The organism is Bacillus manliponensis, assembly GCF_000712595.1.
Lineage (GTDB): Bacteria > Bacillota > Bacilli > Bacillales > Bacillaceae_G > Bacillus_A > Bacillus_A manliponensis.
The window spans coordinates 1-115,343 of the sequence record NZ_JOTN01000001.1 but is presented as its reverse complement, the minus strand read 5'-3'; the positions used below and the strand labels follow the sequence as shown (position 1 = coordinate 115,343).

The 115,343-nt window shown below is 37.3% G+C and carries 113 protein-coding genes, 1 tRNA gene, 1 other RNA gene, 2 pseudogenes and 1 other annotated feature (1 of these 118 running past the window's edge); of the genes and pseudogenes, 78 read left to right on the top strand and 39 right to left on the bottom strand.

Going from position 1 to position 115,343, the window contains the following annotated elements; translation table 11 throughout:
* The 6 genes in view from BAMA_RS00555 to BAMA_RS00530 are tightly spaced (at most 48 nt apart) and all read left to right on the top strand, a layout consistent with a single transcriptional unit that may run on beyond the window.
* Window positions 1-1,272 carry the 3' portion of a class I adenylate-forming enzyme family protein gene (locus BAMA_RS00555; RefSeq protein ID WP_034634994.1) on the top strand. Its footprint begins 177 nt before the window's first position, so only the last 1,272 of its 1,449 coding nucleotides appear in the window; the start codon falls outside the window, past its left edge; it ends in the stop codon at window positions 1,270-1,272.
* Window positions 1,260-2,492: an aldehyde dehydrogenase family protein gene (locus BAMA_RS00550; RefSeq protein ID WP_051758841.1), complete on the top strand. Its 1,233-nt coding sequence runs from the start codon at window positions 1,260-1,262 to the stop codon at window positions 2,490-2,492. Before BAMA_RS00555 ends, BAMA_RS00550 begins: the two co-directional genes overlap by 13 nt.
* Complete coding sequence (locus tag BAMA_RS00545) at window positions 2,489-4,207, top strand: thiamine pyrophosphate-binding protein (protein ID WP_034634992.1); 1,719 nt, start codon at window positions 2,489-2,491, stop codon at window positions 4,205-4,207. Before BAMA_RS00550 ends, BAMA_RS00545 begins: the two co-directional genes overlap by 4 nt.
* Entirely contained in the window at window positions 4,179-5,219 is a 1,041-nt protein-coding gene (locus tag BAMA_RS00540) for a 3-oxoacyl-ACP synthase III family protein (protein WP_235184410.1), read from the top strand. The genes BAMA_RS00545 and BAMA_RS00540 overlap by 29 nt, the downstream gene beginning before the upstream one ends.
* 1 nt (window position 5,220) lies before the next feature.
* Complete coding sequence (locus BAMA_RS00535; RefSeq protein ID WP_034634986.1) at window positions 5,221-5,481, top strand: acyl carrier protein; 261 nt, start codon at window positions 5,221-5,223, stop codon at window positions 5,479-5,481.
* A gap of 48 nt (window positions 5,482-5,529) precedes the next feature.
* Window positions 5,530-6,654: a beta-ketoacyl-[acyl-carrier-protein] synthase family protein gene (locus BAMA_RS00530; RefSeq protein WP_034634985.1), complete on the top strand. Its 1,125-nt coding sequence runs from the start codon at window positions 5,530-5,532 to the stop codon at window positions 6,652-6,654.
* Between the two features lie 110 nt (window positions 6,655-6,764).
* Here the strand turns inward: BAMA_RS00530 and BAMA_RS00525 are convergent, their stop codons facing one another.
* Complete coding sequence (locus BAMA_RS00525; RefSeq protein WP_034635588.1) at window positions 6,765-7,166, bottom strand: 3-hydroxyacyl-ACP dehydratase FabZ family protein; 402 nt, start codon at window positions 7,164-7,166, stop codon at window positions 6,765-6,767.
* A gap of 332 nt (window positions 7,167-7,498) precedes the next feature.
* Here BAMA_RS00525 and BAMA_RS00520 point away from each other — a divergent pair, with 332 nt between their 5' ends.
* From BAMA_RS00520 to BAMA_RS00475, 10 genes are all read left to right on the top strand, one after another.
* Entirely contained in the window at window positions 7,499-8,305 is an 807-nt protein-coding gene (locus tag BAMA_RS00520; RefSeq protein ID WP_034634983.1) for a DUF368 domain-containing protein, read from the top strand.
* Window positions 8,306-8,404: 99 nt separating this feature from the next.
* Entirely contained in the window at window positions 8,405-9,145 is a 741-nt protein-coding gene (locus BAMA_RS00515) for a (Fe-S)-binding protein (protein ID WP_034634981.1), read from the top strand.
* A 2-nt stretch (window positions 9,146-9,147) separates the two neighbouring features.
* On the top strand, window positions 9,148-10,581 hold the full coding sequence (locus tag BAMA_RS00510; RefSeq protein ID WP_034634979.1) for a LutB/LldF family L-lactate oxidation iron-sulfur protein: 1,434 nt from the start codon (window positions 9,148-9,150) through the stop codon (window positions 10,579-10,581).
* Window positions 10,562-11,260, top strand: a complete 699-nt coding sequence (locus BAMA_RS00505; protein ID WP_034634978.1) for a LutC/YkgG family protein — start codon at window positions 10,562-10,564, stop codon at window positions 11,258-11,260. Before BAMA_RS00510 ends, BAMA_RS00505 begins: the two co-directional genes overlap by 20 nt.
* A 225-nt stretch (window positions 11,261-11,485) precedes the next feature.
* Window positions 11,486-11,944, top strand: coding sequence for an NUDIX hydrolase (locus tag BAMA_RS00500; RefSeq protein ID WP_034634977.1), 459 nt, complete (start codon window positions 11,486-11,488; stop codon window positions 11,942-11,944).
* A 21-nt stretch (window positions 11,945-11,965) separates the two neighbouring features.
* On the top strand, window positions 11,966-12,847 hold the full coding sequence (gene rapZ / locus BAMA_RS00495) for an RNase adapter RapZ (RefSeq protein WP_034634976.1): 882 nt from the start codon (window positions 11,966-11,968) through the stop codon (window positions 12,845-12,847).
* A gap of 3 nt (window positions 12,848-12,850) precedes the next feature.
* Window positions 12,851-13,804: a gluconeogenesis factor YvcK family protein gene (locus BAMA_RS00490; protein WP_034634975.1), complete on the top strand. Its 954-nt coding sequence runs from the start codon at window positions 12,851-12,853 to the stop codon at window positions 13,802-13,804.
* A gap of 76 nt (window positions 13,805-13,880) precedes the next feature.
* Window positions 13,881-14,831 carry a DNA-binding protein WhiA gene (gene whiA, locus BAMA_RS00485; protein WP_034634973.1) on the top strand — a complete coding sequence of 317 codons (951 nt, stop codon included), beginning with the start codon at window positions 13,881-13,883 and terminating at the stop codon, window positions 14,829-14,831.
* 22 nt (window positions 14,832-14,853) lie between these two features.
* Window positions 14,854-15,108: an HPr family phosphocarrier protein gene (locus tag BAMA_RS00480; protein WP_034634971.1), complete on the top strand. Its 255-nt coding sequence runs from the start codon at window positions 14,854-14,856 to the stop codon at window positions 15,106-15,108.
* Window positions 15,109-15,430: 322 nt separating this feature from the next.
* Window positions 15,431-15,883 (top strand): helix-turn-helix domain-containing protein, encoded by a 453-nt coding sequence (locus tag BAMA_RS00475; RefSeq protein WP_034634968.1) that lies wholly within the window; start codon window positions 15,431-15,433, stop codon window positions 15,881-15,883.
* A gap of 324 nt (window positions 15,884-16,207) precedes the next feature.
* Here the strand turns inward: BAMA_RS00475 and clpP are convergent, their stop codons facing one another.
* Both clpP and BAMA_RS00465 read right to left on the bottom strand, forming a co-directional pair.
* Window positions 16,208-16,789, bottom strand: a complete 582-nt coding sequence (gene clpP / locus BAMA_RS00470) for an ATP-dependent Clp endopeptidase proteolytic subunit ClpP (RefSeq protein WP_034634965.1) — start codon at window positions 16,787-16,789, stop codon at window positions 16,208-16,210.
* Between the two features lie 202 nt (window positions 16,790-16,991).
* Window positions 16,992-17,423: a YfmQ family protein gene (locus tag BAMA_RS00465; protein WP_415782852.1), complete on the bottom strand. Its 432-nt coding sequence runs from the start codon at window positions 17,421-17,423 to the stop codon at window positions 16,992-16,994.
* Window positions 17,424-17,656: 233 nt separating this feature from the next.
* Here BAMA_RS00465 and BAMA_RS00460 point away from each other — a divergent pair, with 233 nt between their 5' ends.
* Together BAMA_RS00460 and BAMA_RS00455 are read left to right on the top strand one after the other, a co-directional pair.
* Complete coding sequence (locus tag BAMA_RS00460; RefSeq protein WP_157405936.1) at window positions 17,657-18,244, top strand: YdhK family protein; 588 nt, start codon at window positions 17,657-17,659, stop codon at window positions 18,242-18,244.
* Window positions 18,245-18,376: 132 nt separating this feature from the next.
* Window positions 18,377-18,452: transfer RNA gene (locus tag BAMA_RS00455), tRNA-Arg, on the top strand.
* A 59-nt stretch (window positions 18,453-18,511) separates the two neighbouring features.
* Here the strand turns inward: BAMA_RS00455 and BAMA_RS00450 are convergent.
* Window positions 18,512-18,700 carry a hypothetical protein gene (locus tag BAMA_RS00450; protein ID WP_034634958.1) on the bottom strand — a complete coding sequence of 63 codons (189 nt, stop codon included), beginning with the start codon at window positions 18,698-18,700 and terminating at the stop codon, window positions 18,512-18,514.
* A gap of 358 nt (window positions 18,701-19,058) precedes the next feature.
* On the opposite strand from BAMA_RS00450, the gene rpoN reads away from it, so the two are divergent.
* From rpoN to BAMA_RS24835, 17 genes are all read left to right on the top strand, one after another.
* Window positions 19,059-20,357, top strand: a complete 1,299-nt coding sequence (gene rpoN / locus BAMA_RS00445) for an RNA polymerase factor sigma-54 (protein WP_034634956.1) — start codon at window positions 19,059-19,061, stop codon at window positions 20,355-20,357.
* Between the two features lie 9 nt (window positions 20,358-20,366).
* Window positions 20,367-20,612 carry a glutaredoxin family protein gene (locus BAMA_RS00440; RefSeq protein ID WP_034634953.1) on the top strand — a complete coding sequence of 82 codons (246 nt, stop codon included), beginning with the start codon at window positions 20,367-20,369 and terminating at the stop codon, window positions 20,610-20,612.
* Window positions 20,613-20,746: 134 nt separating this feature from the next.
* A complete protein-coding gene (locus BAMA_RS00435; protein ID WP_034634950.1) occupies window positions 20,747-21,769 on the top strand; it encodes a sugar-binding transcriptional regulator in 1,023 nt (340 codons plus the stop codon).
* 37 nt (window positions 21,770-21,806) lie between these two features.
* Entirely contained in the window at window positions 21,807-22,814 is a 1,008-nt protein-coding gene (gene gap, locus BAMA_RS00430) for a type I glyceraldehyde-3-phosphate dehydrogenase (protein ID WP_034634948.1), read from the top strand.
* 139 nt (window positions 22,815-22,953) lie between these two features.
* Window positions 22,954-24,138, top strand: a complete 1,185-nt coding sequence (locus BAMA_RS00425; RefSeq protein WP_034634945.1) for a phosphoglycerate kinase — start codon at window positions 22,954-22,956, stop codon at window positions 24,136-24,138.
* A 22-nt stretch (window positions 24,139-24,160) separates the two neighbouring features.
* Window positions 24,161-24,916, top strand: coding sequence for a triose-phosphate isomerase (gene tpiA / locus BAMA_RS00420; RefSeq protein ID WP_034634933.1), 756 nt, complete (start codon window positions 24,161-24,163; stop codon window positions 24,914-24,916).
* Window positions 24,913-26,442, top strand: coding sequence for a 2,3-bisphosphoglycerate-independent phosphoglycerate mutase (gpmI, locus tag BAMA_RS00415; RefSeq protein WP_034634931.1), 1,530 nt, complete (start codon window positions 24,913-24,915; stop codon window positions 26,440-26,442). Before tpiA ends, gpmI begins: the two co-directional genes overlap by 4 nt.
* A gap of 28 nt (window positions 26,443-26,470) precedes the next feature.
* Window positions 26,471-27,766 carry a phosphopyruvate hydratase gene (gene eno / locus BAMA_RS00410; RefSeq protein WP_034634929.1) on the top strand — a complete coding sequence of 432 codons (1,296 nt, stop codon included), beginning with the start codon at window positions 26,471-26,473 and terminating at the stop codon, window positions 27,764-27,766.
* A 239-nt stretch (window positions 27,767-28,005) separates the two neighbouring features.
* Window positions 28,006-28,452: a hypothetical protein gene (locus tag BAMA_RS00405; protein ID WP_034634927.1), complete on the top strand. Its 447-nt coding sequence runs from the start codon at window positions 28,006-28,008 to the stop codon at window positions 28,450-28,452.
* A gap of 208 nt (window positions 28,453-28,660) precedes the next feature.
* Complete coding sequence (locus BAMA_RS00400) at window positions 28,661-29,029, top strand: CidA/LrgA family holin-like protein (protein WP_034634926.1); 369 nt, start codon at window positions 28,661-28,663, stop codon at window positions 29,027-29,029.
* A gap of 38 nt (window positions 29,030-29,067) precedes the next feature.
* Entirely contained in the window at window positions 29,068-29,715 is a 648-nt protein-coding gene (locus BAMA_RS00395; RefSeq protein ID WP_051758855.1) for an LrgB family protein, read from the top strand.
* Window positions 29,716-29,786: 71 nt separating this feature from the next.
* Complete coding sequence (secG, locus tag BAMA_RS00390; protein WP_034634922.1) at window positions 29,787-30,020, top strand: preprotein translocase subunit SecG; 234 nt, start codon at window positions 29,787-29,789, stop codon at window positions 30,018-30,020.
* 132 nt (window positions 30,021-30,152) lie between these two features.
* Window positions 30,153-30,896 (top strand): alpha/beta hydrolase, encoded by a 744-nt coding sequence (locus BAMA_RS00385; RefSeq protein WP_034634921.1) that lies wholly within the window; start codon window positions 30,153-30,155, stop codon window positions 30,894-30,896.
* 138 nt (window positions 30,897-31,034) lie between these two features.
* Window positions 31,035-33,419, top strand: coding sequence for a ribonuclease R (gene rnr / locus BAMA_RS00380; RefSeq protein WP_415782858.1), 2,385 nt, complete (start codon window positions 31,035-31,037; stop codon window positions 33,417-33,419).
* A 137-nt stretch (window positions 33,420-33,556) separates the two neighbouring features.
* Window positions 33,557-34,024: an SsrA-binding protein SmpB gene (gene smpB, locus BAMA_RS00375; RefSeq protein ID WP_034635587.1), complete on the top strand. Its 468-nt coding sequence runs from the start codon at window positions 33,557-33,559 to the stop codon at window positions 34,022-34,024.
* 127 nt (window positions 34,025-34,151) lie between these two features.
* Window positions 34,152-34,511: a transfer-messenger RNA gene (ssrA, locus tag BAMA_RS23700) on the top strand.
* Between the two features lie 402 nt (window positions 34,512-34,913).
* Window positions 34,914-35,063, top strand: a complete 150-nt coding sequence (locus tag BAMA_RS24835; protein ID WP_034634917.1) for a hypothetical protein — start codon at window positions 34,914-34,916, stop codon at window positions 35,061-35,063.
* 904 nt (window positions 35,064-35,967) lie between these two features.
* On the opposite strand, the gene BAMA_RS00365 is transcribed toward BAMA_RS24835, so the two are convergent.
* From BAMA_RS00365 to BAMA_RS00345, 5 genes are all read right to left on the bottom strand, one after another.
* A complete protein-coding gene (locus tag BAMA_RS00365; RefSeq protein WP_235184403.1) occupies window positions 35,968-36,255 on the bottom strand; it encodes a putative quinol monooxygenase in 288 nt (95 codons plus the stop codon).
* Between the two features lie 57 nt (window positions 36,256-36,312).
* A complete protein-coding gene (locus tag BAMA_RS00360) occupies window positions 36,313-36,792 on the bottom strand; it encodes an RrF2 family transcriptional regulator (protein WP_034634915.1) in 480 nt (159 codons plus the stop codon).
* Entirely contained in the window at window positions 36,789-37,031 is a 243-nt protein-coding gene (locus tag BAMA_RS00355) for a DUF896 domain-containing protein (RefSeq protein ID WP_034634914.1), read from the bottom strand. The genes BAMA_RS00360 and BAMA_RS00355 overlap by 4 nt, the downstream gene beginning before the upstream one ends.
* A 20-nt stretch (window positions 37,032-37,051) precedes the next feature.
* Window positions 37,052-38,044 (bottom strand): LLM class flavin-dependent oxidoreductase, encoded by a 993-nt coding sequence (locus BAMA_RS00350; protein WP_034634913.1) that lies wholly within the window; start codon window positions 38,042-38,044, stop codon window positions 37,052-37,054.
* 159 nt (window positions 38,045-38,203) lie between these two features.
* Window positions 38,204-38,851 (bottom strand): nitroreductase family protein, encoded by a 648-nt coding sequence (locus BAMA_RS00345; RefSeq protein WP_034634912.1) that lies wholly within the window; start codon window positions 38,849-38,851, stop codon window positions 38,204-38,206.
* Between the two features lie 213 nt (window positions 38,852-39,064).
* On the opposite strand from BAMA_RS00345, the gene BAMA_RS00340 reads away from it, so the two are divergent.
* The 6 genes from BAMA_RS00340 to BAMA_RS00315 all read left to right on the top strand — a co-directional run bounded on the left by BAMA_RS00340 (window position 39,065) and on the right by BAMA_RS00315 (window position 45,462).
* Entirely contained in the window at window positions 39,065-39,421 is a 357-nt protein-coding gene (locus tag BAMA_RS00340; RefSeq protein ID WP_034634910.1) for a winged helix-turn-helix transcriptional regulator, read from the top strand.
* 409 nt (window positions 39,422-39,830) lie between these two features.
* A complete protein-coding gene (locus BAMA_RS00335; protein ID WP_034634909.1) occupies window positions 39,831-40,583 on the top strand; it encodes a sugar phosphate nucleotidyltransferase in 753 nt (250 codons plus the stop codon).
* A gap of 430 nt (window positions 40,584-41,013) precedes the next feature.
* Window positions 41,014-43,020: a glycosyl transferase gene (locus BAMA_RS00330; protein WP_420834699.1), complete on the top strand. Its 2,007-nt coding sequence runs from the start codon at window positions 41,014-41,016 to the stop codon at window positions 43,018-43,020.
* A gap of 19 nt (window positions 43,021-43,039) precedes the next feature.
* Window positions 43,040-43,990 (top strand): NAD-dependent epimerase/dehydratase family protein, encoded by a 951-nt coding sequence (locus tag BAMA_RS00325; RefSeq protein WP_034635581.1) that lies wholly within the window; start codon window positions 43,040-43,042, stop codon window positions 43,988-43,990.
* Window positions 43,991-44,008: 18 nt separating this feature from the next.
* Window positions 44,009-45,115: a CDP-glucose 4,6-dehydratase gene (gene rfbG, locus BAMA_RS00320; RefSeq protein ID WP_034635580.1), complete on the top strand. Its 1,107-nt coding sequence runs from the start codon at window positions 44,009-44,011 to the stop codon at window positions 45,113-45,115.
* Between the two features lie 134 nt (window positions 45,116-45,249).
* Window positions 45,250-45,462 (top strand): DUF3955 domain-containing protein, encoded by a 213-nt coding sequence (locus tag BAMA_RS00315; RefSeq protein WP_034634907.1) that lies wholly within the window; start codon window positions 45,250-45,252, stop codon window positions 45,460-45,462.
* Between the two features lie 345 nt (window positions 45,463-45,807).
* On the opposite strand, the gene BAMA_RS00310 is transcribed toward BAMA_RS00315, so the two are convergent.
* From BAMA_RS00310 to BAMA_RS23695, 3 genes are all read right to left on the bottom strand, one after another.
* Window positions 45,808-46,983, bottom strand: a complete 1,176-nt coding sequence (locus tag BAMA_RS00310) for an FtsW/RodA/SpoVE family cell cycle protein (RefSeq protein ID WP_034634905.1) — start codon at window positions 46,981-46,983, stop codon at window positions 45,808-45,810.
* 68 nt (window positions 46,984-47,051) lie between these two features.
* Window positions 47,052-47,939, bottom strand: a complete 888-nt coding sequence (locus tag BAMA_RS00305) for a phosphotransferase family protein (protein WP_034634904.1) — start codon at window positions 47,937-47,939, stop codon at window positions 47,052-47,054.
* A gap of 68 nt (window positions 47,940-48,007) precedes the next feature.
* Complete coding sequence (locus tag BAMA_RS23695) at window positions 48,008-48,316, bottom strand: ArsR/SmtB family transcription factor (RefSeq protein ID WP_084157823.1); 309 nt, start codon at window positions 48,314-48,316, stop codon at window positions 48,008-48,010.
* Window positions 48,317-48,441: 125 nt separating this feature from the next.
* Here BAMA_RS23695 and BAMA_RS00300 point away from each other — a divergent pair, with 125 nt between their 5' ends.
* The 5 genes and pseudogenes from BAMA_RS00300 to murB all read left to right on the top strand — a co-directional run bounded on the left by BAMA_RS00300 (window position 48,442) and on the right by murB (window position 54,322).
* Complete coding sequence (locus tag BAMA_RS00300; RefSeq protein ID WP_034634902.1) at window positions 48,442-49,383, top strand: aldo/keto reductase; 942 nt, start codon at window positions 48,442-48,444, stop codon at window positions 49,381-49,383.
* A 97-nt stretch (window positions 49,384-49,480) separates the two neighbouring features.
* Window positions 49,481-50,442 (top strand): annotated as a pseudogene (locus BAMA_RS00295) (nuclease-related domain-containing protein).
* Between the two features lie 230 nt (window positions 50,443-50,672).
* Window positions 50,673-51,731: an endonuclease/exonuclease/phosphatase family protein gene (locus BAMA_RS00290; RefSeq protein ID WP_034634900.1), complete on the top strand. Its 1,059-nt coding sequence runs from the start codon at window positions 50,673-50,675 to the stop codon at window positions 51,729-51,731.
* A 13-nt stretch (window positions 51,732-51,744) separates the two neighbouring features.
* Window positions 51,745-53,247: a DUF4077 domain-containing protein gene (locus tag BAMA_RS00285; RefSeq protein ID WP_034634899.1), complete on the top strand. Its 1,503-nt coding sequence runs from the start codon at window positions 51,745-51,747 to the stop codon at window positions 53,245-53,247.
* 157 nt (window positions 53,248-53,404) lie between these two features.
* Window positions 53,405-54,322, top strand: a complete 918-nt coding sequence (gene murB, locus BAMA_RS00280) for a UDP-N-acetylmuramate dehydrogenase (RefSeq protein WP_034634897.1) — start codon at window positions 53,405-53,407, stop codon at window positions 54,320-54,322.
* Window positions 54,323-54,439: 117 nt separating this feature from the next.
* On the opposite strand, the gene BAMA_RS00275 is transcribed toward murB, so the two are convergent.
* On the bottom strand, window positions 54,440-55,618 hold the full coding sequence (locus tag BAMA_RS00275) for an NAD(P)/FAD-dependent oxidoreductase (RefSeq protein ID WP_034634895.1): 1,179 nt from the start codon (window positions 55,616-55,618) through the stop codon (window positions 54,440-54,442).
* Between the two features lie 43 nt (window positions 55,619-55,661).
* Complete coding sequence (locus tag BAMA_RS00270) at window positions 55,662-56,105, bottom strand: helical membrane plugin domain-containing protein (RefSeq protein ID WP_034634893.1); 444 nt, start codon at window positions 56,103-56,105, stop codon at window positions 55,662-55,664.
* Window positions 56,106-56,470: 365 nt separating this feature from the next.
* Between BAMA_RS00270 and BAMA_RS25070 the strand changes: the two are divergent.
* Both BAMA_RS25070 and BAMA_RS00265 read left to right on the top strand, forming a co-directional pair.
* Window positions 56,471-56,599, top strand: a pseudogene (locus tag BAMA_RS25070) (aldo/keto reductase); the annotation flags it as partial.
* A gap of 110 nt (window positions 56,600-56,709) precedes the next feature.
* Window positions 56,710-57,270 (top strand): biotin transporter BioY, encoded by a 561-nt coding sequence (locus BAMA_RS00265; RefSeq protein WP_034634891.1) that lies wholly within the window; start codon window positions 56,710-56,712, stop codon window positions 57,268-57,270.
* Window positions 57,271-57,303: 33 nt separating this feature from the next.
* Here the strand turns inward: BAMA_RS00265 and BAMA_RS00260 are convergent, their stop codons facing one another.
* Together BAMA_RS00260 and BAMA_RS00255 are read right to left on the bottom strand one after the other, a co-directional pair.
* A complete protein-coding gene (locus BAMA_RS00260) occupies window positions 57,304-57,705 on the bottom strand; it encodes a hypothetical protein (RefSeq protein WP_034634890.1) in 402 nt (133 codons plus the stop codon).
* 109 nt (window positions 57,706-57,814) lie between these two features.
* On the bottom strand, window positions 57,815-58,180 hold the full coding sequence (locus tag BAMA_RS00255; protein ID WP_034634888.1) for a YxeA family protein: 366 nt from the start codon (window positions 58,178-58,180) through the stop codon (window positions 57,815-57,817).
* 228 nt (window positions 58,181-58,408) lie between these two features.
* Here BAMA_RS00255 and BAMA_RS00250 point away from each other — a divergent pair, with 228 nt between their 5' ends.
* The 3 genes from BAMA_RS00250 (at window position 58,409) to BAMA_RS00240 (ending at window position 62,859) form a co-directional block, all read left to right on the top strand.
* Window positions 58,409-59,848 (top strand): alanine/glycine:cation symporter family protein, encoded by a 1,440-nt coding sequence (locus tag BAMA_RS00250; protein WP_034634886.1) that lies wholly within the window; start codon window positions 58,409-58,411, stop codon window positions 59,846-59,848.
* 296 nt (window positions 59,849-60,144) lie between these two features.
* Complete coding sequence (locus BAMA_RS00245) at window positions 60,145-61,326, top strand: NupC/NupG family nucleoside CNT transporter (protein WP_034634885.1); 1,182 nt, start codon at window positions 60,145-60,147, stop codon at window positions 61,324-61,326.
* Window positions 61,327-61,677: 351 nt separating this feature from the next.
* The gene (locus tag BAMA_RS00240) at window positions 61,678-62,859 is read left to right on the top strand and encodes a NupC/NupG family nucleoside CNT transporter (protein WP_034634884.1); all 1,182 of its coding nucleotides are present in this window, start codon (window positions 61,678-61,680) and stop codon (window positions 62,857-62,859) included.
* A 26-nt stretch (window positions 62,860-62,885) separates the two neighbouring features.
* On the opposite strand, the gene BAMA_RS00235 is transcribed toward BAMA_RS00240, so the two are convergent.
* From BAMA_RS00235 to BAMA_RS00210, 6 genes are all read right to left on the bottom strand, one after another.
* Complete coding sequence (locus tag BAMA_RS00235) at window positions 62,886-64,043, bottom strand: DUF418 domain-containing protein (protein ID WP_034634883.1); 1,158 nt, start codon at window positions 64,041-64,043, stop codon at window positions 62,886-62,888.
* An 83-nt stretch (window positions 64,044-64,126) separates the two neighbouring features.
* Complete coding sequence (locus tag BAMA_RS00230) at window positions 64,127-65,296, bottom strand: DUF418 domain-containing protein (RefSeq protein ID WP_034634882.1); 1,170 nt, start codon at window positions 65,294-65,296, stop codon at window positions 64,127-64,129.
* A gap of 116 nt (window positions 65,297-65,412) precedes the next feature.
* Complete coding sequence (locus BAMA_RS00225; RefSeq protein WP_034634880.1) at window positions 65,413-66,582, bottom strand: DUF418 domain-containing protein; 1,170 nt, start codon at window positions 66,580-66,582, stop codon at window positions 65,413-65,415.
* Between the two features lie 175 nt (window positions 66,583-66,757).
* Complete coding sequence (locus BAMA_RS00220; RefSeq protein WP_034634878.1) at window positions 66,758-67,930, bottom strand: DUF418 domain-containing protein; 1,173 nt, start codon at window positions 67,928-67,930, stop codon at window positions 66,758-66,760.
* Window positions 67,931-68,087: 157 nt separating this feature from the next.
* Complete coding sequence (locus tag BAMA_RS00215; RefSeq protein ID WP_034634877.1) at window positions 68,088-68,594, bottom strand: ferritin; 507 nt, start codon at window positions 68,592-68,594, stop codon at window positions 68,088-68,090.
* A gap of 40 nt (window positions 68,595-68,634) precedes the next feature.
* Complete coding sequence (locus BAMA_RS00210; RefSeq protein WP_034634875.1) at window positions 68,635-68,958, bottom strand: MazG nucleotide pyrophosphohydrolase domain-containing protein; 324 nt, start codon at window positions 68,956-68,958, stop codon at window positions 68,635-68,637.
* A 73-nt stretch (window positions 68,959-69,031) separates the two neighbouring features.
* Here BAMA_RS00210 and BAMA_RS00205 point away from each other — a divergent pair, with 73 nt between their 5' ends.
* Both BAMA_RS00205 and BAMA_RS00200 read left to right on the top strand, forming a co-directional pair.
* Window positions 69,032-69,610: an LOG family protein gene (locus BAMA_RS00205; protein ID WP_034634874.1), complete on the top strand. Its 579-nt coding sequence runs from the start codon at window positions 69,032-69,034 to the stop codon at window positions 69,608-69,610.
* Window positions 69,611-69,628: 18 nt separating this feature from the next.
* A complete protein-coding gene (locus BAMA_RS00200) occupies window positions 69,629-69,958 on the top strand; it encodes a hypothetical protein (RefSeq protein ID WP_235184401.1) in 330 nt (109 codons plus the stop codon).
* A gap of 95 nt (window positions 69,959-70,053) precedes the next feature.
* Here the strand turns inward: BAMA_RS00200 and BAMA_RS00195 are convergent, their stop codons facing one another.
* A complete protein-coding gene (locus tag BAMA_RS00195) occupies window positions 70,054-70,494 on the bottom strand; it encodes a Dps family protein (RefSeq protein ID WP_034634872.1) in 441 nt (146 codons plus the stop codon).
* Window positions 70,495-70,667: 173 nt separating this feature from the next.
* Between BAMA_RS00195 and BAMA_RS00190 the strand changes: the two genes are divergently transcribed.
* Window positions 70,668-71,099 carry a DUF3920 family protein gene (locus BAMA_RS00190; protein ID WP_034634869.1) on the top strand — a complete coding sequence of 144 codons (432 nt, stop codon included), beginning with the start codon at window positions 70,668-70,670 and terminating at the stop codon, window positions 71,097-71,099.
* Window positions 71,100-71,235: 136 nt separating this feature from the next.
* Here BAMA_RS00190 and BAMA_RS00185 read toward each other — a convergent pair whose 3' ends face one another.
* Window positions 71,236-72,969 carry an ABC transporter ATP-binding protein gene (locus BAMA_RS00185; protein WP_034634867.1) on the bottom strand — a complete coding sequence of 578 codons (1,734 nt, stop codon included), beginning with the start codon at window positions 72,967-72,969 and terminating at the stop codon, window positions 71,236-71,238.
* Window positions 72,970-73,049: 80 nt separating this feature from the next.
* Entirely contained in the window at window positions 73,050-75,473 is a 2,424-nt protein-coding gene (uvrA, locus tag BAMA_RS00180; protein ID WP_034634866.1) for an excinuclease ABC subunit UvrA, read from the bottom strand.
* Between the two features lie 168 nt (window positions 75,474-75,641).
* Between uvrA and BAMA_RS00175 the strand changes: the two genes are divergently transcribed.
* The 7 genes from BAMA_RS00175 (at window position 75,642) to BAMA_RS00145 (ending at window position 82,553) form a co-directional block, all read left to right on the top strand.
* The gene (locus tag BAMA_RS00175) at window positions 75,642-76,349 is read left to right on the top strand and encodes a MerR family DNA-binding transcriptional regulator (protein WP_034634864.1); all 708 of its coding nucleotides are present in this window, start codon (window positions 75,642-75,644) and stop codon (window positions 76,347-76,349) included.
* 169 nt (window positions 76,350-76,518) lie between these two features.
* The gene (locus tag BAMA_RS00170) at window positions 76,519-76,932 is read left to right on the top strand and encodes a MarR family winged helix-turn-helix transcriptional regulator (RefSeq protein WP_034634861.1); all 414 of its coding nucleotides are present in this window, start codon (window positions 76,519-76,521) and stop codon (window positions 76,930-76,932) included.
* A gap of 49 nt (window positions 76,933-76,981) precedes the next feature.
* Window positions 76,982-77,680 carry a pirin family protein gene (locus BAMA_RS00165; RefSeq protein WP_034634860.1) on the top strand — a complete coding sequence of 233 codons (699 nt, stop codon included), beginning with the start codon at window positions 76,982-76,984 and terminating at the stop codon, window positions 77,678-77,680.
* A gap of 95 nt (window positions 77,681-77,775) precedes the next feature.
* Entirely contained in the window at window positions 77,776-79,455 is a 1,680-nt protein-coding gene (locus tag BAMA_RS00160; protein WP_084157821.1) for a M4 family metallopeptidase, read from the top strand.
* Window positions 79,456-79,559: 104 nt separating this feature from the next.
* A complete protein-coding gene (locus BAMA_RS00155) occupies window positions 79,560-81,206 on the top strand; it encodes a M4 family metallopeptidase (protein ID WP_200874654.1) in 1,647 nt (548 codons plus the stop codon).
* A gap of 256 nt (window positions 81,207-81,462) precedes the next feature.
* Entirely contained in the window at window positions 81,463-81,891 is a 429-nt protein-coding gene (locus BAMA_RS00150; protein ID WP_034634855.1) for a MarR family winged helix-turn-helix transcriptional regulator, read from the top strand.
* Between the two features lie 23 nt (window positions 81,892-81,914).
* On the top strand, window positions 81,915-82,553 hold the full coding sequence (locus BAMA_RS00145; RefSeq protein WP_034634853.1) for a nitroreductase family protein: 639 nt from the start codon (window positions 81,915-81,917) through the stop codon (window positions 82,551-82,553).
* 135 nt (window positions 82,554-82,688) lie between these two features.
* Here the strand turns inward: BAMA_RS00145 and BAMA_RS00140 are convergent, their stop codons facing one another.
* The 4 genes from BAMA_RS00140 to BAMA_RS24365 form a co-directional block, all read right to left on the bottom strand.
* The gene (locus tag BAMA_RS00140) at window positions 82,689-83,003 is read right to left on the bottom strand and encodes a metal-sulfur cluster assembly factor (RefSeq protein WP_034634851.1); all 315 of its coding nucleotides are present in this window, start codon (window positions 83,001-83,003) and stop codon (window positions 82,689-82,691) included.
* A gap of 245 nt (window positions 83,004-83,248) precedes the next feature.
* A complete protein-coding gene (locus BAMA_RS00135; RefSeq protein ID WP_034634848.1) occupies window positions 83,249-84,943 on the bottom strand; it encodes a methyl-accepting chemotaxis protein in 1,695 nt (564 codons plus the stop codon).
* Between the two features lie 254 nt (window positions 84,944-85,197).
* Complete coding sequence (locus tag BAMA_RS00130) at window positions 85,198-86,886, bottom strand: methyl-accepting chemotaxis protein (protein WP_034634846.1); 1,689 nt, start codon at window positions 86,884-86,886, stop codon at window positions 85,198-85,200.
* 521 nt (window positions 86,887-87,407) lie between these two features.
* The gene (locus BAMA_RS24365; RefSeq protein ID WP_157405934.1) at window positions 87,408-87,584 is read right to left on the bottom strand and encodes a hypothetical protein; all 177 of its coding nucleotides are present in this window, start codon (window positions 87,582-87,584) and stop codon (window positions 87,408-87,410) included.
* Window positions 87,585-87,697: 113 nt separating this feature from the next.
* Window positions 87,698-87,967, top strand: a binding site (T-box leader).
* A gap of 48 nt (window positions 87,968-88,015) precedes the next feature.
* Between BAMA_RS24365 and metG the strand changes: the two genes are divergently transcribed.
* Complete coding sequence (gene metG / locus BAMA_RS00125; RefSeq protein WP_034634844.1) at window positions 88,016-89,632, top strand: methionine--tRNA ligase; 1,617 nt, start codon at window positions 88,016-88,018, stop codon at window positions 89,630-89,632.
* Between the two features lie 35 nt (window positions 89,633-89,667).
* On the opposite strand, the gene BAMA_RS00120 is transcribed toward metG, so the two are convergent.
* The 5 genes from BAMA_RS00120 to BAMA_RS00100 all read right to left on the bottom strand — a co-directional run bounded on the left by BAMA_RS00120 (window position 89,668) and on the right by BAMA_RS00100 (window position 94,262).
* Window positions 89,668-90,570 carry an EamA family transporter gene (locus tag BAMA_RS00120; RefSeq protein ID WP_034634843.1) on the bottom strand — a complete coding sequence of 301 codons (903 nt, stop codon included), beginning with the start codon at window positions 90,568-90,570 and terminating at the stop codon, window positions 89,668-89,670.
* Between the two features lie 148 nt (window positions 90,571-90,718).
* Window positions 90,719-92,068 (bottom strand): sensor histidine kinase, encoded by a 1,350-nt coding sequence (locus BAMA_RS00115; protein WP_051758838.1) that lies wholly within the window; start codon window positions 92,066-92,068, stop codon window positions 90,719-90,721.
* A 1-nt stretch (window position 92,069) separates the two neighbouring features.
* The gene (locus tag BAMA_RS00110) at window positions 92,070-92,735 is read right to left on the bottom strand and encodes a response regulator transcription factor (protein WP_034634841.1); all 666 of its coding nucleotides are present in this window, start codon (window positions 92,733-92,735) and stop codon (window positions 92,070-92,072) included.
* Window positions 92,736-92,957: 222 nt separating this feature from the next.
* Window positions 92,958-93,707, bottom strand: coding sequence for a PspC-like choline-binding domain-containing protein (locus tag BAMA_RS00105; protein ID WP_034634839.1), 750 nt, complete (start codon window positions 93,705-93,707; stop codon window positions 92,958-92,960).
* Window positions 93,708-93,818: 111 nt separating this feature from the next.
* Entirely contained in the window at window positions 93,819-94,262 is a 444-nt protein-coding gene (locus tag BAMA_RS00100; RefSeq protein WP_034634837.1) for a DUF3978 family protein, read from the bottom strand.
* 284 nt (window positions 94,263-94,546) lie between these two features.
* Here BAMA_RS00100 and BAMA_RS00095 point away from each other — a divergent pair, with 284 nt between their 5' ends.
* The 3 genes from BAMA_RS00095 to BAMA_RS00085 all read left to right on the top strand — a co-directional run bounded on the left by BAMA_RS00095 (window position 94,547) and on the right by BAMA_RS00085 (window position 96,196).
* A complete protein-coding gene (locus tag BAMA_RS00095; protein ID WP_034634835.1) occupies window positions 94,547-95,170 on the top strand; it encodes a DedA family protein in 624 nt (207 codons plus the stop codon).
* Window positions 95,171-95,289: 119 nt separating this feature from the next.
* Window positions 95,290-95,511 carry a helix-turn-helix transcriptional regulator gene (locus BAMA_RS00090; protein ID WP_034634833.1) on the top strand — a complete coding sequence of 74 codons (222 nt, stop codon included), beginning with the start codon at window positions 95,290-95,292 and terminating at the stop codon, window positions 95,509-95,511.
* Window positions 95,501-96,196: a DUF3169 family protein gene (locus tag BAMA_RS00085; protein ID WP_034634832.1), complete on the top strand. Its 696-nt coding sequence runs from the start codon at window positions 95,501-95,503 to the stop codon at window positions 96,194-96,196. Before BAMA_RS00090 ends, BAMA_RS00085 begins: the two co-directional genes overlap by 11 nt.
* A gap of 32 nt (window positions 96,197-96,228) precedes the next feature.
* On the opposite strand, the gene BAMA_RS00080 is transcribed toward BAMA_RS00085, so the two are convergent.
* Both BAMA_RS00080 and BAMA_RS00075 read right to left on the bottom strand, forming a co-directional pair.
* Window positions 96,229-97,257 (bottom strand): PspC-like choline-binding domain-containing protein, encoded by a 1,029-nt coding sequence (locus BAMA_RS00080; RefSeq protein ID WP_034634831.1) that lies wholly within the window; start codon window positions 97,255-97,257, stop codon window positions 96,229-96,231.
* A 595-nt stretch (window positions 97,258-97,852) separates the two neighbouring features.
* Window positions 97,853-98,239: a DUF3938 domain-containing protein gene (locus BAMA_RS00075; protein ID WP_034634829.1), complete on the bottom strand. Its 387-nt coding sequence runs from the start codon at window positions 98,237-98,239 to the stop codon at window positions 97,853-97,855.
* 187 nt (window positions 98,240-98,426) lie between these two features.
* On the opposite strand from BAMA_RS00075, the gene BAMA_RS00070 reads away from it, so the two are divergent.
* Both BAMA_RS00070 and yidC read left to right on the top strand, forming a co-directional pair.
* A complete protein-coding gene (locus tag BAMA_RS00070) occupies window positions 98,427-98,711 on the top strand; it encodes a hypothetical protein (RefSeq protein WP_034635573.1) in 285 nt (94 codons plus the stop codon).
* A gap of 30 nt (window positions 98,712-98,741) precedes the next feature.
* Window positions 98,742-99,515 carry a membrane protein insertase YidC gene (yidC, locus tag BAMA_RS00065; RefSeq protein ID WP_034634827.1) on the top strand — a complete coding sequence of 258 codons (774 nt, stop codon included), beginning with the start codon at window positions 98,742-98,744 and terminating at the stop codon, window positions 99,513-99,515.
* A gap of 32 nt (window positions 99,516-99,547) precedes the next feature.
* Here the strand turns inward: yidC and BAMA_RS00060 are convergent, their stop codons facing one another.
* Window positions 99,548-99,775, bottom strand: coding sequence for a hypothetical protein (locus tag BAMA_RS00060; protein ID WP_051758837.1), 228 nt, complete (start codon window positions 99,773-99,775; stop codon window positions 99,548-99,550).
* Between the two features lie 107 nt (window positions 99,776-99,882).
* Between BAMA_RS00060 and BAMA_RS00055 the strand changes: the two genes are divergently transcribed.
* From BAMA_RS00055 to BAMA_RS24360, 3 genes are all read left to right on the top strand, one after another.
* Window positions 99,883-101,196, top strand: coding sequence for an APC family permease (locus BAMA_RS00055; RefSeq protein WP_034634823.1), 1,314 nt, complete (start codon window positions 99,883-99,885; stop codon window positions 101,194-101,196).
* A 71-nt stretch (window positions 101,197-101,267) separates the two neighbouring features.
* Window positions 101,268-102,437, top strand: a complete 1,170-nt coding sequence (locus BAMA_RS00050) for an MFS transporter (RefSeq protein WP_034634821.1) — start codon at window positions 101,268-101,270, stop codon at window positions 102,435-102,437.
* A 74-nt stretch (window positions 102,438-102,511) separates the two neighbouring features.
* The gene (locus tag BAMA_RS24360) at window positions 102,512-102,688 is read left to right on the top strand and encodes a hypothetical protein (protein WP_157405933.1); all 177 of its coding nucleotides are present in this window, start codon (window positions 102,512-102,514) and stop codon (window positions 102,686-102,688) included.
* Window positions 102,689-102,716: 28 nt separating this feature from the next.
* On the opposite strand, the gene BAMA_RS00045 is transcribed toward BAMA_RS24360, so the two are convergent.
* Window positions 102,717-103,475 carry a TrmB family transcriptional regulator gene (locus BAMA_RS00045; protein ID WP_034634818.1) on the bottom strand — a complete coding sequence of 253 codons (759 nt, stop codon included), beginning with the start codon at window positions 103,473-103,475 and terminating at the stop codon, window positions 102,717-102,719.
* Between the two features lie 250 nt (window positions 103,476-103,725).
* Here BAMA_RS00045 and BAMA_RS00040 point away from each other — a divergent pair, with 250 nt between their 5' ends.
* The 4 genes from BAMA_RS00040 (at window position 103,726) to BAMA_RS00025 (ending at window position 107,843) form a co-directional block, all read left to right on the top strand.
* Window positions 103,726-105,732 carry a methyl-accepting chemotaxis protein gene (locus BAMA_RS00040; RefSeq protein WP_034634815.1) on the top strand — a complete coding sequence of 669 codons (2,007 nt, stop codon included), beginning with the start codon at window positions 103,726-103,728 and terminating at the stop codon, window positions 105,730-105,732.
* Between the two features lie 270 nt (window positions 105,733-106,002).
* A complete protein-coding gene (locus tag BAMA_RS00035; protein ID WP_034634813.1) occupies window positions 106,003-106,305 on the top strand; it encodes an MTH1187 family thiamine-binding protein in 303 nt (100 codons plus the stop codon).
* A gap of 53 nt (window positions 106,306-106,358) precedes the next feature.
* On the top strand, window positions 106,359-106,601 hold the full coding sequence (locus BAMA_RS00030) for a YusU family protein (RefSeq protein ID WP_034634810.1): 243 nt from the start codon (window positions 106,359-106,361) through the stop codon (window positions 106,599-106,601).
* Window positions 106,602-106,925: 324 nt separating this feature from the next.
* Window positions 106,926-107,843, top strand: coding sequence for a proline dehydrogenase family protein (locus BAMA_RS00025; RefSeq protein WP_034634808.1), 918 nt, complete (start codon window positions 106,926-106,928; stop codon window positions 107,841-107,843).
* A gap of 256 nt (window positions 107,844-108,099) precedes the next feature.
* On the opposite strand, the gene BAMA_RS23690 is transcribed toward BAMA_RS00025, so the two are convergent.
* On the bottom strand, window positions 108,100-108,246 hold the full coding sequence (locus BAMA_RS23690; RefSeq protein WP_084157819.1) for a YuzL family protein: 147 nt from the start codon (window positions 108,244-108,246) through the stop codon (window positions 108,100-108,102).
* A gap of 618 nt (window positions 108,247-108,864) precedes the next feature.
* On the opposite strand from BAMA_RS23690, the gene BAMA_RS00020 reads away from it, so the two are divergent.
* From BAMA_RS00020 to BAMA_RS00005, 4 genes are all read left to right on the top strand, one after another.
* Window positions 108,865-111,246 carry a 3-hydroxyacyl-CoA dehydrogenase/enoyl-CoA hydratase family protein gene (locus tag BAMA_RS00020; protein ID WP_034634805.1) on the top strand — a complete coding sequence of 794 codons (2,382 nt, stop codon included), beginning with the start codon at window positions 108,865-108,867 and terminating at the stop codon, window positions 111,244-111,246.
* Between the two features lie 15 nt (window positions 111,247-111,261).
* Window positions 111,262-112,437, top strand: a complete 1,176-nt coding sequence (locus BAMA_RS00015; protein WP_034634803.1) for an acetyl-CoA C-acetyltransferase — start codon at window positions 111,262-111,264, stop codon at window positions 112,435-112,437.
* 447 nt (window positions 112,438-112,884) lie between these two features.
* Complete coding sequence (locus tag BAMA_RS00010; protein ID WP_034634801.1) at window positions 112,885-114,669, top strand: acyl-CoA dehydrogenase family protein; 1,785 nt, start codon at window positions 112,885-112,887, stop codon at window positions 114,667-114,669.
* Window positions 114,670-114,912: 243 nt separating this feature from the next.
* Window positions 114,913-115,314 (top strand): cytidine deaminase, encoded by a 402-nt coding sequence (locus BAMA_RS00005; RefSeq protein ID WP_034634798.1) that lies wholly within the window; start codon window positions 114,913-114,915, stop codon window positions 115,312-115,314.
* Window positions 115,315-115,343: the final 29 nt, after the last annotated feature.

Genomic DNA, 115,343 nt, shown 5'->3' with positions numbered 1-115,343 from the left:
GCCGTGTCAATTGTTTTAGTAGATTGTTTGACCGGCGAAAAGGAATTGAATGAGATTATAAAAGATTGTGGAAGCAGTGTATGTATTTCAGATAAAAAATTGAATCTATCACCCGAAATTAGGAGGATCCAATTGAACCCTCCAATGAAAATTGATTCTTTAGTTGAGGTAGGAGATAGTATTAATCCTGATTGGATTCATAAAGAAGATGCTCTTATTTTATACTCATCAGGTTCAACAGGAAAACCTAAAGGGATTGTTAAATCTGGAACTGCCTTCACTTTAAATTTGAAGAAAACAATGGATGTAATGAGATATCAGGATGACGATGTATTGTTACCTTTAATTCCCTTCACTCATTTTTATGGTTTATCTATTGTGTTTTTGTGGAGAATGATGAAGTGTGATTTAGTCCTTTGTGACTATAAGAAAATTAGGTCTATTATTAAAGCTATTAATGATTGGCGTGTAACTGTTGTTGATGGGATTCCTTCAACCTACCACGTCTTGGTTAATATCCTTAAAAAAAGGGAGAAAATCAAGGAGAATTTAAAACAGTCATGTGTCCGCATGTGGTGTGTAGGTGGAGCACCTTTATCAAGTAAGCTTGGAGATGAGTTCCAATCTGTTTTAGGAAAACCGTTATTAGATGGATATGGCCTATCAGAGCTCGGGAATGTAGCACTTAATGTAACTACTCATAAAAATGGCTGCGGAAAATCTTTGGAAGGAGTGGAAGTTCAAGTTATAGATTCAAAGGGTTTGCAATTACTTAATGGAGAAATTGGAGAAATAGTGGTCAAAACACCAGATGTAATGGAAAGGTATTTAAATTTACCTAATGAAACAAATTTAGTGTTGAAAGATGGTTGGTTTAAAACGAATGATTTAGGATATTTAGATAGTCATGGAAATCTGTTCATTATTGGAAGAAAGGGAGAAGAGGTTGTTCGAAAAGGTTATGTTATTCACCCTGCGAAAATTGAAAAAAATGTAGAGGACGCTTTGGGGATAAAAGGAAAGATAGTTACTTTCCATGATGAAAAGAAAGGGGCATATATGATTCTGTTCTTGGAAGCTTCTCCTTTGGAAAATAACGGATTAAAAAACGCAGTGACCGAGAACTTAGACCCTGTACTAATGCCAGATAAAATTGTTTTTTTAGAAAAATTCCCATATCTTCCTAACGGGAAGGTAGATTTTGTAGCACTCAAGATTTGGGCAGCAGAATATAGAAAGAGTGGAGTTGAGAATGAACTATGCAAAGTTTGATATTGGAGAGGGAAGTAACTACTACATTACTTGATGAGCGTAAAGAAAACATTTTATTATGTATGCAATATATGAAGAGGAACAAAGAGGAGTTTTTAAAAATTCTAACAGAGATTAGTACGTATCAAACAGCTAAGGCAGAGTTTGATAGTTCACTACGAGCTTTAGAAAATGCTTTTGATGAGGTGCGTCAAAATCAACCACCTAACATTAATCGAATGTCAATTTTTATGCCATCTAACGTAATTTTGTATTCTTATATTTTGTACTTACTTATTCCATCGCTGTATGTAAAGAATATAGAATTTCGTAGTTCTAGCTTAGTTATTAATCAGGTTAGAAAGCTGCATAATTTATTTCAAAAAGTTCATCAATTACCAATAGAGTTAAAAGAGTATTCTTATAGAAAATATCTTAGAGAATCTGCTTTAAAAGCAGACGTGGTGCTATTTACAGGAACTTATCAAAATGCAGAAAATATTAAAGCACAACTTTCAAAAAATCAGTTGTTCATTTTCTTCGGTCAAGGTGTAAATCCATTTATAGTAACAGAATCTGCAGAGCTAGAAAAAGCAGTGCAAGATTTAATAGGTGCGAGAATGTTTAATACAGGACAAGATTGTATGGGACCAGATGTAATTTATGTACCTGAACAAAAGAAAAATATGTTTATCAAATTGTTAAGAGCGAAATTAAACAATTTGAAGTATGGGGAGAACTCCGATAAAGAAGCAGATTATGGAAGGATTCACTATACATCTACTTTAGAGACAGTAGCACAGTATTTAAATCAAAACAGCCAGTACATTATTCATGGTGGTAGTATTAATTATAAAGAAAAGTTTATAGAACCAACAGTCTTGGTGAGTTCTTTAAAAGATAAAGTTAAGATCGATGAGTTCTTTTTACCAATATTTAATATTATGAGTTATGAAGAAATAGAAGAAGTTAAAGAGGTCTTGGATACAGGTTATTTTCTTGAAAGAGCGATGGGAGCAACTGTATATGGAACAGAAGTTGATGAATTAATTTCATTTTTAGAGAGAAAACATACTGTTTCGGTGAACCAAACTTTATTTGATATAGAAGATGGTAATAATCCGTTTGGAGGTTATGGACCGATGGCTAACTATGTTTCTTATCAGGGAGAATTGTTCATCAAACCAATTTTACTTTCATTGATCTTTAGGGAACACTTGCAAGAATGCGGTGAGTTATGATGCAAATGAGTGTATATGAAGTAGTTGCAAATGTTTTAAAGGGAAATAAAGTTGAAACAGTTTATGGATTACCAAGTGATGACCTTCAATTGATGAATGCCATTGAAGAATGTGGAATTGAATTTTTAGTTAATAAGGATCAACGTAATGCTGTCTTTATGACGATAGGTCAAGCGTTAGCTAAAAGAAAAATAGGTGTCTGTGTTGTTGGAAAAGGACCAGCGGTATCTAACTGTGTGACAGGTTTATTAGAGGCACATTCTCAAAGTGCTCCGATATTAATAATAGGATCTGGGACACGTACACAGATATATGGAAATCGAAAGGCATTCCAAGAAGCAGATCAAATATCATTTATCTCACCTTTAGTAAAATGGTGCCATCGATTAGAGTCTCCTAGTTCTATTGAATGGGTGCTAAAAAAGGCAATGTTTTTGGCTCTTCATGGGAAACCTGGTCCTGTCTATATTGAGATTCCAGAGGACATAGGTGAAGCATATGTAGATGTTGATTCGTCTGAATTTTCAGCTCATTCTCTTTCAGCACCTATGCCGAACTTAGAATCTATAAAGGTAGTAAAAGATAAATTGATGAAATCAAAGCGCCCTCTTTTATTGTTAGGTGGGGGATGCAAAAGTTTAGTTGATAATCATAAGTTAAACAAATTTGCTAATATTATAGGTTCTTCAGTGTTTGTTACTGCTTCTGGAAGAGGGGCTTATGACGAAGAGGATGATTTGTTTTGTGGACTAGCAGGCCTATATTGTCCTCAGCAATTACTTCCGATTGTGGAGGAAGCAGATCTTGTAATTACGCTAGGGAGTAAATTAGAGGAAACAGCTCTTTTTGGATGGGAAGATCTTTTGAAACAAAAAGAAGTGGTTCAAATTAATATTCATGAAGAAGACTTTAACTTAGAGTTTAGAGGAATGAAGCTTGTAGGTGATATTGAATTAGCTGTAGATTATCTTACCTCCCTCATTCAAAATCCGTTAGAAAAGGACAAGTGGCTTCAGAAAATAGCTATTCTTAAGCAGGAAGCATTGCTAGAAAAGAAGGGTTATTTACAAAATATTAAAGAGTTGAGTGTTGCACACGTTTTAGAGGGATTACAATTGTATACACCTTCTAATGCTATATATGTCCATGAAAATGGTCTACAAGATATGTGGTCGTACTATTTCCCATATTTAAAATTAAAAAAAGGACAAAATGCATTTGTTCCAAGTGAACAAACAAGTTTAGGGTTTGGATTAAGTGCAGCCGTTGGTATAGCTAAGGCTCAGGACGATCGACCAGTTGTAGCTTTTGTGGGTGATGGTGCATTCAATCTATTTCGTAGTGAATTAGAAACAGTTATAAACAATCGAGTTCCAGTCATTTACGTAGTATTAAAAAACGGTGGATATGGATGGTTACAGTTTCAAAATAAAAATAAAAAAAGAAAAAACCCACTATCATTTGTCAATCGGATGTTTCCGCTTGTAGGAGTGGAGCACCCACAGCTCAAGGTACTTTCTTTAAAGAAGCAAGAAGATGTAGGGACGACATTTAAAGAAGCATATCAACAATATAATCAAGGAAAGACGGTTATTGTAGAGTGTGTTATTCAACTTGAAGATGTTCCAACTGCGGTAAGAGAAATATATGGGGATTTTCCAAAAAAAGGAGTGGAATTGGTTGAAAGTGGACACAGTGGAAAGAACGAGTACTAAAAATGTAAGTGGTCTTCGTACCCCTGTAACGATACAAGGGATTGGATTTTATAAACCGACTCAGGTAATTACAAATGAGATGTTAACTAAAACTTTGGAAACGACTGACGAATGGATTCAAACAAAAACAGGTATTAAAGAAAGAAGGTTCTTAGAAGATGGGCTTGTGACATCAGACATGTGTCTATTTGCTAGCAAGCAAGCAATGGAAGATGCACAAGTTTTACCAGAACAAATCGATGTAATTATATTAACAACAACTACACCAGATCAGAGGTTGCCTTCTACGGCACTGATTGTAAAAGAACAGTTAGGTGCTACAAATGCAATTCCAATTGATTTAAACCAAACAGGTTGTGCAGGTGGTATTTTTTCTATCGTGTTAGGATCTCATATGTTGCAAAATTCGAATATAAAGAATGTTCTTGTTATTGGAGCAGAGGTATTATCCCGTATTACTGACCCTGAAGAACGTACGACAAGAGTGTTTTTAGGAGATGCTGCTGGCGCGATGATTCTTCAGAAAACGGAAGAGGGAAATGGCATATTATCGTGGAACATCGGCTCGGATTTATCCCATGCAGTTGAAATTACAGGGGGTGGAACGGTTCCTTTACAAGATGAAGATATTTATAAAAGTCAGTTCCTGAAAATGAATGGGAGAGAGGTATGGAAGAAAGCTACAGAAAACCTTCCTAAGTCTATCTGTTCAGCTATAGAATGTGCAAATCTTAAAATGGAAGATATTAATCATTTCATTATCCATCAAGCCAATTTGAACATTATTAAAGAGGCGATGAGTGCTATAGGAGCACCACTAGATAAAGCGTCTTTGACAGTGCAGGAACAAGGGAATACAGGATCAGCTACACTGTTCTCTGCATTCTATAAAGCTATGAGTGAAAATAAGATTAAACAAGGTGATCATTTAGTTTTCTCTGCAATTGGTGCTGGTTTTTTATGGGGTTCATTATGTTTAAAATATAAAAAAAATGAAAAAAGGGGTTTTTAAAATGATTAAGTTAAAAGTAAAAGAAAAGCTTGTAGAAATGTATGAAATGCCTGTTAGTCTTGAAGAAATCCAAAACGATGTACCTTTATTTGGAAAGGATTCTCCTTATGGTTTAGATTCTATGGATGTTTTACTATTCATTAATGCTCTTAAGAAAGAATATGATTTAGATTTAGGGGTAGTTGATATGGATGTCTTTAAAACAATTGATAGTATTGTTAAATACATTGTGGAGCAAAAAGAAGTTAAATCAGCTGAATAGTTAGAGAAGTATAGTATATGTAAGCTTTGTTTTTATGAGGTGGATGTAGTGAATAAAAGAGTAATGATTACAGGGTATGGTTTGATTAATTCTTTAGGTACAAGTTTTAAAGAAGTATGGAGAGAGTATTTACACTATAAGACATTTGTGGGTTGTAGAGAGGAATCCTATGCAGATATTATATCGAAAAAAGATTTAGGGAAGATGTATGATCCATCACAATTTTTTGAAAGAAAAGAAGTAAAACGATTGGATAGAAGTACACAATATGCATTGATTTCGGCTCAAGAGGCTATGCATCATGCAGGATTACATGAGGAAAGTTCAAGTCATGTTGGTGTTATGTTCGGAGTAGCCGGTAATGGTGGAGAACAATTCATTTTGGAAAATATGGAATTGTTTTCTAAAAGAGGTCCTAAACGAGTGAGTCCATACTACTCTGTATCAGCTATGATTAATGCTCCTGCGGCTGAAATCACACTTAAAAATGAATGTCAAGGTCCCTCAAGTACAATAGTGGCTGGAGAAGCAAGTAGTTTAATAGCTATAGGAAACTCTGTAAGAATGATCAAAAATGGAAGAATAAAAGTGATGCTAGCAGGTGGTACGCAAGGAGATATTTCTCCTCTTACAAAAACGGCTTATAAAGCTCTTGCTTATAATCATGTGAAAGAAAAGTTAAATTTAAGGTCAGGAGCAGGTGCTATAGTGCTTGAAGAAGAGTCACATGCCCTTAAAAGAGGAGCAAGAATATTAGGTGAAGTTATAGGAAGTGGGATGAATACATGTGTAGGGGATAGAAAAAATTCTTACAAAAAAGTTATACAAGCCGCTTTAAAAGATGCGCAAATAGAGCCATATGAAGTAGATTTTGTGTATTTACATTCAGGAGGAATCTCAGATTGTAATGAAGCTGAGATTCAAGCAATGGAAGATATCTTTAAGGAACATCATTATTTCTTCGATTCTCATAAAGAAATAACAGGAAATGTATTAGCTACAAATGGAGTTACGCAAACTATACTGGGTCTAAATATAATGAAGCGGGAGGAAGCTTTACCGTTTTTAAATGTAAAGAATGAAAAGCAAACAAATCGATCAAAGATGAAAATTGGAATAATCAATGCTTTTGATATGAATGGTCATAATGCTTGTTTGGTTATTAAGGCTTAATAAGATGACGTTTAACTTGAAAATGATAAAAATGTAAAATGGAAAAAAGGTAAAGGCCTGTTCTATATAGGCCTTTACCTTTTTTTTTTGATATATTAAGTGTAAAGATTTTATCTCACTCGTGTAAGAACTAATATTTTTTCCACTTTTACAATAGTACGTCCATTGATAGAAGCTATACCTTTTCCAAGAGAAATTCCTTTTTTGTTCCGTAAAACTTCATAATGTAAATCTAGCCTATTACCAGGGAACGCATCTCCTAAAAAACTTACACCATCAAATGAAGAGAGGAAACCTATGCCTTCAGAATTTTTAGGTTCAGCAAATTTACCAAGTTGCGCAAGTGCTTCTACAATTAATATATGAGGCATTGTTTTTTGAGTTTCTGTAATAAACCAATCGTTATTTGTAATGAGCTTATACCCTTTGATAGATTTCTCAGTATTGATTTCTGTAATACCATCTATCATTAAAAATGGATAGCGATGTAAGAGTGTGCCTTTTGGATCTATAGTTTGCATCTTTACCTCCGTAGTTATTAGTATAATATTTTGTTAAGGTTTTGTTATCCTATATTAATAGGTTGTAAAACCTTTATTAATAGAAGCTTCATTTTCTCATATGTTAATGAACTATCGGTATTTCACTTTAATATAATTAATAAATTCGTCATGCTTATGGATATTCCTTTTTAGATAGGGGAAGAGGGGGAGGAGAATTAGAGTAGGGATGTGTCTAGTTTATGGGTGCATTAAAGTAAGATATTTTATTGTATTAGAAATTTAATTATTGTTATAATAGAGCCTGTGCCAAAATGTTCAAAGAAATGAGGAGTTTATTCAACATGGAATGGCGTAATATATATCGTGGTTTTTGTATAGGAGTGAGTGATTTAATTCCTGGCGTGAGCGGCGGAACGATTGCTGTTGTACTTGGGATTTATGAGCAATTGCTGGCAGCGATTAGCGGCTTTTTTAGCCGTGAGTGGAAGAAGCATTTAGGATTTTTAATTCCACTTGGTTTAGGTGTTGTAGCAGCGTTTGCGACGTTAAGTCATGTAATTAAATATTTATTAGAGTTTCATCATGAACCAACGCAATTTTTCTTCCTTGGTTTAATTGTTAGTATTATTCCCATGCTTATGAAAGAAGCGAATGTAAAAGAAACGTTTAAAGCTGGACACGTTGTTGTTCTTGTAATTGCAGCTGCATTTGTTGCAATGACAGGTTTCTTAAAGCCAGAAGAAGCAGCGGAGCCAATTACAACAATTACACTATTAAGTGCGATTGGGTTATTCTTTTCTGGCTGGCTTGCGAGTATGGCAATGCTACTTCCTGGTATTAGTGGTTCATTTGTCTTACTTATTATTGGTGTATACCCAACAGCAATTAATGCGTTAACGGAATTAAACTTCCCGATTATCGCAGCAATTGGTGCAGGGGCAGTAGTTGGATTTATTGTAAGTAGTAAAGGGATTAGTTATTTATTAAAACATTTTGCTACGATGACATTTGCAGTAATTATTGGACTTGTTATTGGTTCGCTTGTTGTTATATTCCCTGGTATTCCAGCGGGTGTGACGAAGATTGTTGTATCGATTATAACATTTGTATTAGGGTATGCGATTGTAGCATACTTTAGCAAAAAGTAAACGACTGAGATTTCTCAGTCGTTTTTTTTATTATTCATAAATATTTTCAGTATTTTTTACCAAACATACATGAAAGAGGAATTTTTGGGGGTGCCAATCATGAAGGTATCGATATTTATTACGTGCCTTGCGGATGTTTTCTATCCAGAGGTAGGAAAAGATGTTGTTGAGATTCTTGAAGATTTAGGATGCGAGGTTGATTTTCCGAAAGATCAAACTTGCTGCGGACAGCCTGCTTACAATAGTGGCTATCATAAAGAGACGAAAACGGCAGCTAAGCATATGATTGAGGCATTTGCTGGTGCTGAGTATGTCGTAGCACCGTCAGGGTCCTGTGTTTTAATGGTTCATGAATTTGAGACGTTATTTGAGGGAACAGAAGCGATATGGAAAGAAAAGGCGAAAGAGCTTGCGAGTAAGACGTACGAGTTTACGCAGTTTCTTGTTGACGTGTTAGGCAAGACAGATTTAGGAGCATCTCTCAATAAACGAGCTACCGTCCATACATCTTGCCATATGAGCCGATTGATGGGGATTAAGGAACCGCCTGAAACGTTGCTGAAGCATGTTGAAGGATTGGAAGTTGTACCATTACCTCATAACTATGATTGCTGTGGATTTGGCGGTACGTTTTCCGTGAAAATGGCCGAAATCTCTGAGGAAATGGTGGAGGAGAAAGTAAATTGCATTATGGAGACAAAGGCGGATTTATTAATTGGGATGGATTGCAGTTGTTTAATGAATATAAAAGGGCGGTTAACAAGGCTTGGTTATCCAATTGATGTAAAGCATATTGCACAAGTATTAAATGAAGAACGAAATGAGCAAAGGGGGATATAACGATGGGATTAAAAATCGGGAATGATCCGTTTCATAAGCGTACGGAAACGGGGATTAGCGATGAGTTCATGCGCAGAGCGGTTTCTAGGGCGCAAGATGGGTTGAGAATTAAAAAGTTGAAGGCAACAGAGAGCCTTGGAAATTGGGAAGAGTGGCGCGCTTTAGGAGAAGAAATTCGTCAACATACGTTAAGCAATCTTGATTACTATTTATATCAACTAAGTGATGTAATTGAGAAGAATGGTGGCTCCGTTTTTTTTGCGAAAACGGCTGAAGATGCAAGGGAGTATGTAAAAGGGATTATTAAGAAAAAAAATGCGAAAAAAGTCGTGAAGTCAAAATCGATGGTAACTGAAGAGATTAGTTTAAATTCAGCGATTGAAGAAGCAGGCGGAGAAGTATTAGAAACGGATCTTGCAGAATTTATTTTACAAGTAAATGATCACGATCCCCCGTCGCATATCGTTGTTCCGTGTCTTCATAAAGATAAAGAACATATTTGTGCGATTTTCAAAGAGAAGCTCGGTTATACGGGGACGTCTGATCCAACTGAAATGGCGCGCTTTGTACGGAATTATTTACGTGATGATTTCTTTACAGCTGATGTTGGGGTGACAGGATGTAACTTTGCGGTTGCGGAATCTGGCTCTATTTCTATTGTTGCAAATGAAGGAAATGCACGTTTAGTTACAACAATTCCGAAGACATTAATTACAGTTATGGGAATGGAACGTATTGTTCCAACATGGGAAGAATTAGATGTGTTAGTGACGCTCCTTTGCCGAAGTTCAGTTGGCCAAAAATTGACGAGCTATATAACAGGGCTAACAGAGCCGGACGGAGTAGATGGACCGGAAGAGTTTCATTTAGTGATTGTTGATAATGGTCGTTCTAACATTTTAGGAACTGAATTTCAAAGTGTACTGCAATGTATTCGCTGCGCGGCATGTATTAATGTATGTCCTGTGTACCGTCATATTGGTGGGCATGCATACGGCTCGATTTACCCGGGGCCGATCGGTGCTGTATTAACACCGCTGTTAGGTGGATATGAAGAATATGATGATTTACCTTATGCATCAAGTCTATGCGGCGCTTGCACGGAGGCGTGTCCTGTAAAAATACCACTTCATGATTTGTTAATTAAACATCGTCGCCGCATTGTAGAGGATGAGAAGCTATCACCTTTCTTTTGGAATGCTTCCATGAAGGGCTTTGAGAAAGTTGTAAATAGTTCAGCGCTTTTCTCCTTTGCAGCAAAGGCTGCTCCTTACGGGTTAATGCCATTTACAAAAGGGGATAAGATCGAGAAAGGCGTCGGACCGCTAAAAGCTTGGACAATTGCGAGAGATTTTCCTGCGCCAAAAAAACAACCGTTTCGTGATTGGTTTGGAAACCGGACAAAGGAGGAGCATAATGGGAATTCAAAATCGTGAAGCTTTTTTAGGACATATAGCTAAGCAATTGGGAAGAGAACGTCCGAATTCGGTTGAAAAACCAAGCTGGACCATTTCACCGCAGTGGAGTGTATTCGAGGGATTAACAAAAGATGAACTTGTATTAAAATTAATTGAGCATTGTGAAATCATTCATACGGAAGTAAAGCGTACAACGCAAGAGCAGCTGACAGAGACGCTGCAATCTTGCATGACGGAATGGAATACAAAATCGGTTGTTTATGCAAATGATAAACGATTTGACGAACATAAGTTAAGTGAGTTTCTAGAAAATGGAGAACTATCTTGTAAGAGATGGGAAAGTGAGAAACTTGAAGAGATGATTGAATTTGCTAGGCATGCTGATGTTGGTATTACGTTTAGTGATATGACATTGGCTGAATCGGGAACGGTCGTACTATTTAATGATGGTGAAAAAGGGAGACATGTAAGCCTTCTTCCTGAAGCAAATATCGCGATCGTTCCGAAAAGTACACTTGTACCAAGACTAACGCAAGCGACGAAGGCGATCCATGAACAAAATGTGAAAGGGGCAAAACTTCCATCTTGTGTGAATTTTGTATCTGGACCGTCAAATAGTGCTGACATTGAAATGAATCTTGTTGTTGGTGTACATGGACCGATTAAAACAGCTTATATTATTGTTGATGATTTGTAAGAAGGTTTATAATGTTCATTCCTGTAACTATATAGTAAATAATCGTTACTCTTGTGTACTTATACTATGAGAATATAGATAATGAATAAAACGATGGGAGGCATTTTCCATCGTTTTATCCATTTCAGGCTAAGAGTTCCTTCGTTGTGACAAACAGTATTTGATAGTATAATAAAGGAAGTATACGGCGGAGAAATTCGTCATAAGTAGCTGAGGTGAAGAATTTTGCAAAGAGTGACAAATTGCGTGTTAATTAGAGATAATGAAGTTCTTCTATTACAAAAACCTCGTCGGAATTGGTGGGTTGCTCCCGGTGGAAAAATGGAGCACGGCGAAACCGTCAGAGAATCTGTGGTTCGTGAATATCGAGAAGAAACCGGTATTTATTTAAAGAACCCATCATTAAAAGGTGTGTTTACATTTGTCATTAAAGAAGGGGACAAAGTTGTATCTGAATGGATGATGTTCTCTTTCTTAGCGACAGACTTTGCAGGAGAAAATAAGCTGGAAAGCGAAGAAGGAATCATCGGTTGGCATGAATTTGATAAAATTGATGATTTAGCAATGGCGCCTGGTGATTACCATATTATCGATTATTTAATTAAAGGGAATGGTATAATTTACGGAACCTTTGTATATACGCCAGACTTTGAATTACTTTCGTATCGATTAGACCCGAGCTAAACGATAGAGGGGGGAAATACAATGGAAGCAAAAAATGATATTAAAATGGTCATTATCACAGGGATGTCTGGTGCCGGAAAAACAGTAGCGTTACAAAGTTTTGAAGATTTAGGATATTTCTGTGTAGATAATTTACCACCGATGCTATTGCCAAAGTTCGTTGAGTTGATGGCGGAGTCAAAAGGGAAAATGAATAAAGTAGCACTTGGTATTGACTTAAGAGGCCGAGAGTTTTTTGAACATTTATGGGGAGCACTTGATGATTTAACGGAACGTACTTGGATCATTCCTCATATTTTATTTTTAGATGCAAAAGATAGCACACTTGTAACGCGTTATAAAGAGACAAGACGCTCGCATCCACTCGCACCAACAGGTCTTCCGTTAAAAGGAATTGAAGCTGAGCGAGAGTTATTAACAGATATGAAGGCACGTGCGAATATCGTGCTAGATTCATCTGACTTAAAACCAAAAGAATTAAGAGAAAAGATTGTTCAATTATTTTCAACAGAAGATGAGCAGGCATTTCGTGTCAATGTCATGTCATTTGGTTTCAAATACGGTATTCCGATTGACGCGGATTTAGTATTTGACGTTCGTTTTTTACCAAATCCATACTACATTCCACACATGAAGCCGTTAACAGGACTTGATGAAGAAGTTTCTTCATATGTGTTAAAGTTTAATGAAACGCACAAGTTTTTAGAGAAACTAACAGACCTTATTACTTTCATGCTACCGCATTATAAAAGAGAAGGAAAAAGTCAGCTTGTAATCGCTATTGGATGTACGGGAGGACAACATCGTTCTGTTACACTTACAGAGTATCTTGGGAAACATTTGAAGCAAGACTACGCGATTCATGTATCCCATCGTGATGTGGAGAAGAGAAAGGGACATTAAGCGATGGAAAAAGAGAGAAAACCCAAAATCGTCATTATGGGGGGCGGAACTGGACTATCGGTTCTGCTTCGTGGCTTAAAGAAGTATCCTGTTGATATTACTGCAATTGTAACGGTTGCAGATGATGGCGGGAGCTCGGGCAGACTCCGTGATGAACTAGATATTCCCCCTCCAGGTGATGTACGTAACGTCCTTGTTGCGTTATCTGACGTAGAACCACTTGTGGAAGCTCTATTCCAACATAGGTTCACGTCAGGAGAAGGGTTAGAAGGTCATGCGCTTGGAAACTTGTTGCTAGCTGGAATGACGTCTATTACTGGAGACTTCTTTCATGCAATTACAGAAACGAGTAAAGTGTTAAATGTAAGAGGTCGTGTGTTACCAGCTGCGAATCAAAGTGTTGTTCTTCATGCGGAATTAGAAGACGGGAGCATTGTAACAGGTGAATCGAAAATACCTTATTTTGGTAAGCGTATTCAACGCGTCTTTTTAACACCGGGTGATGTGGAACCGCTTTGTGAAACATTAGCAGAGATTCAAAAGGCAGACTTACTCGTATTTGGACCAGGTAGCTTGTATACAAGTATTTTGCCGAATTTAATAGTGCAGAAAATCGGTCAGGCAGTTATTGAAGCGAAAGCGAAGAAAGTATATGTTTGTAACGTAATGACACAAGCAGGAGAAACAATGGGGTATACGGCATTTGATCATGTAGAGGCACTGCATAGTCATTTAGAACAACCATTTATTGATACTGTAATTGCTAACAATCAAGAAATTCCTGCTGGGTTATTAACACGTTATGCAAATGAAATGTCAGAGCCAGTTCACGTTGACGAAGAAAAATTTGCGGCACACAATATCGAGATTATTCAAAGTCATCTTGCAAAGTATGATGACAAGGTCGTCCGTCATGATACGCTGAAGCTTGCATCCATTTTATATTCATTGTTATAAATACAGGATTTGTAATTCCCTCACACATCAATGTGGGGGTATTACTTTCCTAAAGTAATTAGAGGAGGTGAAACAATTGTCATTTGCATCAGAGACAAAAAAAGAGCTAACAAAGCTCGAGATGAAGGAGTGCTGTGAGAAAGCAGAGTTGTCGGCATTACTTCGTATGAATGGTTCACTCTCCTTTTCCAATCGCCGCCTTACGATTGATATTCAAACGGAAAATGCGGCAATTGCTAGAAGAATTTATACACTACTCAAAAAAGGTTATGATGTTACAGTTGAATTGCTCGTTCGTAAAAAGATGCGATTAAAAAAGAATAACGTTTATATCGTTCGGTTAGTCGAAAAAGCGCGTGAGATATTGGCGAATCTTCATATCGTTCGTGAAGACTTTTCATTTATTCGTAACATTTCATATGATTTAATCGATAAGAAATGTTGTAAACGATCTTACTTACGCGGTGCGTTTTTAGCGGGTGGTTCTGTGAATAATCCAGAAACATCATCGTATCATTTAGAAATCTTCTCATTATATCAAGAGCATAATGATGCGATTTGTGAGTTGATGAATGAGTTTAGCTTAAATAGTAAAACGTTAGAGAGACGTAAAGGTTATATTACGTATTTAAAAGAGGCGGAGAAAATTACAGAGTTTCTTAATATCGCTGGGGCACATAATGCACTGTTAAGATTTGAGGATATTCGTATCGTCCGTGATATGCGTAATTCTGTAAATCGTCTTGTGAATTGTGAAACAGCGAACTTAAATAAAACAATTGGTGCAGCACTAAGGCAAATTGAAAATATTCGCTACATTGAAGAAACGGTAGGGATTGATTTTCTGCCTGATAAATTACAGGAAATTGCGAGATTACGTGTGAGCTATCAAGATGTTACACTAAAAGAGCTAGGTGAAATGGTATCTGGAGGGAAAATTAGTAAATCAGGTATCAACCATCGTTTGCGTAAAATCGATGAAATTGCAGAGAAATTACGTGCAGGGGAAACGATTGCAAAGAAATAGTTAGGAGAGGGGAAAGGGAGAAGTGGTTCAAAAAACAGTAGAAGTTTTATTAAAAAACGGTTTACAAGCACGTCCGGCTGCGTTGTTTGTTCAAGAGGCTAATCGTTTTCATGCTGATATCTTTATCGAAAAAGACGGCAAAACTGTTAATGCAAAGAGCATAATGGGAATTATGAGTTTAGCAATTGGTGCAGGTTGTAACTTAATCATTAAAGCAGAAGGCTCCGACGCAGAAGGTGCGCTAGAAGCATTAGCTACTTATGTGCAAGGTGAATAGAGTGAAGTGAAAATAACCAGATTACGCGATTTGTGTAGTTTGGTTATTTTTTTATGGCGCCTCCATCCACTCCTTAACTTTTTGCAATTAATGATCGCCATCTTTCCATCTTATCGGTGCGTTAGTCCAAGATAAGACCTGTATATACCTAAGATTTTAGAGTTAGAATAAAACAGATTCTAACTAGCAAATATAAGTAGTTTTTAGTATTATTCATAGATGGCAACTACAAGTTGCAATGCGGTGCAAACAAAGCTATCTTTACTTTTAACAACAGCTTTAACAATAATTGATTGTATATTACGGAAAGGTGATAACTTATATGATTTTTGGAGAAAAATTAAAAAAAGAGCGGGTCAATAACGGTTGGTCTCAAGAAAAATTGGCAGAACAACTTTTTGTCAGTCGACAATCTGTTTCTAAATGGGAAACTGGTCAAAATTATCCAAGTATCGAAATTATTATTAAAATAAGTGATCTCTTTGATGTAACCATTGATGAATTATTAAGGAGCGATGAGGAATTGACAAATAAAGTAATTAAAGATAGTAAACAGTTAGCTTATCCAAAATTAAAGTTTATATTTGATGTTTTAATATTAATAGGTATTGTTCTTTTAGTGATTAAAATAAGTATGTTGCTTTTAAATCAATTTACTCCTTTAGATTTTAATTTATACGGTGGAAATTTCTTCTGGAATTTTGGACCTTTAATTTTGATGATTGTTGGAGGAATTGGTTCTGGTATGCTCAAAGAAGTTTATAAAAAGAACTAAACATCTTAATGGGTTAAAATAATCCGAGGTCACCCTCTGTTTTGTTATTTGGAAGAAAGGGTAATTTCTTATTATGTATGTAATGCTGGTATATCCTTATTTTTTGATGTGAGCGCTGGCTAACAGGATAAATTATCAAATGAGTTATTGAGGTATTACATGATGAAGATCAAACTATGACCAATCGTATTTTGAACTACAACAGGAGTGTTGACTCTTAGCGTACAATTTTTCATTTTTGGTGATATGTCCCTTAATAATCACCGAAAGTTAAACTTCTCTAAAAAAAAGCTACCGCATTACTTTGCGGTAGCTTCTTTACTATTAACGATTTGTGAAAATCTTGTCGATTAAGCCGTACTCTAACGCTTTTTCAGCTGTCATGAAGTTGTCACGATCTGTATCGCGTTGTAGCACTTCTAACGGTTGACCTGTACGATCAGCAAGAATTTGGTTTAACTTTTCACGTAGGAATAAAATACGTTTTGCAGCGATTTCGATTTCAGTCGCTTGTCCTTGTGCACCGCCAAGTGGTTGGTGAATCATTACTTCACTGTTTGGAAGTGCAAAACGCTTGCCTTTCTCACCAGCTGCAAGTAAGAAAGCACCCATAGATGCTGCCATACCGATACAAATTGTAGATACATTTGGTTTAATGAACTGCATTGTATCGTAAATTGCCATACCTGCTGTAATAGAACCACCAGGGCTATTGATATATAAGTGGATATCTTTATCTGGGTCTTGTGACTCTAAGAATAAAAGCTGAGAAACAATTGAGTTTGCTACGTTGTCATCAATTGCACTACCAAGCATAATGATGCGGTCTTTTAATAGACGAGAGTAAATATCATAAGCACGTTCACCGCGATTTGTTTGTTCAATAACTGTAGGGATTAAATTCATGTGTCATTTCCTCCTTTAAACGCTTTCTTATCCTTATCATACAACTATGGTCAATAAAGGTCAAACGAAATGGTTGTAGTGAAATCATATGTATGTATAACATGTTATTCGCTATGTAATTTCAATTTCCCTGCTACTGTATCTTCATCATCATAACCGAATTTCATAAATTTAAACAACATTTTGTATTGAAAAAAGACCATCATGAGACGGTCTTAGAAGTAAACTGAGTGAACAGAGGGTTGTCTTGTAAGTCTTTGGAACGTAGACTGTATCCAACTGCTTTTTTCTTATATTGTTTGATGACATCAATATGATCTTCATCGTTGTATAAAAAGAATGTAACATCGCGTTTTCCTTTTTTACTATTAATCACTACTGGAGTCCCTTCATGTTGAGGCGGAAAGTAATATTTTTCTAAAAATAGCGCTTCATTAAACTGACGAATAATTTTCGTTTTGTCCGTGTCTTTTAATGTGCTTCCATTGATTGTGACAGAGGCATTTGTATCATCGAGCACAGGATGTAATTCAAAATGACGAATAATCTTTTCTACAACTGAATTTGGCATAGACGCTACTAATATTTTAAAAGCGGCCATAAGGATTAAGGAAACTATAAAAAACCAAGTCACGATTTAATCATCTCCGTTTTGTACTGTTATATAACTAATATTATCATAGTGTAATTAGTAAGATATTGTACATTGTGTGAAAGTTATGTGGCATTAGAAAGCAATCCGTCTTTCTATTATGAAGGGACGAGGTCTATATTGGCAGACCGTAGGGGGATAATTGAATAAGTTTCTTCCATATTTTCTGCACATTCTCTTGTTATGATAGGACAAAATATTTTAGGAGGATGTATATGTTTAAAAAACAAGTTTTTGTATCTTTCATGGCAGCCTTTGTTCTTTTACTAGGGGCTTGTTCAAATACGAACGACGCAGATAAAGAAAGTAAAAAAGATAATACACAAAATGAGGAAACAGATCATAGTAATATGGACCATAGCAATATGGATCATTCTAGTTCAGGTGAAGTTCCGAAAGGCTTAAAAGAAGCAGAAAATCCAACTTATAAAGTAGGAAGTAAAGCTGTAATGGAAACGGACCACATGTCAGGAATGAAGGGAGCAGAAGCAATCATCGTAGGTGCATATGAGACAACTGTCTATGCAATCTCATATGATCAAACAACGGATGGAAAAAGAGTGAAGAATCATAAGTGGGTCATTCATGAAGAATTAAAAGATGCTGGTGAAGCACCGTTAAAACCTGGAGATGAGGTTGTTGTAAATGCTGATCATATGAAGGGTATGGACGGGGCTAAAGCAACAATTGACTCAGCTGAAGAAACGACAGTTTATATGGTTGATTTCATTCCAACTACTGGCGGAGAAGAAGTGAAGAATCATAAGTGGGTAACTGAAGAGGAATTATTGCCGGTTAAATAATAGTAGAAGAAAGAGGGCTAATCCTTTCGTGGAAAAGCCCTCTTTCTTTTTCGAACTGAAATGGTATTGCAGTTTTTTTCTACTTGCGTACTGGTAAGAGGGCAGGATATAATATCCATATATAAAATTCATGCGCCTATAGCTCAGTCGGATAGAGCGGTGGTTTCCGGTACCACGTCTGCCGGGGGTTCGAATCCCTCTAGGCGCGTTATAATGAAAACCCCTTGTATTGATTATAAATACAAGGGGTTTTTACTATGTGAAAAATTACATTTTTTCTGCTTCAAGGTGTTCATCTACAGCTTGATTCACAAAGTCAAAGTTTGTATATAAGTATTCTGTTAGTTTCGAGCGCTCATTTCGAATTGTTTCTAGTTCAGGTGTTTCTGTTCCGATTAAGTCAAAGTATTTCACACTTAGATCGATAAACCGCTCGATTAATTCTTGTTTCTCCATGATTAGCCCCCTTACATGATTATTCACGGACAGTAAATACATTGCGATTAATTCACGCCATCTGATTATAGATTGAAGTTTCATTTCCTTTTGATTATTAGAACTTATTGAAAAGACGAAAAATATTGTTGTGAAAACAAGTATTAAGAGTTACTATTAGTATGTGGTAATAAATAACTTCGTGATTTCTCCAATTCATTCACCTTTTTAACATTTCCTTTCAATATTATTAAAATTACAGTCGTATTTGAACCAGTCTATTAATACATATGAAATAACAGTACATGGAAGCAGTTACAGAGTAAGGATTCTCCTTTTCGCAAACTTATTGTACAATAGAAACAAGGGGGAGATGAAAGTGAAGGCAAGTCTTTTACAAGAACAAAGCTTACGTTTGACGATGACACAAGAGTTAAGGCAAGCAATTACAATGCTCCAGTATAACGTACAGGAGTTATCGGAGTTTTTGTATGAGCAATCGTTAGAGAATCCCCTTATTGAAATGGGATGCTTTGATCGGGAGAAAAAGAGTAAAAGTAGTAACAAGGGGAAACAACAAGAGAATGGAATGGAAATTTACAGCGTAGACTCCATGACAATTCAGCAATATTTATTAAGTCAATTACAGTACTATTCTATAGATGAAACAGAACGAAAAATGCTTTCGTACATTATTTTAAGTATCGATGAAAATGGGTACTTAAAAGAAAGTAACGAGGAATTGGCAGTGTTATTAGCAGCTCCGTTATCAAAAGTTGATGAAATGATGGAAGTTGTGCAGTCACTAGAGCCAGCAGGGGTCGGGGCGCGCAATATTCAAGAGTGCCTTACATTGCAATTAAAGCGTTTACAAAGCGGAAGTGATTTGGCGGAGTTAATAACGGAACAATATTTCGATTATTTAGTGAAGAAAGACTGGCGTAAATTATTGCAATTATTAAAATGTACAAAAGAAGAGTTGCAAGAAGCAGTTGATGTAATCACGTCCCTTCAGCCAAAACCAGGGCTCGCTTTCTCGTCAGAAAAGCCGATGTATATCGTTCCAGACCTTGCGGTAAAGCGTAAGGGCGATTCACTTGTTATACAAATGAATGAACGAAATATGCCAAAGATTGAGATTCATTCTGAATATAGCGAACTTCTTCATAATAGTGAGAAAGAAGTAGCCTCGTATGTATCTGAGAAGTACCAGCATGTACAGTGGATTGTCCGTAGCTTAAAACAAAGAAAGCAAACATTGCTTCAAGTGATGGAAGTCATTACGGAAAAGCAACGTGATTTCTTTATGAATGGTCCTCACTACTTAAAACCTCTTGCGTTAAGAGAGGTAGCAGAAATACTAGGGGTGCATGAGTCAACAATTAGTCGCGCAACTCGTAATAAGTATGTACAAACGCCGCACGGATTATTAGAGATGAAATCGTTCTTTAGTAATGCGATTGTGACAACAGAAGATGAGGTTGTGTCTACAAAGCGTGTGAAGCAGCTTATTCAGCAGTTTGTTAACAACGAAAATAAAACGAAACCACTTTCGGACCAGAAGATTTCAAAAATGTTAGAAGAAGAGCATGAAGTGGTTGTGTCGCGTAGAACAGTAGCAAAGTATCGCGAACAGCTCAATATTCCTGCGTCTTCACTTCGAAAAACGATTGGATAGGTGAGAGGAATGGACGTTGTATTATATGGAAAGCATGATTGTTGTCTTTGTGAAGAGGCGAAAGAAGTACTACAAGAACTCACAGATGAATTTTCGCTCCATATAAAGGAAGTAAATATTTATGAAGATGATGAGTTATTGGAGAAGTATCAAATCATGATTCCAGTCGTTGAAATAGATGGGAAAGAAGTAGCTTATGGAATCATTCACAAAAGTGACATAATACAACATATAAACAATATAGTAAAGAGTTGAATAACTTTGTATCTCCTGTTACAATACTAATTGTAGCAGGAAATATTTTTTTACACTATGTGGGACACATTTTGTCACTATGGGACATATAATGACCATATAGAGAGTGAACCAATGTGGTGAGGAGAGAATTTATGCGCTCATGGATTCAGTACACGAAAAAATTATTGCCTGATCTGCTACCTGTTATGCAAACGAGAATGCAAATTCTTCAGCACGTGAGGCTCATGCAACCAATTGGCAGAAGAAATTTATCAGCAAGTATCGGTATGACAGAACGAGTATTACGAAGTGAAGTGCAAGTTTTGAAAGAACAAAACTTACTTCACGTCGCCTCTTCTGGAATGACATTAACAGAAGAAGGAACAGCTGTTGTTCTTGCTTTGGAAGACTTTATGAAAGAGATTTCTGGTTTAAAGGTTTTAGAAAAACAGCTTAAGGAAACATTAGATTTGGATGAAGTTTTCGTTGTCCCTGGTGATAGTGATGAATCACCGTGGGTAAAGCTGGAAATGGGCCGTGCCTGTGTGACTTGTATAAAAGATCATCTCACAGCGAATAATATCGTTGCTGTGACTGGAGGAACAACGTTAGCTGCTGTCGCAGACATGATGCAACTAGATTGCAAAGATTTACATATGCTATTTGTCCCAGCACGCGGCGGTATCGGAGAGAGTGTGGAGCTTGAAGCAAACACAATCTGCGCGAAAATGGCGCAAAATACGATGAGTAATTATCGCTTGTTGTATGTTCCGGACCATGTAAGTAGTGAAGCGTACGCATCCATTGTGACAGAACCTTCTGTGAAAGAAATTCTTGAATTGATTCGATCTTCCAATATCGTCATTCACGGAATTGGTGATGCCTTAACGATGGCTCGTAGAAGAAGTACTTCAGAAGCAGATTGGACAAAGATTAAAGACAGTCATGCGGTAGGTGAAGCCTTTGGATACTATTTTAATGAACAAGGTGAAGTCGTTCATAAAGTACAAACAGTTGGTATGCAGCTAGAGGAGTTACAGAACGTATCTCGCGTCATTGCAGTCGCTGGAGGATCATCAAAAGCAAAAGCAATTCAAGCAGTAATTAAGCAAGGGCATACTTCGCTGTTAGTAACAGATGAAGGTGCAGCAAAAGAGTTACTAAGGGGTAAATAACCCTTTAATATATACATCCCCCAAGGAGGAAATTCAAATGACAGTTAAAATTGGTATTAATGGATTTGGCCGTATCGGACGTAACGTTTTCCGTGCAGCATTAAACAACTCTGAGGTAGAAGTAGTAGCAATCAACGACTTAACAGATGCTGCAACATTAGCACACCTTTTAAAATATGACACAGTTCATGGTACTTTAAATGCAGACGTAACTGTAAATGGCGACAGCATCGTTGTTAACGGTACTGAAATCAAAGTTATCGCTGAGCGTGACCCAGCTCAATTACCATGGAGCGACTACGGCGTAGAGGTAGTTGTTGAATCTACTGGTCGTTTCACTGCTAAAGCAGACGCTGAGAAGCACTTAGGCGGATCAGTTAAGAAAGTTATCATCTCTGCTCCAGCTTCTGACGAAGATATCACTGTAGTAATGGGTGTTAACAACGAGTCTTACGATGCAGCTAACCACCATGTAGTATCTAACGCTTCTTGTACTACAAACTGCTTAGCTCCATTCGCAAAAGTTCTTAACGAGAAATTCGGTATCAAACGCGGTATGATGACAACAGTTCATGCTTACACAAACGACCAACAAATCTTAGACTTACCACACAAAGATTTACGTCGTGCTCGTGCAGCAGCTGAGAACATGATCCCAACATCTACTGGTGCAGCGAAAGCAGTAGCATTAGTATTACCAGAACTTAAAGGTAAATTAAACGGTGGTGCAGTACGTGTTCCAACTGCTAACGTTTCTCTTGTTGACTTAGTTGTTGAACTTGACAAAGAAGTAACAGTTGAAGAAGTAAACGCAGCATTCAAAGCAGCAGCTGAAGGCGAATTAAAAGGAATTCTTGCTTACAGCGACGAGCCATTAGTATCTTGCGATTACAATGGTGCAACAGCATCTTCTACAATCGATGCATTATCTACAATGACTATGGAAGGTAACATGGTTAAAGTACTTTCTTGGTACGATAACGAAACTGGTTACTCTAACCGTGTTGTAGACTTAGCTGCTTACATGGCTGCAAAAGGTCTTTAATTCTTAACAAATTCATAAGCGAATGAATGACAAAACGAGGGAGAGGGTTTGTTCCCTCTCCCTCCTTTACGTTTTATAAATAAATGTGATAAGCTTTTGAGTGGGTTTTGTCAATCCTAACTAGTCGGAGGGAAATCCAATGAACAAAAAATCAATTCGTGACGTAGATTTAAAAGGTAAGCGCGTATTTTGCCGCGTTGACTTCAACGTGCCAATGAAAGAAGGCAAAATTACGGATGAGACTCGTATTCGTGCAGCTCTTCCTACAATCCAGTACCTAATCGAAAATGGCGCAAAAGTTATTTTAGCGAGCCACTTAGGTCGTCCAAAAGGACAAGTTGTAGAAGAGTTACGTTTAACGCCAGTTGCAAAGCGTCTAGCTGAGCTTCTAGGTAAAGACGTGAAAAAAGCGGACGAAGCATTCGGACCAGCTGTACAAGAAATGGTTACAGCAATGAACGAAGGCGACGTACTAGTAGTAGAAAACGTACGTTTCTACGCTGGTGAAGAGAAAAACGATGCAGAACTTGCGAAAGAATTTGCAGCACTTGCTGATATCTTCGTAAACGACGCATTTGGTGCAGCCCACCGTGCTCACGCTTCTACTGCAGGTATCGCAGATCACTTACCAGCAGTATCTGGTCTTCTAATGGAGAAAGAATTAGAAGTATTAGGTAAAGCTCTTTCTAACCCAGATCGTCCATTTACAGCGATCATCGGTGGTGCGAAAGTAAAAGACAAAATCGGCGTAATTCGTCATCTGCTTGATAAAGTAGACAACTTAATTATCGGTGGCGGTCTTGCTTACACATTCATAAAAGCATTAGGTCATGAAATTGGTCTATCACTTTGCGAAGATGATAAGTTAGAGTTAGCGAAAGAGTTTATGCAACTTGCAAAAGAAAAAGGCGTAAACTTCTATATGCCAGTTGATGTTGTTATCACAGAAGAATTCTCTGAAACAGCAACAACAAAAATTGTAAACATCGACTCTATGCCAGTAGGCTGGGAAGGTGTAGACATCGGGCCAAAAACTCGCGAAATCTATGCTGACGTAATTAAGAACTCTAAGCTTGTAGTATGGAACGGACCAATGGGTGTATTTGAAATGACTCCATTTGCGAACGGTACAAAAGCAGTAGCACAAGCATTAGCAGATGCAGAAGATACATACTCTGTTATCGGCGGTGGTGACTCTGCAGCAGCAGCTGAGAAGTTCGGCTTAGCAGACAAAATGAGCCACATCTCTACTGGCGGCGGTGCGTCATTAGAGTTCATGGAAGGTAAAGAGCTTCCTGGCGTTGTTTGCCTAAACGACAAGTAATATAAAAGAGGACGGTGCAGGCATGCGTAAACCAATTATCGCAGGTAACTGGAAAATGAATAAAACTCTATCTGAAGCAGTTAGCTTCGTAGAGGAAGTAAAAGGTCAAATCCCAGCAGCGACTGCTGTTGACGCTGTAGTTTGCTCTCCAGCTCTTTTCTTAGAGCGCCTTGTAGCAGCTGCTGAAGGAACGGACTTACAAGTAGGTGCACAAAACATGCACTTCGAAAAAAATGGTGCTTTCACTGGCGAAATTAGCCCAGTAGCACTTAGCGACTTAAAAGTGAGCTATGTAGTACTTGGCCACTCTGAGCGTCGTGAAATGTTTGCTGAAACAGATGAGACAGTAAACAAAAAAACAATCGCTGCATTTGAGCACGGCTTAACGCCAATCGTTTGCTGTGGTGAAACATTAGAAGAGCGCGAAAGCGGCAAAACATTTGATCTTGTAGCTGACCAAGTGAAAAAAGCATTTGTTGGTTTAACTGAAGAGCAAGTGAAAGCTACTGTTATCGCATATGAGCCAATTTGGGCTATCGGTACAGGTAAATCTTCTTCTGCACAAGATGCAAACGAAGTATGTGCGCACATCCGTAAAGTTGTTGCGGAAGCTGTTTCTCCAGAAGCTGCAGAGGCAGTTCGTATTCAATACGGCGGTAGCGTAAAACCAGAAAACATTAAAGAATACATGGCGCAATCTGATATCGATGGTGCTTTAGTAGGTGGCGCAAGCCTTGAGCCTGCTTCCTTCTTAGGTCTTCTGGAGGGAGTAAAATGAGAAAGCCAACAGCTTTAATCATTCTTGATGGTTTTGCTCTTCGTGAAGAAACTTACGGGAATGCAATCGCTCAGGCGAAAAAGCCAAACTTTGATCGTTACTGGAACCAATACCCTCACACGTCGCTAGTGGCATCTGGTGAAGCGGTAGGTCTTCCAGAAGGTCAAATGGGTAACTCTGAAGTAGGTCACCTAAACATTGGTGCTGGCCGCGTTGTATATCAAAGCTTAACACGTGTGAACGTTGCGATTCGTGAAGGTGAGTTCGATAAGAACGAAACATTCCAAAGTGCAATTAAGCATGTAAAAGAAAAGGGTACAGCACTTCACTTATTCGGTTTACTTTCTGATGGCGGGGTGCATAGTCACATTGAGCATATGTTTGCTCTTCTTCGCCTAGCTGCTAAAGAAGGCGTGGAGAAAGTATATATCCACGGATTCTTAGATGGCCGCGACGTTGGGCCACAAACAGCTAAGAAGTATATCGATGCAACAAACAAAGTAATTGAAGAAACAGGAGTAGGACAATTCGCAACGATTTCTGGTCGTTACTACTCTATGGACCGTGACAAGCGTTGGGATCGCGTTGAAAAATGTTACCGTGCCATGGTGAACGGCGAAGGACCTACTTATAAATCTGCACTTGAGTGCGTAGAGGACTCTTATGCAAATGGTATTTACGACGAGTTCGTATTACCATCTGTAATCGTTAATGAAGATGAAACGCCAGTTGCAACAATCAGTGATGATGATGCAGTCATCTTCTACAACTTCCGTCCTGACCGCGCAATTCAAATTGCACGTGTATTTACAAACGAAGACTTCCGTGAGTTCGATCGTGGTGAAAAAGTACCTCACATTCCAGAATTCGTTTGTATGACACACTTTAGTGAAACGGTACAAGGTTATGTAGCGTTCAAGCCAATGAACCTAGATAACACATTAGGTGAAGTTGTTTCGCAAGCGGGATTAAAGCAACTTCGCATCGCGGAAACTGAAAAGTATCCGCACGTTACATTCTTCTTTAGCGGTGGTCGTGAGGCTGAATTCCCAGGAGAAGAACGTATCTTAATTAACTCACCGAAAGTTGCAACATATGACTTGCAGCCAGAGATGAGCATTTATGAGGTAACGGACGCTCTTGTAAATGAAATCGAAAATGATAAACATGACGTTATCATTTTAAACTTTGCAAACTGTGATATGGTTGGCCATTCAGGGATGATGGAACCAACAATTAAAGCAGTAGAAGCAACTGACGAATGTTTAGGAAAAGTTGTAGAAGCGATTCTTGCAAAAGATGGTGTAGCACTTATTACTGCTGACCATGGTAATGCTGACGAGGAGTTAACTCCAGAAGGCACACCAATGACAGCCCATACAACAAACCCGGTTCCTTTCATCGTTACAAAAGAAGGCGTAGAACTTCGTGAAGACGGTATTTTGGGAGATATCGCCCCAACGATGCTTACGATTCTAAATGTAGAACAACCAAAAGAAATGACAGGTAAGACAATTATTAAATAACTCTAACATACAAAAGGAGAGAAATATTATGCCAATCATTACTGATATTTATGCTCGCGAAGTCCTTGACTCTCGTGGTAACCCAACTGTAGAAGTAGAAGTTTACACAGAAAGCGGCGCATTCGGACGCGCTATCGTACCAAGTGGTGCATCTACTGGTGAACATGAAGCAGTAGAATTACGTGACGGTGACAAATCTCGTTACCTTGGTAAAGGTGTTCAGAAAGCAGTAGAAAACGTAAACGAAGAAATCGCTCGCGAAATCATCGGTTTCGACGTAACTGATCAAGCTGGTATTGACCGCGCTATGATCGAATTAGACGGTACAGCTAACAAAGGTAAATTAGGTGCTAACGCTATTCTTGGTGTATCTATGGCAGTAGCTCACGCAGCAGCTGACTATGTAGGTCTTCCATTATACCGTTACCTTGGTGGATTCAACGCGAAGCAATTACCAACTCCAATGATGAACATCATCAACGGTGGTTCTCATGCTGATAACAACGTTGACTTCCAAGAGTTCATGATCTTACCAGTTGGTGCTCCAACATTCAAAGAAGCAATCCGTACTGGTGCTGAAGTATTCCATGCTCTAAAAGCTGTATTACATGCTAAAGGTCTTAACACTGCAGTAGGTGACGAAGGTGGATTCGCTCCAAACCTTGGTTCTAACCGTGAAGCTTTAGAAGTAATTATCGAAGCAATCGAAAAAGCTGGTTACAAAGCTGGCGAAGACGTATTACTTGGAATGGACGTTGCATCTTCTGAGTTCTACAACAAAGAAACTGGTAAATACGACCTTGCAGGTGAAGGCCGCACTGGCTTAACTTCTGCAGAAATGGTTGATTTCTACGAAGAGCTTTGCAAAGATTTCCCAATCATCTCTATTGAAGATGGTTTAGACGAAAACGACTGGGATGGCCACAAATTATTAACTGAGCGTATTGGCGACAAAGTTCAATTAGTTGGTGACGATCTATTCGTAACAAACACACAAAAACTTGCTGAAGGTATCGAAAAAGGTATCTCTAACTCAATCTTAATTAAAGTTAACCAAATCGGTACTTTAACTGAGACTTTCGAAGCAATCGAAATGGCTAAGCGTGCTGGTTACACAGCAGTTATCTCTCACCGTTCTGGTGAAACTGAAGATGCTACAATCGCTGACATCGCAGTTGCAACAAACGCTGGCCAAATCAAAACTGGTTCTATGAGCCGTACAGACCGCGTTGCGAAGTACAACCAATTACTACGCATCGAGGACGAGTTACAAGGAATCGCTATCTACGATGGCGCTAAATCTTTCTACAACATCAAGAAGTAATTGTAGAATATAACGAAACAGACTACCCTGGTGGGTGGTCTGTTTTTTTGTCGTGAGGCAGAATCACTGATAAATGATGTGAAATGGCCGATAGAGGGCACAGAATCGCCGAAAGAAGTGAAAAATAGCCGATAGAAAATTTCCCTGAAAACTAATCTGAATAAAGAATTATCTCATTCAACGAAACCATTCATGATATTCTAGATAAGGAATTTTTCATCATGTTAGGAGTGTTATTTATGGATAACCAAAATAAAAAAGGTACAGCAGTTGTTGCTGCTTTTAAAATAGTATTTCCGTTATTGCTCCCAATTCTAGTACCATCACTTTTAATGATTGTACTAAAACAATGGATGCCAGATGAAATTGTATATCCGGGCATTATGTCATTAGTTACACTATGTATTTGGTTTTTCGTAATCGGAATTTTATTCACACTTATTTTAAATATGTGTAAGTTGTCAGAAGCAAAGCTAAAAGAACTAGGTTTCTTAGGAATCACAATTTCGACAGTGGCATCGTTTTTAACGATGTATGTCGGCTATTTTTGGTTAGCAGATTTAAACGTAACATCGGTACAAATGTCACCAAATGGAATTTTAATCGTTGCTGGAATATCGGCAATTGTATTAGAAGTTCTGTTTCGTTTTATGGATGACGATGCTGAGGAAGAAAAGGAGCTGTAGGTGTAGCTTCTTTTCTATTTGGTTGATTTTAAATAAAAAATTTACTAAGTGAAGTATTTATATTTAAAAGGAAAACGTCGAAAACATATATACAACAATGATGAAACCGCTTACCACAATGGTGTTTCCTTGTCAAGTGAATACTTTGCAGCTTTTTACAATTTGTACTATCATTAAGTTAGAAAGTAAGCATAAGGATTTGATATAGATGAAATGGACAAAAGTTGTTGTTCAAATTGCAGCTCTGTATTTGTTTAATGTGTTGGGAACGTGGGTGCAGCACCAGTTAGCGCTTCCGATTCCTGGCAGTTTAATTGGGATGGGGCTGTTATTTTTAGCGCTTTGCTTAAAGGTGCTCCCGATTAAATGGTTTGAACTAGGAGCAGAGACGCTCATTGCGATTATGCCGTTTTTATTAGTACCACCAACGCTTGGTTTAATGAATTACGGTTCTTTTTTTGTGCATCAAGGAATGTCACTCTTTTTAACAGTAATTGCAAGCACGTTTTTAATTATCATTGCGGCAGGGCATACAGGACAATATCTAGCAAATAGAAAGGAAAAGGAAGCAAAGTGAGCATTGTAAAAGCAATCGGTTGGATTCTTATTACGATTATGTTATATATGTTAGCGAAGAAGGTGTATGGCTGGCTTCCATCCCCCTTCACGATTCCGGTTCTTACGGGGACGGCATTTATGGCAATTTTATTACTTGCAATGAATATTCCATACGAATCGTACATGCAAAGCGGGGGCGGCTGGATTGCGAAGCTGCTAGGGCCGGGCGTCGTTGCGTTTGCGGTTCCGCTTTATAAGCAGCGCCATATTTTGAAAAAGTACGCGGTGCCAATTGGTGGCGGCGTGTTTGTCGGGACGGTTGTTGCGATTACGAGTGATGTTGTGATTGCGACGTTAATGGGAACGGATAAAAGTTTATTACTATCGTCCTTGCCAAAGTCAGTGACGATGCCAGTAGCGATGAGTGTATCAGAAGAAGTGGGCGGCATTCCATCGCTCACGGCGGCATTTGTTGTTGTTGCTGGAATTACGGGAACGATTGCGGGGCCAACCTTATTAAAATGGAGCCGCGTTACAAATTCGGTTGGGAAAGGAATTAGTTTTGGCTGCGCTTCTCACATTTTAGGGGTGATGCGCGCGATGAAAAATAATGAGCATGAAGGAGTAATCGGATCAGTAACGATGACATTAACAGCAATTTTAACGTGTATGTTAGGTCCACTCTTTGCTGCATTTCTTCTGTAATGTGTTCTCGCTTTTCCATCTGTTTTGTGATACATTTAAAATAATTGAAACTTTTTAGGAGGTACGTAAGAGTGCATACGTTTGTTTCAGCTTTACTTATTATCGTATCTATTCTATTAATTGTACTTGTTTTACTGCAATCAAGTAAGAGTAATGGTCTTTCCGGGGCAATTTCGGGCGGCGCAGAGCAATTATTTGGTAAGCAAAAAGCACGCGGAGCGGAAGCAGTGCTACATCGCATTACAATTGCTCTTTCGGTATTATTCTTCGCATTAACAATCGCGGTAACGTATTTAAATGTATAAGAACGGAAAGATTCAACTATAACGGTTGAATCTTTTTTGTTATATGAAAAAAGTATCTCATTAGATTATCGAAACGGAACTATGGTACACTACAAATAGAGAAGATTATAAGGCAGAAAGAGGAGAAAAAATATGATGAAAATCGCATCTCCAAAACCGTTCACGTTTGAAGGAGGGGACCGTGCTGTATTGTTACTGCATGGTTTTACAGGAAATTCAGCAGATGTACGTATGCTTGGTCGTTATTTAGAGACGAAAGGATATACATGTCATGCACCGATTTATAAAGGTCACGGCATACAGCCAGAAGAGCTTGTTCATACAGGTCCAGAAGACTGGTGGGAAGATGTAACGAAGGCGTATCAGCACTTAAAAGATTTAGGGTATGAAAAGATCGCGGCAGTCGGCTTATCACTTGGCGGCGTATTTTCGTTAAAACTTGCATATGCAATGCCGGTTCTTGGTGTTGTCACGATGTGTGCCCCAATGTATATTAAGAGTGAAGAGACGATGTATCAAGGAATATTAGCGTATGCGCGCGAATATAAAAAGCGTGAGCGTAAATCACCAGAGCAAATTAACGAAGAAATGATTGCTTTTCAAGGAACACCAATGAACACGTTAAAAGCGCTTCAAGATTTAATTCAAGACGTACGTAACAATGTCGATATGATTTATGCGCCAACGTTTGTTGTGCAAGCGCGTCAAGATGACATGATTAATACAGATAGTGCAAACATCATTTATAACGGTGTAGAATCGAATCTGAAACAAATCAAATGGTATGAGGAATCTGGCCATGCGATTACATTTGATAAACAACGTGATGAGCTGCACGAGGATATATACAACTTCCTGGAGCAACTAGACTGGTAACAGCTAGTTGCCTCTTTTTTACACGTAAAAGCCCGATTGGTCGGGCTGATTACAGTTTCACTTTATACACCATATAATTTTCGGATACACTAATAAAACAAAGAAATATAAAGGAGGTATTTCTACTTGGAAGAAATTATGCAGCAAAACATCGATAAATTGTTATCGTTTATGAAAGAAGAAGCATATAAGCCGCTAACCGTTCAAGAGCTAGAAGAAGCATTTGGTATTGAAGAAGTAGCGGATTTCAAAGAGTTTGTTAAAGCATTAGTTGTGATGGAGGACCAAGGTCTTGTCGTTCGTACGAGAAGCAACCGCTACGGTCTCCCAGAAAAAATGAATTTAGTGCGCGGGAAATTAATTGGACATGAGCGCGGATTTGCGTTTGTTGTGCCAGAAGAAAAAGGAACGGATGATATTTTCATTCCGCCAACAGAATTAAATGGTGCGATGCACGGTGATACTGTACTTGCTCGCATTAGCTCACAGTCAAGTGGTTCTCGTAAAGAGGGATCGATCGTGCGCATTATTGAGCGCGGCACGAAGACGTTGGTAGGTACATATACGGAATCGAAAAACTTTGGTTTCGTTATTCCTGACAATAAACGCTGGACAAGCGATATTTTCATTTTAAAGAGCGCATCTATGGGAGCAGTGGACGGACATAAAGTTGTCGTGAAAATTACGAGCTATCCGGAAAATCGCTTGAGCGCAGAAGGAGAAGTTATTCAAATTCTTGGTCATAAAAATGATCCAGGTGTTGATATTTTATCCGTTATTCATAAGCATAACTTACCGCTTACTTTCCCAGAGGACGTAATGGAACATGCAAACAGCGTTCCAGAAACGATTTCAGAAGAAGATGTAAAAGACCGCCGCGATCTTCGTAACGAAGTCATCGTTACAATTGATGGCGCGGACGCAAAAGATTTAGATGATGCGGTAACAGTAACGAAGCTTGAGAATGGAAACTACAAACTAGGTGTACACATTGCTGACGTGAGTCACTATGTACATGAAGATTCGCCAATTGATCGCGAAGCAGCTGAGCGCGCAACAAGTGTTTATCTTGTTGACCGCGTCATTCCGATGATTCCGCATCGTTTATCAAATGGTATTTGTTCATTGAATCCGAAAGTAGATCGTTTAACGCTTTCTTGTGAAATGGAAATTAACCAGCTTGGTGACGTTGTAAAACATGAAATTTTCCAAAGTGTCATTAAAACGACGGAGCGTATGACGTACTCTGACGTAAGAAGTATTTTAGAAGATGAAGACGAGGAATTAATTAAGCGCTATGAGCCGCTTGTACCGATGTTCAAGGACATGGCAGAGCTTGCTTCTGTGCTACGTGATAAACGTATGCGCCGCGGTGCAATTGACTTTGATTTTAAAGAAGCGAAAGTACTTGTAGATGAAGAAGGAAAGCCGACAGAAGTTATTATGCGTGATCGCTCTGTTGCCGAGAAATTAATTGAGGAATTTATGCTTGTTGCAAACGAAACAGTTGCGGAGCATTTCCACTGGATGAACGTGCCATTCATGTACCGCGTTCACGAAGATCCGAAAGAAGATAAGTTAGAGCGCTTCTTTGAATTCGTAACAAACTTTGGCTACGCCGTAAAGGGTCGTGCAAATGAGATTCATCCACGCGCCCTCCAGCAAATCCTTGAAATGGTACAAGGACAGCCGGAAGAAGTAGTCATTTCGACAGTGATGCTGCGCTCCATGAAGCAAGCGCGCTATGATGCGGAGAGCTTAGGTCACTTCGGTCTATCAACCGAATTCTATACACACTTTACATCGCCAATTCGCCGTTACCCAGATACGATTGTGCACCGCTTAATTCGTGAGTACATCATTAACGGCAAAATCGATGCGAAGACGCAAGCAAAATGGCGCGAGAGCTTACCGGATATTGCGGAGCACTCGTCCAACATGGAGCGCCGCGCAGTAGAGGCGGAGCGCGAAACAGACGAACTGAAAAAAGCAGAATACATGCTTGATAAAGTGGGCGAAGAATATGACGGTATTATTAGCTCCGTAACGAACTTCGGCTTATTTGTAGAACTGCCAAATACAATTGAAGGTCTCGTTCATGTAAGTTACTTAACGGACGATTATTACCGTTATGACGAGCAGCACTTTGCGATGATTGGTGAGCGTACAGGAAACGTCTTCCGCATCGGTGATGAAATTACTGTTCGTGTAATTAACGTTAATAAAGATGAACGTGCAATTGACTTTGAAATCGTTGGTATGAAAGGTGGGGCGAAGCGAGTAAGAAAAGATCGCCCAGTTGTCATCGACGGTTCCAAAGGCGGCGGACGCGGTGGACGCGGGCGCCGTGGTGAGCGCGGCAGCGAAGACCGGGGCCGTGACAAAAAGCGCGGCGGTGGACGCCCAGGCGGAGGTAAAGAAGCTAGCAGCAGCCGCGGTAAACAAGATAACGGCAAAAAGAAGAAAAAATCATTCTTCGAAAATGCACCAAGCTTTAAGAGAAAAAAGAAGAAGCGTAAATAATAGTAAAGCCCCTGCGCAACGAAACATATCGAGCAGGGGTTTTATTTTATATGTTTCTAACTGCAGAATATAGTGATGAGTGGCGTCTTTCTTTAGATTTTGCTACAATAATACAAATGAAGGAAGGGGCGAAAGAGATGCCTAAAGGTCAAGGGAAAGTCATTGCACAAAACAAAAAAGCATACCATGATTATTTTATAGAAGAAACATATGAAGCAGGGCTTGTTTTGCAAGGAACAGAAATTAAATCAATTCGCGCTGGGCGCGTGAACTTAAAGGATGCCTTCGCACGTGTACAGAACGGTGAAGTGTGGGTACACAACATGCATATTAGTCCGTATGAGCAAGGAAACCGCTTTAACCACGATCCGCTTCGTACAAGAAAGTTACTTCTTCATAAGAAAGAAATTGCAAAATTAATTGGCTACGCGAAAGAGACTGGTTATACGCTTGTTCCCGTTAAAATCTATTTAAAAAATGGATTTGCAAAAATGGCGCTTGGATTAGGAAAAGGTAAGAAACAATATGATAAACGTCATGATTTAAAAGAGAAAGAAGCAAAGCGTGAAATTGCACGTGTATTCCGCGATCGTCAAAAGATGTAATACAGAAATTTACATTTGTAAAATGGAGAACGTATGCTATAATAAGTCATGTAAGCAAGTTGTACATTGAAAAACAGCTCATTAGTAGCTATCACGAATATACTTCGTAAGCTCCATTTTCTTATATGGGGACGTTACGGATTCGACAGGGATAGTTCGAGCTTAAGTCGCGAGTCGAGGGGATCGGCCTCGTTAAAACGTCAAAGCCTATAACTGGCAAACAAAACAATTTCGCTTTAGCTGCTTAATAGCACCTAAAGGCCTCTCCTACCCATCGCCCATGTGGTTAGTTTAGAGAGGTTCACTTATTAGTGGGCTACGCCGGAGTTCGCCGTCTGAGGGCAAAGGAAGAGAACAATCAGACTAGCAATTTGGAAGCCTGTCGATAGGCCGAAAAATTCGCGAAACGCTAATATATCGACTACACTCGTAGAAGCTTAAGTGCCGATATTTCTGGACGTGGGTTCGACTCCCACCGTCTCCACCAAAATACATATTTGGTGGTTTTTTTATTTTTGTAACAAGAAGCATAAGATGGCCGTTTTGGCGAACTTATGCTTCTTTTAGTTTACGGCTAACTTATGCTTCCAATATGGGGTAGAGTCAGGAAAATGCGGATTTACAACGATAAGCATTTTGATACAAGTCTTATGAGACATTATGAAGTCTAATTTAAAGGTGATTATGTACCAATAGGCTTTACTCTATTGAGATTGTGAAGTTTCCTACTTAAACTAACGGGACAGGTTAGTTTAAGTAGGGGATATTTGGATTAATATGGATATAAGTAGAAAAACTAATAAAGTAATAAGGTCTACTTCAGTAAAATAAGGTGTATTATATTTGTTGAATAGATTCTCTTTAAAGACAAGAAAAGTAGGTGAACAAAGTGGGAAAATATCAATTGGATTACAAAGGTCAGGTAGCTGTGACAAAGTTTCATGAAAAACAGAAGCCTGCCAAATTTGATAAAAAGCAGCAACTTGAAAAATTGCGTGCGGAGTATTTGAAAAAGAAGCAAAAACAAACAGATAAATAATATGTTTCATTTTTATGAAATTTCTGTATATAGTGCGAGCGAACACAAGAAAATAGGTGAGTTATTCATCGTTCAAATATATACAGGCTATTTTTTCAAACCTCTTACTTATGCAACTAACGCATGCGTTAGTTCATTAAGAATAACTAAAAAAAGTCGATTCCTTGAGATGGAAATCGGCTTTTTTAATAAGTGATATTTCCTTAGCGTTGTAAATCTGCATTTTCCTGACGCTACCCCTATATGCTCTTAATCCTAAAGGGATAGGCACTATTTATAGTGCCTATCCCTTTAAGATTACCAATTATTTAGTAAGGCCTGCTCAGATGCACCATTTATCCTTTGAACTATTATTGAATAAAATAATTGCCCCGATATTAGAAAAAATATTTACTGCGGAGTAGTGAATATGGAGGTAATAGGTTTATTGATACAGCAAAGGTACTCAATGGTACTTCTAAGAATTCAAATGATTTAATAAAGTTTATTGAAATTTTAAATACCCTATGCTGTTAATAGGTATTCTTATTTGCTGCTTTGTAGAATTCATGGCCAGTTTATGGGTTAATAATTAACTCATGGCCAACTTATAGGTAAAGTGACATTTTTGTATAACAGGAAGCATAACTTTGCATAACATGCAGGTTTATGCTTCCTGTTTTGTTGTGCAAGAATATGCTTCTGTAAATTTAGAGGTTATTGTAATTTAAAGATGACGATATGAATGACATCTTCTTGTGGATAGCTTAATAGGAGTTTAAACATACTCTAATTAGTAGCATATACCATGTCCAGTATAGCGCGTAGTATCTATTTTCTTTTCATGTAGTAAATTTCTTATACAGACATAGATGGTAGGGAAATTAGTCCTTCTCATTTACAAATTGAGTATTATTATGGTCATTCAGTCTGTCAAGTAGAGACAATCTGTTAACGATTCAATTAAAGGACTCATATTTTGAATTAAAGTACGGTATCTTTTACTATGCTTCATAGTGTCTAACGTCTCTTTATCTGGCCAAATGCTTACTACACCAAAAGAAGCATTGTCGTTTTCAACGCTAGGTTCTAAGAAATATGCATGAATACAGCCTGCATCTTTGTTGATAGGTACGAGCATATTTCGGCCCATTTCTCGTAATTGTTCTTCCATTCCCGATTTACAATCGAAAGTTACCACTCTAACAAACATCAAATTCCCCCTAAACATTATTTGTAAATTTCCATTAATCAACAAAATGGAATGATTTTATAAGACAACTTTTTCTTTTAACCAAGAATCAATTTTAGTAAGAGATTCCTTTGAAGAGGTATTATTAAGCGCCTCATGTAAAGAATCAATTGTGGTACGTTTTAAGATAGATTGCCAAGCATCTTCAGCTTCTTCCATTACATCGGATAATAGACAGGTTTTGTTTTCTTTTAATTGGAACATCGCATGGAAGATACCATTTGAACGGTAAAGGGATTCTAAGCCTTCTACGGCGATGTATACGTCATATATTCGAATGTTTTCAGAAACAGTTAGTAACCGAAATCCACCTTTTGCGCCTGGCACTGAAGAAACAAGCCCTGCTCGCACAAGTTTTCTCATTAATTTTTTAAGATAAGTTGGAGAAACATGTAGCTGCTGACTTAACGACTCACCTGACAGCATAGCCTGCTTAGGTAAACGATTAAGTAACAAAAGAGCATATACAGCTTGTTCCACGCCAGCCGTCATTTTCATGCGTCATCATTCTTTTTAAATGATTGTTTTTGTTGTTCTTTTTTTAATTTCTCAGGTGTAACATCATTACCTAAAGGATCTAATATTGTTAATCCTGTAACTGTACTGTTTACTTGACCACGAATAATTTGAAGATATTCTTGACGTAATTCTTGACGCTCTTTTAACTCTGTTTGTGTTAAACCATCTTCTTTTTGTTTTTTAGCTAATATGTTAATTCGATTTAAAATTTCAATCATTTCTTTTTCCACCTTTCTTCTTATAAAAGTTCTTTTGCAAGTAATTGATAAGACTGCAGTCTTGCTTCATGGCTATGACTGATTGTGCCAATTACAGCTTCATTAATACCAAATTTCTCATCATGTTCACGTAACGTATTTGCGACATCTTTTGCGCTCCCTACTAGGAATCGGTTACGGTTTTTCTGTATACGCATCTTATCCATTTCAGTATAAGAATAATTTAATGCGTCCTCAGGAGATACGATTTGGAAAGGCATTCCTTTATCTAAAAATAATAAATTTAAATCTAAACTAGCTGCATGATATTCAGCTTCTTCAGCTGTTTCTGCTGCCATCACGAAATAACCAACATTAATTTGAGGGGTCTGCAGAAACTCTGAAGGAGTGAAATTTGTACGATAAGACTCCAACATTTCGGCAGATAATTGTCCACTAATGAACTGAGCAAATGAATACCCAATGCCGAATCGTCCTGCCTGTGCAGCACTATTTCCACTAGATCCTAATAACCAAACTTCAGGTAATAGAGCACCTAATGGGGCAGCCAGCGTACGATTATACAAATGATCAGCAGGCATCGTCTCTGACATAAACATCATTGTTTCCACTAATTTATCGTACTGATTGAACAAGTTTGGTTGTTTTCCTTCATGCAATGCAAGGGTAGAAAATTGATCACCGCCAGGTGCACGACCTACACCGAAATCAATTCGATTAGGATACAATGTCGTTAATGTTTTAAATATTTCCGCCATCTTTAATGGTGAGTAATGCATCAACATGATTCCGCCAGAACCAACACGAATTTGGTTTGTTACTGATGCAATATGAGCAATCAATATTTCAGGTGAAGCACTTGCCAAGTTTGCAGACCCATGGTGTTCGGAATACCATATTCTGTGATACCCTAACCCATCCACTAGTTGAGCTAGTTCAATCGTATTTTGTATCGTTTCATGAGGAGTATGTCCATTTGAAATAGGAGTTTGATCTAAAACACTTAATTTCATAAAAATCCTTCCTTTATAGTTAATATAGATACTTTATATCTATTATTAGAGTGTATTTTCATTTCTATATCGAGTTCATAAATGTTTCTATTGTGCGGTTAGTATTAGGAGGACGGTTAATCCCCCTAATATAGAAATTACCCTATAAAATAGTGATGATTAAAGTTCTCCATTCCAAGAAGTTACTTCATCAACACCTAATCTCACTGTTGGGAATCCTGGCTCTTTCGCTTTACCAACAGCAATCATTAAAACGTTAACTAAGTTTTCTGGGACATTAAATTCTTTACGGAACTCTTCAATGCTGTAGCCAAGCATAGGTACTGTATCGTATCCTCTTGCTTTTGCAGCTAACATAAATTGCATAGCTAACAAACCACCATCAAGCATTTGCCATTCTTTTTTTACTTGCTCACTTACAGAACCGTAATACCCCTGTACACTGTTGTTAATTCTATCTTTAATTTCTTTCGTCATAAAACCAGCATCTACAGCTCTTTGATTGATTTTATCAGCGTTTTCTAATGTGTAAGCATCCATATCTCCTAACACCACAATAACTGCGGATGCATCAACTACTTGTTGTTGCCCTGAAGCCATTGGAAGAAGTTTTTCTTTAAGAGCCTGATCTGTGAAAACCATGAAGCGCCAAGGATTTAAGTTTGTTCCACTTGGTGCTAGCATTGCCTCTTCAAGAAGTTCTTTAATTTCTTCATCAGTCATTTTAACTGAAGAATCATAAAAGCGAACGGAACGACGGTCACGAATCACATCATAAAAATTTGCAGTACGATTTTCTTTTTTCATATCTTTACTACCTCCATCATTCTTGAAATTGAATGTATTATGAACGGAATATTTAATGTGTAAGGTCACATCGATATTTCGCATAAGTTGCTAACAAAACCTATTATGGTATAGTACAGATAAAATAAAAAGTACGCACTTTTTTGTAATATAGACACCTTTTAGTACTATAGGCACAAAAAAGTACCTATCAAAATATAAAAGGAGTTAAGTATGGAGAAACAATACAACAATAGAATTGAAGTAGTTTTAGAAGTGATTGGGGGGAAGTGGAAAGCTCATATTTTGTACCATTTAACAAGAGGTCCAATACGAACAGGTGAATTAAAACGCTTGGTAACTGGTATTACGCAAAAAATGCTTACTGAACAATTAAGAGAGCTTGAAAGAGATGGTTTGATTTCTAGAAAGGTATACAATCAGGTGCCACCAAAAGTTGAATATTCCCTTACAGAGTACGGGGAATCTTTGAAAGAGGTTTTGCAGGTACTTTGTGATTGGGGAGGAGATTATATTAAGCACAGGTACCCTAATGGTGAAGTTATAGTAAAAAACAGTGATAATGTTTGATTGAAACAAAATTTTTTGAGTACTCTAACCGCTATAGCTTATAGAAACTTTGTGTAATGTTATGCCTCCCAAATAAACTTTCTGCAAGTTTATGGGTTATTGGTATGCAACTGTATAAGTTAAGTCACATTGTTATAACAGGAAGCATAACTTTGCATAACATGCAGGGTTATGCTTCCTTTTTTTATCCCGCATTAACTGGCTGTAAGACTCCTGCCTCAAAACTTGAGAGAAGCAAAGAAATGTAGGTGGGAGATTAACAGCCAGTAACAGCCCACTGAGTGAAGTTGCAATTTATTTGTCCAAGCTCATTTTTTACTATACAACTAGTACAACGACACAGTTCGTCATCTGTCCGCATAACTTAAATTAGCCATATATTAAATACGATCGCGTCAGGGGAGATGGGATGAAAGTCATCATTTTGTGTGGTGGGAAAGGGCTAAGAATGCAAGGGATTTTAGAAGATGTTCCGAAACCATTAGTCCGAGTTCAAGGAAAACCCCTAATTTGTCATATTATGGAATGGTATAGTAAATTTGGACATCAAGAGTTTATTTTACCGTTAGGCTATAAAGGGGAGAAAATTAAGGAATATTTCATGCATTACACTTGGAAAGAACATGATTTTATTTTGGATCTTCAAAAGAATCAGCATCAATTACTTGGAAAGCGAGAACCATGGAATATTACGTTTATTGATACGGGAATTGAAACGGCGACTGGGGCAAGGATTAAGAAGCTTGAAAGTTATGTACAAGATGGGATGTTTTTATTAACGTATGGTGACGGATTAGCACATATTGATATTGATGAACTTGTGAAATTTCATAAAGAGAAAGGGAAAGTGGCGACGTTGACTGGAATTAAGAGAAATAGTCAATATGGCTTATTGCAAGTAGAAGAAGGAATTGCAACGGAATTTCAGGAAAAACCTTTACTTGATGCGTTAGTAAATGGAGGTTTCTTTGTATGTAACAAGGAAATTTTTCGTTATTTAAGTGATGAAAGTGGATGTGTTCTTGAGGAAGAACCATTGCGTAATTTAATAAAAGATAATGAGCTAGCGGTATTTGAATATAATGGATTTTGGATTAGTGTTGATACACCAAAAGACTTGAAAGATGCAAATGAAAGCTGGAGTTCGGACAAAAATAGTTGAAAGGAGTGAATGGGCAGTGAAATTTAACGATAGAAAAGAGGGTTTACCACGGCTTTACATTCCTTCTAAAACGAAAAAAGAATCGAAAGTGTCTAAAGGCTCTACAATTAAAGAGGTCATGAAAGAATCAATTAAAGAATCAATGAAAGTACCGATGAAAGAATCTATCAAAGATTCAATTAGAGAATCAATCAGAGAACCAGTCGACGAAATCACCATCGAAGGAAAAATTGAAAGACCGATGAAAAAATCCAGTAGAGAACCAGTCGACGAAATCACCATCGAAGGAAAAATTGAAAGACCGATGAAAAAATCCAGTAGAGAATCAGTCGACGAAATCACCATCGAAGGAAAAATTGAAAGACCGATGAAAAAATCCAGTAGAGAACCAGTCAATGAAACCACCACCGAAGAACAATTTAAAAGGCCAATGAAAGATTCAATCAGAGAACGCAGTGAAGAGTCCATTAAAGAGTCTCAGTTCAATCGTAGTAAGCAATCTGAAAAGGAGAATCATTTTTGTGTCATAGTTGGAAAGGAATATGTATTAAAAGTGCTTGCGTTACAACAATCGTTAATACAGAATGCAAGTGAGTGCACGTTGTGGATTTGTTGTATAGATTCATTTGCGTATTCTATATTTAAGAAAATGAATTTGGATCATGTCGTTCTCTTACAAGTGGAAGAGTTAGAGGATGAGCGGTTACAAAGTATTAAAGAAGAACGAAAAGTGAATGAATATTGTTGGACATTAAAGCCCGTTTTAATTGAGTATTTGCTAGTGAACTATGATTTGCCATCTATTCTCTATTGTGATGGTGATCTATGTTTCTTCTCAGATGCTACTGCTATTTTTGAAGAGTGGGGAGAAAGCTCTGTCTTTCTTTGTCCGCAAAGAGATCGTGATTGGGTAGAGCGAATGTACGGGAAATATCAGGCAGGATTAGTTGGCTTTAAAAATGATATCTACGGACTAAAAAGTGTAAGATGGTGGAAAGAAAAATGCCTGGATTGGTGTGGTTCAAAGCCGGATAAGGGAAGATTTGGGGATCAAAAATATTTAGATTATATTCCGATTTATTTTCCAAAAGTAAAGATATCAAGAAACTTAGGAATAAATGCGGCACCGTGGAATTGTGTTTACAATAACAACTTTAACATTTCTAAAAGTTCTAATGATGTGTATATTGATTCAAATAAATTGGTCGTCTATCATTTTGCATGCATAACAATTTTTAATGAACATGAGTTTGATCTTTGGTCGTTAGGAGAAATTACAATCCCGAATCGTGTACTAGATTTTATTTATACCCCGTATTTAAATCGGATTCAATCAATCTTTACAGAATTAAAAGTAATAATTGGTAAAAAAGTTGATAAATTGATTAGTACAAAGGATATTGAAGAAGCGCAAACATTATATAAAGATTCTCATTTAAGAAGAAGCATGAACCGATGGGATCGTTTCTTGAACTTTTCATTCATCGTCAGTCGAAAATATTTAATTCAAGCGCTCACCTGTTATTATTCATTAGAAGGGCAAATAAAGAACTTTAACATATGGATGTGTTGTATGGATGATTTTACGTATCAAGCGTTAGTAAAGATGAATTTAAAACATGCAACAATTGTCCACGTGAAAGAAATAGAAGACGAAGAACTTTTATATGTAAAAAAAGAAAGGAGCCTACAAGAATACTGCTGGACGTTAAAAGCTCCTTTATGCCTTCATATTCTTCATCATTATTCCGAGGTTGATCACATTATATATTGTGACACAGATATGTACTTCTTTGAGAACCCGAATGTCATTTTAGATGAATGGTGGAAGTATTCTATATTTCTTTGTCCGCAAAGAGGGACAGAAGAACTAGAAAGTATACATGGAAGTTATCAAGCTGGATTAATCGGATTTAAAAAGGATAAAAATAGTATGGATATTCTAAGTTGGTGGAGGGATAAATGTTTAGAGTATTGTTATGATCAGCATGATACTGAATTTAATCGATGGGGAGATCAAAAATATTTAAATCATATTCCTGATTTATTTTCTAACATAAAAATTATGGAACGTAAAGGAATAGATGCGGCACCATGGAATTTAATTTTAAATGATGAGTATGAGGTAAATATAGCAAAAAATAAAGTGTTAATCGATGATGATGAACTCATTACTTTCCATTTTGGGAGCCTGCAAATTTTTAATGAACATGAATTTGATTTATGGAAGCATGAAACGCTTAACATAGACCAATCAATTTTAGAAAATATATACATTCCTTATATAGAAGCACTAAGAAATACATGTAACATACTCCGAAACACTTCTATTAGATCTCTTACTCCTTTATATACAGAAAAAACTTCAATAAAAAATTATTTTCAGTATCCACCTTCATTTTCTTCTAGGCGAAACTTTGGTTTTAATTTTATGTAAAAGGGATGAACAAGCAATTATGAATAGTCCTTTACAAGGTAGTAGGGTTCTTGTTACTGGCGGATACGGATTTATTGGTTCCCATTTAGTGAAGAGATTATTAAGACAACAGGCTAACGTAGGCTTGTTTGTTAGAAAACCATCCAATTCTTGGCGTCTAACAGACAGATCACACAATATTGAAAAGTATGAGGTAGATATACAAGATAGAGTGCAAGTTCAAAATGCAATAAAACAATTTAAGCCAGACTATATTTTCCACCTTGCTGCATATGGTGTAGATTCAGCAAATCAGGATTACATGAGTGCTGTTGAAACAAACGTGATAGGGACAATTCATATTGTTCAGGCTGCGAAGTTAGTAGATTGTAAAAAAATTATTCATTTTGGAAGTAGTTCGGAATATGGTAATAAGACGAAACCAATCGATGAAAATATGGTATTAACCCCTGTAGACATTTATGGAAGTAGCAAAGCAGCGGCCACAATTATTGCGCATCAGATTGCTTTGGAAAACAATATAAATATTATAACGCTCAGGCCTTTTGGTGTATTCGGTGAGGCTGAAGCGCCGCATAAATTGTTTAGTTATATCATTTTACAAGTATTAAATAGTAAGAGTGTTGATTTAACTTTATGTAACCAATTGAGGGATTATTGTTATATCGATAACATTGTTGACGCTTGCATATTAGCGATTGAAAATAATGGAATACAACATGATATTTTTAATATCGGAAGTGGAGAAGTGCATCCATTAAAGTATTACGTCGAGTTAATTTTCAAGCACTTGCAGACAGATAGAGTACCTAATTATGGTGCACTCCCTTATAGAGGAAATGAAAGATGGGTTCCTCAGCCGAATATTCATAAAGCGCAAAAGCTGCTTGCTTGGGAACCCAAAATAGGTATTGAAGAAGGGATTGTTAGAACGATTAGATGGTATATGCAAAATAAACATTTATACTGAATTTTATTGTTTAAAGGTGTGAATCACTTGGTAAATCATACATTTCGTGGAAAGAAGGTCTTAGTTACAGGGCATACAGGTTTCAAAGGTTCTTGGTTATCGCTATGGTTAAAAGAATTGGGGGCAACTGTAATTGGGTATTCCTTAGCTCCTCAAACTGAGCATGATAACTTTGTTGTCACAAATCTTCAAAGTGAAGTCATTGATATTCGCGGAGATATTCGAGATTCTCAAAAATTAAATGAAGTCTTTCAGAAATATGAGCCGGAAATTGTATTTCATCTCGCTGCACAACCACTTGTGAATTATTCCTATTCTCATCCAAAAGAAACGTATGATGTGAATGTGATGGGGACACTTAATGTATTAGAAGCAGTTAGGATAAATGATTCGGTGAAAGTGTGTATCATGGTGACGAGTGATAAATGTTATGAGAATAAAAAGTGGGTATGGGGATATCGGGAACATGATGCGATGGGTGGACATGATCCGTATAGCTCTAGCAAAGGTTGCTGTGAACTTTTAATTTCTTCTTATCGTAACTCGTACTTTCCGGAAGATAAATATAAGCAACATCAGAAATTAATTGCCAGTGTACGGGCTGGTAATGTCATTGGTGGGGGCGATTGGTCAGTAAATCGAATTATTCCTGATTGTATACGAGCTCTTGAAGCTAAAGAAAAAATTATGGTTCGAAATCCAAAGGCGGTAAGGCCATGGCAACATGTTTTGGAACCATTAAGTGGTTACTTATTGTTAACAGAAAAATTGATAACTGAAGGTACTCGTTTTTCCGGGGCATGGAACTTTGGTCCAAAACAAGAAAGTCTTGTTCCTGTAGAAGAAGTTGTAACTCGTATAATAAAGAGCTGGGGATCAGGTAGTTGGGATATCATAAGTTTACAAAAAGAAAGGCTATATGAAACAACATTACTGAATCTTGATACGAGCAAATCAAATTTCAAATTAAATTGGAGCCCAAGATGGTCAATAGGACAAACATTAGATTATGCAGTGGAATGGTATAAAAATTATAAAACGCATCCTGATATGAGAGCGTTATGCTTGAACCAGATTAAGCAGTATCGCCAAATAGAAGGTAAAAACCACCGTTCATCTTCATAGGGAATGGTGGTTTTTATTTTTAAACAACATTTATTTATTGTTTTTCAATAAAAAAGTGTTGTTTTTCGGGTTCTTGTAGGTTATTATATGTTTATCAAAAGTAACAAAAAGATTCCGTTTAAGGAGAACATACTATGAGAAATAAATATATTTTGGCTTCTATTCCATTATTTTTAGGGGTATTTTGTTTCATACTATTTAGCATGATTGGTTCAGAGGTGGCGCCTGATGGGACGCTGAAAGAGCCATTCTTTTTAATACCAATTGGATACTTATTCCTGTTTAGTGGTGTGATTTCATTATTCGTTGTAGCAATTGTTTCTATGTTTAAGAAAAGTAAACAGTAATAATAAAACACCGTAACGATTTCGCTACGGTGTTTTATTATGAGAAGGGTAGTTGAAGTGTAAGTTGTGTGAGGACTTTGAAGTAGTAGATATTACATAAAAAAGTGCTGAACAACTTTAGTGATACCCGCAATTGAAGTTAATAAAACAAATCCTCCTAAACAAGATCCCGTTACAATTTGTGTAAATAATAAATCTTGGTTTTCCATGTTTATCCGCTCCTTTTGTTAAGTGATTGATTATCTTTAGTTTATCCGGAACGAAAGAATGAAAACATCGAATTGACTAACAGCTAACTTACATTTTTGTAAGTTAGAAAAAAGGAAGCAGTAAGATGCTTCCTTTTTAATCATTTGATGAATCAAACATGTATGTTCTTGTTCGTGAATGTACATTTAAAATCAGACCAATACCGACCATATATGAGAGAACGAGGGAGCTTCCTCCGTAACTCATAAATGGAAGTGTAATCCCTGTAATCGGCAGCAATCCAATTGTCATCCCGATATTTTGGAACACTTGGAATGTAATTAATCCGATAAATCCACAGCAAATGTATGTACCGTACGTATCGTTACTTTCTAACGCAATCATAAGCATGCGGTAAATGAGTAAGAAATATAAGGAAATTAACATACAAGCACCGATAAACCCAAATTGCTCCGCAACGACAGCAAAAATAAAATCAGTATGAGCTTCTGGGAAATACACATTTCCTTGTAAATGCCCTTTACCAGTCAGTTCCCCCGATCCAATCGCGAGCATGGAGTTCACAAGCTGATACCCTTGCGTTGGATAATCATGTGGGGATAGCCATCCATAAAAACGGTCTAATTGGTAGTCCTTTGCAAATAGCATCCCTAATAAATGAGGAAACTTAAAATAAATGAGTAGAAATCCAGTAATCGCACTCATTCCAGCAACGGCTACTGTTATAATGATGCGCCAGCGAATACCAGAAACGAGAAGCATTGTACAAGTAATGAAAGAAATAACCATTACATGCCCTAAGTCTGGTTGCATTGCAATTAATGCAAGTGGTGGCAAAACAACACCGACTACTTTTCCGATTAGTAAAAAGTCATCCTGGAGACGTGGTGATGTAAACTGTTTATTATGATTCGCAATAATTTTCGCCACGAGTAAAATAATAATAATTTTCATCGGCTCAGAAGGCTGAAAATTCCCAATGGCTGGAAGTTTATACCAAGCAACTGCTCCGTTTATTCGAAGTGCACCAGGCACTTCTAGTTTCAAACCTAACAGTAAAATAAAGCAAATGCCGTACAAATACCAAATAATATGCTGATAGCGATCATAATCAATAATCATGACAATACCCGCCATTATAGCGCCGCAAATAAACCAAAACATTTGCTTGCTTGCAAAGTTAATTCCTTGAAGTTTCTCAGGCAGTAATGGTTGTGCGCCTTTTATTGCTATAACGCTAAAAACAGCAAGTAGCACTAAAATACCGATAAGATAAAAATCGAGTTTAAATTGACGTCCTTGTTTTTCTATTGCTCGTACACCCTTTCATTCTATTGATATATTAAATATATAAATAAAATAAAGAGATTTCCAGAAGTTTATAATGATATATAGATTTCTTTGCTCAGTGTTTTTACACGTTGTTTGTAATATATTCCTTTATCTTTTATATGTAAGCGATCAATAAACAAGTTCGCTAGCATAACGGCTGTATCAAGCTGGTAAAAGAGTGCAACAGCAGATGGAAGAGAGCTGAAAATTTGTTTGTTCGCATAACCTTCTTGGAATTCTTCAAAATTTAGTTCATTTGTTTCTTTCACCCTCATTAAGTCAAGGAGGGGATGACCAATGAGTGCATTATCCCAGTCGACAATTACTTTTATTTCACCATCATAAACGAGGAAGTTCACAGGACGAATATCCATATGTAACAAACGCTTTACTGAATCTCCTTCTTGTAAAATAGTTTCTATCTCTTGCATTGTTGGTAGCTGAATGTGACAGTTTGTAATCTTGTTGAATGCTACTGTCCTTTCGATGATACGTTTCGCGAGAATTTGACTAGTCGGTTGTTCACTTTCTAACTCGTCCGCTTGGATACGGTGGAGCTTGCTGGTGAACTCTCCTATTTTATGAGCACAAATTGGTACGTTATTAGAAGGTACGAAGTCTGAAATTAAGAAATCGAGCTCATCTGATAGATGGAGCTTATGGACTTTTGGTACAAGTATGCCGTTTTGACTGCAAAATTGTGCTAGTTTTGCTTCTTTTTCTAAAGAAAGTCGGCTATGGAATGAACCGTCATTTATATTGTTTACTTGACGTTCCCATGGTACACGAAATGCTAATGGCCCTTGAGTTGAATCAGCACGGAAGACGACATTTTGTACACCGGTTCCGGCTACTTTTATGTTAGAGATTTTAAGTTCGCTATATGTTTCATTCAATAGGTGCAGAAGTTTTTGTTGTAAATGAGTATGAGGCATAAAATCCCACCTTTTAAAATTTTCTGACTTTATTATAACAAAAAAGATTGCCAGACTCTGGGCAATCTTTAAAATGGTTTAGACGCTTGTAAAATCGCTTGTAACAATCCGGGAAAGCGTTTGTTCAAGTCATCCTTTCGAATGGAAATAAAGCGCTGTTTACCTTCCACTCTCGTGTGAATCACACCGGATTCTCTTAATGTTCTAAAGTGATGAGAGAGTGTGGATTTCGCAACTGGAATGTTTAATGCGCTGCAAGATTGTTCACCTTTACCTGATAGTTCCTTGAAAACGGTAAGCCGAATTGGATCACTCAGGGCGTACAGAATAGAGGATAAACGAATTTCGTCTATGGTCGGATGATACAGTGTTCTCAATGGTAGTCACCTTCTATAATCGTTAAGTTTGTTTTCTTGAACTATACTACAATTTGTGATATATTTCCATTGTTCGATGATATTCGAACAATGGAAATATACTAAAATAGTGAGGGGTTTTGGGGATGAATTTTTCACGGTTAAATAAGACAAATATTATGATTTCTGAAATTGGATTTGGAACAAATGCAGTAGGAGGTCACAATCTTTACGCCAATGTTGATGAGGGGAAAGGAAGAGAGATGATCCAAGAAGCACTGCGTGTAGGGGTGAAATTTTTTGATACGGCAGATGCCTACGGATTCGGTCGTTCTGAAGAGATTGTTGGAGAGGCTCTTAAAGAGAAACGTTCTGATGTTGTAATTGCGACAAAAGGGGCAATTGAAAGATTAGAGGATGGTACGAATCGTATCAACAATCAACCAAGCTATTTACGAAGTGCAGTTGAAAATAGCTTGAAACGGTTGAACACAGATTATATTGATTTATATTACATTCATTTTCCCGATGTAAATGTAAAGTTATATGAGGCAGTTGGGGAACTGTCACGTTTAAAAGAAGAAGGGAAAATTCGAGCTATCGGCATTTCTAATGTGAATTTGCAGCAATTAAAGGAGGCGAATTTATATGGAGAAGTTAATGCGGTGCAATGTGCTTATAATATGTTAGATCGGTCTGTTGAAGAGGAGATTTTACCATACTGCAAAGAAAATGATATTTCATTTATTCCATATGGGCCGCTTGCGTTTGGTATTTTAGGTGGAAAATATACGAAAGATTTTACTCCAAGTGAAGGAGATTGGAGACAAAGTGTTCCTTTATTTGCTCCGAAACAATATGGAGAAAATATAGCAAAGGTTGAAAGGTTAAAACAAATTGCATATCGAAAAGAAATGAGTGTGCCGAACTTAGCTTTATCATGGCTCCTTGCTCAAAATGGAGTAAATACAATTATTCCAGGTGGGAAGCGACCAGAGCAAATAAGAGAAAACGTAAAAGCGAGTGAAGTTCGTTTGTCAGAAGCGGATCTTTTAGAAATACATAATATATTAGCTGTCCATGTATAGGACAGCTTTTTATTTTTCTTGCTTGAAAATACATTTTTAGCAAATATACAGCAGTTATCAAATTGTATATGGTAAAGGCGTACGAGGAGGCGAGATCATGATTATAAAAGAACGAAAGCTCCCCATTCACTTTTTGCAATTAGAAGCATTGTGGCGAAGACTTCCGGAGCATCATCCAAAATGCGAAGAGATTGCAGATGATATAAAGAAACAAAAGACGGGGTATAAAGGCGAGCAATCTGTTGATTATCAACTTACTTTTTTGATGACTGAGAAATATATGATACTTCACGATATTCGTTTATTCGATGGTAGTCACTACTTTCAACTAGATACACTCATTTTAAGTTCAAAATTTCTTCTTTTTTTAGAAGTAAAAAATATTTTTGGTACGCTTATTTTTGATTCGGAGTTTCATCAGCTGATTCGTGTGACGGATGAGAAAAGAGAGGGATTTCCCGATCCAATTTTGCAAATGGATAGGCAGAAGAGACAGCTGTGCAAGTGGTTAGGGCTGAACATTCCGGTTGAATCGCTTGGCTTGCAGTAATTAGTCATCACCGGACGATTGTGCGGCAAGCGGGTGATGATGATCTTTCTGGAAAGATGATACATAGTGCGAATTTGTTAAATAAAATTGAGGAACTTGAAATGAGGTATAAAGAAGAATTACTTAGTGAACATGACTTGCGGCGATTAGCAGAGCGTATTTATGGTGAGTGTGTGCCGCTATATGTAGACGTTTTGAAAAAGTATGGGATTGGGGTGCATGAGCTGATTAAAGGAGTGCAATGTCCGAAGTGTTTGTGGAGGATGAATCGCATTTTTGCTAATTGGAAGTGTTCGAATTGTAGCTTTCTTTCTAAAGAGGCACATGTACAAGCGATGAAGGATTATGCCCTTTTGATTGGAAAAACAGTGACCAATAAAGAGATGAAAGAATTTCTTACTATTGACTCTAGTGATGTTACAAAGAAGTTACTCATAAAGATGTGTTTTCCATATAGTGGGGAGACAAAAAGTCGGAAGTATGAACTTTCGTTTGAGGAATTAAAATAGTGTTTTGACTGAATTATAGTTGATTTTGGCTGAAAAAAATGAAAAATGACCAAATCCTCCTTGGTTTTGGCCGGAAAAATGAAACAGTGACTGAATTACACAGAATTTTGGCTGAATCCTCAATTATAATTAAAACTTAATATTAAGATAAACTGAATGAAACAAACTAACAAACATGTTAAAATAATTCCGTATGCACATTACAAAAAGAGAATAAGGGAGTCATGAGCTTGAAGAAGATAGTGAAGATTTTGTTAGGAGTAGTAGGAACGATATTCGGTGCCTTTGCAGCGTTTCTTGCATATGTGGCAATTACGGATGTAAAACATAAGGATGTTGAGAAGTTAAAGGTAGCAAATAATAACGAACGCGTTTTGAAAGTTGGAGAAGAGTTTAAGACGACGACATTTAATATTGGCTACGGTGGTTTAGATAAGGATCAAGATTTCTTCTTAGATGGAGGAACAGGTTCACGTTCTAGCAGTAAAGAACAAACGGTAGAGAATACGAATAATATGTTATCTTTCTTACAAAAGGAAGATTCTGATTTTATGTTAGTGCAAGAAATGGATGAGAAGTCACTTCGTTCATTTGATGTGAACCAATATAAGGCGTTCCAAGAAGGATTGCCAAATCATGCATCTACACTTGGTTACAACTTTAATGCACAGTGGGTACCGGTGCCAATTACGAAGCCGCATGGGTATGCGAATGGTGGACTTGGTTCGTTCTCAAAATACAAAGTAGAAGAGGCGACAAGATATCAGCTTCCAGGAAGAGAAATGTGGATTCGTCAATTATTCGAGTTAGAGCGAGCGATTGTTGAGCATAAAGTCCCAGTTGATAACGGGAAGTATTTACGTATGGTGAACGTTCACTTATCTGCATACGATAAGGGCGGAAGCATTCGAAAACAACAAGTTGCGTTTTTGAAAGAATATATTAATAAGCATTATAAAAATGGTGATTATATTGTGCTTGGCGGGGACTGGAATCAGTTATTATCTGATGTACAGTTAAGTGATCCGGAGTTTAAAGAAGATTGGCCAGAGTGGTTAGTGCAACTTCCAGAAGATTTCACTGATGGTGGATTCCAGTGGGCAGTTGATGATAGTGTTTGGACAGTTCGCGATAACGTGAAGAGCTACGTTGAAGGTGAGAATTTCGTTACGATTATCGATGGATTTTTAGTATCTCCGAATGTGGAAATTGTGAGTGTACAAGGACATGATTTAAAGTTCGAAAACAGCGATCATAATCCGGTTAGTACGGTGCTGAAGCTAAAATAATAGGGGGAAACCGATGGAGTGGTTAAAGAGAACGTGTTTTTCTAACCTTGAGCAAGAGAAGCAAAAGAACCATTTGTTATTCTTCATCATGATTTGTAGCTTTGTACTTGGACTTGGTTCGATTAGTTATTACGGATATACATTTACAGAACGAGCAATTGCGTTTTGGATTGGTGGTATTAGTTTAATGGGATTTGGCATTGGGCTATTATTTATACCGAAAATGGTTTCTATCTATAAATATGTGATGACTTTTATGTTACTAGCGATGTCATTCATTATGGTGCAAGCGTTCAATGAAACACCTGCTATGTTTCAAATGGTGTATTTCACACTTGCGGTCTCTTTAATCTACTTGAATGAGCGACTCATTTTAATGCTTGGAGGAGTGGCCGTTTTCTGTTCCTTCGTATTTTGTCACTTTTTCACAGAAGAGTTTTTTGCTTATACAACCGCATCTGAAGCGTTAAATTTTGCGTTGTTACTTGCAATTGTAACAATGGCGATGTGGGGAGTAACTCGAATTGGACAAAGTTTAATTCAGCGTCTACATAATGAGAAGCAAGAGGTATTGGAAAAAGCAGAAGAACTGGAGCGTACCCAGCAGCTAATTGAGGCGACTGTGTTAAAACTAGATGAACAGTTTGGTCATCTGAAAAATAATATGCATACATCGATGGCATCAATGGGAGATATTAATGAGGCGTTTGAAGAAGTAGCGGCCGGAACGCAGTCGCAATCAGAAATGATGTCGCGTTCAGTGACGGTGCTAAGTGAAATTGAAACGAACATTTCCCAAATTATTCAGCAAGTAAGGGAAGTTTCTGTAAGTGTAGATGAAAGTTTAGATGCTTCAAATGTGAGTGTAACAAAGCTAAAAAGCTTTGAAGAAAACATGAGAAGTTTAAATGATGTTGTCACGCAGTCAGGTCTTATTTTTGGAGAACTAATGGAGCAATCGAAAAAGATTACAGAAATTGTAGATGTGATAAAAAATATTTCTAATCAAACGAGTATGCTTGCGTTAAATGCAAATATTGAAGCCGCCCGTGCTGGTGAACATGGAAAAGGGTTTGCGATTGTTGCAAATGAAGTGTTAAAACTAGCGGAAGAATCGAATCGTTCTACGGGAAGAATTCAAGGGATTTTGCGAGACTTTAGTGAGCAGGCAAGCAAAGTGGATGAGCAAGTTCGAAAAGGTGAGCGTGTGCAAGAAGAATGTAATAACATGTTGTCTGAAGTCTTATCCAATGTAAATAATCTTGGTTCATTCATTCAATCCATTAATGGACTGATGACAGAAATTGTCACACATCAAGAAAACTTCCAAGTGAAAACAACAAATATTGTCCAAGATGTGACACATGCGACAGGCGTTATTCAAGAAACTTCAGCCGCAACAGAAGAAGTGTTGGTAAGTGTAGAAGAAGAAAAGAAACGAAATAATCGTTCTGTTGAAACGCTTGACGCTGTAGCGATGCAGGTTCAGCAGCTTGAAGATATTTTACGAAAATAAAGATGAAATACTACCCTTGAAAAGAGGGTAGTATTTTTTTGTATTTTTTTGACTTTTAAAGTTTCGTTCCATCTTTTCTTGATTAGGTGTAAGATATATAGTGTAAGAATTACTGCCCCAAAATCAATTATTTAATAGAAATAGAGGGTAATTCAAAATGAACAAAAATGAAATTTACAAACAGTTAAGTACGAAATTAAAAGCAGAAAATATAAAGCAAGATGAAATGTTACGCAACCATACGTTTATTAAATTAGGCGGGAAGGCTGATATTTTTGTAGCACCTTCTACGTATGAAGAAGTGCAGCATGTTATTCAATTTGCAGCAGAGCATAGTATTAAGATTACGTATTTAGGAAATGGAACGAACGTGATTATTAAGGATGGCGGTATTCGTGGCATTACGCTAAGCTTAGTGAAACTAACTGATGTAACTGTAACGGGGCAGACTATTGTGGCGCAAAGCGGAGCAGCGATTATTGATGTATCAAGAATAGCGTTAGATTATCGTTTAACGGGACTTGAGTTTGCTTGTGGTATTCCTGGAAGTGTTGGGGGTGCTTTATATATGAATGCAGGCGCGTACGGCGGTGAAATCTCATATGTATTAACAAAAGCACTTGTTATGACAAGAGAAGGAGAATTCAAGACGTTACTTCAAGATGACTTTGCGTTTGGCTATCGTAAAAGTGCATTTGCAAATAAGGATTACATTATTCTTGAAGCGACTTTTGAACTTGAAGATGGCAAGTATGAAGTAATTAAAGCGAAAATGGATGAATTAACGTATTTACGTGAATCAAAGCAACCACTTGAGTATCCGTCGTGTGGTAGTGTATTCAAACGCCCGCCAAATCATTTCGCTGGAAAATTGATTCAAGATAGCGGTCTGCAAGGAAAGCGTATTGGCGGTGTAGAAGTATCCACAAAGCATGCTGGATTTATGGTGAATGTTGATAACGGAACAGCGCAAGATTACATCGATTTAATTCAGTTTGTGCAAAAAACAGTAAAAGAAAAGTTTGATGTAGAGTTAGAAAGAGAAGTACGTATTATTGGTGAAGATAAAGAATAACAAGTGACCTTTACGTTGAAAAAATGACGTAAGGGTTTTGTTTTTGCAGGAAATACATCGTTTTTGACGAATACAATAAAAAAGCCTAAACGAAATGATTCGTTCAGGCAGATTGGATTAATAAGCTAAGCTAAATAGTCCTTTAATATGTGATAAGTAACGAACGTTACTTGCTTCTTTCATTAATGTTGCAGGCATACCTTTTAATGGGATAGAGTTTGCTCCAATTGTCGCAACTGCATCTTTGCGTCCTAAACTTGCAAGTGTACCAGAGTTTACTGGTGCGAACGTTTCGAATGCTTTTCCTTCTAAGTATGCAAATAAGTTGTAACCAATTAGCTCACCCATTTGCCATGCGATTTGTGCAGTTGGTGGATAAGGACGGCCATCCTCGCCAAAGTATACTGCGCTATCTCCTGCGATGAATACGTCGCTGTGAGAAGTTGATTGTAAGAATTCGTTTACAGTTGCACGACCGCGGTTTACTTCAAGGCCAGATTCGCCAACTAGTGGGTTTCCTTGTACGCCGCCTGTCCAAACGAATGTATTTGCAACGATTTTTTGACCGTCTTTTAAGTCAATTGTGTTGCCTTCTACATTTGTTACAGGAAGACCAGTTAAGAACGTAACGCCGCGGGATTCTAGGCTCTTCGTTGCGCGCTCGATTAAGTCGTCTGGTAAAACAGGAAGAATCTTTGGACCTGCTTCTACTAGTAATAATTTGATGTCTTTTGGATTTACGCCGTATTTCTTCGCAAGTTTTGGTGTTTCGTCCGCAAGCTCCCCAACTAACTCAACGCCAGTTAAGCCACCGCCTCCGATTAAGATTGTAGCATCTGCTTCATTCTTTGTTTCAGCGTAAGCGCGGATACGATCTTCTACATGATTAAAGATTTTGTTTGCATCTGCAGTAGATTTTAATACCATACTATGTTCTTCTAGTCCAGGAATACCGAAGTAAGCCGTTTTACTTCCTAATGCAACAACAAGTGCGTCATAGCTAAGTGTTGTGCTTCCTACTAGTTTTACTTCCTTCTTATCAACAGAGAAAGATTCAACAGTTGCGATTTTTAAATCTACATCTAATCCTTTTAGAAGCTTTTCAATTGGCATTGCAATTGCCTTCTCTGTGATGTTACCAGCTGCAAGGCGGTGTAGTTCTGTAATGATTTGGTGCGTTGGGTATTGGTTAATTACAGTAACTTGTGCTTCAGACTTGCTGTAGTATTTACGAATGTTTTGAGCGGCAAGAAGTCCGCCGTAACCTGCGCCTAAGATGACGATTTTTTTAGTCATAATAAATATCCCCCGTTTTTACGAATTGTTGTGTAAAAAAGAATTATTTATGATTATTGCGTTCTGCCGTAACTTGCAGATAAGCATTCACAAAACGGAATAGCTTTTGTGCTTGTGGGTCTTTTAACATTTTTAAAAGGCCAAACAGACCGATTACTTCATTGCTTTCTTCCGCACGATCTTTTGCTTCAATTGCAGTTGCGGCAACTGTCTTTACTGTTTCTGTTACAGGTTCCATGATTTCTTGAACCGCGTGAACTGTATCGTTCTTTAAGACTTCATCCGTCGCTACCGCTTGAGCAAAGTCATAAGACTTCGTTAAGATGTTAACAAGTTCTGTTAATTTAGGAAGTTGTTCTACTAACGTTGTTAAAGATTCTTGTACTTCAGGCTTTAATAGCTGATCAAGTACATCTAATTGTGCTTGGCTAGCAGCAACTTGTACTACTTCTTGCTCCGGCTTTGTTTGAGTGATAGTTTCTGGCATCTCCAATTCTCCTTTTCACATACATGTTGTTTTTGTAGGAATTGAATCCCCTTATGTAGGTAAAGTGTTATTTTTTGCAACACAAGAAAAAGCCTTTCCACTTACAGTCCTACATTGTAAATGAAAACACATCCGCACATTACCTACTATTTCCTCGGACAGAAACATGTCCTTAATTGAATATAGTTTCTATTATATACTATATAGACTCATCATAACATAAAAATGATTTTTAATTGTTTGATTATGTGCGCAATTCGTTGTATTGGTAGGGTTTTCATTTTAAAATTTTTTGTTCATTCATTAAAGTTGGTTACTCATATTTAGTTTTTCGAAAAAATAAATGGATTTATGTATGGGAAAATAAATATCGCATTATTGAAGATGCAAATGTATTTGATTTTGAATTAATGGAAGAGGATATGAAACGGATTGATGCATTAAATCAAAATGAACGCGTAGGTCTAAATCCGAATAACTTCAATTTTAATTAAATATAACGAAAAATCTGTATATTCTTACGGAAAATGTTTACTCCCTATTTATAATGCGATATCTTAGAAAATATAATAGAAAAAATGGCGTATTCAATAAGGGGGATCACATGCATAATCAAAGAACGAATCGATTTCGTATGTTAATTGTATCAGCTTTATTTGCAGCAATTATCGGTATACTGGCGCAAGTGACAATTCCGTTGCCATATGTCCCAATAACAGGGCAAACACTAGCGGTTGGTCTTGCAGCAACGATTTTAGGGTCGCGTTATGGTACGTTATCTGTTATTATTTATGTCCTACTTGGGGCGATTGGAGCTCCTGTATATTCTGGATTTAGCGGGGGACTAGGAGTGTTAATTGGTCCAACAGGTGGATATTTATTTGGCTTTATTCCAACTGCATTTCTTATCGGATTGCTAATGGAGAAGACGAGGTTTACACTGTGGAACGCACTTATTGCTAATACTTTAGGAACGTTTCTTACGTTAGTAATTGGGACAACTTTCTTGAAATATGCAGCTTCGCTTAGCTGGGAAGCGGCGTTTCTAAGTGGATTTCTTCCATTTATCATCGTTGGTTTTATTAAATCAGCGTTAGCAGCTTGGATTGGAATAAAAGTAAGAGAAGGATTAGTTCGCGCAAAAATGATTACGCAAAGTGTATAACGAAAAAAGCGCTGGCATGTGCCCGCGCTTTTTCTATTCTAACAATGTTGCGACCATGTGAAGAGATCCTTGAGAACCATCATTATTCTGTACGGAAATGCTATATTCTCCTTCAGGTAGCCAATCGGCATATGAAAAGCTAAATAAGTTTGTCATACTTTGTCCAGGTTCTAAACGGCCACTGCCAATTACGGTATCTTCAGGACTTTTAATAGTGAATCTAAAAGTAGTTGTTCCCTTATTATGTAAGTCGATTTTTAAATCGGAAATACCTTTGTAGTCGAAACCTGTTCTTGTACTGCCATCAAACGTTATCTCATGATTTGCTAGTGAACTTGTAATTATTTTCTGCTCAGCTTTTGCGTGAAGTGCTGTAGTTGTTCCGAAACTAGTTAAGATAAAAATGGCAGAGCTGATAAGAAATCGTTTTATCATGTAAATTCTCCTTTTTAGTACATGATAACATTTAATATACAAATAAAACCTTTATATATAAAAATTTACATTTAACTATAAAAAAGCGTCGGCACAAGCCGACACTTTTTTATAATCCTAATTCTTTTTTCGCAGCAGCTGGAATTTCTTCTGGTTGAACTTCCATCCAGCTCTTACCGTTTTGACCTTTTGCAGTCACTTTTAAATAAGCGCCCTGGCGTAAGTCTTTCGTTACGTGAATCGTAATGTCTTGCTTTTTACCGTCTGTATTATAGCCTGTGAAGTTGTGCTCGTATTTCTCACTATTTTCACGAATGTTATCTTTCCCTAAATGCTTACCGTCTTCTTTTACGACTGTATAGTAATCGTCCATTTTCACAAGTGGGTTTAAGCGATCAACCATAACGCCACCTTTTAATAGAAATGCACCGGTTGCTGCGACAAATAGTGCAATGATAATAATGAATTTTTTCATTGTATAATTCCTCCTTGTTGTAAAACGCTCTACATCTATTAAAACGTATGATGAAAAAATGAACGATCGATTCTCCTTACAAGAGGATTACAAATGTGTAAGATTATCAATGTCACATATGGTAACAATTACATGTTAGGTTTTCTAACATCATCTTGTCGAAAATTGTTGATTCTTAAAAGTTTTTAGAATATAATCGTATTATTGTGAGAAGAGGAGGGAACAACTATGGAGATGTTAGGTAAGTTTATCGGAGAGACGAACAATATTCTTTGGTCTTATATTATTATTGCAATGTTAATTGGCGTAGGTCTTTATTTTTCTTTTCGTTTAAAGTTCGTTCAAATTCGTTATTTTTGGGAAATGGTTCGTCTATTAGGAGATGGAGCAAGTTCGAAAACACGTAAAGAGCATAAATCGAAAGGGAGCGTTTCTTCGTTTCAAGCATTTTGCATGAGTACGGCTTCTCGTGTTGGAGTAGGAAACCTAGCGGGGGTTGCGATTGCAATTACAGCTGGTGGACCTGGTGCGGTATTTTGGATGTGGTTAATCGCGGTAATCGGTGGTGCGTCTGCGTTTGTTGAGAGTACATTAGCACAAATTTACAAAGTGAAAGATGGAAGTACATTCCGCGGAGGACCAGCGTATTATATGGAAAAAGGTTTAAACAAACGTTGGCTTGGAGCGATTTTCTCAGTTTTAATTACAATTAGCTTCGGTTTAATTTTCAATGCCGTGCAATCAAATACAGTTGCAGCAGCATTTGACGAAGCATTTCATACAGATGGAAAAATGATTGGCCTTGTAATGGCTGGAATGTTAGCACTTATTATTTTCGGTGGTGTAAAACGTATTGCACGTGCGGTGGAAATGATTGTTCCAGTGATGGCACTTATTTATGTAGGGGTTGCATTATTTGTTGTTATCACAAACATTACAATGATTCCGTCAGTATTTAAAGAAATTATGCTACATGCTTTTGGTATTAAAGAAGTAGTTGGTGGTGGCTTAGGGGCAGCAATTTTACTTGGGGTAAAACGTGGTTTATTCTCGAATGAAGCAGGTATGGGTAGTGCGCCAAACGCAGCAGCAACTGCAAACGTAACGCACCCAGTTAAACAAGGTTTCATTCAAACATTAGGGGTATTTACAGATACATTATTAATTTGTAGTTGTACAGCATTTATCATCTTACTATCGGATATTCCAGGAGCTAGCGAATTAAATGGTATTCAGTTAACGCAGCAAGCATTAAGTCAGCATATTGGATCTTGGGCTTCTATTTTTATTGCCATTGCGATTTTCTTATTTGCATTTAGTTCACTTGTTGGAAACTATTACTATGGTGAAACGAACATCGAGTTCTTAAGTGGGAATAAAAAGGTATTAATGGCTTATCGTTTCGTAGTACTTGGAATGGTTATGTTAGGTTCTGTAGCAACAATTCAAATCGTATGGGATCTAGCGGATTTATTTATGGGTCTTATGGCTGTTGTAAACTTAATTGCAATTGTCTTCCTTTCTAAGTTTGCATTTGCAGCATTAGCAGATTATATTAAGCAAAAAAATGCTGGAAAAGATCCGGTCTTCTCTGCAAGTTCTATCCCGGGCTTAAAAAATACAGAGTGTTGGGGAGAAGAAGCAGGCAAGGAACAAAAGGTTGGTTAATGTTTCATGATCGATTATATTGGATAAAATGAGAGTCTTAGGGAAATCCTAAGGCTCTTTTTCTATTTTGAAACAATAAAAACGGGAATTTATTTGAAAACATATATTTTTTTGTTGAAAAAGGAGATAAAGTGATAAAAAAACGAACATTCTAAGGAAAAACTTAAAAAATTTTAATATTTTTGTGGAAAAGAATTTATTTTATGTTAGAATGGATAATGGCTTTGGAGATGAACGGATTCTTTTTCAATTTCCATGGTCAGACGTTCAACGTATAAAACGGAGGAATATATCATATGAAATTTGTTATGTTTCTTGTAGGTTTACTCGTAGTGTTTATACTCGGTTTTCTTGCAAGTGCAGATCGTAAAAAAATTAAATATAAACCAATCGCAATGATGCTTGTTATTCAGCTAGCGCTTGCGTACTTCTTATTAAATACATCAGTCGGACTTATTTTAATTACAGGGGTTTCGAATTTATTTGGGGAATTACTGAAATATGCGGAATCTGGTATCGTTTTCGTATTTGGTGGCCTTGTGAATGAAGGGGAAAGTTCATTCTTCTTAACGGCGATGTTACCAATTGTATTTTTCGCAGTACTAATTGGAATGCTACAACACTTTAAAATTTTACCAATCTTTATCCGCTCAGTTGGATTTTTACTAAGTAAAGTGAACGGACTTGGGAAATTAGAATCATATAACGCAGTCGCAGCAGCACTTGTTGGACAAGCGGAAGTATTTATTACAGTAAAAGATCAATTAAGCAAAATTCCAAAACATCGTTTATACACACTTTGTGCGTCTTCGATGTCAACAGTATCGATGTCAATCGTTGGTGCTTACATGAACATGATTGACCCGAAATTCGTTGTAACAGCACTTGTGTTAAACCTATTCAGTGGTTTCATTATCGTTCATATTATTAATCCGTACGACTTAACGGAAGAAGAAGATAAGCTAGAATTAGAAAATAAAAAGAAGCAATCATTCTTTGAGATGCTTGGCGAATATATTATGCTTGGTTTCAAAGTTGCAATTACAGTTACAGCAATGTTACTTGGATTTGTAGCGTTAATTACGGCAGTAAACAGTATTTTTGATGCAGCATTTGGCATCACATTCCAAGAAATCTTAGGCTATGTGTTTGCACCATTAGCATTTGTAATGGGTATTCCTTCATCCGAAATGGTAGCAGCAGGACAAATTATGGCAACAAAACTTGTTACGAATGAATTTGTAGCGATGCTTGACCTTGCGAAAGTGGGAGCAGACTTATCAAATCGTACAGTTGGTATGTTATCTGTATTCCTTGTATCATTTGCGAACTTCTCATCTATCGGTATTATCGCTGGTGCAACGAAAGGTATTGATGAAAATCAATCAAACGTCGTATCATCATTTGGTTTAAAACTTGTATACGGCGCAACATTAGTGAGTATTTTATCAGCAATCATTGTTGGGGTAATGTTATAATATACATGTGAAAACGCAATGGGCAAAGGCCTATTGCGTTTTATTTTTTTGCAGGATATGTGTAGAAATCGTTAAATTGCTTCAATAGAGAAATAGACTAGAAGTGAGGGAGAAATTGACAGAAACTTTTTCGAAAAAATATATTGCATTTTCTAAAGATAACGCTTACAATTTGTTTATAGCTGGTATCAATCCCACAAGGTGGGAGAGGTAGCACTTATATTTTACAGTTGGTTGTAAACGATTACATTTTTAAGGTGAAAATAGTTTTTGGGGCTTTATTTTTAACATACGTTGTCTGACGTCATTCGTTAGATGACCGATAACAGACAGATGATGGAGGGTTCACATATGAAACTCGTAATGTTTCTAGTAGGTTTATTTGTTGTATTTGTACTAGGATTTTTAGCAAGTACAGATCGTAAAAATATTAAATATAAGCCAATTGCACTTATGCTTGTTATCCAGTTAGGTTTAGCTTACTTCTTACTAAATACGAAAGTCGGATATGTATTAGTAAAAGGAATAGCAGATGGATTTGGTGCCATTTTAGGATATGCGGGAGCGGGGATTAACTTTGTATTCGGCGGTTTAGCAAATGATGGAGAAGCACCATTCTTCTTAACAGTATTATTACCAATTATTTTCTTAGCAGTACTAATTGGGATTTTACAACATATTAAAATTTTACCAATCATCATCCGTGCGGTAGGTTTCTTATTAAGTAAAGTGAACGGTTTAGGAAGACTAGAATCATATAACGCAGTGGCAGCGGCAATTGTTGGACAAGGCGAAGTATTTATTACAGTAAAAGATCAATTAAGTAAATTACCAAAGAATCGTCTCTATACACTTTGTGCATCATCCATGTCAACAGTATCGATGTCAATCGTTGGTGCTTACATGCAAATGATTGATCCAAAGTATGTTGTAACAGCACTTGTATTAAACTTATTCAGTGGTTTCATTATCATTCACATCATTAATCCATACGATGTGTCTGAAGAAGAAGACATTTTAGAATTACATGAAGAAAAAGGTCAAACATTCTTCCAAATGCTTGGCGAGTACATTATGTTAGGTTTCTCAATTGCAGTAACAGTTGCGGCAATGTTAATCGGTTTCGTAGCATTAATTACAGCAATTAACGGTATCTTTGATGCAGCATTTGGTATTACGTTCCAAGAGATTTTAGGTTATGTATTCTCACCAGTAGCATTCATCATGGGTATCCCAGCATCTGAAATGTTAGCGGCTGGACAAATTATGGCAACAAAACTTGTAACAAACGAATTCGTAGCGATGCTTGATCTAGGAAAAGTAGCAGCGGACTTATCAGATCGTACAGTTGGTATCTTATCTGTATTCTTAGTATCATTCGCAAACTTCTCTTCTATCGGTATCATCGCTGGTGCAACGAAGAGTATCGACAATAATCAAGCAAATGTAGTATCATCATTTGGTTTAAAACTTGTATACGGTGCAACGTTAGTAAGTATCCTATCAGCGATTATCGTTGGGGTTATGTTATAAGATGACAAAAAGCAATGAGCGTGGGCTCATTGCTTTTTTCTTATGAAAGTAGGTCTTTTCCAGTATGTCCCGAAACGCCAAATATATTCTATCGGCCCTATGTAGAATTTTGTTAGCCAATACGTACTGAAGAAGGCTTGAGCGGTATAGATGATAATTGTGAGTAGTAAACCGTAAAAGGCGCCTAACTTTCCAGCTAAACTAAAGCCGTAAGAATAGAAAAGAGTTGTTGTAATAAGAGACTGCATTACGTAATTTGTAATGCACATTTTTCCAACGTTTGCGAAGTAACGAGAAACAACCACCATTTGCCCATGTTGAACAAATAAAATAATAGATGTTGTATAGAAAATAGCCATGCTAAGCGGTGTAATGCCATCATGCAGCATTGTAACAATTGGATGTTCTAAAAAGAGCCCGATAATTTTAATAGAAAATGAAAGTGTAGCACTCCATATCCACACTTTCCATATAGATTGCGTATAGTTAGAAAGGTTATATAACCATTCTTTTTTCCCGACATACATACCAAACAAAAGGTTGGGAAGGAGTGTAAAACCCCAGCCAAGTGCATCCGTAAATAATTCAATCCACTCTTGCGTCGGTTTTTCTTCGTAATGTTCATCGAAAACTCTAAATTTGATGTGTTCTGTATAACTACCTTCTATATGAACTTCTGCCTCAGTTATTTCATACTCACTTATGTCATCATATTCGAATGATTCATCATCTATTGGATAACTGAACGCAGTATAAAGTAAGAAAATGAAACTAGCCCATATGAATATTGTTTTCGGTTTCCGATTTAAGAACATCGTTAAAATAATACCAATCATTCCGTAAGCAAGTAATATATCGCCATCCCATATGAAAATAGTATGTATAAGACCAAAAAGAATTAGTAGACTAATTCTGCGAAAATAAATGGGGAAGAAGGATTCTTGATGTGTATGAGCTCTTTTCTGTAGCATCACAATGCTAATCCCGAATAAAAAAGAGAACAGTGTAATAAAATTCCCGACTGCAAAAAAATTAATGTACTCTTCAATTAAGAAGTCTAAAGAAGGAAGCTCGTACTCAGGATATGATTCGAAACCGTATTTGAAATACGTCATATTCACTACTAAAATGCCCAAAAGGGAAAAACCTCTAATAATATCAAGTACTTCGATACGTTGCTGCATATGTAATTCCTCTCTGTTGTTGAATGTTTAACTAGCTTAATATAAAAAATGGTTCCAGTATAGTACCGGAACCGCTTTTCGTGTTAAGAAGCTTTTTTATTTTGCTTAAACGTAGGACGTCTCCAGTACGTCCAAAGTCGCCATACATATTCTACTGGACCCATCCGGAACCTTTGTAGCCAGTACGTACTCGCAAATAATTGAATGGTATAAATGGTTACTGTCAGTACAAGGCCGAAAAATAGCCCGATTTTACCAAATAATCCAAAGCCGTAAGCGTAAAAAATGGTTGTGGCAATAATCGATTGCATTAAGTAGTTTGTAACTGACATTTTCCCCATGTTCGCCATATGTTGAAATAAGCGAGGTGCTTTTTTCGCATGGACGAGCAATATGATGGAACTTGCGTAAAAGAGTGCCATCGCTAAATGAGATACGCTATCTTTTAGCATAACTGCAATTGGTTGTTCTGTTACTAATGCAATAATCTTAACCGAAAAAGAAAATAAGCCAGTTGTTAGACATACCTTTTGGATGAAAGGTATATGTTTTTCAATTTGAAACAGCCATCCTTTTTTCGCAACATACATCCCAAATAAGAATGTAGGTAATAAGTAAATGACCATAAGTATACTGAAAAGAATAATAGTAAACGGTCCACTAAGGTCAGTACCTTCGAAAGGATCTTCTGTCATACGGAACGTCACATGATCAATATAACTACCATTTTCATGAATGTGTTGTTCTTTTTTTATGTATGTTCCAAAATCAGTAAAGTCGTCTGAACTGGATTCTGAAGGGTATGTTGTAAGCATCATAAGTCCAAGGAGAATGATGGTCCAAATGAGTAATGTTTTTGGTTTACGGTTAATGAACATCATAAGAAAAATGCCTACTACACCGTAAGAAAATAAAATGTCGCCATCCCAAATAAAAGTCAGATGAAGAAAGCCCATAGCTAGTAAAAGGATCATTCTACGTGTATAAATGGGGAAGAATCGCCTTTCTTTTTTTACAACGCTATTTTGAAGCATGATGATGCTAACGCCAAATAGAAATGAGAATAAAGCGATAAAGTTGCCAGTTCCAAAAAATTCAATGAACCAATCGGCACCTTGGTCAAATGGTTCAAAAATATAAGGTGTTTTTTCACTGCCAAACATACCAAACTGAAACAGTGTCATGTTCACGAGCAAAATACCAAATAAAGCAAATCCACGAACAGCGTCGATAGCTTCTATACGTTGATTCATATATATTCGTCCTTCCTATCTAGTAGTCTATTTACGAAAATCATACTACAAATAGAAGGAGTACAATGTGTAGAAGGGATACATTTAAGCTAATTTTAATGAGTTATTAAGGCTCGTTAAGACACTTCGCTTTTCTTCCGAAAGGTAGGCTTTTTCCAGTACGTTCCGAGTCGCCATACATACTCTACTGGTCCCATACGAAATTTCTTCAGCCAGTACGTACTCACCACTAGTTGAATAACGTAGATGACTATCGTTAGTACGATACCGAAAAATAGTCCAATATCACCAAACAATCCAAGGCCATACGCGTAGAAAATAGTCGTAGCGATAATGGATTGTGTTAAATAGTTTGAGACAGACATTTTCCCCATATTTGCCATGTACTTGAATAAACGCGGTGCTTTTTTCGCATGGATAAGTAAAATAATTGAAGTCGCATAAAAAAGTGCCATTGTAAAATGTGTGACACTGTCCTTTAACATTACGAGAATGGGGTGTTCGACTAGTAAAGCAGAAATTTTAATGCTAAAAGAAAAGATACCAGTTGTAAGCCACACTTTTTTGGTAAAAGATATATGTTTATCTATTTGAAATAGCCATCCTTTTTTTGCGACATACATGCCTAGTAGGAAAATCGGTGCAACAGTGATGATGGCAAACAGGCTGATTATAAGCATAGTGAAAGGCCCAGAAGTATCCATGGATTGAAATGGGGTTTCCGTTGCACGAAAGATAACATGATCTACATAAGTCCCTGTTTCATGAATATGTTGTTCTTTTTCGATATAAGCCGCAAAATCCTCTACCATGTTTGTTTCTGGTTCATAAGGATAAGTGAGTAGCATCGTAAAAGTTAGTAAAATACAGGACCAGATGAGTAATGTTTTTGGTTTACGGTTAATGAACACTGCTAAAAAAATACCCATTAGTCCGTAAGAAAATAAAATATCACCAATCCAAATAAAAGTGACGTGAAGATAGCCAAGAATAAGTAAGATGATAATTCTGCGTGTATAGACGGGGAAGAAACGTTTTTCTTTTTTTAAAACACTACTTTGAAGCATAATAATGCTTACTCCAAATAAGAAGGAGAATAGCGAGATGAAATTACCAGAACCGAAAAATTGAATGAACCAATCAGCTCCTTGATCAAATGATTTAAATGTATAGGGTAATTGTTTGCTGGCAGCCATTCCAAATTGAAAAAAAGTCATATTTACAAGCAAAATACCAAATAAAGCAAATCCACGAACAGCGTCGATAGCTTCTATACGTTGATTCATTAGTACAGCACCTTCCTCTCTAATGAGTAATTCTTTCTGAGATAAACAATGCCACGTTAAGGATTATCTTGTATTTGTCATTCTTGAATAGTCGTGTTCACTTTTGGTATAAAAGTTCGATTGGTCAGGTGACAATCAGTGGGGGACAGCCCCCACTGATTGGAGCTTCACCCTATTAAGATGCTTTGTTTTTCTTCCGGAAAGCAGGCTTTCTCCAATACGTTCCGAGTCGCCATATATATTCAAAGGGACCAATTTGGAACTTTTGTAGCCAGTACGTACTTGCGAAGAGTTGAGCAGCATAAATGACTAGTGTTAAGACGATGCCGACAGATATTCCAAGCTCACCAAATAATCCAAATCCATAAGCGTAAAATATAGTTGTTGCGATAATCGATTGCATTAAATAGTTAGTAACTGACATTTTTCCCATGTTCGCCATATGTTGAAATAAACGAGGTGCTTTTTTCGCATGGACAAGTAAGATGATTGAAGTTGCATAAAAGAGTGCCATCGTAATAGGAGTTAAGCCATCTTCTAACATCGTTATAATTGGTTGGTCTGTTAGTTGGGCAATAATTTTAATGGTCAAGGAAAAGAGAGTTGTTATGAGCCATGTTTTTTTAATAAGTGATAGATGCTCTTCAATTTGAAATAGCCAACCTTTTCGCGCAACATACATGCCGAGTAGGAAAATTGGTGCCATTGATAATAGCATCGTTGCAAAAATAACAACGATTGCTAATGGTCCGGAAAAAGGAATGTCTATATATTGAAACGGATCTTCAGTGACACGGAATATAACATGATCTATATAACTTCCAGTTTCATGGACATGCTGTGTTTTCTCAATGTAAGGTATAAAGTCTTCAAATTGATCGGCAGTGGATCCCTGCGGATAAGCCATAAACATTTTGAGAGCAAGCAAGATGAAAAACCAAATGAGTAATGTTTTTGGTTTTCTATTGATGAATACCGATAAGAGAATCCCCATTAATGCGTAGGAAAATAAAATATCGCCAATCCAAATGAGAGTCGTGTGCAGATAACCAAAAATAAGTAAAAGAATGATTCTACGTGTATAGATGGGAAAGAATCGTTGTTCTTTTTTTAGAACACTGCCCTGCAACATGATGATACTCATTCCGAATAAAAAAGAGAAAAGAGATACAAAGTTTCCAGAGCCGAAGAAATTAATAAACCAATTTGCCCCTTTATCCGCTGCAAATATAAATGTTATTTTTTCATTTGCAGACGTCCCAAACTGAAAGAAAACCATATTCACAAGCAAAATCCCAAATAGCGCAAAGCCACGGACAGCATCAATTGCTTCTACACGTTGATTCATTGCGGTAGTACCTTCCTCTCTTTTATAATCGTTCCATGAAAATCATACTGCGGGTAAAGCAAGTCCTATGTATGAAAAAGAGAGATTTAAGGTAACTTTAATGAAACATTAAGATAAAAAAATCCACCTTCCTTTTAGTAAGAAGGTGGATGGTGGATTACTCAGCTGGTGCAGTAAATGTACGTTTTGCAAGCTCTGCATCAATCATGAATAACGCGTTAGAGTCATTTTGGACACGTTTTAACTTTTGAATGATGCTGTCGAAGGAAGCTTCTTCTTCTACTTGCTCGTCAACGAACCATTTTAAGAATGTCATTGTCGCATGCTCACGCTCATCTAATGCGATATCAGACAAGTTGTAAATGCGCTTCGTTACTTCACGCTCATGTTCAAGTGCAATTTCAAATGCTTCTAGAATAGATTTGTATTCGTTATTTGGATTGTTAAATCCAGTAATAATTGCGCGCTCACCGCGGTCGTTAATGTAGTTATATAATTTCATCGCATGGAAGCGTTCCTCTTCAGCTTGAACAAGGAAGAAGTTTGCGAATCCATCGTAGCTTTCTGAAGTACAGTACGCAGCCATTGCCATATAAGCATGTGCTGAATAAAACTCAAAGTTCATTTGGTCATTTAAAGCATCAAGTAAGTTTTTAGATAACATAAAATGCCTCCTTAATTGTTATGCCGCTATTATATCATGATTATTGAATGTTATTAAAACGTTTTGAAAGTTTTTCTACGTGTGTGTCCATAACATCTTGTAGATCGATGTCATATTTTTGAGAAAGAATAATTAAATTTGCAAGAACGTCACCGAGTTCTTCCGTTAATTCTGTACGTAGCTCATCACTTGCTTTTTCATGCTCATCAGGTCGGTCTCGGCCGATTTCAATTGCCCGTACAACTCTTGATACTTCACCTACTTCTTCTGTTAAAAAGTTTAACCGAATAAATGAATCATACTGTGACCAATTACGCTTTTCATAAAATTCCTCAACCCACTTTTGAAATTCAACAATGTTCATTTCTTTCTCATCCCCTCTATATGTTGTACAATTTTTATTGTATCACAACAATATTTAGTCTCGGGGGTCGGGTATGAAGAAGATTTGTGTATTTGCAGGTTCCAATTTAGGAGAAAGAGAAGAGTATACGATGCAGGCGAAAAAGCTTGGAGAGCTGCTTGTGAAGAACGGGTATGAACTTGTATATGGCGGTTCATGCGTTGGTTTAATGGGCGAAGTTGCAAATGAAGTATTAAAACTGGGCGGACGTGTAACAGGTGTAATGCCAAGTGGATTGTTCCGTGGTGAAATTGTTCATGAAGGATTAACTGAGCTCATTGAAGTAGAGACAATGCATGAGCGAAAAGCAAAAATGGCGGAGTTAGCTGATGCATTTATCGCACTGCCAGGTGGATACGGTACATTTGAAGAATTATTTGAAGTTGTATGTTGGTCACAAATTGGGATTCACGAAAAGCCAGTTGGAGTGTTAAACGTTGCAGAGTTTTACGCACCACTTTTACAAATGGTAGAAAAGGCAGCAGAAGAAGGTTTTATGAATCCATCAAATAAAGGATTAATTGTAGCAGGAGAGACTGCAGAAGAACTACTTATGAGAATGAAACACTATGAACGCCCAGTGATGGGGACAAAGTGGAAACAGCTCGTATAATGAAAAGGTAGGGGGAATATGGTTATCGAAGTTCCAATTTCAGATGTAGTATTTTTACAGCCTGTTTTTCAATTGTTAGTGGCAGCGCTCGTGTTACTATTGCTTGTTGTCATCTTCCAAAAAAAGAAGTGGATTAACGGTGTTTCGCTTACGTTTATACTCGTTATTTGCTGTGGTGTTGCAGCGCTAACATTAATGGCAACTGGAATTATCGCTGATGAATATAATGCTGGGGGAGATACACAATCATTCTTCCTATGCATTGCTGTTGGAGTATTAAGTTTGATTAATTTTCTCGTCTATACTTCAAAAGAGGTAAAAAGAAAAGAAGCAGAAGAGAATATATAAGAAAGAAGCTTGGAATGTGGATTCCAAGCTTCTTTGTGTTGAACGAGCCGCTTTTATAATATCCAGCTGCGATGGCAAGCTCTTTGCCTTTATTTTTATCGTCCAAGGAATGCGCGTAGCATCCATGCGTGTTTTTCAAGTTCTGTGTAGATACCTAGTAGTAAGTCTGATGTCATTTCGTCGTCTGATTCTTGGGCGATTTCCATTCCTTTTTTCAGTTCGCCTAGCATCACTTCGTAGTCTTTCATAATTGCTTCTACCATCCCTTCCGCAGTTTCTCCGTAAGTTGCTTCTTGAACAGAAGATAGTTGTAAGTATTCTTTCATTGTTGCCACAGGTTGTCCGCCAATTGCTAAAATGCGCTCTGCAATTTCGTCAATGTTTGTAGCTGCTTCTGTGTAAAATTGTTCGAATTTCTCATGTAGTGTAAAGAACTGAGGTCCTTTTACGTACCAATGGAAGTTGTGTAATTTTGTGAATAGTACGTTCCAGTCTGCTACCTGCTTATTTAATACTTCGATTACTTGTTTGTTCATGTGATCCGACTCCTTTTATTATGAGTTTTATTTTATAATCTTTACTAATTTATAATTATTATAATCTAATAGTGGGTATAAAATCAACCCCTTTTGCGTATAATATTTTAATTGGAAAAATATGTTTTGGACGAGCGTTTTTTTGTATAACGTAAGAGAAGGGAGCTTATATAATGGAACTTCCACTTGAGCACATATATGAGCGGTCCGAAAACTGGTATGTACTCGATGCTGATTTTCCTTGGGATGTAAGCAAAATAAAGAAAGATTTGTTTTTATTAATAGAAAAGAAACATGTGCCGGTTGTATTTTGTGATACGTGCAGTGCGAATGATGTACTTGCTTTATTAGGAGAAGAGGAGGAGGAGTTTCTATTTCCAATTAGCGGCTTCTATCATAAAGAACGGAGTATCATTTTTATTTGTATATGGGAGCAATATGAAAAAGTGTTAGAAACGTTACTTCATGAGTTTCGTCATCATATGCAACATGAAGAGCATGTACTATACGTTGGCAACGAGACATACGCAGAGCGCTGGATTGAAAAAGATGCGCGGGAGTTTGCAAAGAGAAAGATAGAAGAGTACCGACGAAAATGTGAGTAGGCTAAAAAATTTCTTTTATCGGCTATTTTATAGAGTTTATCGGCTATTTTTGATGAACTATCGGCTGTTTTATAGAGTTTATCGGCGATTCCATTTCATCAACATAAAAAAACCACCGGTCCCCCGGTGGTTACAATCATGCTAACTGTTGTTCCGCAAATTCGCGGTATAATTCATGTGATTCGATTAACTGTGAGTGAGTACCAATGCCTGTTACTTTTCCTTTTTCAATGAAGATGATTTTATCAGCATCAACAATTGTGGATAGGCGGTGGGCGATGACAAAGGTTGTGCGCCCCTCCATAAGTCCTGTTAGTGCAGCTTGGACAATGCTTTCGGACTGGCTATCTAAGCTTGCGGTTGCTTCGTCCATCATTAAGATTTTTGGATCACGTAAGAAGGCGCGTGCGATGGCAATACGTTGTCTTTGACCACCTGATAACTTGACGCCACGCTCACCAACTTCTGTATCAAGACCATTTGGGAACTCTTTAATAAATTCATCAGCGTACGCCATTTTGGCAACTTCCCAAAGGCGTTCATCTGGAATTGCTTTGCTGTTTTTTAATCCGTAACATAAGTTTTCGCGAATTGTTCCTGCCATCATTGCGCTCTCTTGTGACACGTAACCAATTTGACTGCGCCATGATTCTAGGGATAGATCGTGAATGGAAGTATCTCCAATTGTAATTTCCCCATTAGTCGGTCTATGGAATTGTTCAAGCAAGCCAAACATCGTTGTTTTTCCGCCGCCACTTGGCCCGGCAAAAGCAATCATTTCTCCTGGTTCTGCTTCAAAGGAAATATCCTCTAACACTTTTTCTTCATCACTATAAGAGAACGAAATATGTTTCACATGAATTGGTTGGTTTGTAATATCCATCTCAATACCAGTTTGCCCTTCTTCTAGTGGAAGTTCTAAAATATCAATAATACGTTCCGTTGCTCCTTTTGCTTTTTGAAGCTGTGTAAAGAACATTGCAAATGATGTAACAGGATAAATGATTTGGAACAAGTACAGTAAGAAGGCAACGAGTGCACCTGTTGACATTGTTCCGTTTGCAACGCGCATACCACCGTAACTAATAATCGTTACAATCACGACCATAATGACAAGGTGCATAATTGGTCCAATTAAAGCGAAAATACGTGCCTCTTTTAAACCGTAGTTTAATAATGTTTGGATACCTTTTAGTCCTTTTGTTTCTTCATAATTTTCTGCTGTGGATGCTTTCATTAAACGGATTTCACTAAGTGTTTGCTGAATGTTTCCTGTAAACGTAGCTGTTTCATCTTGCAGACCACGTGAAATTTTCGCCATTCTCTTACCGAGAGGAAACATAATGGCAAGTGTGAGAGGAACAGCAATTAACATTAGTAATGTCATTTTCCAATCCATAACAAAGAGGACAATGACTGCACCAATAATCGAAATAATCCCCGTAATGAACTGCGGAAAATGTGTGCTAATTAATTCACGTACAATATTCGTATCGTTCACGACGCGGCTCACTGTTTCACCGCTTGATTCTTTTGCAAAATAGCTAACTGGTAAACGAATTAACTTTACCCACATACGATCGCGAATATTTGCGACAATCTTTTGTCCAACTAAGCTCAGTGCGTAAATAGAAAAACCATCAATCGCAGCTTGCAAAAGGAAAGCAACAACAATGGCGATAATTAGCGGGATGCTAAGCGAAGTAACAGAAAAACCATCAATTAATTCTTTCGTTAATAGCGGTATTGCTAGACCAGCAATCGTTGTAATAATACCTGTAACTAAACCGATCGTTAGCGCAAATTTTGGTACGTTAGATGACGTAATAAGGGATATAAAAGGTTTTAGCCCTGTTTGTTTTTCTTCCATTCCAATTCTCCAATCTTTTTAAAACTTTAAGTGGAATAAGATGAAGTCTTATTCCACTTAAGTGTTTATTATATAAGCTTTTACTTTAAAAAAGAACCGGTATAAGAGGCTTCTGTAGCTGCAATTGTTTCTGGTGTACCTTCTGCAACGACCATACCACCTGCTTCTCCACCGAGTGGTCCCATATCGATGACCCAATCGGCGCTCCGAATAATATCGCTATTGTGTTCTACAACAATAACGGTATTCCCTGCATCAACGAGTCTGTTTAATAGAAGAAGCAGTTTCTTTACATCACTTGGATGTAGACCTGTTGAAGGTTCATCCAGTAAGTAAAGAGTGTGGTCTTTTGATTGTTTGTTTAAATCTTTTGCGAGTTTTAGTCGTTGTCCTTCTCCTCCAGATAATGTTGTGACAGATTGCCCCCATTTTAAATAACCAAGTCCGATTTCACATAGCAGTTCTATCATACTGATTAGCTTTTTGTGATCGTGGAATAAAGGTAGACTTTCTTCTACGGTCATATCAAGAATGCTAGAAATTGAATGCTCTTTGTAAGTGACATTTAAAATTTCATCTTTAAAACGTTTTCCTTGGCAAATTGGACATTTTACTTCAATTTCATGTAAGAAATGCATGTCGATTGTTACAAATCCTAGGCCTTGGCAGTTTTCACATCTACCTCCTTGTGTGTTAAAGGAAAAGTCCTTTGCTTTTAGTCCTTGCTCTTTTGCAGCAGGGAGGCTTGAAAATAAGTTTCGAAATAATGTAAACGTGTCTGTATATGTGGCAATATTAGAACGCTGCATACGACCGATCGGGGACTGAGTAACGGTAACGAGATTTTTTACAGCTTCAAACCCTGTGCGGTTCTCATTCTTTTCAGAAGCGAGTAAATCAAAGACTAATGTAGATTTGCCTGACCCAGACACTCCAGAAACAGTAATGAAGCAACCGAGTGGGAAGGAGACTGTTACATCTTTTAAATTATGTTTCGTTGCATTAGAGATTGTAACGAATTGGCCGTTACCTGTTCTGCGCATTTGTGTATGAGGAGTTTCCTCTCTTAAGAATGCGCCTGTAACAGACTGTTCTTGCTCGATTAATTGTTGTAAGCTCCCTTCTCCAACGACAGTACCACCTTTGTGCCCAGCTTCTGGTCCCATATCAATAATATGATCGGCTTCGCGCATGACTTCAATGTCATGCTCAATCACTAAAACGGTGTTTCCTAAATCGCGGAGTTGTTTCATGACATGAATAAGTCCTTTTGTATCTTTAGGGTGTAGTCCGGCTGTTGGTTCATCTAAAATGTAGAGTACACCTGTTAAGCCAGAGCCAAGAATATTTGCAAGTCTTAGGCGCTGAGCTTCGCCACCTGATAATGTGATGACTTGTCTATCAATGGATAAGTAGCCTAATCCAACATCAATTACCCTTTTTACTTTTACAATAAAGTCATGTAAGACGGTTTCAACGAGTAGTTTACTTTTAGGTGTAAGCGACTGCTCTAGTTCAAGTAACCAAGAAAGCATATTTTCCAGTGAAAATGTTGAAAGGTCTGTAATGGGGGCACCTGCAACTGTCACTTCGCGGCTTTCTTTTTTGAGTCGTTTTCCATCGCAATCGTGACATTGTTTTTCATAGAAATAAGCAGCATCACCAGATTGCCCATTCTTTTCTTTATAACGTCTCCACATGCCAGTTAGTACGCCTTCAAATTTTCCTTTTCCAACGCTTTTTGGCGGGTTGATGTCAGGGAAATGTCTTTTAAACTCATCACTTTCAACGCCGTAATATAACAAATCACGTTGTACATCGCTATAATCTTTGAGAGGCATATCAAGATCAAATGTGAATCCGTAATGTTTTGCTGCTTCTACTAAAATATTCGCTTGATAATCAAGGTAAGCGGCATACCAAATGGAAACACAGCCATCTTTGACACTTAACTCTTCATTAAAAACAGATTCCATACGAATGTGAGAAACTTTCCCCATACCGCTACAAGTTTCACATGCACCATTTAGTGTGTTGAACGAAAAGTGGCTACTCGTTAGTCTTTCGTGAGGATGATTACAGTTTGGGCAGTATTGGAGATTATTTGTATCATCCGTCTCTAAATTTGGGAATATAGTTGTAGCGCAGTTTTGGCAAGGACGCTCGCCAAGAACTTCATAGATAAAGCGTAAATACGTATACATATCGCTTACAGTTCCAACCGTTGAACGAGGATTGCGGTTTGTAACGTGCTGTCCAACACTAATAGAAGGAGAAAGCCCTGTAATGGAATCTACTTTTGATTTACTTAAGGAATCAGTTGCCATACCCATAGAATCCATATATTGACGCTGACACTCTCGTTGCAGCGTATCCATTGCTAACGTTGATTTGCCAGATCCAGATGGTCCAGTTACTACAACAAGTTTATGCTTCGGAATCGATAAAGAGATGTTTTTTAAATTATTTTCGTAAGCGCCTTTAATTTCAATTGTATGTTTCAAATAAAATCTCCTCCTCATTACAATTTAATTTACAACCTTATTGTACAACTTTCATGCAAGTGATAAGGTTTTAAGAAAATAGATTTGATATAATAGCGTTATTTCTAAAAAATCCGTCATGGTATTTTAATGTTTTTTTATAATCTTTAACTGAAGAGGTGGGTCGATTTGCAATTTCGTCCAATTGATGTTGCGAAACAATTAAATATTAGTACGAGTGCTCTTAGACATTATGAATCATGGGGGATTATTCCAGCCCCTGAGCGTGCTCCAAATGGTTACCGCATTTATACAGAAGAACATGTTGCTTATTTTGCCTGTATTCGTGCGATGTATCCCGTTTTTAGCATGCAGCTTATTAGCGATGTACTGAAAAAGATTCAAAAGAAAGAGGTAGACGCGGCACTTTGGCTCGTTAGCGAAGCTCAGGCAGCTTTGTACCGTGATAAACAAGTTGCGGAGAAGACAGTTGAAGTTTTGGAAGGACAAGAGTTTGATAACATAGATGTACCGAGAAAGAAGAAGTGGATGACAATCGGCGAAGTATCGGAAGAAACGTTAGTCCCAAGTTCGGCCATACGTCACTGGGAAAAGATAGGACTCATTACAACATCACGTGATCCAGAAAACGGGTATAGAAGGTTTAATCGATTTCATGTAAGGAAAATTTTAATCATTCGTACGTTAAAAACGAGTGTCTATTCACTTGATGTCATTAAAGAAGTCATAAAGGAATTAGATCATAACAACATTGAACAGGCGAAAAAAGTCGCGAAGGATTCTATTGAGTACTTGAATCAATTAAATCGGGCGCAAGTTCGTGGTGTGAATTATTTGTATCAGTTGTGCCGGACGTTACATGTATTAGAGGAGTAGTTTAAATTGTTGTATAACTGGATGAGACATAAGTCATACCGGACTATTGCATTTAATGATAAGTAAGAGCAGGGCCCAGTTTCTGTTCTTTTTACTTATTTAAAATAAGTAATTGACAATAAAGAAGTTTAGTTCTAAACTATAAATGTAAAGCAAATGAGGTGATGAGATGAAAACAGAGGAACGTCTTGGATTGTTGTTATGGTTTCGATTATCGCGCTTTTATAATGGGAGTGTTCGCAGCACGAATCAGCATTTGAAGAAGTGGAATTTGTCGACAGCTCAGTTTGATATGTTGGCACAAATTGGTGGACATGAACGTTTGACGCAGCAAGAACTTAGTAAGAAGCTGTTTGTGACAAAAGGAAATGTGACGCAGCTTGTTAATAAGATGGAGAAACTAGAACTTATTTCTCGCGAACAGGAAGGAAATGCGAAGTACCTTTCTTTAACAGAGAAGGGAAGAGTGTTATACGAAGAAGTTGTTCCGCCGCAGGAAACATTTCAAGCGGAGCAGTTTAGCAAATTAAATAAAGAAGAGCAAAAGCAATTATTAGAATTGTTGCGAAAGCTACAGGCATAAAATTTTTTAAAATAATATCTCGAATTCGAGATAAAATGAGGTGAAGGATATGTTTAAGAAAATTGATCATACAAAAATGGGTAGAGGAAATCACGGTTGGTTAGATACACATTTCCATTTCTCGTTTGCAGATTACTACAACCCAAGTAATATGAGATTTGGAGCGCTACGTGTTATTAATGATGATTTAGTTGCGGCCCAGACGGGGTTTGATATGCATCCACACCGCGATATGGAGATTATTTCTTACGTTGTTGATGGAGAGCTAACACATAAAGATAGTATGGGAAATGAAGGGACAATTGAGCGCGGACATGTTCAATATATGAGCGCTGGGACAGGCGTTTTTCATAGTGAACATAACTTAGGTGATGAAACATTGCGTTTACTGCAAATTTGGATTTTGCCGGACCGAGCTGGTCATAAACCAAATTACGGTGAGTTCAAGTTTGATTGGAACAAGCGTGAGAATGGTTGGTTCCACATGGTTTCTCTAGTAGATGGTGGTGCACCAATTGAAATTCATCAAGATGCAAATTTATATTCTCTTTCTTTAGAAAAAGGAAAAGAAATTACTTTTGAAGTAAAAGAGGGACGTCAAGCGTATCTTGTTCAAATTGAAGGAAGCGGCATAGTAAACGGGGAAACACTTGTGATGCGAGATGCAGCGGAAGCTGTTGAAGAAAATATTCATATCGTAGCTAAGGAACAATCTCACTATTTAGTAATTGAAATGAAGAAGCAGTAATAAGAAAGGGTGTCATATTGGCACCCTTTTTCTATTGAATGAAAAAGTTTCTCAACTTTTTTGAGTAGGGAATCGATTCCTTTTTTGCGAATTTCATGTACGAGCTTCAAAAAAATGGGATAGGGAGTGTTTCGGTGAAAAAGAAAATTGTTGCGTCTACATTAGCTTTATCAGTTATGTTTGGCGGCTTTGGGGCATTTAGTGTGAAAGCCGAGGAACAACAGATTCAATATCACCAAGAATTCAAAACACCAACTTATATTGTTGAAGAGTGGAAAGCTCCAGAAGGGCTGAGTAAGCAAGAAACGGTATTTCATTATTTAGAAAGTAAGAAGGATATGTTTCAGCTTGTTGGAAATATGAAAAAGCATTTTAAGGTTGTAAATGAGGAACAAGCTGAGGCTACAAAAACAACGCATATAAGACTAGTTGAAACATATAATAACATCCCTGTATATGGGGCTGATCAAACAGTTGCAATTGATGAAAATAATAATGTGAAAGCATTTTTCGGACAAGTTGTTCCGGATTTAGAAAATAAAAATATTCCAGCGAAAGCGAAAATTTCAGTGAAGGAAGCAGAGAAGATTGCAAAAGCTGAAATTGAAAAAGAAGTTGGTAAAGTAGAGTATTATGATGGTGTGAAAAAAGAGGTATATGTATATGAAAAGGATGGGGCTTATTATTTAGCATATTTAATCAAAGCTTCCCTTTCAACGCCAGAGCCAGGATATTGGCATTACTTTATTGATGCGACAAATGGAAACGTAATTGATAAATATAATAAAGTTCATAATATTACTGGGAAAGGATACGGGGTACTTGGAAATGAAGTAACATTTGAGATTTCTAAAAATCAAAAAACAGGAGCGTTCCACTTATTTGATGGAACACGAGGCAAAGGTGTCCACACGTTTAACGCAAATAATATGGATCCAACATGGTTCAACATATTATCAAGATTTACGGGTCACACTGGAAAAGAGATTGAAAGTAAAACAGAGTTTTTCGAAGACCGAGCTGCGGTAGACGCGCATGCAAATGCAGCGAAAGTATATGATTATTTTAAGGGAACTTTCCAGCGTGATTCTTTTGATAATAAGGGCGCGAAGTTAATTTCAAGTGTTCATTTAGGGAAGAATTGGAACAATGCTGCATGGAATGGTATTCAAATGATGTACGGTGATGGAGATGGTAAAACATTTTTACCGTTATCAGCTAGCTTAGATGTGATTGCGCATGAGTTAGCACATGCGGTTACAGAGCATTCTGCTAATCTAGTATATCAAGATGAATCTGGTGCATTAAACGAATCCATTTCTGATATTTTTGGTGCAATGGTAGACCGTGACGATTGGCAGTTAGGTGAAGATATTTATACACCTGGAAAAGATGGAGATGCACTTCGTTCTTTAAGCGATCCAGCATCAATTCCAAATCCATTAAAGCCATCTGAAGGTTATCCAGATCATTACAGCAAGCGCTATGTAGGAACAGAGGATAATGGTGGCGTTCATATTAATAGTAGTATTAATAACAAGGCAGCACACTTAGTTGCTGAAGGCGGTACACATTATGGAGTAACGGTAGAAGGGATTGGCCGTGAAGCGACGGAGCGTATTTATTATCAAGCGTTAACGAAATATTTAACAGCAAATTCAAGCTTTAGCATGATGCGTCAAGCGGCGATCCAATCCGCAGAAGATTTATATGGTAAGAATTCGAAAGAAGCGCAAGCTGTAACAAAAGCATATGATGCAGTAGGTGTGCAATAACAAAGTAAAAACTTTCTCAACTTTTTAAAGTAGGGAATCTGATTCCTTCTTAGAAATATTGTAAGTGAGTGTTACAAAATTTTGGGGGAATGGGGAGTGTTAGATTGAAAAAGCAAATCGTTTCATCAGCATTAGCGTTATCCGTTGTTGTAGGAGGATTTGGAGCATTTGGTTCAAAGGTACAAGCGGAAGAACAGCAAATTCAATACCACCAAGAATTTAAAACACCAGCTTACATAGGGGAAGAGTGGAAAGCCCCGGAAGGCTTAGATAAAAAAGAAACAGTCTTCCAATATTTGGAGAGTAAAAAAGAGATGTTTCAATTAGCTGGAAATATGAAACAGCATTTTGAAATTATTTCTGAAGAGAAAGATGAAGAGACAAATACAACGCATATAAAATTAGTTGAGACGCATAACGACGTTCCAATTTACGGATCAGATCAAACAGTTGCACTTGATGAAAACAACAATGTAAAAGCATTCTTCGGACAAGTTGTTCCAGATTTAGCGGATAAAAATATTCCGGCTGAAGCAAGCATCTCAAAAGAAGAAGCTGAAAAAATTGCAAAAGCAGAGATTGAAAAAGAAATTGGAAAAGTAGAGAATTATGATGGTATCAAAAAAGACTTGTTTGTATATGAAAAAGACGGAAAGTATTATTTATCATATTTAGTAAAAGCTTCTATTTCTAAGCCGGAGCCAGGCTACTGGCATTACTTCATCGATGCGACAAATGGAAATGTCATTAACAAGTATAATGCAGTTCATAATATGGAAGGTTTTGGATATGGCGTGCTAGGACAAAGAACATCATTTAAAATTTCACAAGATAACAAAACAGGAAAATACTATTTATTTGATGGAACGCGTGGAAACGGGGTTCATACATTTGACGCAGAGAATATGAGTCCAGGGTTGTTTAATTTATTATCACAATGGTTTGGCTACACAGGTGAGGAGATAGAGAGTCAGTCCAAAATGTTCCATGATAAAGCAGCTGTTGATGCACATGCAAATGCAGCGAAAGTGTATGATTATTTCAAAAAGACATTTGATCGCAACTCGTTTGACGATCAAGGAGCAAAATTAATTTCAACTGTCCACATCGGCGATGGCTGGAACAATGCGGCGTGGAACGGTATTCAAATGATGTACGGTGATGGTGATGGAGAAGTATTTTTACCGTTATCAGGAAGCTTAGATGTTATTGCCCATGAATTAGCTCATGCGGTAACAGAATATTCGGCGAACTTAGTGTACGAAAATGAATCTGGTGCACTAAATGAGTCAATCTCTGATATTTTTGGTGCGATGGTAGACCGTGATGACTGGCTGCTTGGAGAAGATGTGTATACGCCAGGTGTAGAAGGTGATGCGCTTCGTTCATTAAGTGATCCAGCGTCAATTCCAAATCCATTAAAGCCATCTGAAGGATACCCAGATCATTATAGCAAACGCTACACGGGCACAGCTGATTACGGTGGTGTTCATATTAACAGTAGCATTAACAATAAAGCGGCATACTTAATCGCTGAAGGTGGAGAGCACTATGGCGTGAAAGTAGAAGGTGTTGGCCACGAAGCGACAGAGAAAATTTATTACCGTTCACTTACGAAATATTTAACAGCAAATTCGAACTTTAGCATGATGCGTCAAGCTGCAGTTCAATCAGCAGAAGACTTATATGGTGCAAATTCGAAAGAAGTAGCAGCTGTTAAGAAAGCATACGATGCAGTAGGTGTAAAATAAGAGAAAACAAAGACCTGACAGTTTCTTGTCAGGTCTTGTTCTTTATTAAGAACATAAAACTTCCTAGTTTCTGGTGATAGGTGGTTTTACTTTTGTTTGTATGAAAATGTAAGAAGGATACATAATACATATACTACCAAGTGAAAAATGTTGCATTATAAATTGAGTTCATGTATATTAGTTGACATATCAAATATTGATGCATCAAATTTTGATATATCAACTAACGGTTCGTAAATGACAAAGGGGGAGCACAGTGACGAGTTCATGTGTGAAGCAATCGCTTATTTTATATAATTTACATTTAGTAAATAAAGAAATCAGTTCGAAATTTGAAGGATGTACAGGTCTTAGCCAGTCAAGATTAGAACTTTTGTATCAGCTATATCAGGTGGACGAAATGAGCCAAAAGGAGCTTCAAAAAAAAGTTGGCATTGATAATGCTGCCATTACAAGGCACTTGAAGTATCTTGAGGCGAAAGAGATGGTGTCGAGACGTAAAAAGTCGACGGATAACCGGGTAACACTTGTTAGTTTAACCGATTATGGCCGGGGTGCATTTTGTTCTTTTCGAGAAGAACAGGAGCGATTCGCTTCTTCTGCGTTAAAAGGTTTTACAGAAGAAGAGCGTGATGAACTTTTACAAGTATTAGATCGTATTCAAAAAAATATAAATGAAATGTAGTATAAGAAAAGGAGTATCCATCTATGAATAACACAATGAAAACAAATGACTTTACAGAAATCGTGACAGGGCGTCGTTCAATCCGTAAGTACAATCCAAATGTAAAAATTAGCAAGGAAGAAATGACAGAAATTCTTACAAAAGCAACGTTAGCTCCGTCTTCAATTAATATGCAACCGTGGAGATTTCTTGTGATTGATAGTGCGGAAGGAAAAGCAACAATTGCTCCACTCGCTAAATTTAACGGCTCTCAAGTAGAAACATCTTCAGCTATGATTGCTGTATTTGGTGATCTAAATAACTTTGAGTATGGAGAAGAGATTTATAGTAAAGCAGTAGAACTTGGATATATGCCTGCCGAAGTGAAAGAACAACAAATGGTCCAAATTAAAGCATACATGTCTACAGTTTCAAAAGAAGTGATGAGAGATACTGTCTTAATTGATGGTGGTCTTGTATCCATGCAACTTATGCTAGCAGCTCGTGCACATGGATATGACACGTGTCCAATTGGTGGTTTCGAGAAAGATAAAATTGCAGAAGCATTTGGACTGGATAAAGATCGCTATGTCCCAGTTATGTTAATATCAATTGGTAAAGCAGCTGACGCTGGTTATCAATCTGTTCGTCTGCCAATTGATAGAATTGCAGAGTGGAAGTAAAAGAGGGAAGTAGCTTTTCAGATTTTAATTTGTATCGTATTTTCTGCATAACAGCTTAAGGAAAACACCTCCTATATAGGAGGTGTTTTGTTGTTCATTATTTAGATTCACTGTATTTGTATAGAAAATGATAATTTAATCGCGAACTCCTAATGCGATTTTTGCAATGCGTGACATTCGCTCTTTTGTCCATGGTGGATTCCAGACGACATTGACTTCAATCTCATTGATTTCCGGGATGTTTGTTGCTAATACTTTTTTTACATCAGCTACGATTTGTCCAGCCATTGGGCAGCCAATTGATGTCATTGTCATTGTAATAATCGCATTATAGTTTTCATCAGCTGTCACATCATATACAAGACCAAGGTTAATAATATCAACACCTAGTTCGGGATCAATAACAGCTTCTAAATTTGCATATATTTTATCTTCAAATTCTTTCGACATACGTAACACCTCACTTTGTGATATGTATTCTCATTATACAGGATAGGCAGGGAAAGGTGCAGGAATCTAGCTCGAGGAAAAAGAAGAGCGTCCTAATCGCTTTTATATACGATTGGACGCTCCTTTTATATGAAGGGAAGTTTATATCTCATATTTTCATTACGGCTATGAAGATAGTTGAAAAGAGAGTTTGTGATAAAAAATATAGAGGGGATACTCGTTTCAACTAAAAAGAAGGGGGTCTTTTAATCTTCAGTTTTAAAGCGAGATACAAGTTCCTCTAACTCTTCTACAACATGCTTCATTTGCGCTGCTGTTTCTGACATGTTTTTCATTACGGTTACTTGTGCACCAGCAGAGTTTGCTGTTTGCATTGTTTCAGCAGATACTTCACCAGAAATAGATGCAATATTATTTAGAGAGACATTCATCTCTTCAGCGCTTGCTGCCATTTCTTCAGCAGTTGCTGATACGTCTTGCATTTTTGTTGATACTTCATTAATCTGGTTCACGATGTTAGAGAAGGAAGCACCAGCTTCTTGAATGACTGTAATTCCTTGTGCAGCTTCTACTTGCCCATCAATCATCATTTCGCTTGCTGATTTTGTATCGTCTTGAATGTGGTGAAGAAGCTGGTTAATGCTAACCGCAGCTGTTTTTGATTGCTCGGCAAGCTTTCTTACTTCATCAGCAACAACGGCAAAACCTTTTCCTTGTTCACCAGCACGAGCCGCCTCAATCGATGCGTTTAAGGCAAGTAAGTTTGTTTGTTCAGCAATGTGTGAAATAGACTGTACAGCTGTATCGATATGTTTTGTATGCGTAATCAGACGTTCGACGACTTGATGAGTTGCATTTACTGCTTCATGAATGGTTTGCATTTGTGTTACGGATTGTTTAATGACACTACTTCCTGCGTTTGCTTGCTCAGATGTTGTTACAGCAAGTTCAGCTACAGCAGAAGCGGATTCGGCAATGTGTTGTACACTTGTGCTCATATCATCCATAGCCGTTGAACTTTCTTCAATGCTTGAAACTTGCGCTTGAATATTACTTTCTAATTCTGTCATCGTTTTTTGAATCTGTGTCGCATCTGTCATCGATGTAGTCGTTTGCGCTAGAACATTTTCAGAAGCAACTTGTACTTCGGCGGATGTTTTTTGAACACGACTTACAATATGCTGTAAGTTGGCTAGCATTTGATTGAATGAATCAGCAATGGCACCGATTTCATCGTTACTTTTTACATGTAAACGAGCTGTTAAGTCACCATCTTGAGAAGCAAGTTCGTTTAATTTTTCATCAATTTCTTGAATTGGTTTGACAAGTTTGCCAGAGAACCACCAAGCTAGTAGTAAGGCAGTTAAGGTACACACAATAATTGCTGCTAAAATCACATATTTAATAAACGCTGCCGCAGCTTCAATCTCTTTAATTAAATCATCACGCTGCTTATTATAGTCATTGCTATATTTTGAAAAGTCGCCAATGACTTTATACACCATTTCGTTTTTAGACTGGGCAACTTGAGTAATCTCATCCCATCGTTCTTCTTTTGCAAGTGGAAGTGCTTCGTTCTTCAAAAATGCAATCCACTCTTCACCAGTCACCATTGTGTCTTTCACTTCTTGAGGAACAGTTGGATCAGCACGTAACACTTTTGCTCGATCATTTAATTCTTTTTCAATTTCATACATTTTATTTACTTCTACTTCATTATGCTGCAGTAAATAACCACGAAGAGCAGACAGCTGTACTTGATATGCATCTCCTTGTGCTTTTAAAAGGGTGGCTTTTTTTGAAACATCTTGCTGTAATACTTCTGCTTGTTTTGCTTGATTCGATGCAAAAAAGAAAATACATGCTAAAGCAATGCCGAATAAAGCACAAATTGTAGAGAGCATAAACATGAGTTTCTTGCGGATTGAAACAAATTTCATATATACATCCCCTTAAGATTTATTTATATTGATTTTTTTATATTAAAAATAAAAAAATAACAAGGAATATTCCACATGAAAGAGTATAACAGAATTTTGGAATATAAGAAAATAATAATTTTTTATAATAAATTAGAAAAATATAGGTAACAGGAAAATAGGGGACGGGGTTATAAGGAAGAATAAGCAGTGGCATCATATAGGCCACTGCTTACCCTTTATCTAGTAAAAGCTCCACTAATTGAAGTTTTATTTTATATTTTAAAATGAGACACGAGCGTATTTAGCTCTTCAATGACGTTTTTCATTTTTGTAGCCATGACGGACATGTCTTTCATCATTGTTACTTGTCCTTCAGCAGAATGAGACGTTTTTGTTGTTTCAGCTGCTACTTCGTTTGAAATGAAAGAAATATTGTTTAAAGACGTATTCATTTCTTCTGCACTTGCAGCCATTTCTTCAGCAGTAGCGGAAACTTCTTGTATTTGCGTTGATACGTTATGTACATGTTCAGTAATGGTAGTAAATGATGAACCAGCTTCACGGATAATTGCAATTCCTTCTGCTGATTCACTTTGTCCTTTTGTCATCATGACGTTTGCTGTTTTTGTTTCATCTTGAATGTGACGTAGAAGCTGATTGATGTCAGTTGCTGCTTCTTTTGATTGTTCTGCAAGTTTTCTTACTTCATCGGCTACGACAGCAAACCCTCTTCCTTGTTCGCCAGCCCGAGCAGCTTCAATTGATGCGTTTAAAGCGAGTAAGTTCGTTTGTTCAGCGATATGTGAAATACTTTGCAGTGCGGTATCAATATGTTCTGTATGGGTAATGAGACGATCTACTACTTGTGATGTTTCGTTTACAGCTTCGTGGATAGCTGTCATTTGTGAAATAGATTTTTCAATAACTTTATTTCCGATATCTGCTTTTTCTGAAGTTGTTCCGGCAAGGCTAGCAACAGTCGAGGCAGATTCTGCAATGCGTTGTACACCAGTTGTCATATCATCCATTGCTGTAGAGCTTTCTTCAATACTAGAAACTTGTGCAATGATGTTACTTTCTAATGCACCCATTGTTTGTTGAATGTATGTTGTTTCGTTCATTGAGCTATTCATGCCAGCAGCAACTTGCAAAGAGGCCTCTCGTACTTCTTCAGACACCGTTTGAACACGGCCGATAATATGCTGTAAATTGTCTAACATATGGTTAAATGATGTGGCAATATCGCCGAGTTCATCTTTACTGTGAATCGTAAGACGGGCTGTTAAATCACCCTCTTGAGAAGCAAGTTCCTTTAATTTATCATTCATCTCGTGAATGGGTTTAACAAGTTTGTTAGAGAACGATAGTGCAAGAACAATTGAAAGCATGGAACATATCACTAAAGATAGAAAGACAGCGTACTGAATGATATCGGATGTCTGCTCAAGACTTGCAATTAATGTATCACGCTTTTTATCTTCATTTTTTGCGAACATTGCGAAGTTTTGTAGAGCAGTTTCTACTAATTCGCTATTTTCAAGTGCGATTTTAGAAGCCTCTTCCCAGTTTCCTTCTTCTGTGAGAGGAATTACTTTTTCATCTATAATAGCGCGCCATTCTTTTCCCATTAAAACGGTTTCTTTAATTTCTCCTGATAGGTGCTTATCTTTTGTTACTTGTTCACGTGTTGCAGCTAGTTGCTCGCCAGCTTGATTAAATTTCTCTAATTGTTTTTTATCTTGTGATAGCAAATAACCTTGTAAGCCAGAGACTTGCGCTTGGAATAAGTCACCACGCTCTTTCAAAATCGTTGCTCTACGAGACACTTCATCTTTTAATATTTTTGTTTCATTTGCTTGGTTCATAGTGAATAGAAGAATAATGACTAGTGAAATACCAAATAAGGAACAAATGCCTGAAAACATAAGGACTAGCTTTTTACGAATTCCTAAATTATTCATTGAAATCCCGCCTTTAAACCTTAATGATTATTTATTTAATATATAAATAAAACGCTTTATTTGAGGGAGTGATTCTCCTTCATTTAAAATTATAGCAAAAGAAAAGGGAGAAATTAGACTTTAATGGAAAAGTTCGGAAAATGTATATATTTTCATAGTGAATATATAGTTTTAAAATTAATTTAAAAATAGCTATTGAAATTATAAAATTGTTCCTGTATACTTCTAATTAGTTGATAATGATTTTCATTATTAACTCGTGGCGCTACCTTTCGTCATGTTGGTTATACCTCTTTTGACTGTAAAAGTCGAAAAGAAATGTTGAAATACCTTGTGTCCTATTTATACAAAATGTAGGTAATCTCCAACCTCAACTTATGTGCGTTACACATGCAAAAACGGATCCCAATGTGCGGGGATCCGTTTTTTGTATTATCCCGCATTAACAGCCAGTAAAAGCCCAATTGGTCGGGCTAACACTCAGTGGGGGGAAGAATTCCCCCACTGAGTGAAGCTTCACTTTATTTTTTTGCAAGTAATGTATAGAGAGCGGGAACTTTTTGTTCAATACATTCTGGTGAGGAAGGAGGAAAAGCCCAGCGCAAATGGGAACCATGTTCTTCTGTTAACTCTTTAATATGTAAGTTTGCTTTACTCCATCCTTGTTTATTTATTGTGCTTAATTGTTTTTGTTTCAATGTGATTACTCCTTTCTTTATGGGACGTATTATATTCGGAGGAGGGAGGAGAATTTCCTTCTCGCGAAAAGATTGACTTTTCTGTTTTTAACTCATAGAATACAATACATATATGAAAAGCGTTGATAAGGAAAAGTAGAATGAAATCATTCTTTCCAGAGAGCTTCGGTAGCTGAGAAGAAGCAAGAATCTTCATTTGAACAATGGCCTTTGAGCTGCGCCCTGAACTTATCGGATGATAATAGTAGGCGGCGCCGGGAGTTGATTCTCGTTATTACAATCACAGTATAAGAGCATATGCTCCGTACTTGTAGAGGTTAACTATGTGAGTAGTTAACGAAATAAGGTGGTACCGCGACGGTTAATATAGCCACGCCCTTATCTTTTTAGATAAGGGCGTGGCTTTTTTATATTTAAAGGAGGAATGAAAGATGACGATTTTTATTGGAGGAGCTTGGCCATATGCAAATGGATCGCTCCATTTAGGGCATGTTGTTAGTTTATTACCAGGAGATATTGTAGCACGCTATTACAGAATGAAAGGAGAGGATGTTCTTTACGTATCCGGGAGTGATTGTAATGGAACACCTATTGCTATTCGCGCTAAACAAGAAGGAGTACCACCGAAAGAAATTGCAGATTATTATCATGAAGAGTTTCATCGATGTTTTCAAGCGCTTGGCTTTACGTATGACTATTATACAAGAACAGATGAGAAGCACCATCATGAATCGGTGCAGCAAATTTTTTTAGAGCTTTTAGAAAAAGGTTTTATTTATAAAAAAGCAGTAGAACAAGCGTATTGCGGAGCCTGTACTCAATTTTTGCCGGATCGTTATGTTGAAGGGAAATGTCCGCATTGTAAAGAACAAGCACGAGGCGACCAGTGCGATGCGTGCTCCGCAATTTTAGATCCACTTGATTTAGTAGAGAAGCAATGTAAATTGTGCGGAGCAGAACCCATTGCAAAGGAAACGGAACACTTTTATTTTGCACTTCATCAGTTTCAAAATGAAATTGCCAAAATGGTAGAGCGGGCAAAGCAATCTGGAGCGTGGCGCGATAATGCGGTGCAGCTTACGGAGCGTTATTTACAAGAAGGGTTACATGATAGAGCTGTATCTCGGGATTTACCAATTGGCGTTCCTATTCCAGTGAAAGGATATGAAGATAAAAAGATTTATGTCTGGATTGAGGCGGTAGTTGGGTATTATTCAGCGAATAAACGATGGGCAGAGGAAAAGGGAAAGGATGTAAGTCAGTTTTGGGATAGCAATGTGAAAACATACTATTTGCATGGGAAAGACAACATTCCGTTTCACTCTATTATATGGCCAGCGGTATTAATGGGAGTAGGGAAAGAAGCGTTGCCGACTCATATCTTTTCAAATGAGTATTTAACGATTGAGAAGCGAAAATTATCAACGAGTAAAAACTGGGCTGTGTGGGTGCCTGATATGTTGGAACGTTATCATCCGGATTCTGTTCGTTATTTCTTAACGATTAATGCGCCAGAAAATCGGGATACAGACTTTTCTTGGCGGGAATTTATTTATAGTCATAACGGTGAATTGCTTGGAGCATATGGAAACTTTGTGAATCGGACATTAAAGTTTATCGAGAAATATTATGGTGGGAAAGTGCCAGCTGGCGAAATTACAGCGAATATACAAGGACTTTATGAAGAAGTAGGAACTGCAATTGAAAACGGACGATTTAAGCTTGCATTAGAAACGATATTTGCAGAGGTGCGCCGAGCAAATAAATATTTTGATGAGCGAGCACCTTGGAAGCAAATAAATGAAGATGAAAAAGCGTGCGAGGAAACGATGAGGCAGTGTGTATATTACATTGCAAACTTTGCGCAGCTGCTTCAGCCATTTCTACCATTTTCAAGTTCCAAAGTGAAGGAAATGCTGGAGATTTCTTCTAGTAATTGGCATCCTATTATAGAGTTGTCAGAGTATGTTTATAACGTGGAAGCACTATTTGAGCGTATTGATGTGAAGGAAATTGAGATAGAAGTAGAGAAGCTTGGAAGTTGCTAAATTTAAGAAAAAGAGCACAAATTGTGCTCTTTTTCCTATCCACTTTGCTGGACTAGTTGTCGCTTTGCCTTTTGCGAAACTAATAGCTGTGGCAGAATAATACCAATCATAATAAAAGCAATTCCTAGCCACTGTAAGTAAGATACTGCTTCATGTGCAAGTGTAATAGATGCAATAATAGCAGTTGGTAATTCTGCGGCACCTAAAATCGCTCCAAGGCCAATGCCGACTTTTGGCATGCCAATTGAGAAGCAAATAACTGGTACAATCACACCAAATAAGCCAAGGAAAAGCGCATATTTCCACAGCCCTCCTTGTAATGTTCCATCTATCAAAAATGCAGGGGGGAAGATAAAACATACAATTAACATGGCGCTTGTTGTCATAAGAAAGCTTTTTGTGTAAGGTGCTACTTCTGTTGCGACACGTCCACTTGCAAATAAGTAGAAGGAAAATGATAGTGCCGCTAGTAGTCCGTAAACAATGCCTTTTATGGAGAAACTATTACCCATTCCTTCAAATACACCACCAGCAAACAGAGTTCCGATAAATAATATGAGAATAGAAATTACTTTTTCACGGCTTGGTAACGTCCGGTTTGCAATTGCTTCAATGACAACACCAATCCATGTGAATTGAAAGAGTAAGACGACAGCAATTGATGCGGGTAACTCTTCAACAGAAATAGCGTAGAAGATTCCTGTCATGCTCATCGTAGTTCCAACGGCTAATAAAGAGAGCAGTTGCTTCTTTGAAACTTTTAGGCGTGATGTAAAAAGAACAAGTAATAATAGTCCAGTCCAGCCAAATATATATTGTCCGCCTAATAGCTCATGAGCAGAAAATCCATCGGCAAAGCCGAGCTTAAAAATAGTTGAGAGTACACCGTAGCTACAAGCACCAAAGAGTACGAGCATTGAAAACTTTAGTCTTTCCATCTGTATTCCTCCTCAAAATAAAAAATCGCCCGCTATCCATTACTGGACAACGGGCGAACGAAACAGAGTAATCACTCTACAAAATTCCGCCTCTCACATATTTGTGAGTTTGGGTTCATCTTCTTTCACTATATCAAATTCCAGCAGTTTACGAAATGGATTTAGGGAACGTAATTGCAAACTTTACCCCTTGTGATGTGTTTTGAATGCCGTAAGGGAAGTGATGGTTATCAAGAATTTGTTTTACCATATATAATCCGAAACCGCTTCCTTTTACTGCGCTATGTTTTCCTCCACCAGCGCGATAAAACGGTTCAAACACACGAGCTAACTTATCATCTTCAATTTGCGACCCCGTATTCATTACTTCTAATATATAACCGTTCGGTTTTTCATATAATGTTATATATACATGTTGGCGGTCAATTGTATATTGAATGGCATTTGAAATAATATTTGAAATTGCAGTTTCAATATACTTTTTATCTGCTGAAATATTGATATTAGGTTGTATATTCGTATGTAAGTAAAGTCGCTTCATTTGAACGAAATAATCTGCTTTTTGAATAATCGTATGAATTAAATGAGATAGCTCAACTTTTACAATGTGCGGCTCAAAATGAGAATTTTGTAGTTTTGCAACATCATTTAGTTCTTCTGTTAATTCATTGATGTTTTGGACCATTTCATATGATTTTTTTAAGTATGTATCGCGGTCTTTATAAATACCAACGCCATGGATCATACCGTCTAATTGTCCCATAACAGCAGTAATTGGGCTTTTGAGTTCATGAGAAATGACCGACATCAATTCTTTTTGTGATTGATCCCGTTCTTGATGTTTCGTAAGTTCTCGTTTCAATTCCTCGTTCTTCTTTTGTAAAGTTGTAACGACGTGTTTCACTTCGGTGGCACGATTTTTCATTTGCATCGTTCCTGCTGCCATAATTGCACCGTCTTCAAATTTTAAGTTCATAATTTCTTTTAATGTAGCATCCATCTGTACATAAGGTTTTGCGATGAATTTTGTATAGATAATTGAACTTAAAATAGAAAGTGACGCAATTGCTATACCGATATAAGGAGCAAGTTCTTCTAGGGCTTCTCGCACCGAAGACGATTCGTTAGAAGAGGTAGGTTGCTGCTTATGTGCCGATACGTTATGATTGTTCGCTTCGTTAGTTGTGTATTGGTTACTTTCTAGTGGTTTATATGCAAAATTATCCATTTCATAGAAGCGATACCCTGTAGGATCAAGGTATTGTTTGCCTATGTAAGGATTTAGCGTAGATAAGCTATGATTCGTTTCTGCTTTATTTTCAGGTAGCATAGGAAATGCTTCATGTTTTTCTACTTTTGAGCGAGTCGCTTCGATGTTCTTGTTTTCATAATATAAAGAAAGAATGATAATACTTCCATACAAAAGGCAAGTAAGAAGCGCAAATAGCATAACGGCAATCGTAATAAAAATAGTAGTAGTAGAATTTATCTTTTTCACGTTACGAGTCCAATTTATAGCCAATACCTTTCACTGTTTTAATATAAGGAATATCTAATTTTTTACGTAAATTTTTAATATGAGTATCTATTACTCTAACATCACCTAAATGCTCATAGCCCCATATTTTATTTAATAGGTCACTTCTGGATAATACTTTTCCACGATTCTCTAAGAGTGTATGGATGATTTCAAATTCTTTTGTTGTTAATTCTACTTCTTGTCCGTTAACATATGCTGTGTAAGCGGTAGAATCAAGCATTAGTTCTTCTAGTTGTAATATATTCGTATTGTCAGATTCTGTTGAATTACTTCTACGTAACACAGCGGCAACTCTTTTAACGAATACAGGATAATGGAATGGCTTCGTAATGTAATCATCAACTCCCAGTTCAAATCCCCTTAGTTCACTGTCTTGATCATGTAATCCGGTTAACATGATAATTGGAACTGCAGATTGTCCGCGTATAATTTTACAAATACTATAGCCGTCCAAATCAGGAAGCACAACATCTAGTAAGACGAGATCGTAGGGATTTTTTTGGAAAAGGAGTATTCCTTCTGTGCCAGTGCCAGCGACATCAACTGTGTAGTTTTGTTCCATTAAAAATTGCTGGATAAGTTCTTGAATGTTTGGATTATCTTCTACGACAAGTATGCGCTTCACAAGTCCACCCCCTCAAGTGATTTTCTAAAATATCAGTCAACTATTTTATTTTAATATTAACCTTTATAAATGTTAAGAGCTATTTGCATTTTACACCTAATTATACATGTAAAGATAGGTGTTTTTCTACCTTGACTCTATATATTCAAAAGAAGACTAGAGGAAAAATAATTATATCATCATTTTTCCTCTAGTCCCATTTATATGTTTTATTTTATGCTGTTATCGCGAATATTGATATACACCATTTGCATCGAAATAATAGCTAACGCCATCGATTGTTGCCCAACCATTTGTTACCATCGTATAACCGTGATAGAAGTAATACCATTTGCCAGCATCATATAGCCAGCCAACGTGTTGTGCACCATTTGCTTTAAAGTAAGCCCAGCTATTTGAAGTGTATACCCATCCTGTCATCACTGCACCATTATGGCCAAAATAGTAGTAAGATCCATCAACTAAGGCAGGAGTATTTGCATACATATAACCACCTGGAGCGACATAATACCATTTGCCAGCATCGTATATCCATCCATTTTGTGCAACACCGTTAGCATCTGTATAGGCCCATCCAGTTCCATCATGAACCCAACCAACTTTCATAAAGCCATTGCTGTCGAAGTAGTAAGCTTGTCCATTAATGAGATACCATCCATCGGAATACATTGCTCCTGAACTTTCATGTAAGTAATACCATTTGCCAGCATCATATAACCATCCGTGCTGCAATTGACCATTCTTTACATAGAACCAATAGCCGTCATAATAATTCCATCCATTTTTAACTTGTTGACTAGCTTTTGGTGCTGAAAATTGTGTTGAAGCCTGAGATGTAGTTATTTGTTTTTGTTCTACAGAAGTAGTGCTGTTCTTGGAGTGTTGTTGAACGAAAGATGTTTCTGCTGCATGCGAAATAGTAGGAACCGTTAAAGCTGAAACTAGTAAAAGCGATAAAATTTTCTTTTTCAAAGTAATTCCCCCTTATATTTTTCTATTATTCCATCAAATTTTACCATATTTTTCTTGTTAATAGAATAATAGAAAAATAATTTACTGTTTTATATGAATTTAAGAGACGTTTTATGCTTCTGTTCGAAATCCATTTACTGCTAAACAAACATTCTTATTTAATGTTTCAAAGAAGGTTTTAATTTTTGCTACGTTAGTACGATTGTTTTCTTGGACGAGCAATCGATCGTTTACTAATAATTCACCATGTTTTCCGAAGCCTTGTACGTGGATCATCATTTCTTCAGCATCTTCGCGAATAGTAGGGAAGATGTAATCAAAAGCCTGCGTTGGAATAACATATTGTTTCGTTTCATTGTTATCAGGACGATGGCTAATTTCTTTTTTTATGACCACGTTTACATTTTCTTTTGTCACAATGCAAGAGAATGTAGTTGATTTCGTTAAATCTGGATCGAACGCATTTGCTTCACATACATTTAAGCTAAAGATTGTTTCACTTTTATAAGATTCTTGTTTTGTTTGAACGAAGTTTTGAATTGAAAATGCTTCCACTGTAATTGTCCCCTTTTATAAGTTAGAAAGTTTGTCCCGCTATTTGCAGGCTGAAACTTCCTGGTTAGTGAAGTTTCACTTTATATAAATTTATTAGTTTTGAAAATTGGCATGACCGGTTATTATTGTACAATATGTATATGTAGTTTATATGAAGTTAATATGGAGTTATAATGAGTTTCCTTACAATAATGTAATCTAACTGTAAGTTAAACCGATGGTGAGTACGAAGAAGTTTTTTTAAAATAAGAATAACGAGCACGAGGTGAAAAGGAGGCGGCGTCATGGAATGGGTGTATGAACTGTTCCAACAGTATGGCTACTATGTTGTTCTCGTTGGATTGTTATTAGAATATATCGCACTCCCATTTCCAGGGGAGCCTACGTTAACGTACGCTGGATATTTAGCTCATATTGGTGAATTACAGTTACCATTGTTAATTGTTTTATCGTTTTTAGGGACAAGCATTGGCATGACGATTCAATTTTTCTTAGGGAATAAATTAGGAATGCCGTTTGTTCAAAAGTATGGTAAATACGTGTTCATTACACAGAAAAAAATAGATTTGACGAGAATATGGTTTGACCGTTACGGATATTTTCTCGTGTTTATCGGATTTTTTATTCCTGGAGTACGGCATTTTACTGGTTACTTTGCTGGAATTATTAACTTGCCTTTTCGCCGCTTTGCAATAGCCGTTTACTCTGGTTCATTATTTTGGGTAACATTTTTCTTATTGGCTGGCTATTGGCTTGGTGAGAACTTAGAAGAAATTACAGCATTACTACATGCGAATGCCGGGAAATTTATTTTTGGTTTTGTCGTCATTGTATGTATTGGTATTTTAGTGAAATGTAGAACGAAAATAAAGCGTAAGATTATAAATAATAGAAGGCAGTATGAATGATATACTGTCTTTTTTTATTGTCATTTTGACAATAAAAATTATCAAAGTGACAATTATAATTGACAAAAGGATTTGTATAATTTACAATTTTAAACAAGATAGGGAAGAAGAGGTGAGATATGAAGCTACATAATCGAGTCCGGGAGTTTCGGGCAAAACATCGAATATCACAAGGGGATTTAGGGAAAGCAATTCATTCATCTCGGCAAACGATTAGTTTAATTGAACGAGGTGATTATGCACCATCAATTGTGTTGGCATTAAAAATTGCACACGTTTTTGGTGTTCCGGTAGAAGAAATTTTTAAGTTAGAAGAGGGGGAAGAAGAGAGTGGAGAATAAAGTACAGAGCAGATGGAACGGGCTTGTTATACTTGCAATATCTGCAATTGTTGGAGCAATTGGTGGATACGGATTTGCGGCTGGTTATAAAAAATCTCCATTATTAACAGTACTTATAGCAAGCGGTGCCTTTGCAATTTTCTTTTTATACCGCTTTTGGAAAGTAACGAGTAAGTTGAAAAATGTACGTGATGAAGAAGAAAGTATACAAGGAAGAAAATTAGGCGGTTTTTTAATTTATTTACGCGCAAGTGAGATTATTATATCTACTTGGTTTGCCTATACGATTATTGCTACTTGGCGTATGTATACAAACGGAGGGGACATAACGTTTGAACTAATACATATGGGACTGTCATTTACGTGTCTTCTCATTGTTATATGGTTTGGCTTTTACGCAAAAAAACAGTATAACACGTTATATCCAGATCAGCGTGTAACATATTCACAATCTCTTGAAATGTGGGCGCATAATGCAGATGAAGGACAAAAGCATCTCGTTCATGAGGCAGGTTATAAGGCGTATCAATTTACGAATATAACATTTGCTTTCGCCTGGTTTGCAGCTATTATATATACGTTTTTAACAGAAATTAATTTTATATTACTTGGATCTATTTCGCTGATGTATATTTTACACATTGGAAAATATATGTATGAGTTGCATAAACGAATGATTTACTAATAAAGAGGATGGCAGTAGCCATCCTCTTTGATTTATCTATTATAAATTGGTAACGTGTGTTTCCCCTCAATTAAATTAAATTCGTCACTTTTTTCTGTATGATGAATGTTCACGTTAATTTTGCCATCTAAAATTTCAATATCAATTGCACCTTTTCTAGCTATATCTTCAAAATACAATGTGCCTTTATTGTTGTGGAATGCTACAGTGCCGTCAACGTAAGCTAAGCTTTCAGCATTATCAGAATAAGAAGAGACAGCAACAATAGCTTCTGTTTCAGAGATTGGGCTTATTTGCACCATCGTGAAAGCAGGGCCGACGTACGGTGGGCTTTTTGGTAATTCTTGTTCTGACCATGTACCTTGTACTTTCCATAGAATAGAAGATGGTTCTTTGTCAGCAACTAATGCACCATCTGTACCAAAGTAGTGCCATTCTAAACGATCGTTAATGTACCAGCCTGTTTGCATAATGCCTGTTTTCTCTTGCAAGAAATAACGTTTTCCGTTGTAATCAATCCAGCCAGTTTGTTTTATACCTTTTTCATTCATGAAGTACCAGTTGCTCTTATCGTATACCCAACCAGTCTTCATTGCTCCGTCTTCACCAAAGAAATACCAATCATAAGGAGAAGTTTGATACCAGCCAGTTTTCATTGCTCCGTTGTTTTGAAGGAAGTATGACTTTCCGTTATCTTTTATCCAACCGCGCTGCATCGTACCTTGTTCATTCATAAAGTACCAGTTGTGATTATTGTATACCCAACCAGTTTTCATCGCACCATCCGCACCTAAATAGTACCAATCATATGGTGTATACTGAACCCAGCCAGTTTTCATTTTTCCACTTTTATAATCAAAGAAGTACCAGCTTCCATGATCTTGAACCCAACCTTTTGCTAGTTTTCCATTTATGTAGTAATACCATGAATGTTCTTGTTGAACCCAACCTTCTTTAGAAGTAGATTGAGAGTTTTTTACTGTATCTGCATATACCTCCCCTTGAACACCGCTAAATAATAAACTAACGGCGATGAAAGCACCTGTTAACTGTTTTTTCATGACTATGTTCCTCCTTTAAGAAAGAGTGGTTAAGTTTTCCTTTTATACTTTTAATATATATGTATTTTAATACTTTTTCAAGTCTTTTGTTACAAAAGTGTTACAATGATAGTTTTTATGTGTAATCTTTGTAATTATCTTGGTGTCAAATTTAGCCTTTATTTGTTGTTAGTACGCGATTTTGGAATGAAAATAGGAACTTCATGCGGGAGAGATAGCATTACTTACAGTTTCACTCTATTTCATCCATTTTCCTTTTATATAAATAAAAAGAAATTCGTCAAAATTAGCGGTTTTGAAGTAGAAGGAAAAGGGAGCATAGGTTGATTTTTTAAGAAAATTATAGATAGACGCATCTACTTTATCCCGCTATTTGCGGGCTGTAAGACTCCCACCTCAAAACTTAGGAAAAAACGAAGAAGTTTAGGTGGGAGATTAATAACCCGTAAAAGCCCGATTGGTCGGGCTGAGTGAAGTTTCACTTTATATATGTCTTTTACTGTAACAAACGTTTCTCTCAAATTTCTCATATATTTATAGAAAGTTTGTGAACGTATGAAGAAACCGCCTGAAGCTTTACTTTAGGCGGTTTTTCTTAAGAATTACTTTCTAAATGATTTCCGTTCTCCTGCTGAGGACTTTGTAATAAATTAAACATATCAGCTAGGCAAAAGGCGATAAACCAAGCCCATAAGCCGTGGAAGAACGCTGAACTTATATGCAAAACAATTGGATAGTTTGTTATAGAGTAAGAAAGGCAACCGCCAACGATTCCGATCATTGTAAGTAATACGGTTTTTTGCGAGCTTTCTTCAGAATCAAGGAAAAAGAGAACAAGCCTACCTATTAATAAAGCGCTTACAATCGTTTCTATACTATTTAATACAAAATGTTTGTTAAGCTGACTGTTTGTTAAGAAGCAAAGTACACTTCCTGTGATAGAAAAAGCAATAGCGATTATGTAGCGTATATATCGATTCATCATGTCATCTCCTTACGTCGTTACATAATTATAATTTAATTTATAAGATATATTCATTATAACACATTTTAAAAGAATTGTCTGATTTTAAGATAACTCGTAAAGAGGTTAGCTATTTTTAACAATGAAAAGGAATTCTCTTTTTGGAACGAGTTGTGCTAAAATGGGTGTAGAAGGATGTGAAGCGATGGAATTTTTAGTGCAAGATGCGATTTTTTATATGTATGTCATCACGACAGCACTCTGTCTATTAGATGTCTTTTTATATGCTAACGTTTCTCGCTTTGTCAGCCAAAAAACATGTAGCGGGAGGCAGCGTACTTTTGCAGTCGTTCATACATGTAAAGAGAATGATGGACATCGTCATTTATTCTCGATTTTTTATAAATATGGTATGATTCGTTCAATTCGTAGACAACAAGCAAGCGATGAGAGCGATGAGACAGGTCCATATGTACCAATGTTTCGCTAAAGAAATACGAAACATTGGAGGAATATAAATATGTTAAAACGAGCTTGGCTCATCAGTTTACTTGTTATTGTTTTCGCTTTATCTGGTTGTAGTAATGCAGCTACAGTTGATGCAAATAGTACAGGGTTTTGGGATCATTACTTTGTATACCCTATTTCACTTATGCTTCAATTTGTTGCACATCACTTGCCAAATGAAAGCTTTGGTATTGCTATTATCGTCATTACACTATTGATTCGCTCTTTCATGATTCCTCTTGCGATTTCTCAGTATCGTGGTCAAATGAAGACGAGGGCAATGCAACCACAGTTGAAAAAGTTAAAAGAAAAGCATGGCGATGTGAGCAAAGATATTGAAAAGCAAAAACAATATCAAAAAGAAATGACAGAACTGATGAAAGAGAATGGATGGAATCCACTCGCAGGCTGTTTACCACTTTTAATTCAAATGCCGATTTTTTCAGCATTGTATTATGCAATTAGTCATACAGAGGAAATACGCACGTCTTCATTCTTATGGGTGAATTTAGGACATACTGATCCGTATTATATATTACCGGTTGCCGCAGCATTGACAACATTTCTACAAATGAAAGTTGTTCAGTCAAATGGGATAGCAACGGAACAAGCACAAATGATGAAAGTCCAACAAGTGATGATGCCAGCAATGATTTTATTTATGGGATCAATGGCACCGGCAGGGCTTGTATTGTACTGGATTACAAGTAACATATTTACAATTGTTCAAACGATTATATTGCAAAAGGTGATGAATCGTTCAGAAGGACAGTTGCAGCACGTATAAAAGGAACGCCGCTCATTCGAGCGGCGTTCCTTTTATGTTGTTTTTGTAGTTTGTCTTAAAATGAATGTATTTACACATATGCAGTATACGATAAGCATGCCGATAAATACTTGTGTGTACTGAAATTCTGCTAGCACATAACCAGAAATCCCAGGGATGAGAGCTACTACAAATAGGCTGTAAGCAGGGTGTTTCATTCGATAGACGATAGCAAAAATGAGAGATGCAATTGTTGCTACAATGCATAAAAACGGAATCATTCGTATCACTCCTTTTTTATATTATACAACGTTGTGCTCGTCTTTTTTTAGACGGGCGTTTTTTTCTGTCCTTTTTGTCTCACACTAACGGGAGAAGGAGGGTTTGTATGGAGCATGAAGAGCGAAATAAAATTGGCTTATCGGTCGCGCTATCTATCGTTGTAGGAACGATTATTGGATCAGGGGTATTTATGAAACCAGGTAATGTGTTGGATTATGCAGGTGGCTCTAACATGGCAATTTTTGCTTGGGTACTCGGTGGTATTTTGACATTAGCAAGTGGTTTAACAGTTGCTGAAATTGGTGTGCAAATTCCGAAAAATGGGGGACTATATACGTACTTAGAAGAAATATATGGTGACTTTTGGGGTTATTTATCAGGCTGGATGCAGACGCTTATATATGGGCCAGCAATTATAGGAACGCTAGGTTTATATTTTAGTTCTTTAATCATTAATTTTTTCACGCTTCCAGCTTCGTGGGAGTTACCAATTGGGATTTTAACGGTTGTATTTCTTGGTTTAATCAATAGTGTAGGGACAAAATACGGTGGTTTTGTCCAAACGATAACAACAATTGGGAAGCTTATTCCCATTGTTATCATTATTGTAATGGGACTTTGGAAAGGAACGAGTGATGTATTTAATGTTGTTGTGCCAGCTTCAGCTAATCAAAGTATTGGAATGGCAATTTTAGCAACGTTATTTGCATATGATGGTTGGATTTTACTTGCTTCAATTGGCGGTGAAATGAAGAATCCAACGAAATTGCTTCCAAAAGCGATGACAATTGGTCTTTTAATCGTCACTGCAGCTTACGTACTGATTAATATTGCATTGCTGAAGTTATTGCCGGCAGTTGATATTGTCATGCTTGGAGAAAATGCAACGGCAATGGCAGCGGAGTTTCTGCTTGGGGAATATGGTGGGAAATTAGTTAGCATCGGTGTTATCGTCTCCATTTTTGGATGTTTAAACGGAAAAATTTTAACGTTTCCACGCATACCCGTTTCGATGGCAGAACGTGGGCATTTACCATTTTCAAATTACATTGCAAAAATTCATCCGACGTTCCAAACACCAGCGAATGCAATTGTTGCTGAGCTTATTATTAGTATCATTTTAATGATGGTGAGCGATCCAAATAAGCTATCGGAAATCTCTGTGTTCATTATTTATATTTTTTACGTGATGGCTTTTGTTGGCTTGTTTTTACTTCGCAGGCGAAATAAGGATAGAGTGCGCGAATATAGTGTTCCGCTCTACCCGTTTGTCCCTATTTTAGCGATTCTCGGTTCCTTATTTGTAATCGGAAGTGCGGTTATTTATGATCCGCTTAGTTGTTTCTTATCAATTGCAATTGTACTGACAGGGTTGCCGGTGTATTGGTATCTTAAGAAAAAGGATAAAATTTCTAGTTAAATTAGTACTTGCAGCTCTAATGTATTTTGGTTACTATTGTTGTAGTAACCAAAAGTACAAGGGGTGAACATATGAATCTTCGCGTATATATTTTAGCGATGGCAGCGTTTGTCGTTGGAACGGTTGAGCTCATTATTGGCGGAACGTTAGACTTAGTCGCTAATGATTTAAATGTTTCAATTAGTGCAGCGGGACAGTTGATTACAGTATTCTCTGTTGTGTTTGCGCTAGCGGGACCAGTTTTATTAGCGGTAACTGGAAAAATCGAGCGTAAAAAATTATATATTTTGGCATTATGTGTATTCTTAGTAGGAAACATTCTTTCAGCAGTGAGTCCGAACTATGCAATGTTGTTTGTCGCACGTATGATTGGTGCAGCAAGTGGATCACTTATTATTGCATTATCTGTAACACTTGCATCTAGCGTTGTAGCACCGCAGTTTCGTGCGCGTGCAATCGGTATTATTTTCATGGGGATTAGCGGATCGTTAGTACTTGGTGTACCGATTGGTCTTGTGCTTGGTAATGCATACGGATGGCGTGCACCATTCATTTTAATTGCAGTATTAACAGTTGTTGCTATTATCGGAATTATGTTATTCCTAACGAAAATTCCGCCAACAACAGTATTAACAGTTCGTGAACAATTAGCAACGTTAAAGGATAAAAAGATTATTTCAGCGCAGCTAACATCATTTCTGTTTTTAACAGGGCATTTAACACTATATGCATATTTAACACCATTTTTAAAAGAAGTTGTCCATGTTGATGCAAACTGGATTAGCGTATTTTACTTTGTGTTCGGTATTGCAGCAGTAATCGGCGGCGGTTTTGGCGGCTGGCTTGCAGATAAATGGGGATCGAAGAAAAGTATTATTTCAATCATTATTGCTTTTGGAATCGCATTATTTATTTTACCAATGGTGACATTCTCATTCCCATTATTTATTGCAGTTATGACCATTTGGAGTATGTTAAGCTGGGCCATTTCACCAGCGCAGCAAAACTATTTAATCGAAACAGCACCAGAAACAGCTGGTATTCAGCAAGGGTTAAATAACTCGGCACTTCATTTAGGTATTGCCTTTGGTTCAACAATCGGCGGTGTTGTAATTGAACAATCATCTGTTGTATACAATGCTTCTATTGGTGGGATATTTGTTATTCTTGCATTAGCATGTGCAGTATTCTCATTAACAAGAAAACAAAATAAAGTTGTAAAAGAAGAATCTGTCGCGTGACGGATTCTTTTTTGTTTAGAGGAAGTGTAAGAGAATTGTTGAAAGGTGTATAAGTTGGCAGGAGGTGAACTGCGATGTTTCATATGATAAATTCCATTGTTGGTTTTGTTTTTATGATTATTCCTCTCGTTCTTATGGCATTTGTTTTACGATGGATCAGGTTTATATATGTAAATACTGATAAGCAAACGAAGCAAAATGAAGAGATTATTGCGTTACTAAAAGAGATAAAGCAGCAAAATGAAAAATAGCAAAGGAAATGTTCCTTTGCTATTTTTGTTAATACCGCAATTTCATCAGTAGGCTTCGAATTTCTTCGTCGTCCATTAGTAATTCGTAATGTTTACTTGTAATTTTTGCGAGCGTTACGTCATGATAGAAAAACTCAGTGAAAAATTTTACGAATGGCGGTGACATTGTTTTCATTGCTTGCCATGATTCATCTTCTACGCCAGCGAAAATGATTTCTTTGTCATCAATAATAAGAAGGATAAAACGCTCGAGTGCGTAATGCTCCTCTGTTGGAATAAGAAAATGAATGTTTTCAAGCTCCGTTTGTATGTCTCCGATAACAAGCGCTTCAATGTGTATTCCTTCTTTCGCTTTTTCTTCAAAAATAGGAAGATATTCAGCGAAGGTGTCATTCCAAGCGGACATCCGAATGGAGTGCTTCGCTTCTTCTGCAAGTTGCTTACATTGTGCATGAATGGAAGATTGTACTTTTAGACTCCATACGCGATCATCGGCAAATGATTTTTTTGATACGCTCGTTTGCAGTTCTTTAATATTTGTTTCAAACTCTGTTGTTAGTTTTTTTATTGCAAGGTCGAGTGGTAGTGCAGTGTATAGTTTCTTCTTTTCTGACACACAATCCATTACCATTCCTTTATCAGTAAGGCGGGCTAATACTTCATATATTTTTGCTTTTGGTACGCCAGAGTACTTTACGATACTTGTTGCATCAAGTGGTTCTTCGCTTGAAACAACAACTTCATACGCTTGGCTTTCATATTGTGAAAAACCGAATTTTTGTAACATAATACCTCCAAGGACGATGGGTTTATATATTAAGGATAAGAAAATGAGACGATTTAGACAAGTGCTCGTTTATTACTTATGAAGGGGCTTGTAAAGTTTCGGCTGATTATTAGTTGGACAAATCTAGTATAACCCTCCGTTCTTAGGATTTGAGGTGAGGGTCAATACGCCAGAAAATATATATTAAAAATTTACAAAAAACTTAAAATTTTAATATAATGATTTATATAAATAAAAAAGGTGGGGGACTATGAGAAGTTTACGCTGGAAAATAACGATTATATTCTCATTATTAATTTCCGTTATTTTTATTGTAGTTGGTACAGCAACGTATCAGTTACAAAAGGAAAAAGAATCTGACTCTTTAGATCAGTATTCTCACAATACGATTGACTTAGTAACAGAGCAGCTTAACGCGTTTCTTGGTGGAATTGAAGACGATGTGAACTACTATTCAAGTAGTGAAATCATTCGTAATATGCTTCAAGATGGGGTAACACCAGAAGAAGAGGCTGTCATTTTACAGGAGTTCATTGGATTTAAACAGAATCATCCAGAGATTATCGATCTTTATATCGGTACGGCAGATAAAAAAGTATTAAGTGCTAGCGTATATGAAACTGGAAAGACCGATGTTCTAGAAGGATTTGATCCGACTGAAGCCGCATGGTATAAAGATGCGATAAAAGATACAAAAAATATTCATTGGGGAGAGCCATACCCAGAAGAATCAACAGGTCAATTAAGTATTGGAATTTCAAAGGTCCTTATGTCATCGGATGGCTCACAAGTTTTAGGTGTGTTAGCAATGGATGTATCACTAGGAATGATGGAAAAGTTATTGCATAACATCGATTATAACTATCGAGGTGAAATGCGTATTATTGATCATAAAAACATTGGTATTGTATACCCAGGGAAAGCCGGAAAAGATGTATCAAAAGATCCACTTGTAAAGAAGTTAAAAAAAGGACAGAATGATTTTGTTGTCGCAACGCATAATAAGGAGTTGAGCGTTGCCTATAGTCAAGATATGCCGAAAATGGATTGGAAAATTGGTATTGTATATCCGATGGAGGAAATCGATCAAGTTCTTGTTAAGTTTCGAGAGCTTTTCATTGGAATTGCAGCTGCTAGCGTTGTAATTTGTCTTGTCATTACATATGTATTTTCAAGAAGATTGACGAAGCCACTTCAAGTTGTAACGGAGCAAGTACAGCAAGTTGCTGAAGGAGATTTAACAGTGCGTATTCATGTGCGTACAAATGATGAGGTTGGATTATTAGCGAAACATTTTGATGAAATGGTTATGCAAATGAATGGGATGGTAAGTGGCATTAAACAAAATGTACGAACAGTTCAGCAATCAGCTGATGGTTTGCAACAGTTAACAAATGAAACAGTTCTGGCAAGTCAAGAAGTTGCCGGTGCGATGGAAAGTGTTACAAATGGAGCTGGAAACCTTGCAAATAGTGTAGAGGAAATTTCTAGGCAGCTTGAGCATATGGATCGTTCAATGGAAGAAATGAATGAATCTGTTTCGTCTATTCAACATGTCACAAAAGATGCAAAGGATGCATCAGAAACAGGAATTGATACGATGAAACGCTTAGTACATGTAAAAGAAGAGGCCTCTACAATTGTTGTAGAAACAGAAGCAGCAGCTGATACATTGAAACATCGTGTGCAATCTATTCGCACTGTTGTTGAGTTAATTAAAGGAATTTCTGATCAAACAAATTTATTAGCACTAAATGCTTCAATTGAAGCTGCTCGGGCAGGAGAACAGGGAAAAGGATTTGCTGTTGTAGCTGAAGAGGTACGGAAGCTTGCCGAGCAGTCAAAAGATGCAACGAGTGAAATTACTACTACAATTGGTGAAGTACAAGAAGAAGTTACCCGTGTTGTGTCGGTTGTACATAAGTTAAAAGATATCGCGGATGTACAAGGTGAAGTAACGAGTGAGGCAGAAGAAGCATTCCAAACAGTTATGTCTGTTATTGATACAGTTGTCATCTCTATTGATGATATTTCTAGAGAAGTAAATAAACTTGGTGATGAACAAAAACAAATTACAGAAGTTATGCAAACAATTTCAGCAACGAGCCAAGAAGGCGCAGCTGTATCTGAAGAAGTGAGCGCAACGACTGAAACGCAAGTAGCAAACTTAAAGGAAGTATCACATACAATGCAGGCGTTAAAAGATGACATGGGTACACTCGAAAAACAAGTAGAGCAGTTTCGGGTTGAAGAATAATGTAAAATAATAACCAGCGGAGCTTTGTCCTCGCTGGTTTTATTTTATCTAAAAAGAGTGGCTATGAAGGGGGAAGGGAATTCGTACTCGTTTTCTATTTTTGTTTTGACATGGCAGTTGGCACAAAAAGGCTCTGACCGTTACTATGCACGGTCAGTTACTCTCTTCAACCTAAAAAAGAAAGCTTTTTTCTTTTCCTTCCGTTTCTTTTTCAATTTCTATAGAAATTTTGTACAATGAAGCTACATCTCATATTTAGGAGGATTTACAATGGCAATCGTTGATGTAACTATCATTCCAATTGGAACAGGAACACCAAGTGTAAGTGAGTACGTAGCTGAAATTCAAAAAGTATTAGAGAAAAATAGCGACCGTATTAAATATCAGTTAACACCAATGAATACAATTATTGAAGGGGAGCTTCCGGTATTGTTTGAAGTCATTCAACAAATGCATGAGGTTCCGTTCTCAAAAGGTTTATCCCGAGTGGCGACAAATATTCGAGTTGATGACCGTCGTGATAAAAAAAGCACGATGGAAGGGAAGTTAAAAGCTGTCCAATCAAGGTTATAAAAAGAAGCAGCGCTAGTCGCTGCTTCTTCTATAAATAGAGAGGAGATTGAAGAATGAGCGAGAAGTTTGATGAACAATTTGATGGTTTGTTAGAGAAATATACAGAGTTACTTTTAGGGGAAAGTAACGAAGAACGAAAAGCTCAAGTACAGAAATGGGCGCTGTATTCTTATATGGCAAAAACGATGCCAGCTTTAGTGAAGCATTGGAACGAAACATATCCAGATGCAAAAGAAGAGATGGTTGCGTTAATTGCGGAAATTAAAAAATTAAATGATGAACACCGAAATCAATAGACTACTGAAAAGTAGTCTATTTTTTATATGGATATAGTGTTTGTTACACTGTGTGGAAAATGTGGATATAGTACAGACCTTGTCGAAAAGTGAACGGTCTTTCGTGCTTTTTATATGTAGGCGAAGCATGTTTGCAATGCACTTTCAAGCCGGATGCAATAAATGTCGAAAAATTTTTATTCACTGTTTCCCTTGTTATACTTCATTTTTATGATATTTTATAAATAATCTAAATAATTGTTTGTATCAAATAATTTTAAACAGTGATATAATTTTGAAGAGGGGTAAAAAACAGATAAAGTATAGTCATAGGGGTGAAGTAACATGGAACAATTAATGCGTGACTCTTTTCTTTTCTTATCAAAAAATAAAGCGTTAACAAAACTTGCGAAAAAGTATGGTTTACGCTTTGGTGCAGGTCGTTTTGTTGCAGGGGAAACAATCGACTTAGCAGTAGATGTAATTAAAGAATTAAATAAAAAAGATCTTTGCGTTACGATTGACTATTTAGGGGAATTCGTTGATAACGAAGCAGAAGCAAACGAAATGGCGGATCAATCTATTGAAGCTATTCGTGCAATTGGCCGTGAAAACTTAGATTCACAGCTTTCATTAAAAATGACTTCTATGGGACTAGATATTTCAGACGAATTAGTAATGAATAATATGCGTCGCATTTTAGATGCAGCAAAAGAAAATAACGTCTTCGTGACGATTGATATGGAAGATTACTCACGTTGCGGAAAGACAATTGACATTTTCAAAAAGTTAAAAGAAGAATATGATAACGTTGGGACTGTTATTCAAGCGTACTTATATCGTACTGAAAAAGATATGGATGAATTAAATGCATACAGTCCAAACTTACGCCTTGTAAAAGGGGCATATAAAGAATCTGAGGAAGTTGCTTTTCCAGAAAAACGAGATGTAGACGAAAACTTTAAAAAGATTATTAAAATGCACTTATTAAATGGTAATTATACTGCAGTTGCATCTCATGACGAAGCAATGATTGAATATACGAAACAACTTGCTGAAGAATACAACATTCCACGCGATCAGTTCGAATTCCAAATGTTATACGGTATTCGCACAGAGCGTCAATTAGAGCTTGTAAAAGAAGGATACAAAATGCGCGTTTACGTTCCATACGGAAACGACTGGTACGGCTACTTCATGCGTCGTCTAGCAGAGCGCCCAGCGAACGTAGCGTTTGTATTAAAAGGCATGGTGAAAAAATAACCAAGGAAGGATGTTTCCTTGGTTATTTTTTATTAGGCTGGAAAGGAGAATAGCCGATAGGTAGTTGAAAATAGCCGAAAATCATATAAAAATCGCCGATAGACCACCGAAATAGCCGAAAGTCATATAAAAATCGCCGATAGGAAATTTAGCACCAAAAAAGAAGGAAGCGGTAGCTTCCCTCACTTTTTATCCCGTTATTTGCGGGCTGACACTCAGTTGGGCTGGAGAATCCCCCACTGATTGAAGTTTCATTTTATTTTTCGCCCATATTATGTTTCTTATATTGTTGATTGTTACCTTGACGCCCTTTTTCAACGCCGCGGTCAACTGGACCAGCATTTCCTGTTACACTTGCAGCGCTAACGCCTGCTTTTGAAGGATCTTTCTTTAATTTTGCCATTACGTATTACCTCCCATTTTCTATAGAAGCTCACGTTCATTTTTCCACACATGTGTCACTGCTATGCAAAAAAGAAATTGGATATGTCGTGTTTAAAAGAGACCCTAACTGGCTACTACGTAAAGAGCAACCAACCTCCCGCCAAAAAATGTACTCATTTATCCCGTATTAACGGGTTGTAAACTCCCACCTCAAAACTTAGAGGATTCAGAGAAGTTTAGGTGGAAGATTAACAGTCCATAAAAGCCCGATTGGTCGGGCTAACAATCAGTGGGAGATGGAGAAAACCCCCACTGATTGAAGTTTCACTTTATTCCGATCAATCCAACCTATCGGCCACGCAAACAAAAAAGAGCCCTCAACTCATCTTCTCCTTTTGTTTGAAAACATGAGACGTGCACCAAAAGGGTCCTGACCGTTACAATCCATCGGGCGACTAACTATCCAACCAAAAAAGAGCGGCTTTCACTTTTATATTTTTTCTGAAAATTTTACAAATAAATATATTGCGAAAATTTAAACAATGGCATATATTTATTACTAGAGGCTCATTCATAGGTTGCGAAGTTCGCTTAAAAATTGAATGAGCATTCATTCAAGTATAAGGGGGAGAATTAGATGTTCCAAATTAAAAAGGCTGCAGTTCTTGGGTCTGGTGTAATGGGTTCTGGAATTGCTGCGCATTTAGCAAACATCGGTATACCGACATTATTGCTTGATATTGTACCACCGTCGCTAACGAAGGAAGAAGAAGCGAAGGGGCTTACATTAGAACATAAAAGTGTACGAAATCGTTTTAGTAGCGGAGCGCTGCAAAAGTTATTAAAACAAAAGCCGGCTCCTCTTACAGCGAAAGAAAATTTAGCGTTAATTGAAGCAGGTAACTTCGAAGATGACATGGAGCGTCTTGCTGATGTTGATTGGATTATCGAAGTTGTTGTTGAAAACTTAGATGTGAAAAAACAAGTATTTGCAAAAGTAGATGCAGTTCGTAAGCCAGGTTCTATCGTTAGTTCGAATACGTCAGGTATTTCGGTTGAAAAGATGGTAGAAGGGCGTTCAGACGACTTCAAAAAACACTTCCTAGGAACGCACTTTTTTAACCCACCACGTTATTTAAAACTTCTTGAGATTATACCAACAAAAGAAACAGATCCTACTGTATTAAACTTTATGAAACTATTTAGCGAAGACGTACTTGGAAAAGGCGTTGTTGTCGCAAAAGATACACCAAACTTTATTGGAAACCGTATTGGAACATACGGACTTCTTGTTACGCTTCAAGAAATGATCAAACGCGGTTATAGCGTTGGGGAGGTTGACTCTGTAACAGGTCCGTTAATTGGTCGTCCAAAAAGTGCGACGTTCCGTACGCTTGATGTTGTTGGATTAGATACATTTGTTCACGTTGCAAATAACGTATATGACAACGTACAAGAAGAAGAGCGTGATGTATTTAAAGTACCAGCTTTCATGCAAGAGATGCTTGAAAGAAAATGGCTTGGAAGCAAGAGCGGTCAAGGTTTCTTCTTAAAGCAAGGAAAAGAAATTTTAGAGTTAAACCCAGAGACGATGGAATATGAAGCACGTAAGAAGTTAAAAGCAGCTTCTATCGAGTTAAGTAAAGGTGAAAAAGGATTAGCGAATAAGTTGAAAGCGCTTGTATACGCAAAGGACCGCGCTGGAGAATTATTATGGAATATCATTACACCAACTCTTTTATACGCTGCAAAGCTTCATAAAGAAATTGCGGATGATATCTTAGCGATTGATAACGCAATGAAGTGGGGCTTCGGCTGGGAGCAAGGGCCGTTTGAAATTTGGGATGCAATCGGTGTTGAGAAATCAGTGCAAAAGATGGAAGAAAACGGCCAAACTGTTCCAGCATGGGTGAAAGAAATGGTAGAGAAAGGCATCACTTCTTTCTATAAACATGATAACGGCGAGAGCTATTACTACGACAATGGTGAGTATAAGCAAATCGTTCGAAATAAAAAGGTGATTTCTTTAAAACAGCTGAAAGAGAAAAACGGCGTATTAAAGAAAAACAGCGGTGCAAGTTTAATCGATTTAGGCGATGGCATCCTTTGCCTAGAGTTCCATTCAAAGAGCAACGCAATCGGAATGGATATCACGCAAATGATCAACTACGCAGTCGATGAAGTAGAGAAAAATTACAAAGGTCTTGTCATTGGTAACCAATCGAAAAACTTCTGCGTTGGTGCGAACCTTGCAATGATTTTAATGGAAGCACAAGATGACAACTACTTTGAAATCGAGTGGGTTGTTAAGCAGTTCCAAGATGCAATGACAAGAGTGAAATACTGCTCGAAGCCAGTTGTGGCAGCACCATACGGTATGACACTTGGCGGCGGAACAGAAGTTTGCTTACCAGCTGCAAGCATTCAAGCTTCTAGCGAAACATACATGGGCTTAGTTGAAGTTGGCGTTGGTTTAATCCCTGGCGGCGGCGGTAACAAAGAGCTATATATTAGACATTTAAATAAAATGGCAAACGGTGTGGAATTTGACTTGCAGAAGGTCGCAAATAAAGTGTTTGAAACAGTTGCAATGGCGAAAGTTTCAACATCTGCACAAGAAGCATTTTCTCATAACTTCTTAGGTGATAAAGATGGCATTAGTGTAAATGGCGATCATTTACTATACGATGCAAAACAAAAAGCACTTTCTATGTATGAAGCTGGTTATAAGGCACCTGTTCGCAAGAAAGTACCAGTTGTTGGGGAAACGGGTTATGCAACGCTTGTACTTGGTGCAGAAGCGATGCACTTATCTGGCTACATTTCTGAATATGACTTACACATTGCGAAGAAGCTTGCTTACGTAATTGCGGGTGGTAAAGTCCCATACGGAACAGAAGTGGATGAGCAATATTTATTAGATATTGAGCGCGAAGCATTTATTAGCTTAATTCAAGAAATGAAATCACAAGCAAGAATGCAGCACATGCTTGTAAAAGGAAAGCCATTACGTAACTAAGGGGGAGAAGAGTTCATGAGAGAAGCTGTTATTGTTGCAGGAGCAAGAACGCCTATCGGAAAAGCGAAAAGAGGATCGCTAAAAACAGTGCGTCCTGACGATTTAGGTGCATTAGTTGTAAAAGAAACATTAAAGCGTGCAAACGGTTATGACGGTCCAATTGACGATTTAATTTTTGGTTGTGCAATGCCAGAAGCAGAGCAAGGATTAAACATGGCACGTAACATCGGTGGATTAGCTGGATTATCTTATGACGTACCAGCAATTACAATTAACCGTTATTGCTCTTCTGGATTACAAAGTATCGCATATGGTGCAGAGCGCATTATGTTAGGGCATTCTGATGCTGTTATTTCTGGTGGTGCAGAGTCTATGAGCTTAGTGCCAATGATGGGGCACGTTGTTCGTCCGAACAGCCGCCTTGTTGAAGCGGCTCCAGAATACTACATGGGCATGGGGCATACGGCAGAGCAAGTTGCTGTGAAATACGGTATTTCACGTGAAGAACAAGATGCATTTGCAGTGCGAAGCCATGAGCGCGCAGCAAATGCATTAGCGGAAGCGAAATTCGCTGATGAAACAGTATCTGTTGATGTAACGCTACGCACAGTAGGAGCGAACAACAAATTACAAGAAGAAACAATCATCTTCGCGCAAGACGAAGGTGTAAGAGCAAATACAACACTTGAAACATTAAGTAAATTACGCCCAGCGTTTAACGTACGCGGGTCTGTAACTGCTGGTAACTCTTCACAAATGAGTGACGGCGCAGCGGCAGTACTATTAATGGATCGTGAAAAAGCAGAGAGCGACGGCTTAAAGCCACTTGCAAAATTCCGCTCGTTTGCAGTTGCTGGTGTACCACCAGAAGTAATGGGAATCGGTCCAATCGCAGCGATTCCAAAAGCATTAAAGTTAGCTGGCTTAGAGCTATCTGATATCGGCTTATTTGAGTTAAATGAAGCGTTCGCTTCTCAGTCGATCCAAGTTATTCGTGAGCTTGGCTTAGACGAAGAGAAAGTAAATGTAAATGGTGGTGCAATTGCACTTGGACATCCACTTGGTTGTACAGGAACGAAACTAACGCTATCTCTTATCCACGAAATGAAACGCCGTAATGAGCAATTCGGCATTGTAACAATGTGTATCGGCGGCGGAATGGGAGCTGCGGGAGTGTTTGAATTACTGTAAAAAGTGGAAGTGGCTTGTTTAGAATAGGAGGACATTGGAGCTTCTGACGAAGAGGTGTTGTTTGCCTCGCAGGAGGGCGCGAAACGGCCGACTGTTCTAGACACTGGATAAATACAAAGCCAAGAGAAGAATTCAGAAAAGGAAACGAGAAAGGGCCCTCTCGTTACCATACATGTTGAAACGTCTTTTCTGGTAAAAAGAAAGTTTTGTTTGTAAATGTCTGTAATAAGTAAGCTGGTTTAGATTTTCGAGAAGTGACTTAGCGGCTATGTAAAACAGAAGGAGATATGTACTTATGTTCTCCCTATGTTTAAAACGTCACAGGTGGCATAAAAAGGACCTGACCGTTACTATGCACGGCTAGGTGCTCTCTTCCATCCGTAAAAAAGAGCTTTTGAACTTTAAATGGCATTTAAAGGTATTAGAAATATTAAGGAGGAATTTTTCATGGAAAAAACAATCGGAAGCGCAGTAAAAGGTGGTAGCTTTTTAGTTGATGATATTACAATCGATCAAGTGTTTACACCGGAAGATTATAGCGACGAGCATAAATTAATCGCAAAAACGACGGAAGAATTTATCGTAAACGAAGTGTTACCAGAGCTTGAATATTTAGAGAAACATGAGTTTGATCGCTCTGTTCGTCTATTAAAAGAAGCGGGTGAGCTTGGTTTATTAGGTGCTGACGTACCAGAAGAGTATGGCGGAATTGGTCTTGATAAAATTAGTTCTGCATTAATCGCAGAGAAGTTCTCTCTTGCTGGTGGTTTTGCAATTACGCATGGTGCGCACGTTGGTATCGGATCTCTTCCAATCGTATTATTCGGTAACGAAGAACAAAAGAAAAAGTATTTACCTGCGCTTGCAACAGGTGAAAAACTAGCTGCATATGCATTAACAGAGCCAGGTTCTGGATCTGACGCATTAGGTGCAAAAACGACAGCTCGTTTAAATGCTGAAGGTACACACTACGTATTAAACGGTGAAAAGCAATGGATCACAAACTCTGCATTTGCGGATGTATTTGTTGTCTATGCAAAAATTGATGGTGAACACTTCTCAGCGTTTATCGTAGAGAAAGATTATCCAGGCGTATCAACTGGTCCAGAAGAAAAGAAAATGGGTATTAAATGTTCTTCTACTCGTACGTTAATTTTAGAAGATGCATTAGTACCAAAAGAAAACGTACTTGGTGAAATTGGTAAAGGTCACGTAATCGCGTTTAATATCTTAAACATTGGTCGTTATAAATTAGGTGTTGGTACAGTTGGTTCTTCTAAGCGTGCATTAGAAATTTCTGCACAATACGCAAATCAACGCCAACAGTTCAAGCAGCCAATTGGTCGCTTCCCATTAATCCAAGAGAAGCTTGCGAATATGGCATCAAAAATTTATGCAGCGGAAAGCTCTGTATATCGTACAGTTGGCTTATTCGAAAGCCGCATGAGCACATTGTCTGAAGAGGAAGTAAAGGATGGTAAAGCAGTTGCTGCTTCTGTTGCAGAGTATGCGATTGAGTGTTCTTTAAATAAAGTATTTGGATCTGAAGTATTAGATTACGTAGTAGATGAAGGTGTACAAATTCACGGTGGTTACGGATTTATGGCAGAGTACGAGATTGAAAGAATGTACCGCGACTCTCGTATTAACCGTATTTTCGAAGGAACAAATGAAATTAACCGCCTAATCGTACCAGGTACGTTCTTACGTAAAGCGATGAAAGGTGAATTACCACTTCTTCAAGAAGCACAAAAATTACAAGAAGAGTTAATGATGATGATGCCAGAAGAAATCGGCGAGGAGCCATTAGCACTTCAAAAATATTTAGTGAAAAATGCGAAGAAAATCGGCTTAATGGTTGCTGGCTTAGCTGTACAAAAGTACGGTAAAGCGTTAGATAAAGAGCAAGAAGTACTTGTGAACATTGCGGATATCGTAAGCAACCTATATGCAATGGAATCTGCAGTTCTTCGTACAGAAAAAGCAATTAAAGCAACTGGTCTTGAAAAGAATAAACAAAAAGTGTTATACACTGAAGTATTCTGTCAAGAAGCGTTCAATCAAATCGAAGCGGATGCAAAAGAAACAATCATTGCAACACAAGATGGCGACATGCTGCGCATGATGTTATCTGCATTCCGTAAGCTAACTCGCTACACGCCATTTAATGTAATTCCGAAAAAGCGTGAAATCGCAGCGAAAGTATTAGAAGACGAGCGTTACACAGTTTAATAGATAAAAAAACCGAGTAGTCAGGAGGGGGACTGCTCGGTTTTTCATTAAAAGGAGATTCAGTATAAAGGGAGCTATATAACGCCATTTGATTATTCTTCGTTATTTTTATCTCGCATTAACTGGCTGTAAAAGCTCGATTGGTTCAACTTAACACTCAGTGGGGGATGAAGAAAACCTCCACTGAGTGAAGTTTCACTTTATTTGCTAAGTCGTCTAATTTAGTAGAAAGGTATGAATCATATGTCAATTGAACAACAACTATACGAAGTTACTACAAACTTCATAAAAAAACGTTATCCAATAGGATGGGGCGGAGCTGCGGCGATGCATACGGAAGATGGGGAAATCTTAATAAGTGTTGCCCCTGAAGTTATTAATGCGTCAACTGAGTTATGTATGGAAACTGGAGCGATATGTGAAGCTCATAAGCTAGATAAAAAGGTAACACATAGTATTTGTGCCGTGCGTAATGATGAGAATGCTCCGTTTAAAATATTAACACCGTGTGGGGTTTGCCAAGAGCGTTTGTTTTATTGGGGATCTGATGTGAAGGCAGCAATTTATTCTCCAAATGAAGATATTATTTTCAAAACGCTGAAAGAAATACAGCCTTATCATTGGTATGAGGCGTATCGAGAGTAAAAAGTAGTCATTTCGAATGACTACTTTTT

Bases quoted from the DNA above. Each gene is read 5' to 3' on its own strand.
- BAMA_RS00550 (WP_051758841.1), top strand. From the start codon at position 1,260: ATGCAAAGTTTGATATTGGAGAGGGAAGTAACTACTACATTACTTGAT.
- BAMA_RS00545 (WP_034634992.1), top strand. From the start codon at position 2,489: ATGATGCAAATGAGTGTATATGAAGTAGTTGCAAATGTTTTAAAGGGA.
- BAMA_RS00535 (WP_034634986.1), top strand. From the start codon at position 5,221: ATGATTAAGTTAAAAGTAAAAGAAAAGCTTGTAGAAATGTATGAAATG.
- BAMA_RS00520 (WP_034634983.1), top strand. From the start codon at position 7,499: ATGGAATGGCGTAATATATATCGTGGTTTTTGTATAGGAGTGAGTGAT.
- BAMA_RS00515 (WP_034634981.1), top strand. From the start codon at position 8,405: ATGAAGGTATCGATATTTATTACGTGCCTTGCGGATGTTTTCTATCCA.
- BAMA_RS00510 (WP_034634979.1), top strand. From the start codon at position 9,148: ATGGGATTAAAAATCGGGAATGATCCGTTTCATAAGCGTACGGAAACG.
- BAMA_RS00505 (WP_034634978.1), top strand. From the start codon at position 10,562: ATGGGAATTCAAAATCGTGAAGCTTTTTTAGGACATATAGCTAAGCAA.
- rapZ (WP_034634976.1), top strand. From the start codon at position 11,966: ATGGAAGCAAAAAATGATATTAAAATGGTCATTATCACAGGGATGTCT.
- BAMA_RS00490 (WP_034634975.1), top strand. From the start codon at position 12,851: ATGGAAAAAGAGAGAAAACCCAAAATCGTCATTATGGGGGGCGGAACT.
- BAMA_RS00475 (WP_034634968.1), top strand. From the start codon at position 15,431: ATGATTTTTGGAGAAAAATTAAAAAAAGAGCGGGTCAATAACGGTTGG.
- clpP (WP_034634965.1), bottom strand. From the start codon at position 16,789: ATGAATTTAATCCCTACAGTTATTGAACAAACAAATCGCGGTGAACGT.
- BAMA_RS00460 (WP_157405936.1), top strand. From the start codon at position 17,657: ATGTTTAAAAAACAAGTTTTTGTATCTTTCATGGCAGCCTTTGTTCTT.
- BAMA_RS00450 (WP_034634958.1), bottom strand. From the start codon at position 18,700: ATGGAGAAACAAGAATTAATCGAGCGGTTTATCGATCTAAGTGTGAAA.
- BAMA_RS00440 (WP_034634953.1), top strand. From the start codon at position 20,367: ATGGACGTTGTATTATATGGAAAGCATGATTGTTGTCTTTGTGAAGAG.
- BAMA_RS00435 (WP_034634950.1), top strand. From the start codon at position 20,747: ATGCGCTCATGGATTCAGTACACGAAAAAATTATTGCCTGATCTGCTA.
- gap (WP_034634948.1), top strand. From the start codon at position 21,807: ATGACAGTTAAAATTGGTATTAATGGATTTGGCCGTATCGGACGTAAC.
- BAMA_RS00425 (WP_034634945.1), top strand. From the start codon at position 22,954: ATGAACAAAAAATCAATTCGTGACGTAGATTTAAAAGGTAAGCGCGTA.
- tpiA (WP_034634933.1), top strand. From the start codon at position 24,161: ATGCGTAAACCAATTATCGCAGGTAACTGGAAAATGAATAAAACTCTA.
- gpmI (WP_034634931.1), top strand. From the start codon at position 24,913: ATGAGAAAGCCAACAGCTTTAATCATTCTTGATGGTTTTGCTCTTCGT.
- eno (WP_034634929.1), top strand. From the start codon at position 26,471: ATGCCAATCATTACTGATATTTATGCTCGCGAAGTCCTTGACTCTCGT.
- BAMA_RS00405 (WP_034634927.1), top strand. From the start codon at position 28,006: ATGGATAACCAAAATAAAAAAGGTACAGCAGTTGTTGCTGCTTTTAAA.
- BAMA_RS00400 (WP_034634926.1), top strand. From the start codon at position 28,661: ATGAAATGGACAAAAGTTGTTGTTCAAATTGCAGCTCTGTATTTGTTT.
- BAMA_RS00395 (WP_051758855.1), top strand. From the start codon at position 29,068: ATGTTATATATGTTAGCGAAGAAGGTGTATGGCTGGCTTCCATCCCCC.
- BAMA_RS00385 (WP_034634921.1), top strand. From the start codon at position 30,153: ATGATGAAAATCGCATCTCCAAAACCGTTCACGTTTGAAGGAGGGGAC.
- rnr (WP_415782858.1), top strand. From the start codon at position 31,035: ATGCAGCAAAACATCGATAAATTGTTATCGTTTATGAAAGAAGAAGCA.
- smpB (WP_034635587.1), top strand. From the start codon at position 33,557: ATGCCTAAAGGTCAAGGGAAAGTCATTGCACAAAACAAAAAAGCATAC.
- BAMA_RS00365 (WP_235184403.1), bottom strand. From the start codon at position 36,255: ATGTTTGTTAGAGTGGTAACTTTCGATTGTAAATCGGGAATGGAAGAA.
- BAMA_RS00360 (WP_034634915.1), bottom strand. From the start codon at position 36,792: ATGAAAATGACGGCTGGCGTGGAACAAGCTGTATATGCTCTTTTGTTA.
- BAMA_RS00355 (WP_034634914.1), bottom strand. From the start codon at position 37,031: ATGATTGAAATTTTAAATCGAATTAACATATTAGCTAAAAAACAAAAA.
- BAMA_RS00350 (WP_034634913.1), bottom strand. From the start codon at position 38,044: ATGAAATTAAGTGTTTTAGATCAAACTCCTATTTCAAATGGACATACT.
- BAMA_RS00345 (WP_034634912.1), bottom strand. From the start codon at position 38,851: ATGAAAAAAGAAAATCGTACTGCAAATTTTTATGATGTGATTCGTGAC.
- BAMA_RS00340 (WP_034634910.1), top strand. From the start codon at position 39,065: ATGGAGAAACAATACAACAATAGAATTGAAGTAGTTTTAGAAGTGATT.
- BAMA_RS00335 (WP_034634909.1), top strand. From the start codon at position 39,831: ATGAAAGTCATCATTTTGTGTGGTGGGAAAGGGCTAAGAATGCAAGGG.
- BAMA_RS00330 (WP_420834699.1), top strand. From the start codon at position 41,014: ATGAAAGATTCAATCAGAGAACGCAGTGAAGAGTCCATTAAAGAGTCT.
- BAMA_RS00325 (WP_034635581.1), top strand. From the start codon at position 43,040: ATGAATAGTCCTTTACAAGGTAGTAGGGTTCTTGTTACTGGCGGATAC.
- BAMA_RS00315 (WP_034634907.1), top strand. From the start codon at position 45,250: ATGAGAAATAAATATATTTTGGCTTCTATTCCATTATTTTTAGGGGTA.
- BAMA_RS00305 (WP_034634904.1), bottom strand. From the start codon at position 47,939: ATGCCTCATACTCATTTACAACAAAAACTTCTGCACCTATTGAATGAA.
- BAMA_RS00300 (WP_034634902.1), top strand. From the start codon at position 48,442: ATGAATTTTTCACGGTTAAATAAGACAAATATTATGATTTCTGAAATT.
- BAMA_RS00285 (WP_034634899.1), top strand. From the start codon at position 51,745: ATGGAGTGGTTAAAGAGAACGTGTTTTTCTAACCTTGAGCAAGAGAAG.
- murB (WP_034634897.1), top strand. From the start codon at position 53,405: ATGAACAAAAATGAAATTTACAAACAGTTAAGTACGAAATTAAAAGCA.
- BAMA_RS00275 (WP_034634895.1), bottom strand. From the start codon at position 55,618: ATGACTAAAAAAATCGTCATCTTAGGCGCAGGTTACGGCGGACTTCTT.
- BAMA_RS00270 (WP_034634893.1), bottom strand. From the start codon at position 56,105: ATGCCAGAAACTATCACTCAAACAAAGCCGGAGCAAGAAGTAGTACAA.
- BAMA_RS00265 (WP_034634891.1), top strand. From the start codon at position 56,710: ATGCATAATCAAAGAACGAATCGATTTCGTATGTTAATTGTATCAGCT.
- BAMA_RS00260 (WP_034634890.1), bottom strand. From the start codon at position 57,705: ATGATAAAACGATTTCTTATCAGCTCTGCCATTTTTATCTTAACTAGT.
- BAMA_RS00255 (WP_034634888.1), bottom strand. From the start codon at position 58,180: ATGAAAAAATTCATTATTATCATTGCACTATTTGTCGCAGCAACCGGT.
- BAMA_RS00250 (WP_034634886.1), top strand. From the start codon at position 58,409: ATGGAGATGTTAGGTAAGTTTATCGGAGAGACGAACAATATTCTTTGG.
- BAMA_RS00245 (WP_034634885.1), top strand. From the start codon at position 60,145: ATGAAATTTGTTATGTTTCTTGTAGGTTTACTCGTAGTGTTTATACTC.
- BAMA_RS00240 (WP_034634884.1), top strand. From the start codon at position 61,678: ATGAAACTCGTAATGTTTCTAGTAGGTTTATTTGTTGTATTTGTACTA.
- BAMA_RS00235 (WP_034634883.1), bottom strand. From the start codon at position 64,043: ATGCAGCAACGTATCGAAGTACTTGATATTATTAGAGGTTTTTCCCTT.
- BAMA_RS00230 (WP_034634882.1), bottom strand. From the start codon at position 65,296: ATGAATCAACGTATAGAAGCTATCGACGCTGTTCGTGGATTTGCTTTA.
- BAMA_RS00225 (WP_034634880.1), bottom strand. From the start codon at position 66,582: ATGAATCAACGTATAGAAGCTATCGACGCTGTTCGTGGATTTGCTTTA.
- BAMA_RS00220 (WP_034634878.1), bottom strand. From the start codon at position 67,930: ATGAATCAACGTGTAGAAGCAATTGATGCTGTCCGTGGCTTTGCGCTA.
- BAMA_RS00215 (WP_034634877.1), bottom strand. From the start codon at position 68,594: ATGTTATCTAAAAACTTACTTGATGCTTTAAATGACCAAATGAACTTT.
- BAMA_RS00210 (WP_034634875.1), bottom strand. From the start codon at position 68,958: ATGAACATTGTTGAATTTCAAAAGTGGGTTGAGGAATTTTATGAAAAG.
- BAMA_RS00205 (WP_034634874.1), top strand. From the start codon at position 69,032: ATGAAGAAGATTTGTGTATTTGCAGGTTCCAATTTAGGAGAAAGAGAA.
- BAMA_RS00200 (WP_235184401.1), top strand. From the start codon at position 69,629: ATGGTTATCGAAGTTCCAATTTCAGATGTAGTATTTTTACAGCCTGTT.
- BAMA_RS00195 (WP_034634872.1), bottom strand. From the start codon at position 70,494: ATGAACAAACAAGTAATCGAAGTATTAAATAAGCAGGTAGCAGACTGG.
- BAMA_RS00190 (WP_034634869.1), top strand. From the start codon at position 70,668: ATGGAACTTCCACTTGAGCACATATATGAGCGGTCCGAAAACTGGTAT.
- BAMA_RS00185 (WP_034634867.1), bottom strand. From the start codon at position 72,969: ATGGAAGAAAAACAAACAGGGCTAAAACCTTTTATATCCCTTATTACG.
- BAMA_RS00170 (WP_034634861.1), top strand. From the start codon at position 76,519: ATGAAAACAGAGGAACGTCTTGGATTGTTGTTATGGTTTCGATTATCG.
- BAMA_RS00165 (WP_034634860.1), top strand. From the start codon at position 76,982: ATGTTTAAGAAAATTGATCATACAAAAATGGGTAGAGGAAATCACGGT.
- BAMA_RS00160 (WP_084157821.1), top strand. From the start codon at position 77,776: ATGTACGAGCTTCAAAAAAATGGGATAGGGAGTGTTTCGGTGAAAAAG.
- BAMA_RS00145 (WP_034634853.1), top strand. From the start codon at position 81,915: ATGAATAACACAATGAAAACAAATGACTTTACAGAAATCGTGACAGGG.
- BAMA_RS00140 (WP_034634851.1), bottom strand. From the start codon at position 83,003: ATGTCGAAAGAATTTGAAGATAAAATATATGCAAATTTAGAAGCTGTT.
- BAMA_RS00135 (WP_034634848.1), bottom strand. From the start codon at position 84,943: ATGAAATTTGTTTCAATCCGCAAGAAACTCATGTTTATGCTCTCTACA.
- BAMA_RS00130 (WP_034634846.1), bottom strand. From the start codon at position 86,886: ATGAATAATTTAGGAATTCGTAAAAAGCTAGTCCTTATGTTTTCAGGC.
- metG (WP_034634844.1), top strand. From the start codon at position 88,016: ATGACGATTTTTATTGGAGGAGCTTGGCCATATGCAAATGGATCGCTC.
- BAMA_RS00120 (WP_034634843.1), bottom strand. From the start codon at position 90,570: ATGGAAAGACTAAAGTTTTCAATGCTCGTACTCTTTGGTGCTTGTAGC.
- BAMA_RS00095 (WP_034634835.1), top strand. From the start codon at position 94,547: ATGGAATGGGTGTATGAACTGTTCCAACAGTATGGCTACTATGTTGTT.
- BAMA_RS00090 (WP_034634833.1), top strand. From the start codon at position 95,290: ATGAAGCTACATAATCGAGTCCGGGAGTTTCGGGCAAAACATCGAATA.
- BAMA_RS00080 (WP_034634831.1), bottom strand. From the start codon at position 97,257: ATGAAAAAACAGTTAACAGGTGCTTTCATCGCCGTTAGTTTATTATTT.
- BAMA_RS00075 (WP_034634829.1), bottom strand. From the start codon at position 98,239: ATGAATCGATATATACGCTACATAATCGCTATTGCTTTTTCTATCACA.
- BAMA_RS00070 (WP_034635573.1), top strand. From the start codon at position 98,427: ATGGAATTTTTAGTGCAAGATGCGATTTTTTATATGTATGTCATCACG.
- yidC (WP_034634827.1), top strand. From the start codon at position 98,742: ATGTTAAAACGAGCTTGGCTCATCAGTTTACTTGTTATTGTTTTCGCT.
- BAMA_RS00060 (WP_051758837.1), bottom strand. From the start codon at position 99,775: ATGATTCCGTTTTTATGCATTGTAGCAACAATTGCATCTCTCATTTTT.
- BAMA_RS00055 (WP_034634823.1), top strand. From the start codon at position 99,883: ATGGAGCATGAAGAGCGAAATAAAATTGGCTTATCGGTCGCGCTATCT.
- BAMA_RS00050 (WP_034634821.1), top strand. From the start codon at position 101,268: ATGAATCTTCGCGTATATATTTTAGCGATGGCAGCGTTTGTCGTTGGA.
- BAMA_RS24360 (WP_157405933.1), top strand. From the start codon at position 102,512: ATGTTTCATATGATAAATTCCATTGTTGGTTTTGTTTTTATGATTATT.
- BAMA_RS00045 (WP_034634818.1), bottom strand. From the start codon at position 103,475: ATGTTACAAAAATTCGGTTTTTCACAATATGAAAGCCAAGCGTATGAA.
- BAMA_RS00040 (WP_034634815.1), top strand. From the start codon at position 103,726: ATGAGAAGTTTACGCTGGAAAATAACGATTATATTCTCATTATTAATT.
- BAMA_RS00035 (WP_034634813.1), top strand. From the start codon at position 106,003: ATGGCAATCGTTGATGTAACTATCATTCCAATTGGAACAGGAACACCA.
- BAMA_RS00030 (WP_034634810.1), top strand. From the start codon at position 106,359: ATGAGCGAGAAGTTTGATGAACAATTTGATGGTTTGTTAGAGAAATAT.
- BAMA_RS00025 (WP_034634808.1), top strand. From the start codon at position 106,926: ATGGAACAATTAATGCGTGACTCTTTTCTTTTCTTATCAAAAAATAAA.
- BAMA_RS23690 (WP_084157819.1), bottom strand. From the start codon at position 108,246: ATGGCAAAATTAAAGAAAGATCCTTCAAAAGCAGGCGTTAGCGCTGCA.
- BAMA_RS00020 (WP_034634805.1), top strand. From the start codon at position 108,865: ATGTTCCAAATTAAAAAGGCTGCAGTTCTTGGGTCTGGTGTAATGGGT.
- BAMA_RS00015 (WP_034634803.1), top strand. From the start codon at position 111,262: ATGAGAGAAGCTGTTATTGTTGCAGGAGCAAGAACGCCTATCGGAAAA.
- BAMA_RS00010 (WP_034634801.1), top strand. From the start codon at position 112,885: ATGGAAAAAACAATCGGAAGCGCAGTAAAAGGTGGTAGCTTTTTAGTT.
- BAMA_RS00005 (WP_034634798.1), top strand. From the start codon at position 114,913: ATGTCAATTGAACAACAACTATACGAAGTTACTACAAACTTCATAAAA.